Annotated in this window: 93 protein-coding genes and 3 tRNA genes (1 of these 96 running past the window's edge); 68 read left to right on the forward strand and 28 right to left on the reverse strand. The window is 70.8% G+C overall.

What is annotated here, in order from left to right:
• The coding region (locus ACFQS7_RS23475) for a transposase (protein ID WP_380069574.1) at positions 1-325 on the reverse strand (325 nt) is incomplete at its 3' end.
• A 185-nt stretch (positions 326-510) separates the two neighbouring features.
• Here ACFQS7_RS23475 and ACFQS7_RS23480 point away from each other — a divergent pair.
• Entirely contained in the window at positions 511-1104 is a 594-nt protein-coding gene (locus tag ACFQS7_RS23480; protein WP_380069575.1) for a phosphatase PAP2 family protein, read from the forward strand.
• Between the two features lie 72 nt (positions 1105-1176).
• Here ACFQS7_RS23480 and ACFQS7_RS23485 read toward each other — a convergent pair whose 3' ends face one another.
• Positions 1177-1932: an SDR family NAD(P)-dependent oxidoreductase gene (locus tag ACFQS7_RS23485; protein WP_380069576.1), complete on the reverse strand. Its 756-nt coding sequence runs from the start codon at positions 1930-1932 to the stop codon at positions 1177-1179.
• Positions 1933-2117: 185 nt separating this feature from the next.
• Here ACFQS7_RS23485 and ACFQS7_RS23490 point away from each other — a divergent pair, with 185 nt between their 5' ends.
• A complete protein-coding gene (locus tag ACFQS7_RS23490; RefSeq protein ID WP_380069577.1) occupies positions 2118-5408 on the forward strand; it encodes a hypothetical protein in 3291 nt (1096 codons plus the stop codon).
• A 6-nt stretch (positions 5409-5414) separates the two neighbouring features.
• On the opposite strand, the gene ACFQS7_RS23495 is transcribed toward ACFQS7_RS23490, so the two are convergent.
• Positions 5415-7079, reverse strand: coding sequence for an NAD(P)/FAD-dependent oxidoreductase (locus tag ACFQS7_RS23495; protein ID WP_380069578.1), 1665 nt, complete (start codon positions 7077-7079; stop codon positions 5415-5417).
• Between the two features lie 149 nt (positions 7080-7228).
• On the opposite strand from ACFQS7_RS23495, the gene ACFQS7_RS23500 reads away from it, so the two are divergent.
• The 5 genes from ACFQS7_RS23500 to ACFQS7_RS23520 all read left to right on the forward strand — a co-directional run bounded on the left by ACFQS7_RS23500 (position 7229) and on the right by ACFQS7_RS23520 (position 11554).
• Complete coding sequence (locus tag ACFQS7_RS23500; protein ID WP_380069579.1) at positions 7229-8194, forward strand: aldo/keto reductase; 966 nt, start codon at positions 7229-7231, stop codon at positions 8192-8194.
• On the forward strand, positions 8191-9087 hold the full coding sequence (locus ACFQS7_RS23505) for a DMT family transporter (RefSeq protein WP_380069580.1): 897 nt from the start codon (positions 8191-8193) through the stop codon (positions 9085-9087). The genes ACFQS7_RS23500 and ACFQS7_RS23505 overlap by 4 nt, the downstream gene beginning before the upstream one ends.
• A gap of 38 nt (positions 9088-9125) precedes the next feature.
• Positions 9126-9434 (forward strand): hypothetical protein, encoded by a 309-nt coding sequence (locus tag ACFQS7_RS23510; RefSeq protein ID WP_380069581.1) that lies wholly within the window; start codon positions 9126-9128, stop codon positions 9432-9434.
• Positions 9435-9863: 429 nt separating this feature from the next.
• Positions 9864-11048 carry an acyltransferase family protein gene (locus ACFQS7_RS23515; RefSeq protein WP_380069582.1) on the forward strand — a complete coding sequence of 395 codons (1185 nt, stop codon included), beginning with the start codon at positions 9864-9866 and terminating at the stop codon, positions 11046-11048.
• Positions 11049-11329: 281 nt separating this feature from the next.
• Positions 11330-11554, forward strand: a complete 225-nt coding sequence (locus ACFQS7_RS23520) for a hypothetical protein (protein ID WP_380069583.1) — start codon at positions 11330-11332, stop codon at positions 11552-11554.
• 70 nt (positions 11555-11624) lie between these two features.
• Here ACFQS7_RS23520 and ACFQS7_RS23525 read toward each other — a convergent pair whose 3' ends face one another.
• The 4 genes from ACFQS7_RS23525 to parA all read right to left on the reverse strand — a co-directional run bounded on the left by ACFQS7_RS23525 (position 11625) and on the right by parA (position 14524).
• On the reverse strand, positions 11625-12599 hold the full coding sequence (locus tag ACFQS7_RS23525; RefSeq protein WP_380069584.1) for a zinc-binding dehydrogenase: 975 nt from the start codon (positions 12597-12599) through the stop codon (positions 11625-11627).
• 115 nt (positions 12600-12714) lie between these two features.
• Positions 12715-13143 (reverse strand): GNAT family N-acetyltransferase, encoded by a 429-nt coding sequence (locus ACFQS7_RS23530; protein ID WP_380069585.1) that lies wholly within the window; start codon positions 13141-13143, stop codon positions 12715-12717.
• A gap of 88 nt (positions 13144-13231) precedes the next feature.
• Positions 13232-13693 carry a CopD family protein gene (locus ACFQS7_RS23535; protein ID WP_380069586.1) on the reverse strand — a complete coding sequence of 154 codons (462 nt, stop codon included), beginning with the start codon at positions 13691-13693 and terminating at the stop codon, positions 13232-13234.
• A gap of 189 nt (positions 13694-13882) precedes the next feature.
• Positions 13883-14524: a ParA family partition ATPase gene (gene parA / locus ACFQS7_RS23540; protein WP_380069587.1), complete on the reverse strand. Its 642-nt coding sequence runs from the start codon at positions 14522-14524 to the stop codon at positions 13883-13885.
• 249 nt (positions 14525-14773) lie between these two features.
• Here parA and ACFQS7_RS23545 point away from each other — a divergent pair, with 249 nt between their 5' ends.
• The 4 genes from ACFQS7_RS23545 to ACFQS7_RS23560 all read left to right on the forward strand — a co-directional run bounded on the left by ACFQS7_RS23545 (position 14774) and on the right by ACFQS7_RS23560 (position 23654).
• The gene (locus ACFQS7_RS23545) at positions 14774-17743 is read left to right on the forward strand and encodes an ATP-binding protein (RefSeq protein ID WP_380069588.1); all 2970 of its coding nucleotides are present in this window, start codon (positions 14774-14776) and stop codon (positions 17741-17743) included.
• 29 nt (positions 17744-17772) lie between these two features.
• A complete protein-coding gene (locus tag ACFQS7_RS23550) occupies positions 17773-19218 on the forward strand; it encodes an NAD(P)H-hydrate dehydratase (protein WP_380069589.1) in 1446 nt (481 codons plus the stop codon).
• A gap of 55 nt (positions 19219-19273) precedes the next feature.
• Entirely contained in the window at positions 19274-20722 is a 1449-nt protein-coding gene (locus ACFQS7_RS23555; protein WP_380069590.1) for a malonyl-CoA decarboxylase, read from the forward strand.
• Between the two features lie 547 nt (positions 20723-21269).
• Positions 21270-23654 carry a 1-deoxy-D-xylulose-5-phosphate synthase N-terminal domain-containing protein gene (locus ACFQS7_RS23560; protein ID WP_380069591.1) on the forward strand — a complete coding sequence of 795 codons (2385 nt, stop codon included), beginning with the start codon at positions 21270-21272 and terminating at the stop codon, positions 23652-23654.
• A 6-nt stretch (positions 23655-23660) separates the two neighbouring features.
• Here ACFQS7_RS23560 and ACFQS7_RS23565 read toward each other — a convergent pair whose 3' ends face one another.
• Both ACFQS7_RS23565 and ACFQS7_RS23570 read right to left on the reverse strand, forming a co-directional pair.
• Positions 23661-23876, reverse strand: a complete 216-nt coding sequence (locus ACFQS7_RS23565; protein WP_380069592.1) for a hypothetical protein — start codon at positions 23874-23876, stop codon at positions 23661-23663.
• Between the two features lie 194 nt (positions 23877-24070).
• Positions 24071-24322 (reverse strand): type II toxin-antitoxin system Phd/YefM family antitoxin, encoded by a 252-nt coding sequence (locus ACFQS7_RS23570; protein ID WP_380069593.1) that lies wholly within the window; start codon positions 24320-24322, stop codon positions 24071-24073.
• Between the two features lie 135 nt (positions 24323-24457).
• On the opposite strand from ACFQS7_RS23570, the gene ACFQS7_RS23575 reads away from it, so the two are divergent.
• From ACFQS7_RS23575 to ACFQS7_RS23720, 30 genes are all read left to right on the forward strand, one after another.
• A tRNA-Leu gene (locus tag ACFQS7_RS23575) sits at positions 24458-24542 on the forward strand.
• Between the two features lie 37 nt (positions 24543-24579).
• Entirely contained in the window at positions 24580-25929 is a 1350-nt protein-coding gene (tig, locus tag ACFQS7_RS23580; RefSeq protein WP_380069594.1) for a trigger factor, read from the forward strand.
• A gap of 196 nt (positions 25930-26125) precedes the next feature.
• Positions 26126-26773: an ATP-dependent Clp endopeptidase proteolytic subunit ClpP gene (gene clpP / locus ACFQS7_RS23585; protein WP_380069595.1), complete on the forward strand. Its 648-nt coding sequence runs from the start codon at positions 26126-26128 to the stop codon at positions 26771-26773.
• A 241-nt stretch (positions 26774-27014) separates the two neighbouring features.
• Positions 27015-28271 carry an ATP-dependent Clp protease ATP-binding subunit ClpX gene (gene clpX, locus ACFQS7_RS23590; RefSeq protein ID WP_380069596.1) on the forward strand — a complete coding sequence of 419 codons (1257 nt, stop codon included), beginning with the start codon at positions 27015-27017 and terminating at the stop codon, positions 28269-28271.
• Positions 28272-28423: 152 nt separating this feature from the next.
• Complete coding sequence (gene lon / locus ACFQS7_RS23595) at positions 28424-30838, forward strand: endopeptidase La (RefSeq protein WP_380069597.1); 2415 nt, start codon at positions 28424-28426, stop codon at positions 30836-30838.
• Positions 30839-31051: 213 nt separating this feature from the next.
• Positions 31052-31324, forward strand: coding sequence for an HU family DNA-binding protein (locus tag ACFQS7_RS23600; protein WP_380069598.1), 273 nt, complete (start codon positions 31052-31054; stop codon positions 31322-31324).
• Positions 31325-31417: 93 nt separating this feature from the next.
• Positions 31418-31489 (forward strand) — tRNA-Val (locus tag ACFQS7_RS23605).
• An 81-nt stretch (positions 31490-31570) separates the two neighbouring features.
• Positions 31571-31647, forward strand: a tRNA-Asp gene (locus ACFQS7_RS23610).
• 236 nt (positions 31648-31883) lie between these two features.
• The gene (locus ACFQS7_RS23615) at positions 31884-32252 is read left to right on the forward strand and encodes an NADH-quinone oxidoreductase subunit A (protein WP_380069599.1); all 369 of its coding nucleotides are present in this window, start codon (positions 31884-31886) and stop codon (positions 32250-32252) included.
• Between the two features lie 31 nt (positions 32253-32283).
• Positions 32284-32841, forward strand: coding sequence for a NuoB/complex I 20 kDa subunit family protein (locus ACFQS7_RS23620; protein ID WP_380069600.1), 558 nt, complete (start codon positions 32284-32286; stop codon positions 32839-32841).
• Positions 32834-33481: an NADH-quinone oxidoreductase subunit C gene (locus tag ACFQS7_RS23625; protein ID WP_380069601.1), complete on the forward strand. Its 648-nt coding sequence runs from the start codon at positions 32834-32836 to the stop codon at positions 33479-33481. Before ACFQS7_RS23620 ends, ACFQS7_RS23625 begins: the two co-directional genes overlap by 8 nt.
• Complete coding sequence (locus ACFQS7_RS23630) at positions 33478-34695, forward strand: NADH-quinone oxidoreductase subunit D (protein ID WP_380069602.1); 1218 nt, start codon at positions 33478-33480, stop codon at positions 34693-34695. The genes ACFQS7_RS23625 and ACFQS7_RS23630 overlap by 4 nt, the downstream gene beginning before the upstream one ends.
• Positions 34692-35324, forward strand: coding sequence for an NADH-quinone oxidoreductase subunit NuoE (gene nuoE / locus ACFQS7_RS23635; protein ID WP_380069603.1), 633 nt, complete (start codon positions 34692-34694; stop codon positions 35322-35324). The genes ACFQS7_RS23630 and nuoE overlap by 4 nt, the downstream gene beginning before the upstream one ends.
• Positions 35325-35328: 4 nt before the next feature.
• Positions 35329-36642, forward strand: coding sequence for an NADH-quinone oxidoreductase subunit NuoF (gene nuoF, locus ACFQS7_RS23640; protein ID WP_380069604.1), 1314 nt, complete (start codon positions 35329-35331; stop codon positions 36640-36642).
• A gap of 6 nt (positions 36643-36648) precedes the next feature.
• Positions 36649-38694: an NADH-quinone oxidoreductase subunit NuoG gene (gene nuoG, locus ACFQS7_RS23645; RefSeq protein WP_380069605.1), complete on the forward strand. Its 2046-nt coding sequence runs from the start codon at positions 36649-36651 to the stop codon at positions 38692-38694.
• A gap of 5 nt (positions 38695-38699) precedes the next feature.
• Positions 38700-39710: an NADH-quinone oxidoreductase subunit NuoH gene (nuoH, locus tag ACFQS7_RS23650; RefSeq protein ID WP_380069606.1), complete on the forward strand. Its 1011-nt coding sequence runs from the start codon at positions 38700-38702 to the stop codon at positions 39708-39710.
• 10 nt (positions 39711-39720) lie between these two features.
• Positions 39721-40209, forward strand: a complete 489-nt coding sequence (gene nuoI / locus ACFQS7_RS23655; RefSeq protein ID WP_380069607.1) for an NADH-quinone oxidoreductase subunit NuoI — start codon at positions 39721-39723, stop codon at positions 40207-40209.
• Between the two features lie 102 nt (positions 40210-40311).
• The gene (locus ACFQS7_RS23660) at positions 40312-41004 is read left to right on the forward strand and encodes an NADH-quinone oxidoreductase subunit J (RefSeq protein WP_380069608.1); all 693 of its coding nucleotides are present in this window, start codon (positions 40312-40314) and stop codon (positions 41002-41004) included.
• A complete protein-coding gene (gene nuoK / locus ACFQS7_RS23665; protein WP_380069609.1) occupies positions 41004-41315 on the forward strand; it encodes an NADH-quinone oxidoreductase subunit NuoK in 312 nt (103 codons plus the stop codon). The genes ACFQS7_RS23660 and nuoK overlap by 1 nt, the downstream gene beginning before the upstream one ends.
• A gap of 4 nt (positions 41316-41319) precedes the next feature.
• Positions 41320-43230: an NADH-quinone oxidoreductase subunit L gene (nuoL, locus tag ACFQS7_RS23670; protein WP_380069610.1), complete on the forward strand. Its 1911-nt coding sequence runs from the start codon at positions 41320-41322 to the stop codon at positions 43228-43230.
• Positions 43231-43232: 2 nt separating this feature from the next.
• Positions 43233-44744, forward strand: a complete 1512-nt coding sequence (locus ACFQS7_RS23675) for an NADH-quinone oxidoreductase subunit M (protein ID WP_380069611.1) — start codon at positions 43233-43235, stop codon at positions 44742-44744.
• Between the two features lie 4 nt (positions 44745-44748).
• The gene (gene nuoN, locus ACFQS7_RS23680; RefSeq protein ID WP_380069612.1) at positions 44749-46170 is read left to right on the forward strand and encodes an NADH-quinone oxidoreductase subunit NuoN; all 1422 of its coding nucleotides are present in this window, start codon (positions 44749-44751) and stop codon (positions 46168-46170) included.
• On the forward strand, positions 46167-46931 hold the full coding sequence (locus ACFQS7_RS23685) for a biotin--[acetyl-CoA-carboxylase] ligase (RefSeq protein WP_380069613.1): 765 nt from the start codon (positions 46167-46169) through the stop codon (positions 46929-46931). Before nuoN ends, ACFQS7_RS23685 begins: the two co-directional genes overlap by 4 nt.
• A gap of 5 nt (positions 46932-46936) precedes the next feature.
• Positions 46937-47740, forward strand: a complete 804-nt coding sequence (locus ACFQS7_RS23690; RefSeq protein WP_380069614.1) for a type III pantothenate kinase — start codon at positions 46937-46939, stop codon at positions 47738-47740.
• Between the two features lie 205 nt (positions 47741-47945).
• Complete coding sequence (locus ACFQS7_RS23695) at positions 47946-49532, forward strand: ribonuclease J (protein ID WP_380069615.1); 1587 nt, start codon at positions 47946-47948, stop codon at positions 49530-49532.
• A 72-nt stretch (positions 49533-49604) separates the two neighbouring features.
• Positions 49605-49865: a DUF1467 family protein gene (locus ACFQS7_RS23700; RefSeq protein ID WP_380069616.1), complete on the forward strand. Its 261-nt coding sequence runs from the start codon at positions 49605-49607 to the stop codon at positions 49863-49865.
• 400 nt (positions 49866-50265) lie between these two features.
• Positions 50266-51576: a proline--tRNA ligase gene (proS, locus tag ACFQS7_RS23705; RefSeq protein ID WP_380069617.1), complete on the forward strand. Its 1311-nt coding sequence runs from the start codon at positions 50266-50268 to the stop codon at positions 51574-51576.
• Between the two features lie 10 nt (positions 51577-51586).
• A complete protein-coding gene (locus ACFQS7_RS23710) occupies positions 51587-52840 on the forward strand; it encodes a lipoprotein-releasing ABC transporter permease subunit (RefSeq protein WP_380069618.1) in 1254 nt (417 codons plus the stop codon).
• 7 nt (positions 52841-52847) lie between these two features.
• Positions 52848-54098 (forward strand): lipoprotein-releasing ABC transporter permease subunit, encoded by a 1251-nt coding sequence (locus tag ACFQS7_RS23715; RefSeq protein WP_380069729.1) that lies wholly within the window; start codon positions 52848-52850, stop codon positions 54096-54098.
• Positions 54091-54777 (forward strand): ABC transporter ATP-binding protein, encoded by a 687-nt coding sequence (locus ACFQS7_RS23720; RefSeq protein ID WP_380069619.1) that lies wholly within the window; start codon positions 54091-54093, stop codon positions 54775-54777. Before ACFQS7_RS23715 ends, ACFQS7_RS23720 begins: the two co-directional genes overlap by 8 nt.
• On the opposite strand, the gene ACFQS7_RS23725 is transcribed toward ACFQS7_RS23720, so the two are convergent.
• Together ACFQS7_RS23725 and ACFQS7_RS23730 are read right to left on the reverse strand one after the other, a co-directional pair.
• Positions 54778-55197 (reverse strand): hypothetical protein, encoded by a 420-nt coding sequence (locus ACFQS7_RS23725; protein ID WP_380069620.1) that lies wholly within the window; start codon positions 55195-55197, stop codon positions 54778-54780.
• 33 nt (positions 55198-55230) lie between these two features.
• Entirely contained in the window at positions 55231-56151 is a 921-nt protein-coding gene (locus ACFQS7_RS23730; protein WP_380069621.1) for a DMT family transporter, read from the reverse strand.
• 46 nt (positions 56152-56197) lie between these two features.
• On the opposite strand from ACFQS7_RS23730, the gene dnaE reads away from it, so the two are divergent.
• From dnaE to ACFQS7_RS23745, 3 genes are all read left to right on the forward strand, one after another.
• Positions 56198-59650, forward strand: coding sequence for a DNA polymerase III subunit alpha (gene dnaE / locus ACFQS7_RS23735; protein WP_380069622.1), 3453 nt, complete (start codon positions 56198-56200; stop codon positions 59648-59650).
• 695 nt (positions 59651-60345) lie between these two features.
• The gene (locus ACFQS7_RS23740; protein WP_380069623.1) at positions 60346-62646 is read left to right on the forward strand and encodes an ATP-binding protein; all 2301 of its coding nucleotides are present in this window, start codon (positions 60346-60348) and stop codon (positions 62644-62646) included.
• On the forward strand, positions 62643-63122 hold the full coding sequence (locus ACFQS7_RS23745) for a response regulator (protein ID WP_380069624.1): 480 nt from the start codon (positions 62643-62645) through the stop codon (positions 63120-63122). The genes ACFQS7_RS23740 and ACFQS7_RS23745 overlap by 4 nt, the downstream gene beginning before the upstream one ends.
• Before the next feature lie 156 nt (positions 63123-63278).
• On the opposite strand, the gene ACFQS7_RS23750 is transcribed toward ACFQS7_RS23745, so the two are convergent.
• The 4 genes from ACFQS7_RS23750 to ACFQS7_RS23765 form a co-directional block, all read right to left on the reverse strand.
• Positions 63279-63668 carry a hypothetical protein gene (locus ACFQS7_RS23750; protein ID WP_380069625.1) on the reverse strand — a complete coding sequence of 130 codons (390 nt, stop codon included), beginning with the start codon at positions 63666-63668 and terminating at the stop codon, positions 63279-63281.
• A gap of 9 nt (positions 63669-63677) precedes the next feature.
• The gene (locus ACFQS7_RS23755) at positions 63678-69071 is read right to left on the reverse strand and encodes a PAS domain-containing protein (protein WP_380069626.1); all 5394 of its coding nucleotides are present in this window, start codon (positions 69069-69071) and stop codon (positions 63678-63680) included.
• Positions 69072-69776: 705 nt separating this feature from the next.
• Positions 69777-71126, reverse strand: coding sequence for a hypothetical protein (locus ACFQS7_RS23760; protein ID WP_380069627.1), 1350 nt, complete (start codon positions 71124-71126; stop codon positions 69777-69779).
• A gap of 209 nt (positions 71127-71335) precedes the next feature.
• A complete protein-coding gene (locus ACFQS7_RS23765) occupies positions 71336-73981 on the reverse strand; it encodes a M10 family metallopeptidase (protein ID WP_380069628.1) in 2646 nt (881 codons plus the stop codon).
• Positions 73982-74290: 309 nt separating this feature from the next.
• Here ACFQS7_RS23765 and rpsB point away from each other — a divergent pair, with 309 nt between their 5' ends.
• The 17 genes from rpsB (at position 74291) to ACFQS7_RS23850 (ending at position 91356) form a co-directional block, all read left to right on the forward strand.
• Positions 74291-75187 carry a 30S ribosomal protein S2 gene (gene rpsB, locus ACFQS7_RS23770; RefSeq protein ID WP_380069629.1) on the forward strand — a complete coding sequence of 299 codons (897 nt, stop codon included), beginning with the start codon at positions 74291-74293 and terminating at the stop codon, positions 75185-75187.
• A 36-nt stretch (positions 75188-75223) separates the two neighbouring features.
• The gene (tsf, locus tag ACFQS7_RS23775) at positions 75224-76144 is read left to right on the forward strand and encodes a translation elongation factor Ts (RefSeq protein WP_380069630.1); all 921 of its coding nucleotides are present in this window, start codon (positions 75224-75226) and stop codon (positions 76142-76144) included.
• A gap of 149 nt (positions 76145-76293) precedes the next feature.
• Entirely contained in the window at positions 76294-77016 is a 723-nt protein-coding gene (gene pyrH, locus ACFQS7_RS23780; protein WP_380069631.1) for a UMP kinase, read from the forward strand.
• A 181-nt stretch (positions 77017-77197) separates the two neighbouring features.
• A complete protein-coding gene (gene frr / locus ACFQS7_RS23785) occupies positions 77198-77770 on the forward strand; it encodes a ribosome recycling factor (RefSeq protein WP_380069632.1) in 573 nt (190 codons plus the stop codon).
• A 110-nt stretch (positions 77771-77880) separates the two neighbouring features.
• A complete protein-coding gene (gene uppS, locus ACFQS7_RS23790; protein ID WP_380069730.1) occupies positions 77881-78555 on the forward strand; it encodes a polyprenyl diphosphate synthase in 675 nt (224 codons plus the stop codon).
• Positions 78556-78565: 10 nt separating this feature from the next.
• Positions 78566-79396, forward strand: a complete 831-nt coding sequence (locus ACFQS7_RS23795) for a phosphatidate cytidylyltransferase (RefSeq protein WP_380069633.1) — start codon at positions 78566-78568, stop codon at positions 79394-79396.
• 180 nt (positions 79397-79576) lie between these two features.
• Entirely contained in the window at positions 79577-80740 is a 1164-nt protein-coding gene (gene dxr / locus ACFQS7_RS23800) for a 1-deoxy-D-xylulose-5-phosphate reductoisomerase (RefSeq protein WP_380069634.1), read from the forward strand.
• 88 nt (positions 80741-80828) lie between these two features.
• Positions 80829-81932, forward strand: coding sequence for an RIP metalloprotease RseP (gene rseP / locus ACFQS7_RS23805; RefSeq protein WP_380069635.1), 1104 nt, complete (start codon positions 80829-80831; stop codon positions 81930-81932).
• Positions 81933-82077: 145 nt separating this feature from the next.
• A complete protein-coding gene (bamA, locus tag ACFQS7_RS23810) occupies positions 82078-84429 on the forward strand; it encodes an outer membrane protein assembly factor BamA (RefSeq protein ID WP_380069636.1) in 2352 nt (783 codons plus the stop codon).
• 20 nt (positions 84430-84449) lie between these two features.
• Positions 84450-85262 carry an OmpH family outer membrane protein gene (locus tag ACFQS7_RS23815; protein ID WP_380069637.1) on the forward strand — a complete coding sequence of 271 codons (813 nt, stop codon included), beginning with the start codon at positions 84450-84452 and terminating at the stop codon, positions 85260-85262.
• 16 nt (positions 85263-85278) lie between these two features.
• Positions 85279-86298, forward strand: a complete 1020-nt coding sequence (gene lpxD / locus ACFQS7_RS23820) for a UDP-3-O-(3-hydroxymyristoyl)glucosamine N-acyltransferase (protein WP_380069638.1) — start codon at positions 85279-85281, stop codon at positions 86296-86298.
• 20 nt (positions 86299-86318) lie between these two features.
• Entirely contained in the window at positions 86319-86807 is a 489-nt protein-coding gene (fabZ, locus tag ACFQS7_RS23825) for a 3-hydroxyacyl-ACP dehydratase FabZ (protein WP_380069639.1), read from the forward strand.
• Complete coding sequence (lpxA, locus tag ACFQS7_RS23830) at positions 86804-87688, forward strand: acyl-ACP--UDP-N-acetylglucosamine O-acyltransferase (protein ID WP_380069640.1); 885 nt, start codon at positions 86804-86806, stop codon at positions 87686-87688. The genes fabZ and lpxA overlap by 4 nt, the downstream gene beginning before the upstream one ends.
• Complete coding sequence (locus tag ACFQS7_RS23835; RefSeq protein ID WP_380069641.1) at positions 87685-88539, forward strand: LpxI family protein; 855 nt, start codon at positions 87685-87687, stop codon at positions 88537-88539. Before lpxA ends, ACFQS7_RS23835 begins: the two co-directional genes overlap by 4 nt.
• On the forward strand, positions 88536-88925 hold the full coding sequence (gene gloA, locus ACFQS7_RS23840) for a lactoylglutathione lyase (RefSeq protein WP_380069642.1): 390 nt from the start codon (positions 88536-88538) through the stop codon (positions 88923-88925). The genes ACFQS7_RS23835 and gloA overlap by 4 nt, the downstream gene beginning before the upstream one ends.
• 17 nt (positions 88926-88942) lie before the next feature.
• Positions 88943-90346: a YcjX family protein gene (locus ACFQS7_RS23845; protein WP_380069643.1), complete on the forward strand. Its 1404-nt coding sequence runs from the start codon at positions 88943-88945 to the stop codon at positions 90344-90346.
• Positions 90343-91356, forward strand: a complete 1014-nt coding sequence (locus ACFQS7_RS23850) for a DUF697 domain-containing protein (protein WP_380069644.1) — start codon at positions 90343-90345, stop codon at positions 91354-91356. Before ACFQS7_RS23845 ends, ACFQS7_RS23850 begins: the two co-directional genes overlap by 4 nt.
• 101 nt (positions 91357-91457) lie before the next feature.
• Here the strand turns inward: ACFQS7_RS23850 and ACFQS7_RS23855 are convergent, their stop codons facing one another.
• Both ACFQS7_RS23855 and ACFQS7_RS23860 read right to left on the reverse strand, forming a co-directional pair.
• Positions 91458-92417, reverse strand: coding sequence for a Bug family tripartite tricarboxylate transporter substrate binding protein (locus ACFQS7_RS23855; protein ID WP_380069645.1), 960 nt, complete (start codon positions 92415-92417; stop codon positions 91458-91460).
• A gap of 4 nt (positions 92418-92421) precedes the next feature.
• Complete coding sequence (locus ACFQS7_RS23860; RefSeq protein WP_380069646.1) at positions 92422-93354, reverse strand: Bug family tripartite tricarboxylate transporter substrate binding protein; 933 nt, start codon at positions 93352-93354, stop codon at positions 92422-92424.
• A 106-nt stretch (positions 93355-93460) separates the two neighbouring features.
• Here ACFQS7_RS23860 and ACFQS7_RS23865 point away from each other — a divergent pair, with 106 nt between their 5' ends.
• From ACFQS7_RS23865 to ACFQS7_RS23875, 3 genes are all read left to right on the forward strand, one after another.
• Entirely contained in the window at positions 93461-94549 is a 1089-nt protein-coding gene (locus ACFQS7_RS23865) for an isocitrate/isopropylmalate dehydrogenase family protein (protein WP_380069647.1), read from the forward strand.
• A complete protein-coding gene (locus tag ACFQS7_RS23870) occupies positions 94546-96108 on the forward strand; it encodes a flavin monoamine oxidase family protein (RefSeq protein WP_380069648.1) in 1563 nt (520 codons plus the stop codon). Before ACFQS7_RS23865 ends, ACFQS7_RS23870 begins: the two co-directional genes overlap by 4 nt.
• 339 nt (positions 96109-96447) lie before the next feature.
• A complete protein-coding gene (locus ACFQS7_RS23875; RefSeq protein WP_380069649.1) occupies positions 96448-97332 on the forward strand; it encodes a TauD/TfdA dioxygenase family protein in 885 nt (294 codons plus the stop codon).
• Between the two features lie 19 nt (positions 97333-97351).
• On the opposite strand, the gene ACFQS7_RS23880 is transcribed toward ACFQS7_RS23875, so the two are convergent.
• Positions 97352-98311: a tripartite tricarboxylate transporter substrate binding protein gene (locus ACFQS7_RS23880; protein WP_380069650.1), complete on the reverse strand. Its 960-nt coding sequence runs from the start codon at positions 98309-98311 to the stop codon at positions 97352-97354.
• 115 nt (positions 98312-98426) lie between these two features.
• Between ACFQS7_RS23880 and ACFQS7_RS23885 the strand changes: the two genes are divergently transcribed.
• Both ACFQS7_RS23885 and ACFQS7_RS23890 read left to right on the forward strand, forming a co-directional pair.
• On the forward strand, positions 98427-99182 hold the full coding sequence (locus ACFQS7_RS23885) for an enoyl-CoA hydratase-related protein (RefSeq protein ID WP_380069651.1): 756 nt from the start codon (positions 98427-98429) through the stop codon (positions 99180-99182).
• Positions 99183-99196: 14 nt separating this feature from the next.
• On the forward strand, positions 99197-100207 hold the full coding sequence (locus tag ACFQS7_RS23890) for an NAD(P)H-dependent flavin oxidoreductase (RefSeq protein ID WP_380069652.1): 1011 nt from the start codon (positions 99197-99199) through the stop codon (positions 100205-100207).
• A 7-nt stretch (positions 100208-100214) separates the two neighbouring features.
• Here ACFQS7_RS23890 and ACFQS7_RS23895 read toward each other — a convergent pair whose 3' ends face one another.
• The 6 genes from ACFQS7_RS23895 to ACFQS7_RS23920 all read right to left on the reverse strand — a co-directional run bounded on the left by ACFQS7_RS23895 (position 100215) and on the right by ACFQS7_RS23920 (position 110747).
• Complete coding sequence (locus ACFQS7_RS23895; protein WP_380069653.1) at positions 100215-101564, reverse strand: cytochrome P450; 1350 nt, start codon at positions 101562-101564, stop codon at positions 100215-100217.
• A 75-nt stretch (positions 101565-101639) separates the two neighbouring features.
• A complete protein-coding gene (locus ACFQS7_RS23900) occupies positions 101640-103175 on the reverse strand; it encodes a DHA2 family efflux MFS transporter permease subunit (RefSeq protein ID WP_380069654.1) in 1536 nt (511 codons plus the stop codon).
• A gap of 1 nt (position 103176) precedes the next feature.
• Positions 103177-104277: an HlyD family secretion protein gene (locus tag ACFQS7_RS23905; RefSeq protein WP_380069655.1), complete on the reverse strand. Its 1101-nt coding sequence runs from the start codon at positions 104275-104277 to the stop codon at positions 103177-103179.
• Positions 104278-104294: 17 nt separating this feature from the next.
• The gene (locus ACFQS7_RS23910) at positions 104295-104750 is read right to left on the reverse strand and encodes a MarR family winged helix-turn-helix transcriptional regulator (protein ID WP_380069656.1); all 456 of its coding nucleotides are present in this window, start codon (positions 104748-104750) and stop codon (positions 104295-104297) included.
• A gap of 325 nt (positions 104751-105075) precedes the next feature.
• A complete protein-coding gene (locus ACFQS7_RS23915; RefSeq protein WP_380069657.1) occupies positions 105076-108876 on the reverse strand; it encodes a translocation/assembly module TamB domain-containing protein in 3801 nt (1266 codons plus the stop codon).
• Complete coding sequence (locus tag ACFQS7_RS23920; RefSeq protein ID WP_380069658.1) at positions 108876-110747, reverse strand: autotransporter assembly complex family protein; 1872 nt, start codon at positions 110745-110747, stop codon at positions 108876-108878. The genes ACFQS7_RS23915 and ACFQS7_RS23920 overlap by 1 nt, the downstream gene beginning before the upstream one ends.
• A 77-nt stretch (positions 110748-110824) precedes the next feature.
• Between ACFQS7_RS23920 and ACFQS7_RS23925 the strand changes: the two genes are divergently transcribed.
• Entirely contained in the window at positions 110825-111970 is a 1146-nt protein-coding gene (locus tag ACFQS7_RS23925; RefSeq protein WP_380069659.1) for an amidohydrolase, read from the forward strand.
• An 18-nt stretch (positions 111971-111988) separates the two neighbouring features.
• On the opposite strand, the gene ACFQS7_RS23930 is transcribed toward ACFQS7_RS23925, so the two are convergent.
• Both ACFQS7_RS23930 and ACFQS7_RS23935 read right to left on the reverse strand, forming a co-directional pair.
• Positions 111989-112780, reverse strand: coding sequence for a peptidoglycan-binding protein (locus ACFQS7_RS23930; RefSeq protein ID WP_380069660.1), 792 nt, complete (start codon positions 112778-112780; stop codon positions 111989-111991).
• Between the two features lie 99 nt (positions 112781-112879).
• Entirely contained in the window at positions 112880-113887 is a 1008-nt protein-coding gene (locus ACFQS7_RS23935; protein ID WP_380069661.1) for a P1 family peptidase, read from the reverse strand.
• Positions 113888-113950: 63 nt separating this feature from the next.
• Between ACFQS7_RS23935 and ACFQS7_RS23940 the strand changes: the two genes are divergently transcribed.
• The gene (locus ACFQS7_RS23940; protein ID WP_380069662.1) at positions 113951-114433 is read left to right on the forward strand and encodes a GNAT family N-acetyltransferase; all 483 of its coding nucleotides are present in this window, start codon (positions 113951-113953) and stop codon (positions 114431-114433) included.
• Positions 114434-114506: 73 nt separating this feature from the next.
• Here ACFQS7_RS23940 and ACFQS7_RS23945 read toward each other — a convergent pair whose 3' ends face one another.
• Positions 114507-115037, reverse strand: a complete 531-nt coding sequence (locus ACFQS7_RS23945) for a hypothetical protein (RefSeq protein ID WP_380069663.1) — start codon at positions 115035-115037, stop codon at positions 114507-114509.
• A 182-nt stretch (positions 115038-115219) separates the two neighbouring features.
• Positions 115220-115343, reverse strand: the 3' end of a protein-coding gene (locus ACFQS7_RS23950; protein WP_380069664.1) for an alpha/beta hydrolase. Its footprint extends 827 nt past the window's final position; the window shows 124 of its 951 coding nt (coding positions 828-951); its start codon lies off the right edge, out of view — the gene reads right to left on this strand; the stop codon is at positions 115220-115222.

Raw genomic sequence — 115343 nt, forward strand, 5'->3', positions numbered from 1 at the left:
AGCTGCCCCGCCCGCCGCCCTGCGGCCGCGGGCGCTTGAGGGTCACCGCGCGGAAGATCGCATCCAGCCGGGCGCGCGGGTCGGCCATCGGCCGGCCGGCGCGGGGGTGGTCCGACAGGCCGCAGCCGTGCTCCGCCAGGACCGGCCGGAGCGCGGCCCATTCGGCATCGGTCAGCGGCGCCCAGGGCTGCGGCGGGGTCAGGCCGAAGGTCGGCCGGAGGTACAGGTAGTTGTGCAGGTCGTGGCGGGCGACGAAGTCGGGCGGCAGGATCTCCGGCGGGATGCCGGGGTCGAAGGGGCGGGAACGGGGTCGGCGGCGGCGCATGGGCTGGGTCCCTGGCGGAAGGACCTGGAACAAAGCAGGAATATAGGAAAAAAAGCAAGGGAAAAGGGCAGGAAGGAGCGGGGGTGAAGCCCCCCGCGCTGTCCTTGCCATCCACGGCTTCGGGCGGGCGCCTGGATACGGTGATGTGAGCCGTCCGGTCGGACGACCCTTGCTATCCCCGAACCATGCTCTTCATCTCCGACTTCGCCGATCTCGGCCTGGTCCTGCCGGTGGCCGGCCTGGTCGGGCTGACCCTGGCGCTGCTCGGCAGGCGGCGCGAAGCGCTCGCCTGGTGCCTGGCGGTCGCCGGCACGCTCGGCACCATGGCGGCGCTGAAGCTGCTGGTCTTCGTCATGGCCGGCCCCCTGGGCGGGGATGGTCTCGGCAACCCGAGCGGCCATACCGCCTCCGGCGTCGTGCTCTATGCCGGCCTCCTGGTCCTGCTGGCGGACCGGGTCGCGCCGAGGGTGCCGGTCGCCCTGCTGGCCGGCGTCGCCCTCGCGCTGCTGTTCGGCCTGGCCCGGGTGGCACTGCGGGTGCACACGTTGGCGGACGTGCTAGTCGGCGGCGCGGTCGGCATCGCCGGCGCGCTGGCCCTCGCGCGGGCCCTGGCACGCCCGGCGCAGCCGCGCCGGGCGGCCGCGGCCGGCGCGCCGGTGCTCGCCGCGGTGGCCCTGGCGGCGGTGCTGACCTTCCACGGTAACCGGCTGATCGCCGAGGCGAAATTGCGGGCGATCGCCGCGCAGATCCAGTCCGCCGGCGACCGCGCCTTCGACTAGACCAGGCGGCGCGCGGGCCAGGACGCCCGGATGCGTGGACCCGCCCGGGCGACAGGGAACCGGCGCTTCGCCTCAGCAGGCCAGGTACCCGCCGTCCACGTGCAGCTCCGACCCGGTCATGTAGGAACTCTCGTCGGAGGCCAGGAAAAGGATCGCCTGCGCCACCTCGTCGACCTCGCCCGACCGCCCGAGGGGGACGTGTTCCAGCATCTTCGCCCGGAACACCGGGTCGGCGGTGGCGCCGCTGGTGCGCATCGGCGGCATCAGCCCGGGGTGGACGCTGTTGATGCGGATGCGGGCCTCGCCTTCCTGCACCGCGACCGATTTGGTCAGCAGCCGCACCGCGGCCTTCGAGGCATTGTAGGCGCTGTGGATGCGCGGCTGGCCGACCACGCCGGAGATGGACGACAGGTTGATGATCGACCCGCCGCCGCCGTGCCCGCGCATGGCGGCGACCGCGTATTTCACCCCGAGGAAGCAGCCGCGCGCGTTGACCGCCATGATGCGGTCCCACAGCGCGGTGTCGTAGAGGTCGTTGGTGGCGCTGCCGGAGATGCCGGCATTGTTCACCAGCACGTCGAGCCGCCCCCAGGCGCCGGTGACGGCGCCGACCGCGGCCTCCCACTGGCTTTCCTCGGTGACGTCGAGGCGGACGAAGATCGCGGTGCCGCCGGCGGCGGTGATCTGGGCGACGACGGCCTGGCCCTCCGCCTCCAGCATGTCGGCGACGGCGACCTTGGCACCCTCGCGGGCCAGCAGCCGGGCGGTGGCGGCGCCCATGCCGCTGGCGGCGCCGGTGACCAGGGCGCATTTGTTGGCGACGCGCATGGCGTTTCCTTCCCGTTTATGCGGCGCAGCGTCGCAAGGCCGGGACGCGCCGGCAAGGGCATGCCGCGCCTGACCGCACGGCTTCGTGCGTCGAGGCGGGTGGTCCCGGCCCGGATTCGTATACTATTCCCCATGGATGCGCCCGTCGCGGGACGGTGCCGCGACATCGAGGGGACCCGTCGTCCATGGTGCATATTCGGCCCGGCCGCCTGAACCTTCGCCTGCGGCTCGCCTCCCGGCGCGACGAGGCCTTCCTGGAGGAGGGCGAGCAGCCGCAGTGGCGGCCGCGTCCCGGCCCGCCCGCCCGCGTCATCACCAGGCGCGAGGAAGTGGCCAGCAACGTCGCCTGGGCGCGGGTCCGCATCCAGGAGCGCTTCCGCGGCGCGGTGAGCTGGACCGAGGCGACCGGGCTCGGGATCTACGGCGCGGTGCTGCTGCTGCTGCTCGGCCGGCATGCGCCTGACGGCGCCGCCGAGGGGCTGCCGCTGCGCGATGCCGCGGCACCGCTGCCGCAGGCCCAGGGGGGCAGCGACCATGCCGCGCAGGTGGCGGCGGGCGGCGGCGCGGTGGATGCGGGGGGCGAGGTGCCGGGCCAGGCCGCGCCGGGCACCATCGCGGCGGCGCAGGCGGGCTGGGGTGCGCATGGCACCGGGCTGCCGGCCTCGGCCGCGGCGGCGCCGGTGACGGCGGCGCAGTTCGCCGTCGACTGGGCGCTGCCGGCGGCGCTGCAGCCGGCGGCGGTGGTCGAGACCGGGGCGCGCATGCTGGCGGCGGTGCTGCAGGCGACGGTCGGCGAGGCGGCGGCCTCGACGGTGGTGGCGCGGCAGGCGGCCGAGGCCGCCGCGGTGCGGGCGGAGGCGGGCAAGGCGGCGGCGCTCGGCACCAAGGCGGTGGCACAGGCCGAGGCCGCGGCGCAGCCGGTGCGCCCGGCCGAGGCGGCGGCGGTGCCGGAGAAGGCGGATCAGGCGCCGGGCAGCGCACCGGTGAACGCGCCGGTGAAGCTGGCGGTGGCGACCGAGGCACAGGCGCCGACGCCGAACATGACCGCGCCGAAGCCGGCGATGGTCGCCGAGATCGCGCCGATGCCGCGGCCGGCCGCCATGATGGAGAGCCCGGTCGTCGAGCCGGGCCCGATCGGCGCGGCGGCGCTGCCGGAACCGGCCGGGTCGGGCCAGGCGATGCAGGCGCCCGGGCGCGGCTCCGCCTGGTCGATGCCGGAACTCGGCCGAGGGCGTGATCCGGTGGAGGCCGCCCCGGCCAAGGCCGCGGCGGTCTTGGCGGAGGTCGTCGCCGCGCCAGTCGTGGCACCGCAACCGGTGGCCGAGGTGAAGCCGCCGGTCGAGGTCGATGCCCGGCCGGCAGCGCCTGCCAGGTTGGCGGACACCGCCGCCGATCTCCAGGGTGCCGCGCCGGCCATTTCGCCGGTGGTGGCGGAGGCTGCCGCGAGCAAGGTCGCCGGGGCCGTCGTCGCCAGGCTCGCCGATGCGGGCCCGGTGGCCGGCGCCCTCGCGGCGGCGCCGATCGCCGCGAAGCCGGCCGACGCTGCCGCGACCCTGCCGGCGGCGGCTGAGGCGACCAAGGCTGCAGCGGGCCTGCTGGCCGCGAAGCCGGCCGATGCGGCGGCCGGGATCGATGCGGGCAAGGTGACGGTCGCCGGCGGCCAGGCGGCCGGCACGATCGTCGCCAAGCCTGGGGAGCCGACGGCGGCGGCGATCGCCGATCCGGCGGTCGCGGCACCGGCCGGCCTGACGGATGGCGCGAAGCCGCTGCCGGTCGCGGCCGGCGCGGCGGCGACGCCGACCGGCGTGACGGACACCGGCAAGGCGGCGGGCGGCACGATGGCGCCGGCAAGTCAGGCCGGGGTCCTGGCGGTTGTACCGGCGCCGGCCAGCGGCGCAGGCCTGGACACTCCCTCCGCCGGGGTTGCCCTGGCGGTGCCCGGGATGCCGGTCGGCAAGGCCTTGGCCGATGTCGCCACGCCGACGACGGCCACGCCCGGTGCGCCGACCTTGGCCGTGGTCGTGGCCGGTGCCCCGGCCGCGGACGCCGGCGCAGCGCCGGCGGTGCTGGCCGAGGCGGTGAAGGTGGCCGGCGCGGTCGCGGCACACGCCGCGGTGCCGGGCATGGCGGCGGCCGGCGGGCAGGACGCGGGCCCGATGTTCCCGGCCGGGGTTGCCGAGGTGGCGAGCCCGGTGCAGCCGGTCGCGGCGCCGGCGGCCGCGACGATCCAGGCGGGGCCTGCCGCCGTCGCGGTGCTGCCGGGGATGGCCGCCGAAGCGGCGAAGCCCGTGCCGGCGGTCGTGGCGAATGCGGCCCCGGTCGCCGAGGCCGCGCCTGCCGCGGGGCACGATGCCGGCCCCGTGCTGCCGGCGGTCGTCGCCGAGATGGCGAAGCCCCATGACGCGCCGCCGGCAATGCCGACCCCGGTCGCCGAGGCCGCGCCTGCCGTGTTGCAGGATGCCGCCCCCGTGCTGCCGGCGGTCGTCGCCGAGGTGGCGAAGCCCCAGGACGCGCCGCCGGCAATGCTGGCCCCGGTCGCCGAGGCCGTCCCTGCCATGGTGCAGGATGCCGTCCACGTGCTGCCGGCGGTCGTGGCCGAGGTGGCGAAGCCCCTGGACGCGCCGCCGGCAATGCTGACCCCGGTCGCCGAGGCCGCGCCTGCCGCGGTGCAGGATGCCGGCCCCGTGCTGCCGGCGGTCGTGGCCGAGGCGGCGAAGCCCCAGGACGCGCCGTCGGCAATGCTGACCCCGGTCGCCGAGGCCGCGCCTGCCGTGGTGCAGGATGCCGGCCCGATGCTACCGGCGGTCGTCGCCGAGGTGGCGAAGGCCCTGGACGTGCCGCCGGCAATGCTGGCCCCGGTTGCCGAGACCGTCCCTGCCATGGTGCAGGATGCCGGCCCCGTGCTGCCGGCGGTCCTCGCCGAGGTGGCGAAGCCCCAGGACGCGCCGCCGGCAATGCTGGCCCCGGTCGCCGAGGCCGCGCCTGCCGTGATGCAGGATGCCAGCCCGGTGCTGCCGGTGGTCGTGGCCGAGGCGACGATGCCGATCGAACCGCAGGCGGCACCTGCCGCCACCGGGATCGCCGTGGCCACGCCCGACGCCAGCTCGGTGCCGCATGCGGAAGCCTCGCCGGCAAAGGCACTCGGCCAGGGCCTGGACCAGCCGGCGTGGGGGGTGGCGCCAGGGGTGCCGTCCGGCACGGCTGCCGCAGGTGATCCGCCGGCGACGCTGACCATCATGCCGGCCGCGCTCGACGCCAGCCAGGCGGCGCTGCCGGTCGGCCTGCCGCCGGCCGAGGCGGCGATCCTCGTGCCGGTGGCCGCGCCGCTGCACGATCCCCTGGAGCACCTCAGCCCGGGCCTGGCCGCGGCGCATCCCTTGCTCACCGCTGATGCAATGCGGCCGGATGCGGCGCATGCCATCGACCTCACCGCCGGCCTGATGCAGCCGGCCCATGCCGACCTGGTCTTCGCCTGAGGCGGGTCAGCCGTAGGTGACGGGCGTCTCGGTGCCGCGGCTGAGTTCGCGCGGCACCGGCTGGCCGGTGGCGGCCAGGGCCAGGGCCTCGGCCACCCGGATGCCGTCGACGCCGGCGGAGAGAATGCCGCCGGCATAGCCCGCGCCCTCTCCGGCGGGGAAGAGGCCGGCGGTGTTCAGGCTCTGCAGGTCGAGCCCGCGCCGGATGCGGAGCGGGCTGCTGGTGCGGGTCTCGACCCCGGTCATCACCGCGTCCGCGCGGGCGAAGCCGGGAATCTGCCTGTCGAATTCCAAGAGGGCCTCCCGCATCGCCGCGACGGCGAAATCCGGCAGGCAGCGCGCCAGGTCGGTCGGGGTGACGCCTGGCTGGTAGCTGGGGACGACATCGCCGAGCGCGGTGCTCGGCCGCCCCGCCAGGAAGTCGCCGACCAGCTGGGCCGGGGCGCGGTAGTCGCCGCCGCCGGCCTGGAAGGCCATGCTTTCCCAGTGCCGCTGGTACTCGACCCCGGCAAGGACATCGCCCGGGTAGTCCGCGGGCCCGATGCCGACGACGATGCCGGCATTGGCGTTGAACTCGGCCCGGCTGTACTGGCTCATGCCGTTGGTGACCACGCGGCCCGGCTCCGACGTCGCAGCGACCACGCGGCCGCCGGGGCACATGCAGAAGCTGTAGACGCTGCGGCCGTTCGTCGCGTGGTGCACCAGCTTGTAGTCGGCCGCCCCCAGCAGCCGGTTGCCGGCATTCGGGCCGAAGCGCACCCGGTCGATCATCGACTGCGGATGCTCGATGCGGACGCCGATGCTGAAGGGCTTCTGTTCGAGATAGACGCCGCGGTCGCGCAGCATGGCGAAGGTATCGCGGGCGCTGTGGCCGACGGCGAGGACCACGTGCTCGGCGGCCAGCGTCTCGCCATCCTCCAGCACCACGCCGCGGATCCGGCGTCGGCCATCGGCATCGTCTTCGATCACCAGGTCGACGACCTTGGTGCCGAAGCGGTATTCGCCGCCCAGCGCCTCGATCTGCGCGCGGATGCTCTCTACCATCGTCACCAGGCGGAAGGTGCCGATATGCGGCTTGGAGACGGTGAGGATTTCTTCGGGCGCCCCGGCGGCGACAAACTCCGACAACACCTTGCGGCCGAGATGGCGCGGGTCCTTGATGCCGGAATAGAGCTTGCCGTCGGAGAAGGTGCCGGCGCCGCCCTCGCCGAATTGCACGTTGCTCTCGGCGCTGAGCACGCCGCGGCGCCAGAGCGCCCAGGTGTCCTTGGTGCGTTCGCGCACCACGGTGCCGCGTTCCAGGATGATCGGCCGGAAGCCCATCTGCGCCAGCACCAGCGCCGCCATCAGGCCGCAGGGGCCGGTGCCGATGACGATGGGCCGCGCCGCGCCCGATGGCGCGCGGGCGACGAATTGGTAGCCGGTATCGGGCGCCGGGCCGATCCGCAGCTCGCCGGCATGGCGGGCGAGCAGCGCGGCCTCGCCCCGCACCGCCACGTCCACGGTATAGACCAGCATGATGGCGCGCGGCTTGCGCGCGTCGTAGCCGCGGCGGAACACCTGCACCGCCTCCAGCGCGGCGTCCGCGATGCCGAGCCGCGCCAGGATGGCGGCGCGCAGCGCCGGCTCGGGGTGGTCCAGCGGCAGGCGGAGTTCGGTGAGGCGGATCATGCTCGATCAGGCGATGGGGTGGCGGATGGGAGGTGGACCGGCGGCGGCGGCCGGGCGATCCTGCGGCCAATAGCCCGCGAGGGCCCGGCGGGGAACCGCGCCGGGCGGCGATCGCCGGCGGCAAGGCAGCGGACCAGGAGGAAGGGCATATGGAACAGCGCGTGCTGGGGCGGACGGGGCTGCAGGTCTCGGTCCTGGGCTATGGCGCCGGGGCGGTCGGCGGGCTGCTGGTGCGCGGCACGCCGGCCGAGCAGGAGGCCTCGCTGGCGCGGGCCTTCGAGGCCGGCATCACTTATGTGGATACCGCCGCCTCCTACGGCATGGGGGAGTCGGAGAAGACCCTCGGCCGGGCGCTGAAGGCGCTCAAGGCCAACCCGGTCCTCGGCACCAAGGTGCGGCTGCTGCCGGGGAGCCGGGGCGACATCGCCGGCGGGATCGCGGCCTCGCTCGAAGCCAGCCTGGCGCGGCTGGGCCGCGACAGCGTCGACCTGTTCCAGCTGCATGACGAGATCGGCACGCCGGAGGGGCTGCCGGCCGCGCAGGTGCTGGGCGAGGTGGTGCCGGCCATGCAGCGGCTGCGCGACCAGGGGAAGTGCCGCTTCCTCGGCTTCACCGCGCTGGGGACGGTGCCGGCGCTGCGCCAGGTGCTGGAAAGCGGCGCCTTCGACACCGCGCAGACCCCGTTCAACGCGCTGAACCCGAGCTGGCTGGCGCCGGCGCACAAGGGCGTCGTCGCGCAGGATTTCGCCCGGCTGGGCCAGGTGGCGGCGGCGCACGGCGTCGGCCTCATCGGCATCCGCATCATCGCCGCAGGCGCCTTGTCGGGGGAGGAGGCGCGGCACCCGCTGGCGATGCCCGAGGTGGCGCCGATCGCCTCGGCCGGCAGCTATGCCGAGGACGTGGCGGCGGCCCGGCGGCTGCTGCCGCTGGTCGCGGAAGGCGTGGCCGGGTCGCTGGCCGCGCTCGCCATCCGCTATGCCACCTTCGCGCCGGGGATGGGCTGCGCGCTGATCGGCACCGCCTCGGTCGGGCAGCTGGAGGAGGCGATCGCCGCGGTGGGGCAGGGGCCGCTGCCGCCGGCCGCCATCGCCCGGATCGGCGCGCTGCTGTCTTGAGCCTTGCGGCGGGGCGGCCGGCGGCGCCGCCGCTGGCCGGGTTCGGCTACCTGACCATCACCGCCACGGCCTGGGGGCTGAACTGGCCGGTGATGAAGCTGCTGATGCGGGACTGGCCGCCCTTCGCCTTCCGCATCTTCGCCGCCCTCGGCGCGGTGTCGCTGCTGCTGGCGGTGGCGGCCTGGCAGCGCGACCGGCTCTGGCCGGGGCGGGGACAGTGGGGCCGGCTGGTCGTCTCGGCGGTGCTGAACGTGTCCGCCTGGTCGGTGGTGGCGCCGCTGTCGCTGTTCTGGCTGGACGCGGCGGAGGCGGCGATCATCGCCTACACGATGCCGGTCTGGGCGACCGTGCTGGCCTGGCCGGTGCTGGGGGAGCGGCCGGGCTGGCGGCGGGTGGCGGGGCTGGTGCTGGGGCTGGCCGGGGTGACGCTGCTGATGGCCGGCACGGTGGGGGCGGGCGGGTTGTGGGCCAAGCTGCCGGGGGTGGCGGCGATCATGACCACGGCGCTGATGTTCGCCGGCGGCGCGGTCTTCACCAAGCGCTGGCCGGTGGCGATGGCCCCCGTGCCGCTGGTGGCCTGGCAGATCGCCATCGGCACGCTGCCGGTCTGGGTCATCGCGCTGGGCTTCGAGACGCTGGACTTCTCCCGCGTCACCTGGATGGGCTGGGGGTGCCTCGCCTATGTGGCGGTGGTGGCGCAATGCGCGGCCTATCTCGCCTGGTTCCGGGCGCTGCGGCTGCTGCCGGCCGGCGTCGCGGCGACGGGGAGCCTGCTGGTGCCGGTGATCGGGGTGTTCTCCAGCGGGGCGTTGCTGGGGGAGCCGCTGGGAGTGCGGCACGTGGCGGCGCTGGTGCTGACCTTGGGCGGGGTGGTGCTGGCGGCGCGGGGGTAGCGCCAACCATCCCGTGGGCGGCGCGTTGGCCTGCCGCGATGCAGCGGGAGACCCATGGCGTGGAACCGATGAAGCCCATGGAGCCGATGGATTTCGGCCCGGCCTGGTGGCCGGAGGAGCTCGGCCAGCCATCCACCAGCGGCGGGCAGGATGAGGTGAAGTACGCCTTCTTCCCCGAGGCGCGGCGGCTGGCGATCCGCCAGGACGGGCGGGTGACGGTCTACGACAGCGGCGAGCACCGGATCAGCGGCGTGTCGCAGCAGCAGGGCGCCGGGCGGTCGCTGGCCTTCAGCAGCGACCGGGGCGAGGTCAAGGTCGGCGACCTGCGGGAGGTCGGGCCGGGCTGACAGGCCAACACCTCGGCGGGCCGCTCTTACGACCGTCGTATGAGCGGCTTGCGGGTGCTGAGGGCGGTGCCGCGTCGTCGGGCAACCCACGACGTTTACGAACCGACGTGGTCACCGCCAAGGCCACAACCGGCCGACGCTTGTTCCCGATCAGCGAGGGCTCTTGAGCAGGGCGATTTTGTATGCGCTGAAATATTACGGGTTCTTCACAGGATATTTCTGCGGCAACCCGATTGAAGACAGTGCGCCTTGGCCCTGTTGGCCAGATCTGCTGCACAGAAGTACTAATCCAAAGTGAGTACATTTCCCTATACCAAAAATCCAATCTGACCGGGTGGCAAGCACTTTCTAAGCCTACGTTCCGCACATAAGGTCGGAACGTAGCACCAGCTTGCGCCCAATGCCTCAGGTTGAATTGGAGGAAAAATTGTGAAGTTGGCAGATATAAGCTCGATATGCGCCGCGCATTTAGGCCGAATTGTCCCTCGGATACCAAAGAATACTTTAGAGGATCAACTCAAGCTAAGTGGAAATCGCCCATCAGGCTTTGATTATTTAAGAATCATCCTTGCTGTTTCCATTGTATTTTGGCATACCGTGATGGTTTGCTACGGGCTGGAAGCAGAGATCCCTTTTTGGACCGGGTGGACTCGACCGCTCATATTTTCTATTGTTCCGGCTTTTTTTGCTCTGAGCGGGTTCCTGGTTGCCGGAAGCCTTCTGCGCAACAGCTTGCCGGCCTTTTTGATGCTTCGTGCATTGCGTATCTATCCAGCGCTTGCCTGCGAAGTAATAATCTCCGCGTTAATCATCGGCCCGGCTCTAACTGTTTATACGTATTCCGAATATTTCTCAGACCCGCTTTTCTATCGTTACATGTTGAACGCAATCGGCTACATTCATTATGAGCTCCCCGGAGTTTTTCTGGATAATCCGGGTGGTCGAGCGGTAAACGTCCAGCTTTGGACCGTTCCCTATGAACTTGAATGCTATCTGGCCATCACCGGGTTGGCAATCCTGGGAATTACGCGCTGGCCAGTCCTGTTGGCCGCCGCCATCGCCGGCTTGACCGTCATGTCCATGGGGAAAGACCACACTGACCTGTTGGTCAATTCAGTTCCTCCCGGACGACTACTGGTGCTCGCTTTTCTGTCCGGTGTGTTGCTTTATTTGTGGCGGAAGCGAATCACAGGCCATGTAGCTTTCTTCGTGCTGGTGCTCATTGTGGCGTTGCAACTTCTTGGGACTCACCACACCGCCACGCTTTCTGCTTTGCCGCTTGCTTATGTTACGGTCTGGCTAGGCTTGAGGAACCCGCCGCGCAACATCTTGGTTGCGGGCGCCGACTATTCCTATGGCATTTATCTTTACGGTTTCGCTATACAGCAGGCAATCGCGTTTCTGCTGCCCGAGTATCGGATCTGGTACGTCAATGGAATCCTGACGATCCTATTCGCGAGTGCGTTCGCGTATCTGTCCTGGCATTTTATCGAATTGCCAGTGATGCAACGAAAGCATCATATACTGTCATTCTTCGCTGTCCGTACACGGAGAGCAAAAGAGATGCTGTTCCAAAAACAGAATATCAAGCCGCAGGTTGTTTCGCCGAAATAGCAAATGAAGAAGGGCAGTTGCGGCTCGTTCGGCCATCGCTTCACCAAACTCCTGGCCTAGCCAATTCGTTAACCGACCGGACGCATACGGAATTCCGATGCTTCCGGCTCCCGCGGCGGCTTCGCCCATGTGAGGCAGGTGAGCGCCGCCTGTCAGGACCGCATCCGACGATTGCCAGAGATGGTGCGTCGCCGGTTGCCGGCGCCACCCCGATCGACGCCTTCGGGCATACGCTGTACTGCATCGCCTCCGGGCCCGACCAGCTGCCGGGCTTCGGTGACATGGTCCACGTCCCGGCCCTGCAGGCGCGCCACCCGGACTGGGGCATCTCTTTCGACGTCGATCCGGCCGGCGCCGTGGCGACCCGCCGCCGGGTGCTGGACATGGCGGCCGCCGACCGGCTGCTGGTCGCCGGCATGCACATGGACTTCCCCGGCCTCGGCCGCGTGCGGAAGGAAGCGGAAGGCTACAGCCTGCTCCCCGCCCCCTGGCGCCCCCTCCTCTGACTCGAGGGTTCCAGGGGCCTTTCGGCCTTTGGCGGGGGCGTGCGGAGGGGGCAGCGCCCCCTTTGCGGCTTCAGCACTCCAGCACGATCTTCCCGAAATGCTGGTTCGCCTTCATGTGGGCGAGGGCCGCCGGCGCCTCGGCCAGCGGGAAGGTCCGGTCGATCGGCAGCCGCAGCGTGCCGGCCTCCACCGCGCCCCAGAGGTCGGCCCGGGTCCGGCGGACGATCTCCCGCACCTCATCGACCGACCGCGTCCGGAAGGTCACGCCAATATACTTGATGCGCCGCGCCGCATGCAGGTCGAAGTCGAATTCGCCGGTGAAGCCGCCCAGCCGCCCCACGTTCACGATCCGCCCGAGGATGGCGCAGCATTTCAGGTTGCCGTTGGCGACGCTGGCGGAAACCTGGTCGACGATCACCTCGACCCCCTTGCCCCCCGTGGCCGCCAGCACCTGGTCCGGCCAGGCGGCGTCGCCGGTGTCGATCGCCAGGTCGCAGCCGTACTCGGCCAGCCTCGCCCGCCAGTCCGGGTTGCGGGAGGAGCCGAGCACCTGCTTCGCGCCCATCAGCTTGGCGATCTGCATCCCCATCAGCCCGACGCCGGAGGAGGCGCCCTGGATCAGGATGCTCTCGCCCCGCTGCAGGCCGCCGTTGGTGATGACGGCGTCGTGCATGGTCTGCAGCGCGATCGGCAGGGTCGCCGCCTGCACCCAGCCCATGTTGGCGTCGGGCACCGGGAAGACCCGGCCCCAGTCGGCCAGGGCATATTCGGCATAGCCGGCGGCGCCGCTGGCCATCACCCGCATGCCCGGGGCGATCGAGCCCGGCACCTCGGCGCCGACCGCGGCGACCTCGCCGGCGAATTCCATGCCGACGATGGTCCCGGCGCCGCCGATGGCGCCATGCGCGTGGCCGGCGGCGACGGCCAGGTCGGCGCGGTTGAGCCCCGCGGCACGGACCCGGACCAGCACCTGCTGCGGCCCCGGCCTGGGTTCCGGCACGTCCTGGACTTGGACCCCGGATGCGGTGACGACGGCGGCCTTCATGGCGATCTCCCCGGATTCGTTCGGCGCGGAGTGGACCCCAGAACCGCGCCGCGGACCAGGGGCGGGCCGGGCCTGCCGGCCGCGGCGGTGCCGTGCCGCGGCCGGCAGTCCGGCGTCACAGCGTCTTGCGGAACCAGATGCGGGAATGGCCGCGCGGCATGTGGTCCAGCCGGCCGAATTCGGTATAGCCGTTGCGCTCCCAGAAGCCCGGGGCCTGGAAGCTGAAGGTGTCGGTATAGGCGTCGGTGCAGCCGCGCCGGCGGGCGACCTCCTCCGCCCGCTTGAGCAATTCGCTGCCCAGGCCCTGGCCGCGGGCATCGCGCGCCAGCCAGAGCCAGTCGATGAACAGCCAGTGCCAGTAGGTCAGGCCGAGCAAGCCGCCGCGCACCGTCTCCCCGGCGTCGCGGGCCAGGACGGTGACCGGTTCGCGGTCGTAGGGCCCGCCCATCTCCTGGTTGAAGGCATGCAGCCCGCGCTGGATGGCGGCGACCGCCTCCATCTCGGGGTAGTCGTCCTCGCTGATCTCGATACCGGCGACGCTCATGGGACTGGTGGATTCCTCGACCCGGTGGGATGGCGGCCTGGGCAGCCTGCGCTCCGGGTGTTGCTTTTAGGTGGATCGGGCAGGGAGGCTAGCCCGGGAAGCGGCCCCAGGCGGCGACGCCGGTGGTCAGCAGACCGAGAACCAGATTCACGCTGACCAGTTGCCGCACCCGGCCCAGCGCCGCGGCGGCCGCCGGCTGGTCGCCGCGCGCCAGGGCGGCGCGGAAATCCTTCCACGGCCCGGTGACGATGCCGACGAAGACGGCGGCCATGATGATCGCCGCCAGGTGCATGGCATGGATGTGCCAGCCGGCGCCGACGAAGCCGCCATACCAGCCGAGCAGCAGCGCATAGCCGGTCAGCAGCAGGATCGGCATCACGTGCCAGATGATCCGGAAGAAGCGGCCGAGCGCGCCGTCATGCACCGCCAGCCGCGGCCCTGGCTCGAGCGTGGCGAGGGCCGGCCGCAGCGCCAGCAGCGCGAAGGCCATGCCGCCGACCCAGATCACCGCGCCCAGCACGTGCAGTACGTAGAACAGCTTGCCCAGCATGGAGCGACGATCCCTTGATCAGATGGGGAAAAGATAAGGCCAGAGAGGAAGTGTCCGCCCTGGACCCACCCCTCTTTCCGTGGGTTGGCACCGGCCGCGCGGCAGGTGCCAAGCCCAGAAAAAGGAAGAGTGGGGTCTGGAGAGGGAATACTTTCCCCTCCCCAATCTTGCCGCCGTCGGAGGGGGCACCTACCCCTTCCGCCCGGCGATGGCCATGATCTCCGACGCCACCGCGCGCATCTCGGCCGCGGCCAGCCCCTTCGGCGCCGATTCCGTCACCGCCAGCCCATCCAGGAAGGCATTGGCGAATTGCACACGGTTGCCGATCGCCTGGTCGAGCACCGCCACGCCCTGCTTCGCCAGCGCCGCCAGGATGGTCGCCTTCAGCTTGCCCTGGGCCGGCGCCCGGTTCAGCACCGCGGCGACCCGGCGCTTCTCGTCCTTCGCCAGCTTCAGCGTCGCCTCGCAGGCCCAGAGATCGGCCGGCGAGGGCTGCAAGGGCATCAGCACCAGGTCGCAGCTGCGGATCGCCAGCTTGGCCTCGGTCTCGGCATGCGGCGGGGTGTCGAGGATGACGTAGTCGTGCCCCGGCCGCAGCCGGTCGAGCGTCGCCGGCACCCGCCAACCGGCCGCTGCATCGAAATCCAGCTTGCCGGCCTTGGCGCCGCGCTTGACCCGTTCCGTATGCCAACGGCCGAGCGAGGCCTGCGGGTCGATGTCGAGCAACGCGACCCGATGCCCCAGCGCGGCCAGCGCGGCGGCGAGGTTGGCGGCGACCGTCGATTTGCCGGCCCCGCCCTTCTGCTGCGCCACCGCCACCACGAAGGCCATTCCTGCAACTCCGATTCCGCACTGCACACGCTAGCCTGGATGCCCAGGGCGGGATACCGGCGGGAAGGGCCGGTGGGCCCTGGTGCGCTCCGGTCCGGGGCCGGACGAAATTCACCATGATATGATGCTGCGGTTGCGTTGCGGTCGGGAAACCCCGATGAAGGCCGCCATCGGCCGCCCTCCGGGCCGATGCTGGAACGGCGCCACGCCCTGCCGGCGCTTGGTCGCCTGAGGGACCCGACGGCCGACATGCTCCTGACCCTCGATCTGGGCGCGATGCTGGCGATCAGCGCCCTGCTTTCGGCCGTCGCCACGCTGCTGCTGCTCACCACCTGGCGCGCCGCCGGGCGGCCGGCCTATCTCGCCGCCTGGGCCGGATTCTGCGGCCTCGGCACGCTCGCCTTCACCTTGCATGCGCTGCGCGACGCGCTGCCCGGCGTCATCCTCGTGCTGCTCGCCACCCCGGCCTATGTCCTGGGCTGGACGCTGTTCTGGGTTGGCTGCCGCCGCCTGGCCGGCGCCGCCGTGCCGCGCTGGCTGCCCCCGCTGCCGGTCGCGCTGTGGTACCTCGCCTGCACCCTGCCGGCCTTCCGGGCGCAGCTCGAGGCGCGGGCCATCCTGGCCGCCGGGCTGGTCGGCCTGCTCAGCCTCGCCGGGGCGGTGGAGGCGCTGCGGCTGCGCGGCAGCGCCGGGCTGCGCCGCGCCGCCCTGCCGCTCGGCCTGCTCAACCTGGTGTTCGGCATCGTGCTGCTCGGCCGCATCCTGGCGCATCTGGATGGCCGGGCGATGTCCTTCGGCGGCCAGGTCTTCCTGTTCGGCGCGGTGCTCTCGGTCGCCATCGGCTTCGCCGGGCTGGCGCTGGCCAGCATCCGGACGGCGGAAGGCGACGCGGCGCGGATCGCCGGCGCGGCGCAGCGCGAGGCGGCGGCGCTGGCGGCCGGGCGGGCCGAGATCGCCGTCGTCCACGCCGCCCTGCCGGCGGTGCTGTTCCACCGCGACCTGGCGGCCGACGGGACCTCCCGGCTGATCTACTGCGGCGGCGACGTCGCGGCGGTGACCGGCTGGCCGGCGGCGCACCTGGCCGATCCCGCGGCCATGGAGCGCGTGACCGTGGGCGGCCTGGGGATCTTCGCCGAGTTCGAGCAGCGGGTGATGCGCGACGGCTTCGCCCGCACCGACTGGCAATTGCGCGACCCGGCCGGCCGGTTGCGCTGGATGCGCAGCACGGCGCGGCGGCTGACCCGGCGGGCGGATGGCGGTGGCGACCTGGTGGGCCATGTGCTCGACGTCTCGGCCGAATATGCCGCCGCCGCGGCGGCCGCGGCGGGGCGCGCCCGCGAGGCGGCGGCGCTGCAGGCCGGCCGGGCGGAGGTCGAGCGGCTGCTGGCCGGCCTGCCGGCGGTGCTCTTCCTGCGCGACGCGCAGCCGGACGGCGCGTCGCGCCTGGTATACCGCACCGGCGACATCGAGGGCGTGACCGGCTGGCCGGCCGAGGCGCTGGCGGCGCAGGCGGATTGGCGGCACCTGGCGGGGCCGGACGCGCCGGACTTCCCGGCGGCCTATCGCGCCGTGCTGGAGACCGGCGACGCGACGATCGAATGGCGGATGCGGCGGCCGGACGGCAGCCTGCAATGGATGCGCACCTACGTCTCGCGCCTGTCGCTGCGGCCGGACGGCAGCGGCGAGGTGGCGGGCTACATGCTCAACATCGACCGCGAGCGCAGCGCCGAGGCCGAGCTCGAGACCGTGCTGCGGGCCGCGCCGCTGGCGGTCTATCGCGGCCGGGTGACGGCCGCGGGCGGCTTCACCCGCACCTATGTGAGCCGCGGCATCGAGCGGGTGACCGGCTGGCCCTGGGAGGCCGTCAACCCGACCGGCGGCCTGCGCCGCATCGCCGAGCCGGCCGGCCTGGAGGTGGAGCCCGAGCAGGTCCGGGCGATGCTGGCGCAGGGCGTCCACATCCGCGACCTGCGCATGCGCCGCCCGGACGAGCGCTGGATCTGGACCCGCCACACGGTGGTGCCGCTGGCGCCCGATGGCGCCGGCGGCGCCGAGGTGGTCGGCTTCATCGTCGACGTGACCGCCGAGCACGAGGCGATGGCGCGCGAACTGGAGGCTCGGGCCGAGCTGGACCGCACCCTGGCGGCGGCGCCGGTCGCGGTGCTGCGCGGCCGGATCTCGCCCACCGGCCGGCTGAGCCGCACCTTCCTCAGCCGCGGCATCGAACAGGTGACCGGCTGGCCCTGGGAGACGGTGAACCCGCGCGGCGGCCTGTCCCGCATCATCGAGCCGGCCAGCCGGGCCGCCCTGCCGGACCGCCTGCGCCGGCTGCTGCGGGACGGCACGATCCGCTACGACCATCGCCTGCGCCGTGCCGACGGCAGCTGGGCCGATGTGCGGTCCACGCTGTCGGTGCTCGACCGGCTGGCCGACGGCAGCGTCGAGGTGGTCGGCTTCCTGGCCGACGTCACCGCCGAGCGCGCCGCCCAGGCCCAGGCCGCGGCGGCCAGCCGGCTGGCGGCGCTGGGCGAGATGGGCACCGGCCTGGCGCACGAGCTGAAGCAGCCGCTGGCGACGATCAGCCTGGCCGCCGAGAATGCGCTGCGCTCGGTCCGCCGGGGCCAGCCGGAGGCCGCGGTGCCGCGGCTGGAGCGCATCACCGCCCAGGCACGGCGCGCCGCCGGCATCATCGAGAATCTGCGCCGCTTCGCCCGCGGCAGCGACCCCGGCGCGCCGCCGGTCGCGGTGCCTCTGGGGCAGGCGGTGGAGAGTGCCCTGGCCCTGGTCGGCGGGCCGCTGCGCGAGGCCGGGATCGAGATCGCCCTGGCGCTCGGCGACCCGGGGCCGGTGGTGCTCGGCCAGCTCGTCTCGCTGGAGCAGGTGCTGGTGAACCTGCTGGTCAACGCGGCCGATGCGCTGCGCGGCCTGCCGCCCGGCGCGCCGCGGCGGATCCGGCTGGCGGCGGAGACGGTGGGGGCGATGGTACGGCTGACCATCGGCGACACCGGCGGCGGCATCCCGGCGGCGGTCCTGCCGCGGCTGTTCGAGCCCTTCGTCTCGACCAAGGACGCCGACCAGGGCACCGGGCTCGGCCTGTCGATCTGCCATGGGCTGGTCAAGGCGATGGGCGGCACGATCGAGGCGCGGAACGCGGCCGAGGGGGCGGTCTTCACCATCCTGCTGCCGCAGGCGGCCGAGGCGGCGAGCCCGGCGGCATGACGCGCTAGCCTGGCCGGGGAGGGCCTGCCATGCCGATGCCGCCACGCCTGGAATTGCTGACCCCGGAGGAGATGGGCCGGGCCGATGCGGCCGCGATCGGCGGCGGCATCCCAGGGGCCCGGCTGATGGAGGCCGCCGGCCGGGCGGTGGCGCGGGCGGCGCGGCGCTGCTTCCGGCCGCAGCGATGCGTGGTGCTGGCGGGCCCCGGCAACAACGGCGGCGACGGCTATGTCGCCGCCCGGCTGCTGGAACAGGCGGGCTGGCCGGTGGCGGTCGCGGCCCTGGCCCCGCCGCGGCCGGGCAGCGACGCGGCCGGCGCGGCGACGGCCTGGCGCGGGCCGATGGTGCCCTTCGCGCCGGCGGAGGCGGCACGGGCCGGGCTGGTGATCGACGCGGTCTTCGGCGCCGGGCTGGCGCGGGCGGTGGACGGGATCGCCGCGGCGACCCTGCGCGCGGCCGGCGGCCCGGTCCTGGCGGTGGACGTGCCCTCGGGGCTGGATGGCGCGACCGGGCAGCCGCGCGGCTTCGCCCGCCAGGCGGCGCTGACGGTCACCTTCTTCCGGCTGAAGCCCGGCCACCTGCTGCTGCCGGGGCGGGGGCTCTGCGGCGAACTGGTGCTGGCCGATATCGGCCTGCCGGACGGCGTGCTCGCCGCCGTCGCGCCGCGCGCCTGGCGCAACGCGCCCGGCCTGTGGCGGCCGCCGGAACTCGACGCCGCCTCGCACAAATACACCCGCGGCCACCTGACCATCGTCGCCGGCGGGGAGATGACCGGCGCGGCGCGGCTGGCCGCCGGGGCGGCGCACCGCGCCGGGGCCGGGCTGGTGACCCTACTGGCCCCCGATGCCGCGGCCGCGGCGCTGTACCGCGCCGGCGACCCGGGCAGCATCGTCAGCGAGGCTGGACTCGACGCGCTGCTGGCGGATGACCGCCGCCGCACCTGGCTGATCGGCCCGGGCCTGGCCGCCGATGCGGCGACCCGGGCCGCGCTGCGCCGGCTGGTCGAGGCCGGGCGGCAGGTGGTCGCCGATGCCGGGGCGCTGGGCGCCTGCGCCGGGGCGCCCGCGGCACTGGCCGGCTGCGCCGTACTGACGCCGCATGCCGGGGAGTTCGCCCGGGTCTTCGGCCCGGTCGGGCACGACAAGCTGGCCGCCGCCCGCGCCGCGGCGGCGGCGACCGGCGCGGTGGTGCTGCTGAAGGGCGCCGATACCGTCATCGCCGCCCCCGATGGCCGCGCCGCGATCAACGCCAATGCGCCGCCGACCCTGGCGACGGGCGGCAGCGGCGACGTGCTGGCGGGCACCATCGCCGCCCTGCTGGCGCAGGGAATGCCGCCCTTCGAGGCGGCCGGCTGCGGCGCCTGGATCCAGGGCGAGGCGGCCGCGATGCACGGCCCGGGCCTCGTCGCCGAGGATCTCATCACGCTCGTGCCAAGGGCGCTGGAAAAGGCTCGCCTCAACCTGGACGCGTGCTGATAATCGCGCCGGGTTTCACCATGTTTCTGGTGCCACCTGGAAGAGAGACCGAAGCATGTCCGACCTTGCAGTGGAAACCGGCCTGCTCGACCGCGCGCTGCGGCGCGTCACCACCTTGTGGCGCGACATGGCGGAGCGGGTGGCGGGGGGCGAGGCGGAGACCATCGCCGAGCAGATGCGCGCCTGCCTCGACGGCCGCGGCGGCGAGGTCTCGGCGCGCAACCGGGCGGCCAAGCTGGCCCAGGCCTACCTGGCGCTGGACGCGGCCGGGCGGGTCGAATTCCTCCGGGCCCTGGCCGGCTTCGACTGCGACGAGGCGGCGATGGACTTCGCCATCGAGCGGGTCGGCCGCGCCGCCGACCCGGCCGAGCGGGCGGCGGCCAAGACCCGGCTGCGGCGGGCGCTGGAGCCGCCGCGGCTGCGGCTGCTGACCCAGTTCACCGCCATCCCGGACGGCATGAAATTCCTGGTCGACCTGCGCGCCGAGCTGCTGCAGGTCATGGGCAACGACGCGCTGCTGCAGGCGCTGGAGACCGACCTGAAGGGCCTGCTGGCGAGCTGGTTCGATGTCGGCTTCCTGGAGCTCAGGCGGATCGACTGGAATTCGCCGGCGGCGCTGCTGGAGAAGCTGGTGCGCTACGAGGCGGTGCACCGCATCCGCACCTGGCGCGACCTGAAGAACCGGCTCGACAGCGACCGCCGCTGCTACGCCTTCTTCCACCCGCGCATGCCGGAGGAGCCGCTGATCTTCGTCGAGGTCGCGCTGACCAAGGGCATGGCGGACAGCGTGCAGCGGCTGCTGGACGAGAAGGCGCCGGTGCTCGACCCGGCGGCGGCGGATACCGCGATCTTCTATTCGATCAACAACTGCCAGCGCGGGCTGGACGGCATCTCCTTCGGCAATTTCCTGATCAAGCGGGTGGTGGCGCTGCTGCAGCAGGAGCTCAAGAACGTCCGCGCCTTCGCCACGCTGTCGCCGATCCCCGGCTTCGGCCGCTGGCTGACCGCGCAGCTGGCGGATGGCGACCCGACCCTGATCGAGGCGGAGGCGGCGGCGGCGCTGCGGCAGGTGGCGCCGGCGAACCTCGCGCTGCCGTCGCCGGCCACCGGGGCGGCCGCCGGGCTGATCCTGGTGGAGACGCCGGTGCAGACCCTGGCCCGCGTCCTGGCGCGGCGCGGCTGGCAGCGCGAGGAGGCGCTGGCCAAGGCGCTGGAACCCGTGCTGCTGCGGGCCTGCGCCCGCTACCTGCTGAACGAGGCCGCCCGCGGCAATGGCCGCCGCGCGCGCGACCCTGTGGCGCATTTCCACCTGTCGAACGGCGCCCGGGTGGAGCGGGTGAACTGGCGCGCCGATGTCAGCGAGAAGGGGCTGAAGGAGAGCCTCGGGCTGATGGTGAATTACCTTTATGACCCGGCGCGGATCGAGGAGCACCACGAGGAGTATGTCGGGGAGGGCAAGCGGCCGGCGGCCTCGGCGCTCAGGAAGCTGGCGCGGACGGGGTAGGGGAGGCCCGCCCTTCGGCAGCCGGCCGGCCCCGGTCTCGATCGGCCGCTCCGCCGGCGGCGGCACTTGGCCCATCCGTCCCAGGCTGGCCAGCGGGTGGCCCGGCGCCCGGATCCGGGGGCGCTCGCCTCCGCCGCCCGCGCGTCACCCAAGGGTGATGGCCCGGGCTCCGGCGGCAGGCCGCCGGGGCGACCGATGCAGCCCCGCCGCCTCCCGCGCGAAGGCGCGGTCGGCATGGCAGATTCGCAAGAAGGCCTCGCCTGGCCCAGGGCCTGCAGCAGCGCCGCCTTGTCGGGGGCGTCCGCGCCGGGCAGGGAGAACCGCTTCGGCCCGCGTTCCGCCGCCAGCCCCGCCGCCGCGTCCAGCAGCGCCCGATGCAGGGCGAGGTGGTGGCAGGCGCGGCGGCCATTCTCGGGTCGCGGCGCCCGCCCGGGATACCATGGCCGGGCGCGCCGTCCTATGTTGGCTGACGTCCCAGCAGCAGCAGAAGAACGGCCGGCAAGCCGCCCCGCAGGCAGGGGTGCCCCGGTCCGGGAGGAACACCGGAATGACCGTCCAGGGCCGCATCGCCCCCTTTGCCGAGACCCCGGCGCAACGCCTCGAATTGCTGCATGCCATGGAGCGCAAGCTGCTCTGGCTCTCGGCCTGGATGATCCACCACGCCAACCATGTCCGCCCCAACCGGGACGGGTTGAAGGTCGGCGGCCACCAGGCCTCCTGCGCCTCGGTCGTCTCGATCATGACGGCGCTGTACTTCGAGATCCTGCGGCCGCAGGACCGGCTGGCGGTGAAGCCGCATGCCGGGCCGGTCTTCCATGCGGTGAACTGGCTGTTCGGCCGGCAGAGCCGGGAGAAGCTGGAGACACTCAGGCAATTCGGCGGCATCCAGCCCTACCCGTCCCGGGTGAAGGACGGGGCGGAGGTGGATTTCTCCACCGGCTCGGTAGGCCTCGGCGTCGCCCTGACCAGCTTCGGCGCCCTGGTGCAGGACTATGTCCGGCTGCACGGGCTGGGCCGAGAGGAGATCCCGGCCGGCCGCCACATCGCCATCGTCGGCGATGCCGAGCTGGACGAGGGCAACATCTACGAGGCCCTGCTGGAGGGCTGGAAGCACGATGTCCGCAATGTCTGGTGGATCATCGACTACAACCGCCAGAGCCTGGACAGCGTGGTGCAGGACCGGCTGTTCGGCCGGATCGAGGGCCTGTTCCGCGACATGGGGTGGAACGTCGTCACCCTGAAATACGGCCGCAACCTGGAGGCGGCCTTCGCGCGGGAAGGCGGCGAATCGCTGCGCCGCTGGATCGACGACTGCCCGAACAGCCTCTACTCGGCGCTGACCTTCCAGGGCGGCGCCGCCTGGCGGGCCGCGCTGCTGGCCGAGCTGGGCCGGGAGGAGGGGGTCCGCGCCATCATCGACCCGCTGTCCGACGAAGAGCTCGGCGCGCTGATGACCAACCTCGGCGGCCACGACGTGGCGACGCTGCTGGAGGCCTTCCGCGCCCAGGACGCCGCCGGCGACCAGCCGACCTGCTTCATCGCCTATACGGTCAAGGGCATGGGCCTGCCCTTCGCCGGGCACAAGGACAACCATGCCGGGCTGATGACCAAGGAGCAGATGGCCGGCTTCAAGGCGGAGATGCGGATCCGCGACGGCCATGAATGGGACCGCTTCGAGGGGCTCGACCTGCCCGAGGCCGAGCTGCAGGCCTTCCTCGGCAGCGTGCCCTTCGCCACCCCGGTCGCGCCCGAGGGCCGCCGGCTGAAGGCCGAGCCGGTGCCGGTGCCGGATGCCGGCTTTCCGCGGCCGAAGGTGGCGGCGGGGCGGAAATTCTCCACCCAGCAGGCTTTCGGCGAGGTGCTGGCCGAACTCGGCCGCGGCACCGGGGAGGCGGCGGCGATCGCCAGGCGGATCGTCACCACCAGCCCCGACGTGACCGTGTCCACCAATCTCGGCCCCTGGGTGAACCGCCGCGGCGTCTTCGACCGGCACCTGAAGAACGACGTCTTCCGCGATGCCAAGCTGGCCAGCGCGCAGCGCTGGGGGATGAGCCCGGAAGGCCAGCACATCGAGCTGGGCATCGCCGAGCAGAACCTCTTCCTGCTGCTCTCGGCGCTCGGCCTGGCGCATGACCTCTACGGCGCGCGGCTGCTGCCGATCGGCACGGTCTACGACCCCTTCGTCAACCGCGGCCTCGATGCGCTGATCTATGCCTGCTACCAGGATGCGCGCTTCATGCTGGTCAGCACGCCGTCCGGCCTGACGCTGGCGCCCGAGGGCGGCCAGCACCAATCGATCAACACCCCGCTGCTGGGCATGGCGCAGGATCGCCTCGCCAGCTTCGAGCCGGCCTATGCCGACGAGCTGGCGATCCTGATGCGCTGGGGCTTCGAGCACATGCAGAAGCCGGATGGCAGCGCTGTCTGGCTGCGGCTGTCGACCCGCGGGCTGGAACAGCCGCAGCGGGTGCTGGACCCGGCGGCCGTGGTGGCCGGCGGGCACTGGATGGTGCCCCCCGCGCCGGGGGCGCGGATCGCCATCGCCTACCAGGGGCCGGTGGCGCCGGAGGCGGTCGCTGCCTTCGAGGAGCTGCGCACCGAGGAGCCGGGCGCCGGGCTGCTGGCGATCACCTCGCCCGACCGGCTGCATGCGGACTGGCTGGCGGCGCGGCGGAAGGCGCGGGCGGGCTTCGGCGCGCCGTCCTGGGTGGAGGAATTGCTGGCGCCGCTGGCGCCGGGTGCGGCGATCGTCTCGGTGATCGACGGCCACCCGGCGGCGCATGCCTGGCTGGGCGCGGTACGCGGCCAGCGGGTAGTGCCGCTCGGCGTCGACCATTTCGGCCAGGCCGGGGACATCCCGGACCTGTACCGGGAATACGGGCTCGACGTGGATGCGATCCTGGATGCCTGCGCCCAGGCGCTGCTGGGCTAGGCGGCGTCAGGCCGGCAGCAGGGCGATGCCCTCGGCCGCGGCGGCGCGGCGGAGTGCGCGATCCGTGCTCGGCAGGGTAGCGTCCAGCCGCCGCGCGCGATCCAGGTAGCCGGCGTCACAGAGCGTGAGGCCATGCAGGCGGGCGAGGTCCAGCGGCCGGGCCCAGCAGGCCTCCGGCGCCTGCGCGGCGGTTTCCGGCGCGAGGCCCTGGGCCGCGCGCATCACCTGCGCCCGCTGCGCCGGGCTCAGGCGTGGGCGGCGCGCGGCGGTCAGCAGCGTATTGCCGACCTCCGTCCACAGCGCGCCGGCACATTCAGCCCTTCGCCGGCCAGCCGGTCCTTCGGGATCGGCGACGCTTCGTCGGGCAGCAGGACGGCCCGCGCGAAGGATGCGTCGGCGACGTAGCCCGGCACCGCTCAGCGTCGCCCTTCGTCGATCCAGTCGCGGATCTCCTGCTGGGTGACCCGGACCCCTTCGGCCCGCAGCGCCTCCCGCAGGGCGACGATCCGCGCCACCGCTTCGGCCGGGCTCGGCTTGGCAGGCGCCGCCTCGGCCGGCACCAGCCGGGCGACCGGCTTGCCGTTCCGGGTGATGGTCAGGCTCTCGACCCGGTCGAGCAAGGCGGAGAGGTGGGTCTTCGCCTCATAGGCGCCGATGCTGCGGTCCATGGAGGCAGACTGGTCGGGCTCCAAACGTCCCGTCGCGCGGCAGGCTGCCGGTGCGGCCGCGGACCCGCCCCCCCACCTTTCAATACCCCCCCGCCTGCGCTACACGGCCGGTCTTCAATACCGCGGGGCGTCCACGCGGGCGTGGTGGAATTGGCAGACACGCTGGATTTAGGTTCCAGTGGCGCAAGCCGTGGGGGTTCAAATCCCTCCGCCCGCACCAGGCCGCCCCCCGCCAGGTCTGGATGGAAGTGACGACGATGCAGGTGACTGAGGTCGCGAACGACGGGCTGAAGCGGGCCTACACGGTGGTGGTGCCCGCCGGCGACATCGCCGCCGAGCGCGAGAAGCGCCTGGCCGAACTGGGCCGCGACCTGCGCCTCCCCGGCTTCCGCCCCGGCAAGGTGCCGGCGAAGGTGATCGCCCAGCGCTACGGCCAGGCGGTGATGAGCGAGGTGCTCGAGCAGTCGGTCAACAAGGCGACCGACCAGGTGGTCACCGACCGCGGCCTGCGCCCGGCGCTGCAGCCGAAGATCGAACTGGTGAATTTCGCCCCCGAGGCCGACCTGGAATTCAAGGTCGAGCTGGAGATCATGCCGGACATCGCCATGCCCGACTTCGGCGGCATCGCGGTCGAGCGGCTGAAGGCCGAGCCGTCCGACGAGCAGGTCGACAAGGCGCTGGAGACCATCGCGTCCCGCAACCGCAAGCTCGAGGACGTGGCCGAGCCCAAGGCGGCCGAGAAGGGCGACATCCTGGTCTGCGACTTCATCGGGCGGATCGACCCGGCCGAGGGCGAGGCCGGGGAGGGCGAGGCCTTCCCGGGCGGCGCCGCCACCGACATGCCGATCGAGGTCGACGGGCCGGGCTTCATCCCCGGCTTCACCGAGCAGCTGGTCGGCATGCTGCCGGGCGACGAGCGGCTGGTGAAGGTCACCTTCCCCGAAAATTACGGCTCCGCCGAGCTGGCCGGCAAGGCGGCGACCTTCACGGTCACCGCCAAGGGCATGAAGCGGTCGATCCTGCCGCCGGTCGACGAGGAGATGGCGAAGTCGATCGGCTTCGACACCCTTGATGCCCTGAAGGACGCCGTGCGCGGCAGCCTGCAGCAGGAATACGACAACCTGGCCCGGCTGAAGGTGAAGCGGTCGCTGCTGGACGCGCTGGCCGCCAAGGCCGAGTTCCCGGTGCCGGAAGGCATGATCGAGGCCGAATTCGCCCAGATCTGGCAGCGGGTCGAGCAGGACCTGAAGGCCGGCAACCTCGATGCCGACGACAAGGGCAAGGACGAGGACACGCTGAAGACCGAGTACCGGGGCATCTCCGAGCGCCGCATCCGGCTCGGCCTGCTGCTGTCCGAGATCGGCCGGACCAACAACATCAGCGTGACCAGTGACGAATTGGCAAGGGCGATGCGGCAGGAAGCTGGACGGTACCCGGGCCAGGAACAGCAGGTGATGGAATTCTTCCGCAAGAATCCGCAGGCGGCGGAGAACCTCCGCAGCCCGATCTTCGAGGAGAAGGTGGTCGATTTCATGCTGGAACTGGCCCAGGTGACCGACCGGCAGGTGTCGCCGGAGGAGCTGACCACCCCGGCCGAAGCGGCCTGATCAGGGCTCTCCGGAGCCCTTCCGGCGCCACCGGCAACCCCGCCATCTGGCGGGGACTTCCGGTGGCCCCGGGCTTGCCCCACATTGGTGGAGGCGAATCCGGCCTGGCGGGTGGCAAGGCCGCCCGGTATCCCCGGCCCGGCCGCACCACCCTACCGGACGGGTCCGCTGGGCCGAACGAGTGAAAGGTTGCATCATGCGGGATCGTGATCCGGTCGAGGTCTACAACAACACCCTCGTACCGATGGTCGTCGAGCAGACGGCGCGGGGCGAGCGGTCCTACGACATCTATTCACGCCTGCTGAAGGAGCGGATCATCTTCCTGACCGGGCCGGTCTTCGACCAGGTCTCCTCACTGATCTGCGCGCAGTTGCTGTTCCTGGAAAGCGAGAATCCGAACAAGGACATCGCCTTCTACATCAACAGCCCGGGCGGCGTGGTCTCGGCCGGCCTGGCGATGTACGACACCATGCAGTACATCCGCAGCCCGGTCTCCACCCTCTGCATCGGCCAGGCCGCCTCGATGGGTTCGCTGCTGCTGACCGCCGGCGCCAAGGGCAAGCGCTTCGCCCTGCCGAACAGCCGCATCATGGTCCACCAGCCCTCCGGCGGCGCCCAGGGCCAGGCGACCGACATCGAGATCCAGGCGCGCGAGATCCTCAAGCTGCGGCAGCGCCTGAACGAGATCTACGTCAAGCACACCGGCCAGCCGATCGCCGCGATCGAGGCGAAGCTGGAACGTGACAGCTACATGTCGGCCGAGGAAGCCCGCGACTTCGGCCTGGTCGACGAGGTGGTGCTGGAGCGTCCGGTCAATCCCGGCGCCGAGGTGCCGAAGTCCTGACGATCCTGGCGCCGGCTCCCGCCCGACCGCGCCACCCGGGACATCCTGACGGGATGTTGCCGCACCGGTTGGTGTGGGGGCGGCTTCGGGCCGTCCGTCGTGCTTCCCCCCTGGTGACAGGGGGGCTACAGTCCCACCCCAGGCCCCCCCTCGACCTCGGGGGGAGGGGCCCGGGCGGTCCGCGCCTTCCCATGGGAGAAGGTGCCGGCGGCCCTGGCCGGCCCATCTTGGCGGAGTGCCCATGAGCAAGTCCGGCGATTCGAAGAATACCCTCTACTGCTCGTTCTGCGGCAAGTCGCAGCACGAGGTCCGGAAGCTCATCGCCGGGCCCACCGTGTTCATCTGCGACGAATGCGTCGAACTGTGCATGGATATCATCCGCGAGGAACACAAGACGCACCTCGTGAAGTCGCGCGACGGGGTGCCGACGCCGAAGGAGATCTGCAAGGTCCTCGATGACTACGTCATCGGGCAGGACCATGCGAAGAAGGTCCTCTCGGTCGCGGTGCACAACCACTACAAGCGGTTGGCCCATGGCGCGAAGAACAACGACGTCGAGATCGCCAAGTCCAACATCCTGCTGCTGGGCCCCACGGGTTCGGGCAAGACGCTGCTTGCGCAGACGCTGGCCCGCATCCTCGACGTGCCCTTCACCATGGCGGACGCGACGACGCTGACCGAGGCCGGCTATGTCGGCGAGGATGTCGAGAACATCATCCTCAAGCTGCTGCAGTCGGCCGACTACAACGTCGAGCGCGCCCAGCGCGGCATCGTCTACATCGACGAGGTCGACAAGATCAGCCGCAAGTCCGACAACCCCAGCATCACCCGCGACGTGTCGGGCGAGGGCGTGCAGCAGGCGCTGCTGAAGATCATGGAAGGCACCGTCGCCTCCGTGCCGCCGCAGGGCGGGCGCAAGCACCCGCAGCAGGAATTCCTGCAGGTCGACACCTCGAACATCCTGTTCATCTGCGGCGGCGCCTTCGCCGGGCTGGAGCGGATCATCGGGGCGCGCGGCAAGGGCTCGGGCATCGGCTTCGGCGCCGAGGTGCGCAGCCCCGACGAGCGCCGCGCCGGCGCGGTGCTGCGCGAGGTCGAGCCGGAGGACCTGCTGAAGTTCGGGCTGATCCCGGAATTCATCGGCCGCTTGCCCGTCGTCGCCACGCTCGAAGACCTCGACGAGAAGGCGCTGATCGAGATCCTGACCAAGCCGAAGAACGCGCTGGTGAAGCAGTACCAGCGGTTGTTCGAGATGGAGGGGACCAAGCTCACCTTCACCGAGGATGCGCTGCGTTCGGTCGCCACCCGCGCCATCCAGCGCAAGACCGGCGCGCGCGGCCTGCGCTCGATCATGGAGCAGATCCTGCTGACCACCATGTTCGACCTGCCTGGCCTCGACGACGTGGACGAGGTGGTGGTGAACCGCGAGGTGGCCGAGAGCCGGGCCAGCCCGCTGTTCATCTACGGCGAGCGCGCGGCGGAGCAGAGCTCCGCCTGACCGCCGCGGCGCGGCCGTTCCGGGCCGCGCCATTTTCAAGGGGTTGCGAGGAAAAGTCCCGATCCCCAGTTAATATTGCAATCCCGTGACGCCACGGGTCATGCCGCTTCTCGGGTGCCCCAGGCGTCGACTGTCCTTCAGCGAGGTCCATCATGGCGGACAAGCCCGAAACCACCCGGGGCGAATTGCTCCCCGTTCTACCGCTCCGCGATATCGTCGTCTTCCCGCACATGATCGTGCCGTTGTTCGTGGGGCGGGAGAAATCCGTCCGCGCACTTGAAGCGGTGATGCGCGACGACAAGCAGATCCTCCTCGTTGCCCAGAAGAACGCCGCGCAGGACGATCCCGGCGCCGACGACCTGTACGAGGTCGGCACCGTCTCCACCGTGCTTCAGCTGCTGAAGCTGCCGGACGGCACCGTGAAAGTGCTGGTCGAGGGCGGCCGCCGTGCGAAGATCACCGGCTTCAAGGAAACGCAGTCGCATTTCGAGGCCTATGCCGCGGCGCTCGAGGAGCCCGCCGGCACCGCCCCTGAGTCGGAGGCGCTGGCCCGCACCGTGGTCGGCCAGTTCGAGCAGTACATCAAGCTCAACAAGAAGATCGCGCCGGAGGTGCTGGTCTCGATCAACCAGATCGACGACCCGAACAAGCTGGCCGATACCGTCGCCGCCCATCTCTCGCTCAAGATTCCCGAGAAGCAGGAGCTGCTGGAGACCGCCGGCACCGCCGCGCGGCTCGAACGCGTCTTCGCCCATATGGAAAGCGAGATCGGCGTCCTGCAGGTGGAGAAGCGCATCCGCAACCGCGTCAAGCGGCAGATGGAGAAGACGCAGCGCGAGTACTACCTGAACGAGCAGCTCAAGGCGATCCAGAAGGAGCTCGGCGAAGGCGAGGACGGCAAGGACGAGGCCGCCGAGCTGGAGGCCAAGATCAAGGCCACCAAGCTGTCGAAGGAGGCCCGCGAGAAGGCGATGGCCGAGCTGAAGAAGCTGCGGACCATGTCGCCGATGAGCGCCGAATCGACGGTGGTGCGCAACTATCTCGACTGGATGCTGAGCATCCCCTGGAAGAAGCGCAGCAAGGTCAAGAACGACATCGTCGAGGCCGAGAAGGTGCTCGATGCCGACCACTTCGGCCTGGAGAAGGTGAAGGAACGGATCATCGAGTACCTGGCGGTGCAGTCGCGCTCGCCGAAGATCCGCGGCCCGATCCTCTGCCTCGTCGGCCCGCCCGGCGTCGGCAAGACCTCGCTCGGCAAGTCGATCGCCAAGGCGACCGGGCGCAACTTCGTCCGCATGTCGCTCGGCGGCGTCAGGGACGAGGCCGAGGTGCGCGGCCACCGGCGGACCTATATCGGCTCGATGCCGGGCAAGGTCATCCAGGGCATGAAGAAGGCGAAGACCTCCAACCCGCTCTTCCTGCTCGACGAGATCGACAAGCTGGGCGCCGACTGGCGCGGCGACCCGTCCTCGGCGCTGCTCGAGGTGCTGGACCCCGAGCAGAACGGCACCTTCGCCGACCACTACCTGGAAGTGGACTACGACCTGTCGGACGTGATGTTCGTCACCACGGCGAACTCGCTCCGCATGCCGCAGCCGCTGCTGGACCGCATGGAGATCATCCGCATCCCCGGCTACACCGAGGATGAGAAGGTCGAGATCGCCAAGCGCCACCTGATGACCAAGCAGTCCGAGGCCAACGGGCTGAAGGACGGCGAGTGGACGGTCGCCGAGGAGGCGCTGCGCGACCTGGTCCGCTACTACACGCGCGAGGCCGGCGTGCGGAACCTCGAACGCGAGATCGGCGGCCTGGCGCGCAAGGCGGTGCGCGAGATCGTCGCCAAGAAGTCGAAGAAGGTGACGATCACTGCCAAGAACCTCGAGAAATTCGCCGGCGTGCGGAAGTTCCGCTACGGCGAGGCCGAGGCGGAGGACATGGTCGGCGTGGTCACCGGCCTGGCCTGGACCGAGGTGGGCGGCGAGATCCTGACCATCGAGTCGGTCACCGTGCCCGGCAAGGGCAAGGTGCAGACCACGGGCAAGCTTGGCGACGTCATGCAGGAGAGCGTCTCGGCGGCGATGTCCTATGTGCGCAGCCGGGCGACCAGCTTCGGCCTCAAGCCGACGCTGTTCGACAAGCGCGACATCCACGTGCACGTGCCGGAAGGCGCCACGCCGAAGGATGGGCCGAGCGCCGGCATCGCCATGGCGACGAGCATCGTCTCGGTCCTCACCGGCATCGCGGTGCGGCGCGACGTGGCGATGACCGGGGAGATCACGCTGCGCGGTCGCGTCCTGCCGATCGGCGGCCTGAAGGAGAAGCTGCTGGCGGCGCTGCGGAGCGGCACCACCACGGTCTTCATCCCCAAGGACAATGAGAAGGACCTGGCCGAGATCCCGGACAACGTGAAGAAGGGGCTGACCATCATCCCCGTCTCCCATGTCGACGAGGTCATCGGTGCCGCCCTGGTGCACAAGCCCGAGGCGATCTCCTGGGAGGAGCCGCCCGATTCGCCGACGCCGCGCGCTGCGGATGGCGATGCGTCAAAGCCGGCTTTGCCGCACTAACATCTAACGGTTGTAGAGCGGGCGGGCCGATCGGCCCGCCCGAATCGTCCGAACCGCGCCACAAGTCCGGCGAAAGGCGCGGCCTTCCGCCAGTTTCCGGTGCCGCGTGATTGACGCCCCGGAATCGCCCCTCCTACAGTCGGCACACGTTTCCGGCCCGGAATCCGCCGGGCATGGCCGCCGAATTCCCAAGGGAAAGGGGGGTTTTTACGCATGAACAAACAGGACCTCATCACCATCGTCGCGGAAGCAGGAGACCTGCCGAAGGCGAAAGCAGGCGACGTGCTGGACGCGGTGTTCGATGCCATCACCAGCTCGCTCAAGAAGAAGAACGATGTGCGTCTGGTCGGCTTCGGCACCTTCTCGACCTCGAAGCGCAAGGCCGGCAAGGGCCGCAACCCGCGCACCGGGGAAGAGATCGCCATCCCCGCGACCACCACCGTGCGCTTCAAGGCCGGCAAGACCCTGAAGGATGAGGTCAACTGATCCCGCCGTCCTGACGGGGAGGGGACCGCGAGGGCCGGCGGCAGCGCCGGCCCTTTCTTTTTGGCCGGGCTTGGGGGCATGCTGCGTGCCTGCGGGCGCTTAGCTCAGCGGTAGAGCGCTTCGTTTACACCGAAGATGCCGGGGGTTCGAATCCCTCAGCGCCCATTTCGAAAGACCATGGTGGTTCGTTCATGGCACCCCGTTGACACCCTCCGATCGGCGGCATAAACCCCCGCCACGTCGCAAGCGGGTGTAGCTCAGTTGGTTAGAGCGCCGGCCTGTCACGCCGGAGGTCGCGGGTTCGAGCCCCGTCACTCGCGCCACGCGACGCTGAACGCGACGGCGCCATCCCCTTGGGGATGGCGCCGTTGCCGTTTCTGACCCCGATTTCATTTCGGGAAAAATCGCCTCCCGGCGCTTGAGAAAGGCGGCCATCCCCCTATGCGAAAAGCGTCCGGCGTGGCTAATGTCCGCCCGCGCTGCGCTGCGGCATTGGCCGAGGCACGGCATGCCGTGGCCCGCCCAGACGGCTGCGGTGCCACCAAGGGGCGGAGCACAGATGACCCAACCGCTATTGGGCGAGTATTTCCCGATCCTGGTCTTCCTGGTGATCGCCGGGGGCATTGCCGCCGCGATGATCGGCGGCAGCCTGCTGGTCGCCCGGCAGAAGCCCAACCCGGAAAAGCTGTCGGCCTATGAATGCGGCTTCGAGCCCTTCGACGACACCCGCCGGCGTTTCGACGTGCGCTTCTACCTGGTCGCCATCCTGTTCATCATCTTCGACCTGGAAGTTGCTTTTCTGTTCCCCTGGGCCATATCCCTTGGTCAGATCGGCTGGTTCGGCTTCCTGTCGATGGTGGGCTTCCTGGGCGTGCTGACGGTCGGGTTCGTCTACGAATGGCGCAAGGGCGCCCTGGACTGGGAGTGACGGCGCAAGCCGCCCCCGACCGGAGAGCATCATGAGCGGAAATACGGACACAGTCGCCTGGAACCGCGAGCACCTGGCGCCTGGCGCGGCGCAGGATGCGGTGGTCAAGGGAATCACCGGCGAGATCGAGGAAAAGGGCTTCGTCGTCGCCAACCTCGACAAGGTGGTGAACTGGGCCCGCACCGGCAGCCTATGGCCGATGACCTTCGGCCTGGCCTGCTGCGCGGTGCCGATGATCCACGCCTACATGGCGCGCTACGACCTCGACCGCTTCGGCGTCATCCCGCGCGGGTCGCCGCGGCAGTCGGATGTGATGATCGTGGCCGGCACGCTGACCAACAAGATGGCCCCCGCCCTGCGCAAGGTCTACGACCAGATGTCGGAGCCGCGCTGGGTGATCAGCATGGGCAGCTGCGCCAATGGCGGCGGCTACTACCACTATTCCTACAGCGTGGTGCGCGGCTGCGACCGCATCGTGCCGGTGGATGTCTATGTCCCGGGCTGCCCGCCGACGGCGGAAGGCCTCGTCTACGGCATCCTGCAGCTGCAGAAGAAGATCCGGCGGACGGGGACCATCCTGCGTGGCTGATACGATCGACAAGGGCGCCAGCCTGCTGGCGCTGGGCGAGGCCGTGCGCGCGGCATTGCCGGACGGTGCGGTGCAGTCCATCGACGTCGAGCGCGGCGAGGAGCTGGTGCTGCGCATTGGCCGCGAGGCGCTGCTGCCTGCCATGACGCTGCTGCGCGACGGGCCTGGCTTCGCCTTCGAGCAGCTGATGGACCTCTGCGGCACCGACTGGCCTGAACGGCCGCTCCGCTTCGACGTGGTCTACAACCTGCTCAGCCTGTCGCTGAACCAGCGCATCCGGGTCGTCGTCGCCACCGATGCGGCGACGCCGGTGCCGAGCGTGGCCGGCCTCTGGCCGGTGGCAACCTGGTACGAGCGCGAGGCCTGGGACATGTACGGCATCGTCTTCGCCGGGCTGACCGACCTGCGCCGGCTGCTGACCGACTACGGCTTCGAGGGGCACCCGCTGCGCAAGGACTTCCCGCTGACCGGCTATGTCGAGGTCCGCTACGACGAGGAGCGCAAGGCGGTCGTCTACGAGCCCGTCAAGCTGACCCAGGATTTCCGCAACTTCGATTTCCTCAGCCCCTGGGAGGGCATGACGACGCTGCCCGGGGACGAGAAGGTCCACCTCAACCGCATCGAGGGGCCGAAGGCATGAGCCTCACCGAACCCGCGGCCGAGCCGGTCTCGCGCACCATCGAGGTCGACAGCCACACCATCAATTTCGGCCCGCAGCACCCCGCGGCGCACGGCGTGCTGCGCCTCATCCTCGAGATGAAGGGCGAGATGGTGGAGCGGGCCGATCCGCATATCGGCCTGCTGCACCGCGGCACCGAGAAGCTGATCGAGTACAAGACCTACATGCAGGCGATGCCGTACATGGATCGCCTGGATTACGTCTCGCCGATGTGCATGGAGCATTCCTTCGTGCTGGCGGTGGAGAAGCTGCTGCGGATCGAGGACCAGGTACCGGAACGCGCCCGCGTCATCCGCACCATGTTCGCCGAGCTCACGCGCATCCTGAACCACCTGCTGAACGTCACCACCTATGCGCTCGACTGCGGCGCCATCACCCCGGCGCTCTGGGGCTTCGAGCAGCGCGAGCACCTGCTCGAGTTCTACGAGGCGGCGGGCGGCAGCCATTACCACGTGAACTACTTCCGCGCCGGTGGCGTGGCGAAGGACATCCCGAAGTCGCTGGAAGACCGCATCGGCGTCTGGTGCAGGCAGTTCCCGCGCTTCCTGCAGGACCTCGAAGGCCTGTTGACCGACAACCGCATCTTCAAGCAGCGCACCGTCGATATCGGCGTGATGACTGCCGAGCAGGCGATGGAATGGGGCTTCTCCGGCCCCTGCATCCGCGCCTCCGGCGTGCCGTGGGACCTGCGCAAGTCGCAGCCCTACGAAATCTATGCCGACCTGGACTTCGACATCCCCGTCGGCCGGCATGGCGACTGCTACGACCGCTACCTGGTGCGCATCCAGGAGATGACCCAGTCGCTGCGGATGGTCGAGCAGTGCCTGGCGCGGTTGAAGCCGGGCCCGACCAAGATCCTCGACAACAAGATCACCCCGCCGAAGCGCGGCGAGATGAAGCGGTCGATGGAAGCGCTGATCCACCATTTCAAGCTCTACACCGAGGGCTACCACGTGCCGGAAGGCGCCACCTATACGGTGACCGAGGCGCCGAAGGGCGAGTTCGGCGTCTACATGGTGGCCGACGGCACCAACCGTCCCTACCGCTGCAAGATTCGCGCGCCGGGCTATGCGCATCTGCAGGCGATGGAAGTGCTGTCCAAGGGCCATATGCTGGCGGATGCCGTGGCGATCATCGGCTCGCTCGACATCGTCTTCGGGGAGATCGACCGGTGACCACGCCTGACACCACGATCGCCTTCACCCAGCCGGACAGCTTCGCCTTCGACGCCGAGAGCAACGCGGCGATCGAGACCATCGTCAAGCGCTACCCGGCCGGCAAGCAGGCCAGTGCCGTCATCCCGCTGCTGTACGTCGTGCAGCGGCAGATGAAGCGGCAGACCGGCAGCGCCTGGGTGCCGAACAAGGGCATGGACGCGGTGGCCGAACGGCTCGGCATGGCGCCGATCCGGGTCTACGAGGTCGCCACCTTCTACTTCATGTTCAACATGAAACCGATCGGCACCTACCACCTGCAGGTCTGCGGCACGACGCCCTGCTGGCTGCGCGGCTCGGACGAGGTGACGCGCGCCTGCAAGGATGCCGGCCATGTGGCGGGGTTCGGGCAGACCAGCGCGGACGGGATGTTCACCATGACCGAGGTCGAGTGCCTCGGCGGCTGCGTCAACGCACCCATCCTCTGCGTCGACGACGACTACTACGAGGACATGGACTACGGGAGCACGGTCAAGCTGATCGAGGCGCTGCGGCGTGGCGAGCGGCCGGCACCGGGTTCGGTCATCGGGCGCCAGACCAGCGCGCCGGAAGGCGGGCCGCTCACGCTCATCGACGTGCCGGGGGAATGACATCATGGCCCTGAGCGACAAGGACCGCATCTTCACCAACCTCTACGGGCTGCACGAGTGGCAACTGCCGGCGGCGCGCCGCCGCGGCCACTGGGACGGCACCAAGGGGATGATCGAGAAGGGCCGCGACTGGATCATCGAGGAGGTCAAGAATTCCGGCCTCCGCGGCCGCGGCGGGGCAGGGTTCCCGACCGGCCTCAAATGGTCCTTCATGCCGAAGCAGGCGAGCGACCGGCCGCACTACCTGGTGGTCAACTCGGACGAGTCCGAGCCGGGCACCTGCAAGGACCGCGACATCCTGCGGCACGACCCGCATACGCTGATCGAGGGCTGCCTGATCGCCGGCGTGGCGATGGGCGCGCATGCCGGCTACATCTACGTGCGCGGCGAATACTACAACGAGAGCCTGGTGCTGCAGGCGGCGATCGACGAGGCCTATGCCGCCGGGCTGCTCGGCGCGAATGCCTGCGGCGCCGGCTGGGACTTCGACCTATACGTCCATCGCGGCGCCGGCGCCTATATCTGCGGCGAGGAGACGGCGCTCATCGAAAGCCTCGAGGGCAAGAAGGGCATGCCGCGGCTGAAGCCGCCATTCCCGGCGGCCGTCGGCCTCTATGGCTGCCCCTCCACGGTCAACAACGTCGAGACCATCGCGGTGGTGCCGACCATCCTGCGGCGCGGCGCGTCCTGGTTCGCCGGCTTCGGCCGGCCGAAGAACAGCGGCACCAAGATCTTCTGCATCCAGGGCCATGTGAACAAGCCCTGCAATGTCGAGGAGGAGATGTCGATCCCGCTGCGCGAGCTGATCGAGAAACATGCCGGCGGCGTGCGCGGCGGCTGGGACAACCTGCTTGCCGTCATCCCCGGCGGGTCTTCCACGCCGATGATCCCGAAGCTGGTCTGCGACGACGTGCTGATGGATTTCGACGCGCTGCGCGAGCACAGGACCGGCCTCGGCACCGCGGGCGTGATCGTGATGGACAAGTCCACCGACCTGATCAAGGCGATCGCCCGGCTCTCCGCCTTCTACAAGCATGAGAGCTGCGGCCAGTGCACGCCCTGCCGCGAGGGCATGGGCTGGGTGAAGCGCATGATGGACCGCATGGTCGAGGGCCGCGCCGAGGTGGCCGAGATCGACGTGCTGGAACAGGTGACGCGGCAGATCGAGGGCCACACGATCTGCGCGCTCGCCGATGGCGGCGTCTGGCCGGTGCAGGGGCTGATCCGCCACTTCCGGCCGATGATGGAAGAACGCATTGCCGCCTACAAGGCCGCGAAGGGCTCGCCGCAGTCCACGCTGCCGATGGCGGCGGAGTAGCGCGCGATGGCGAAGGTCACGGTCGACGGGATTGAGGTCGAGGTCCCGAACGGCGTCTCCGTGCTGCAGGCCTGCGAGGCCGCCGGCAAGGAAATCCCGCGCTTCTGCTACCACGAACGCCTGAGCGTCGCCGGCAATTGCCGGATGTGCCTGGTCGAGGTCGAGAAGGCGCCGAAGCCCATCGCCTCCTGCGCCTATCCGGTGGCCGACGGCATGAAGGTCTTCACCGACAGCCCGATGGTCCGCAACGGCCGCCGCGGCGTCATGGAATTCCTGCTGATCAACCACCCGCTGGATTGCCCGATCTGCGACCAGGGCGGCGAGTGCGACCTGCAGGACCAGGCGATGGCCTACGGGATGGACCACAGCCGCTACAAGGAGGAGAAGCGGGCGGTCAAGGACAAGTACATGGGGCCGCTGGTCAAGACCATCATGACCCGCTGCATCCAGTGCACCCGCTGCGTGCGCTTCGCCACCGAGGTCGCCGGCGTGCCGGAACTGGGTGCGACCAACCGCGGCGAGAACATGGAGATCGGCACCTATGTCGAGAAGGCGCTGACCACCGAGCTGTCCGGCAACCTGATCGACATCTGCCCGGTCGGCGCGCTGACCTCGCGCCCCTATGCCTTCGTCTCCCGGCCGTGGGAGCTGCGGAAGACCGACAGCGTCGACGTGCTCGACGCGACGGGGACCAATATCCGCATCGATGCCCGCTCGGGCGAGGTGCTGCGCATCCTGCCGCGGACCAATGACGACGTGAACGAGGAGTGGATGGCCGATCGCGGCCGATTCTCCTTCGACGGCCTCAAGCGCCGCCGGCTCGACCGTCCCTGGATCCGCCAGGACGGCAAGCTGAAGCCGGCGACCTGGGCCGAGGCCTTCGGCGTGATCGCGGCCAAGCTCAAGGGCATGCCCGGCGAGCGCATCGGCGCCGTCGCCGGCGAGTTGGTGGATGCCGAGGCGCTGGTCGCGTTGAAGGACCTGCTGGCAGCGCTCGACAGCCACAACCTCGAATGCCGCACCGACGGCGCGGCGCTCGATGCCTCGCGGCGCGAGTTCTACACCTTCAACACCGGCATCGCCGGGATCGAGGAGGCGGATGCGCTGCTCATCATCGGCAGCAACCCGCGCATCGAATCCCCGGTGATCAACGCGCGCATCCGCAAGCGGGTGGTGGCGGGCGGCTTCCCGGTCGGCTTCGTCGGGCCGCGCGGGCTGGACCTGACCTACCGGCAGGACTGGCTGGGCGAGGGGGGCGTCACGCTGCGGGCGCTCGCCGCCGGCACGCACCGCTTCAACGAGGTGCTGCGCGCGGCCAAGCGGCCGATGCTGATCCTCGGCCGCGGCGCGCTGACCCGGGCCGATGGCGCCGCGGTGCTGGCGGCGGCCTGGCAGGTCGCGGCGCAGAACAACATGCTGCAGGCCGGGTGGAACGGCTTCAACCTGCTCCACCGGTTCGGCGGTCAGGTCGCGGCGCTCGACCTCGGCTTCGTGCCGCCTGCCGGGAGCGCGGCGATCGCGCCGCAGATGCAGGCAGTCTGGCTGCTCGGCGCCGAGGTCGACCCGGCGGCGATCCCGGACGGCGCCTTCGTCATCTACCAGGGCCATCACGGCGAGGCTGCGGCGGCGCGGGCCGACGTGATCCTCCCGGGCGCCGCCTACACCGAGAAGGACGCGACCTGGGTGAACACCGAGGGCCGCGTGCAGCGCGGGCGTCTCGCGGTCTACCCGCCGGGCGAGGCGCGCGAGGATTGGAAGATCATCCGCGCCGCCTCGGACGTGCTCGGCAAGCGGTTGCCCTACGACTCGCTGGATGCGGTGCGCGCGCGCCTTGCCGCGGTGAACCCGGCCTTCGCCGGCGAAGGGTTCGCGGCACATGGCTGCACCGACCTCGCCGGCCCGGCCGGCGACGCGGCGACGGTGACGGATGCGGCCTTCACCCCGGCGGCCGGCAACTACTGGCAGGCGGATGCCATCAGCCGCGCCTCCGCCACCATGGCGGAATGCGCCAGGGTCTATGCCACGCCCGCCGCGGCGCTGGCGGCGGAGTAGGATCGATGGACGACTTCCTCGCTTCCCCCATCGGCATCCTCGCCATCACGGTGGCGCAGACGCTGGCGCTGCTGGTGCCGGTGCTGCTGGGCGTCGCCTACCTGACGCTGGCCGAGCGCAAGGTGCTGGCGGCGATGCAGATGCGCCGCGGGCCGAACATCGTCGGCCCCTTCGGCCTGCTGCAGCCCTTCGCCGATGCCATCAAGATGCTGATGAAGGAGACGATCATCCCCTCGGGGGCGAGCCGCTTCCTCTTCATCCTGGCGCCGATGCTGCTGTTCATGCTGGCGATGCTGGCCTGGGCGGTGATCCCGGTGAACGACGGCTGGGCGATCGCCGACATCAATGTCGGCGTGCTGTACCTGTTCGCCATCTCCTCGCTCGGCGTCTACGGCGTGATCATCGCCGGCTGGGCGTCGAACTCGAAATACGCCTTCCTCGGCGCGCTGCGCTCGGCGGCGCAGATGGTCAGCTACGAGGTCTCGATGGGCTTCGTCATCGTGACCGTGCTGCTCTGCGTCGGCTCGCTGAACCTGTCGGAGGTGGTGCGGGCGCAGACGAAGGTCTGGTTCTTCATCCCGCTCTTCCCGATGTTCGTCATCTTCTTCATCAGCACCCTGGCGGAGACCAACCGGGCGCCCTTCGACCTGCCGGAGGGCGAGTCCGAGCTGGTGGCGGGCTTCTTCGTCGAATACAGCTCGATGGCCTTCGCCCTCTTCTTCCTCGGCGAATACGCCAACATGATCCTGATGTCGGCGCTGACGACGATCCTGTTCCTCGGTGGCTGGTTGCCGCCGATGGCGATCGAGCCGTTCACCTGGATCCCCGGGCCGATCTGGTTCATCCTGAAGATCTGCCTCTGCCTCTTCACCTTCATCTGGGTCCGCGCGACCTTCCCGCGCTACCGCTACGACCAGCTGATGCGGCTCGGCTGGAAGGTGTTCCTCCCCTTCAGCCTCGTCTGGCTGGTGCTGACCGCGGCCGTGCTCAAGCTGGCCGGCTGGCTGCCGGCGTAAGGATCGGACCATGGCAACCCTCGATCGCGTCGCGCGCAGCCTGCTGCTGTCGGAGATCGTCTCCGGCATGGCGCTGACGCTGAGCTATTTCTTCAAGCCCAAGGTCACCATCAACTACCCCTATGAGAAGGGCGCGATCTCGCCCCGCTTCAAGGGTGAGCACGCGCTGCGCCGCTACCCCAACGGGGAGGAACGCTGCATCGCCTGCAAGCTGTGCGAGGCGATCTGCCCCGCCCAGGCGATCACCATCGAGGCCGAGCCGCGCGAGGATGGCAGCCGCCGTACCACGCGCTACGACATCGACATGGTGAAGTGCATCTATTGCGGCCTGTGCGAGGAAGCCTGCCCGGTGGACGCCATCGTCGAGGGGCCGAATTTCGAGTTCACCACCGAGACGCGCGAGGAGCTGCTCTACGACAAGGCCAAGCTGCTCTCGAACGGCGACCGGTGGGAACCCGAGCTCGCCAAACGGCTCGAGCTGGATGCCCCCTACCGTTGACCTACTTCCGGGCCGCCGCAAGCGGCCCGGTCCCTGTCTACCGCGCCCGTACGGCGCCACACCGGACGATGCCATGATGCAGCAACGGCCTGGAGGCACGCGATGATCGCCGCGCTCGCCTTCTATCTCTTCGCAGCCATCCTGATCGCCTCGGCGGTCATGGTGGTCACGGCGCGCAATCCGGTCCACAGCGTGCTGTTCCTGATCCTCGCCTTCTTCAATGCCGCGGCGCTGTTCCTGATCGCCGGGGCCGAGTTCCTGGCGATGATCCTGGTCATCGTCTATGTCGGCGCCGTCGCCGTGCTGTTCCTGTTCGTCGTCATGATGCTGGACATCGACTTCGCCCGGCTGCGGGAGGGCTTCCAGCGCTATGCCCCGGTCGGCGCGGTGGTCGGCGGCATCCTGTTCCTCGAACTGGTGCTGGTGCTGGGGAGCTGGACCTTCGCCGACCAGGCGGACGACCTGCGGCTCTCGCCCAACCCGGGTGCGACGGTGACGAATGCCGAGGCGATCGGCCGCATCCTCTACACCGACTACGTCTACCTGTTTCAGGCCTCCGGCCTGATCCTGCTGGTCGCCATGATCGGCGCCATCGTGCTGACCCACCGCGAACGCCCGGGCACCCGCCGGCAGGACATCGGCGCACAGGTCTCCCGCACCGGCTCGATCAGCATGGAGAAGGTGTCGACCGGCGCCGGCATCAAGGCGCTCGGCATTCGCCGTCCGCCGGAGCCGGAAGCCGAGGCGCCGAAGGTCACGCATGACAGCGGCCACGGCCACGGGGGGCACCACTGATGCTGACCATCGGCCTCGCGCATTACCTGACCATCGGCGCCATCCTGTTGGTGCTTGGCGTCTTCGGCATCTTCCTCAACCGCAAGAACGTCATCGTCATCCTGATGAGCGTCGAGCTCATCCTGCTGGCGGTGAACCTCAATTTCGTCGCCTTCTCCGCCTGGCTGGACGACCTGACCGGTCAGGTCTTCGCCATGTTCGTCCTGACCGTGGCGGCCGCCGAGGCGGCGATCGGCCTGGCCATCGTCGTCATCTACTTCCGCAACCGCGGCAGCATCGAGGTCGAGGATATCTCGACCCTGAAGGGCTGAGGCCATGTTCGTCGGCGCCATCTTCTTCCCCCTGCTGGGGGCCACCGTCAGCGGCCTGTTCGGCCGCTGGCTCGGCGACAGGCTCGCCCAATGGGCGTCCGTGCTCTGCATGGTGCTGGCCGCCATCTGCGGCGTCCTGGCCTTCGGCCAGGTGGCACTGGGCGGCCATCCCGTGGTCCAGCCGATCTGGACCTGGATGGACGTGGGCGGGCTCGAGGTTTCCTGGGCGCTCCGCTACGACACGCTGAGCGTCGTCATGGTGGCCATGGTCACCTTCATCTCGACGCTCATCCACATCTACTCGGTCGGCTACATGTCGCACGACGCGACGCCGCCGCGGTTCTTCGCCTACCTGTCGCTCTTCACCTTCATGATGCTCATGCTGGTGACCGCCGACAACCTCGCCCAGCTGTTCTTCGGCTGGGAGGGCGTGGGCCTCGCGAGCTATCTGCTGATCGGCTACTGGTATGACCGCGAGAGCGCCAACCGCGCGGCGATGAAGGCCTTCATCGTCAACCGCGTCGGCGACGTGTTCTTCATGCTGGGCCTGGCGCTGACCTACCTGGTCTTCGGCAGCATCGAATTCGCCACCATCTTCCCGGCGGTCCCGGAGCACACCGACGACCTCTTCCTCGGCGTCAATGCCATCGAGCTGATCGCGGTGCTGCTCTTCCTCGGCGCCTGCGGCAAGTCGGCGCAGCTCGGCCTGCATACCTGGCTGCCGGATGCGATGGAGGGGCCGACGCCGGTCTCCGCGCTGATCCATGCCGCCACCATGGTGACGGCCGGCGTCTTCCTGGTCTGCCGGATGTCGCCGGTCTTCGAGTATGCGCCGACCGCGCTGTCCATCGTCACCATCGTCGGCGCCAGCACGGCCTTCTTCGCCGCGACCATCGGCTGCGTGCAGAACGACATCAAGCGGGTGATCGCCTACTCGACCTGCTCGCAACTCGGCTACATGTTCTTCGCCGCCGGCGTGGGCGCCTATCAGGTGGCGATGTTCCATCTGTTCACCCATGCCTTCTTCAAGGCGCTGCTGTTCCTCTCGGCCGGCAGCGTGATCCACGCCATGTCGGACGAACAGGACATGCGCCGGATGGGCGGCATCTGGACCAAGATCCCGGTGACCTACGCGGTCATGTGGATCGGCAGCCTGGCGCTGGCCGGCATCCCCTTCTTCGCCGGCTACTATTCCAAGGACGCGATCCTGGAAGCCGCCTTCGCCAGCCACAGCGCCGTCGGCTTCTACGCCTTCGTCATGGGCCTGGTCGCCGCCTTCCTGACCGCCTTCTACTCCTGGCGCCTGCTGATCATGACCTTCCACGGCGCGCCGCGGGCGGATCACCACACGATGGAGCATGTGCACGAGAGCCCGCTGGTCATGCTGGTGCCGCTGCTGCTGCTGGCGGCGGGCGCGGTGGTGACCGGCTATCTCTTCGCGCCGCTCTTCATCGGGGAGCACGCGCACGACTTCTGGCACGGCGCCATCTTCAACGGCGAGCACAACCACATCCTGCACGCGATGCACGAGGTGCCGGACTGGGTGCCGCTGGCGCCAACCGTCATGGGCGTGGCCGGCATCGCGCTCGCCTACCTGCTGTATATGGTGGCGCCCGGCATCCCGGCGCAGATCGCGGCACGCTTCCGCGGGGTCTACCTGTTCCTGCTGAACAAGTGGTACTTCGACGAGCTCTACGACGCGATCTTCGTCCGGCCGGCGCGCCGGCTCGCCGAGGTCTTCTGGAAGACCGGCGACGCCCGTATCATCGACGGCATGCCGAACGGTGCGGCCGACCTCGCGGTCCAGGTGTCGCGCGGCGCGGTGCGCATCCAGACCGGCCGCGTGGCGAACTATGCCTTCGCCATGATCATCGGCCTCGTCGTCTTCGTCTCCCTCTTCCTGATCGGGCGCTGATTATGAACGCCGCAGGCTTCCCGCTGCTCTCGCTCGTCACCTTCCTGCCGCTGGCAGGCGCGCTGATCATCATGTCGGTGCGCGGTGACGAGGAGGTCGTCGCCCGCAATGCCCGCTGGACCGCACTCTGGACCAGCCTGATCGTCTTCCTGCTCAGCCTCATCCTCTGGGCCAAGTTCGACCAGTCCTCGGCCGCCTTCCAGTTCGAGGAGAAGCTTTCCTGGCTGCCGGAATTCGGCGTCGGCTACCACATGGGCGTGGACGGCATCTCGGTGCTGTTCGTCCTGCTCTCGACCGCGCTGACGCCGCTCTGCATCCTGGCCTCCTGGGAGTCGATCGGCACCCGGGTGCGGGAATACATGATCGCCTTCCTCATCCTCGAGACGATGATGGTCGGCATGTTCGCCGCGCTCGACTTCATCGTCTTCTACGTCTTCTTCGAAGCCGTGCTGATCCCGATGTTCCTGATCATCGGCGTCTGGGGTGGGCCGCGGCGGGTCTATGCCGCCTTCAAGTTCTTCCTCTACACGCTGCTCGGCTCCGTGCTGATGCTGCTGGCGATCCTGTACCTCTGGTACAATGCCGGCACGACCGACATCCCGGATCTGTTCGACCAGGCGGTGCCGCGCGCGGCGCAGACCTGGATCTTCTTCGCCTTCCTCGCCTCCTTCGCGGTGAAGGTGCCGATGTGGCCGGTGCATACCTGGCTGCCGGACGCCCACGTCGAAGCCCCGACCGCGGGCTCGGTCATCCTGGCCGGCGTGCTGCTGAAGATGGGCGCCTACGGCTTCCTCCGCTTCACCCTGCCGCTGCTGCCCGAAGCGACCGCCACCTTCGCGCCGCTGATCTTCGTCCTCTCGGTCGTGGCCGTGGTCTACACCTCCCTCGTGGCGCTCGCGCAGGAGGACATGAAGAAGCTGATCGCCTATTCCTCGGTCGCCCATATGGGCATCGTGACGATCGGCATCTTCACGCTGAACCAGCAGGGGCTCTCCGGCGCGCTCTTCACCATGCTGGCGCATGGCGTCGTCTCCGGCGCGCTCTTCCTCTGCGTCGGCGTGCTGTACGACCGCGTCCACAGCCGCGACATCCTGCGCTACGGCGGCGTCGCCGGGATCATGCCGGCCTATGCCCTGGTCTTCATGCTCTTCACCATGGCCTCGATCGGCCTGCCCGGCCTCGCCAACTTCGTCGGCGAGTTCCTGGTCATCGTCGGCGCCTGGAAGGTGAACCCCTGGGTAGCCTTCGGCGCCGCGACCGGCATGGTGCTCGGCGCGGGCTACATGCTGTACCTCTATCGCCGGGTCAGCTTCGGCAAGGTCACCCGGGACGACCTGCGCGCGCTGCTCGACCTCAGCCCGCGGGAATACGTGGTCTTCGCGCCGCTGATCGTCCTGACCCTGTGGATGGGCATCTATCCGCAGTCCTTCCTCTCCTTCTTCGAAGCCACCGTCGCCAACCTGGTGGCGCGGCATGAGGCGGCGCTCGGCGCCGCGCGCCTGGCGGGGATGTAAGCCGATGACCTGGACCCTTGCCCTGCCGGAGCTGGTGCTCGCCGTCTCCGGCCTCGTCATCCTCCTCGCCGGCGTGATCCCCAGGAAGGATACCTTCTTCCCGGTCTCCATGGCCTGCGTGGGCGCCCTGCTGCTCGCCGCCATGCTGGTGCTCGGCCAGCCGGAGGGCACCGCGCTCGGCGGCCACTACGTCTCGGACGCCTTCAGCGGCTTCATGAAGTTCCTGGCGCTGGCGGCCGCCGCCGTCGGCATCCTGCTCTCGCTCGACTTCAACGAGCGTGAAGGCATGGCGCGCTTCGAGTTCCCCGTGCTCATGCTGTTCGCCACGCTCGGCGCCATGGTCATGATCTCGGCGAACGACCTGCTCTCGCTCTATATGGGGCTCGAGCTGCTGTCGCTGCCGCTCTATGTCCTCGCCGCCTTCAACCGCGACAACGGTCGCTCGGCCGAGGCCGGGCTGAAGTATTTCGTGCTCGGCGCGCTGGCCTCCGGCCTGCTGCTCTACGGCAGCTCGCTGGTCTACGGCTTCGCCGGCACCACGAATTTCGACCGCCTGGGCGAAGCCTTCTCCGAGCCGAACGGCGTCTCGGCCGGCGTCATCGTCGGCGTGGTCTTCGTCATCACCGGCCTGGCCTTCAAGGTCTCGGCGGTGCCCTTCCACATGTGGACGCCGGACGTCTACGAAGGCGCGCCGACCCCGGTGACCGCCTTCTTCGCCTCGGCCCCCAAGGTCGCGGCGATCGCCCTGCTGGCCCGAGTGCTGCTGGGCCCCTTCGGCGACCTGGTGGCGCAGTGGCAGCAGGTGATCCTGCTGGTCTCGCTCGGCTCGATGATCCTCGGCGCCTTCGCCGCGATCGGGCAGCGGAACCTGAAGCGGCTGATGGCCTATTCCTCGATCGGCCATGTCGGCTATGCGCTGATGGGCCTCGCGGTCGGCAGCGACATCGGGCTGCGCGGCCTGCTGGTCTACATGGCGATCTACGTCTTCATGAACCTCGGCACCTTCGCGGTGCTGGTCTCCATGCGGCGCGCGGGCAGGTCGGTGGAAGGCATCGACGACCTCGCCGGCCTCGGCCGCACCGATCCGGTGACGGCGATGTGGATGGCCATCTTCATGTTCTCGATGGCCGGCATCCCGCCGCTCGCCGGCTTCTTCGGCAAGCTCTACGTCTTCCTGGCTGCGGTGCAGGGCGGCTTCTGGACGCTCGCGGTGGTCGGCGTGCTGACCAGCGTGGTCTCGGCCTACTACTACCTGCGCATCGTCAAGGTGATGTATTTCGACGCGCCGGTCGGCAGCCTCGACCCTGCGTCCACCAGCCTCACCATGGTGATGGCCGGCACCGGCCTGTTCACCGCGTTGTTCGCGCTGTGGCCGGCGCCGATGCTGGCCGCGGCCGCGGCCGCCGCCGCGGCCCTGCTGGGGTGAGCGCCTCCGGCCAGGGTGGGGCCGCTGCCGCGGCCTTGCCGCCTGGCTGGCGTCTCGAGCTGCACGCGACGCTGCCGAGCACCGCCGACCTGCTGCTGCGCCGGGCCGAGGCGGGGGAGGCCGAGGGCCTCGCCATCCTGGCACGGGAGCAGACCGCGGGGCGTGGGCGGTCCGGCCGTGCCTGGGCTTCGCCGCCGGGCAACCTCTATCTCTCCGTGCTGCTGCGGCCGGCAGGCCCGGCGCGGGAGGCGCCGCAATGGAGCCTGCTGGCCGGCCTGGCCCTGGCCGAGGCCGCGGCCGCCGCCATCGGCGAACCCGCTGCCCTGCGGCTGAAATGGCCGAACGACCTGCTGCTTCGCGGCGCCAAATGCGCCGGCATCCTGGCCGAGACCGCGCTGACCCCGGCGGGCGGCATCGACTGGCTGACGCTTGGCATCGGCGTCAACCTGGCGCATGCGCCCAGCCTGGCGGACCGGCCGACCGCGACGCTCGATGGTGCCGGGCCACCGGAGGCGTTCGCCGCCCGGCTGCTCGCCCGGCTCGGCCATTGGCGGGCGGTGCAGGCGGCCGAGGGCTTCGCCCCGGTCCGCGCCGCCTGGCGCCGCTTCGGCCCGGGGGAGGGGGAGCGGATCACCCTCCGCGGCCTGCCCGGTGGCGGGCTCTTCGCAGGCCTCGCCGAGGATGGCAGCCTGCTGCTCGATATCGACGGGGTCCGCCGGGCCGTGCCTGCCGGCGAGATCCTGTCCCAGGGAGAGGCCTGAGCGCCATGCTGCTCGCGATCGATGCGGGAAACACCAACGTGGTCTTCGCCGTACACGACGGCACGGAATGGCGCGGCCGCTGGCGCATCGCCACCCGCCCCGACCGAACCTCGGACGAATATGCGGTGTGGCTGCTGGCGCTGTTCCAGCATGCCGGCCTGAAGGTCGCCGAGATCGACCGCTGCGCCATCGGCACCGTGGTGCCGGCCGCGCTCTACAACCTGCGCCGCCTGTCGCGGGAATGGTTCGGGGTCGAGCCGCTGATTGCCCGCGCAGCGGTGGATTGGGGGTTCCAGATCAAGGTGGACCGGCCGCAGGAGGTGGGCGCCGATCGGCTGCTGAACTCGCTGGCCTCGCACCACCACTACCAGGGCCCGCTGGTGGTCATCGATTTCGGCACCGCCACGACCTTCGACGTGGTGGACAAGGACGGCGCCTATCTGGGCGGCGTCATCGCCCCCGGGGTGAACCTGTCGCTCGAGGCCCTGCACCAGGCCGCCGCCCGGCTGCCGCGGATCGGCATTGGTCGGCCCCAGGCGGTCATCGGTCGTGATACGGTGGCCGCCATGCAGTCCGGCATCTATTGGGGCTATGTCGGGTTGATCGAGGGCATCGTCGGCCGCATCCAGGCGGAGTACGAGGCGCATCTGAAGGTGGTCGCCACCGGCGGACTCGCCCCGCTGTTTTCCGAAGGTACGACCATCATCGAAAAGATCGACCCTGACATCACGCTGGAAGGGCTTCGCCTGTTGGCGGAACGCAATCCGGTCCCCACCTTGCAAAGGACGGTGCTGCGCGACGCCCTTTGAGCGCGAGGCAGCTTCCGGCCCGCCCTGGACCAGGATGCGGCCGGAAACTGCATCGCGTTTGCAACGATAAGGCTAGGCCTGGTCGCCCTCTCCTGGGGCTGGCGCAGTCCTAGGGACAGGTATGGACGATTACATGACGACGGCCGGACCCGATCCGGCCGGTGACCTCGCATTCATTCCGCTTGGCGGTACCGGTGAGATCGGGATGAATCTCAACGTGTACCGCTGCGATGGCAAACTGCTCGCCATCGACTGCGGCATCGGCTTCGGTGGCCCGGAAAATCCCGAGATCGAGGTGATGGTGCCGGACCCGGTCTGGCTCGCCGAACGGCGGGACCGGCTGGTCGGTCTGGTCATCACCCATGCGCACGAGGACCATGTTGGTGCCGTGGCGCATCTGTGGCCGATGCTGCGCTGCCCGATCTATGCCGGGCCCTTCGTCTCCGCCGTGCTGCGGCGGAAGCTTGGCGAGGCCGGGCTGCTGGGCGAGGCGAAGATTACCACGGTGCCGTTGAGCGGCCGCATCAAGCTGCCCAATTTCGACCTGGAATTCCTCCGCGTCGCCCATTCGGTGCCGGAGGCCCAGGCGGTCGCCATCCGCACCCGGCACGGCATCGTCGTCCATACCGGCGACTGGAAGCTGGACCCCGACCCGCTGATCGGCGAGCCGACCGACGAGGCCGCCTTCGCCCGGCTGGGCGAGGAGGGCGTCCTTGCCATGGTCTGCGATTCGACCAATGCGCTGGTGGAGGGGCATTCGGGCTCCGAGGCCGAGGTGCGGCGGAACCTGACCGCCATCATCCGCAGCCTGAAGGGCCGGGTCGCTGTCAGCTGCTTCGCCACCAACGTGGCCCGGGTCGAGAGCATCACCCGGGCGGCCATGGCGGCCGGGCGCCAGGTGGCGCTGTTCGGGCGGTCCTTGCGCAATGCCGAGGCGGCGGCGCGGGAATGCGGCTACCTCACCGACATCCCGCCCTATGTGCCGGAGGACGAGGCGGGCTTCATCCCCGACGACAACCTCCTGCTGATCTGCACCGGCAGCCAGGGCGAGCCGCGTTCCGCGCTGGCCAAGATCGGTGCCGATACCCATCCGCAGATCGCGCTGGGGGAGGGCGACACGGTCATCTTCTCCTCTCGCATGATTCCGGGGAATGAGCGGGGCATCCTGCTGCTGCAAGACCAGCTGGCCCGGCGCGGCTGCAAGGTGATGACCGCCGACGACCACATGGTGCATGTCTCCGGCCATCCGGCGCGGGACGAACTGCGGCGGCTCTATCAGCTGGTGAAGCCGAAATACGCCGTGCCGGTGCATGGCGAATGGCGGCACCTGTCGGAGCATGCGGCCCTGGCCAAGGAGCTGCAGGCCATCCCGGTGCTGGTCGAGGATGGCGATGTCCTGCAGCTCGCTCCGGGCCGGCCCGACGTGGTCGAGGGCGTGCCGACGGGTCGGCTGGCGGTCGACAACGGCCGGTTGCTGCCGATCAACGGCGGCGTGCTCGCGGCGCGCAAGCGCATGCTGTTCAACGGCGTGGTCATGGCGTCCTTCGCCGTCGACGAGGCCGGGCGGGTGCGCGGCACGCCGGTGGTCTCGGCGCCCGGTCTGCTGGATGGCGACGAGCATATCGGTGCGCAGCTGGCGGCCGACCTGGCGCGCGCGGTGGGCGAGCTGCCCAACGGGCTGCGGCGGGAGGATGACGCGCTGCGCGAGGCGGCGCGGGCGGTGCTGCGCAAGGCGATCGGCAGGCGGCTGCGCAAGCGGCCGAATGTCGAGGTCCACCTGCTGCGGGTCTAGCGCCCCGCTGCGTCGCGGCCGGGCCGAGGGCCCGGCCGGCTTCTCCCCTGCCGCACCACCCCGGAGTGCCCCATGAGCTGGGTCAGCGGAATCGTCGTCTTTTTCCTGGTCTGGTGGCTCACGCTCTTTGCGGTGCTGCCGATCGGGACGCGGCCTAATCCGGACGGCGATTCGGCGACCGGCTGGCGCGGTGCGCCGGAGAATCCGCGGCTGCTGCGCAAGGTGGCGATCACCACCGCGGTGTCGGTGGTACTTTGGCTGGGAATCTATTTTTTGGCCGAGAGTGATTGGCTCAGTTTCCGGACGGGTTGGCTGGCATTGCCGGAAAAATGAGCGACTTTCCGGCCATTTAGCTGGTGTCGCCTTCGGTCTGAGCAGTTTGCGCCTGGGAGCCCTTTTTTTCCGCTTTTCCAGCAGCCTTAGCCGTTGTCCGGCGTTGGGTCTCCGCGTCACCATGCTTCCAGAGAGAGGTTGGTCCTCTCTCTGCCGTGTGACTGGCGTTTCCTCCCTAAACTCGGGCCGTACCCCATGGGTGCGGCCCTTTTTTTGTCTATAGCAGTCCGACCCCTGGGCCAAGCGGAAACGCAAGCGGGCTGGCGGAATTCTTTCGCCTTCGTTCGTGGTGCGCCGCAGCAAGGAAAGAAAATTGCGGGACGCAGGGCCGAGCCCCACCCCTCGTGCCGGGCCCCGGTTTCGCGCTAAAGGGATCGCAGATCGCTCCCAGGAGTCCGCCTTGCGCCTGTCCCGCGCCTTCCTGCCCACGCTGAAGGAAACCCCGGCCGAGGCGCAGATCGCCTCCCACCGGCTGATGCTGCGCGCCGGCATGGTCCGGCAGACCAGCGCCGGCATCTATGCCTGGCTGCCGCTGGGCTGGCGGGTGCTGCAGAAGGTCGAGCAGATCGTCCGCGAGGAGCAGGACGCCGCCGGTGCCCAGGAAATCCTTATGCCGACGATCCAGACCGCCGATCTCTGGAAGCAGTCCGGCCGCTACGACGCCTACGGGCCCGAGATGCTGCGGCTGCGCGACCGGCACGACCGCGAGATGCTGTTCGGCCCGACCAACGAGGAGATGGTCACCGAGATCTTCCGCACCTATGCGCGGAGCTACCGCGACCTGCCGCGCAACCTCTACCACATCCAGTGGAAGTTCCGGGACGAGGTACGCCCCCGCTTCGGCGTCATGCGCGGCCGCGAGTTCCTGATGAAGGACGCCTATTCCTTCGACCTGGACTATGCCGGGGCGCAGAAATCCTATCGTCAGATGTTCGTCGCCTATCTGCGCACCTTCGCGCGGATGGGGCTGAAGGCGATCCCGATGCAGGCCGATACCGGGCCGATCGGCGGCAACCTCAGCCACGAATTCCTCATCCTGGCGGAGACCGGCGAGAGCCAGGTCTTCCTGCACAAGGACCTGCTGGAATTCGACGTGCTGTCGAAGCCGGTGGACTACGATGGCGACCTCTCGCCCACCGTCGACTTCTGGACCAGCCGCTACGCCGCGACCGACGAGAAGCACGACGAGGCCGCCTGGGCGCAGGTGCCGGCGGAATCGCAGGTCTCGGCGCGCGGCATCGAGATCGGCCATATCTTCTATTTCGGCACCAAGTACAGCGCGGCGATGGGGCTTTCGGTGCAGGGGCCGGACGGCAAGCCGGTGGCGCCCGAGATGGGCAGCTACGGCATCGGCGTCTCCCGCCTGGTCGGCGCCATCATCGAGGCCAACCACGACGAGGCCGGAATCAGGTGGCCGGATGCCGTCGCGCCCTTCAAGGTCGCGGTGCTGAACCTGAAGGTCGGCGACGCGGGAACCGACGCGCTGTCCGAGCGGGTCTATGCCGCCTTCGACCCGGATGCGGTCTATGACGACCGCGCCGACCGGGCCGGGGCGAAATTCGCCGATGCCGACCTGCTCGGCTATCCCTGGCAGGCGATCATCGGCCCGCGCGGGGCGGCCAACGGCATGGTCGAGCTGAAGCGCCGCGCCACCGGCGAGCGGGTGGAGCTGTCCGTCGAGGACGCCATCGCCCGGATCAAGGGCGCCTGAGCGCCGCCCGATGTTCGGGCCGTTCGAGCGCATGGTGGCCTGGCGCTACCTGCGCGCCCGCAAGGGGGAGCGCTTCGTCTCCGTCACCGCCGCCTTCTCGCTGGCCGGCATCGCGCTCGGCGTTGCCGCGCTGATCATCGTCATGGCGGTGATGAACGGCTTCCGGCAGGATCTGGTCGGGCGGATCATCGGCCTGAACGGGCATCTCACGGTGCAGCCGGAGAAGGGCCGTGCCCTGCCGGGCTACGCGTCCCTGGCGGCGCGTCTGCGCGGCCTGCCGGGCATCGAGCAGGTCTCCCCCACCGTCGAGGGCCAGGTGCTGCTGACCGGTGAATCGGGCGGTGCCGGCGGCGGCGTGGTGCGCGGCATCGCGCCGGAGGAGCTGCGCGCCCGCCGCACCATCGCGCGGGGCATCCGCCGCGGCAGCCTGGCCGAATTCGGCGGCGAGGACACCGTGGTGGTCGGGCTGCGGCTCGCCAACCGGATGGGACTGCGGCTGGGGGACCGGCTGACCCTGGTCCTGCCGCAGGCGCGCGGCGCCGATTTCAGCGTGGCGCCGAAACAGCGCGGCTTCCGCGTGGTGGCGATGTTCGAGCTCGGCATGCCCGAATACGACGGCCGCCAGGTCTTCGTCCCGCTCGGCGCGGCGCAGGACTTCTTCGGCCTGCCGGAGGCCGTCAGCCAGCTCGAACTGCTGGTCGAAGACCCGACCCAGGTGGCGCCGGTCACCGCCGCGGTGCGCGCCGCGCTGGCCGGCCAGCCCTTCCGCATCGCCGACTGGCAGGGCGCCAACAGCAGCATCTACGCCGCCGTCGTGGTGGAGCGGAACGTGATGTTCCTGATCCTGACGCTGATCGTGGTGGTCGCCGCCTTCAACATCATCTCCTCCCTGACCATGCTGGTGAAGGACAAGGGGCGGGACATCGCCATCCTCCGCACCATGGGGGCGGGCAGCGGCGCCATCCTGCGGATCTTCCTGCTCTGCGGCGCGACGGTGGGCTGCGGCGGCACGCTGATCGGCTTCGGCCTGGGCCTCGGCATCGCCACCAATTTCGACACGCTGCGGGCCGGGCTGCTGGCCTTGCAGGGCACGCCCTTCTTCCGGCCGGAATTGCTGTTCCTCACGCAACTGCCGTCGGTCGTGGAACCGCGCGAGGTGATCACCGTGCTGGCGATGGGCCTCGGCCTCTCGCTGCTGGCGACGCTCTATCCCAGCTGGCGCGCGGCGCGGATCGACCCCGCCCAGGCGCTGCGGCATGGCTGAGGCAGGGATGTTCGGCGCCTTCGAACGCGCGGTCGCCGGCCGCTATCTCTGGGCGCGCAAGGGCGAGCGCTTCGTCTCCGTCATCGCCGGCTTCTCGCTGGTCGGCATCGCCCTCGGCGTCGCCACGCTGATCGTGGTGCTGAGCGTCATGGGCGGCTTCCGGCAGGAATTGCTCGGCCGCATCCTCGGGCTGAACGGCCATCTCGGCGTCTCGGCGATGCAGGGCCCGCTGACGGATTACGCCGCCGCCACCGCCCGCATCCGTACGCTGCCGCAGGTGGAGCGCGCGACGCCGGTGGTGGAAGGGCAGGTGCTGCTGACCACCGATGCGGGCGGGTCGGCCGGCGGCCTGGTGCGCGGCATCGCGCCGGAGGACCTCCGCGCCCGGCCGATCATCGCCGGCAACATCAAGGCCGGCGACCTGGCGGCCTTCCAGGGCGAGGACGCGATCGTCATCGGTGCCGGCCTGGCGCGGAAGCTGGAGGTCGGCATCGGCGACCGGGTCACCGTGGTCTCGCCGCAGGGGCGGGTGACGGTCTTCGGCACCGTGCCGCGGCTGCGCGCCTACAAGGTCGCCGCCATCTTCGAGGTCGGCATGCAGGAATACGACAGCGGCTTCGTCTTCCTGCCGCTTTCCGCCGCTCAATTGTTCTTCCAGCTGCCCCAGGCGGTCAGCCAGATCGAGGTCCACCTGCGCGATCCGGACGAGTCGGATGCCGCCGCCTACGCCATCCGCCAGGCGCTGGCCGACCGGCCGCTGCGGATCGCCGACTGGCAGGATGCCAACAGCGGCTTCTTCCAGCTGGTGCAGGTGCAGCGCAACGTCATGTTCCTGATCCTGACGCTGATCATCCTGGTGGCTGCCTTCAACATCGTCTCCTCGCTGACCATGCTGGTGAAGGACAAGGGGCGCGACATCGCCATCCTGCGCACCATGGGGGCGGGCAGGGGGGCGATCCTGCGCATCTTCCTGCTCTGCGGCGCGGCGGTGGGCGGCGTCGGCACGCTCGCCGGATTCGGCATCGGGCTCCTGTTCTGCGCCAACATCGAATCCATCCGGCAGGGGCTGATGGCGGTCACCGGCACCACGGTCTTCGACCCGGAGATCTATTTCCTCACCCGCATCCCCGCGGTGGTGGACCCGGCCGAGGTGGCGCAGGTGGTGGGCCTCGGCCTGCTGCTGTCGCTGCTGGCGACCCTGATCCCGAGCTGGCGGGCAGCGCGGCTCGACCCGGTGGAGGCGCTGCGGAATGAGTGACACGATCCCGGCGCTGCGTCTCGCTGCCGTCGAGCGGCGCTTCCGCACCGAAGCGGGCGAGCTGCCGGTGCTGCGCGGCGCCGAGCTGTCGCTGCGGGCCGGCGAGATCGTCGCCCTGGTCGCGCCGTCGGGCACCGGCAAGTCGACGCTGCTGCACCTCGCCGGCCTGCTGGAGAAGCCGGATGCCGGCGAGGTCCATGTCGGCGGCCGCGCCGCCGGCACGCTCTCGGACGCCGAGCGCACCGCGATCCGCCGCACCGCCATCGGCTTCGTCTACCAGTTTCACCATCTGCTGCCGGAGTTCACGGCGGAGGAGAATGTGGTGTTGCCGCAGCTCGCGGCCGGGACGGGCCGCGGCGCGGCGCGGGACCGGGCGCGGGCGCTGCTGGCAAGCTTCGGCCTGACCGGTCGGGAACACCACCGTCCCGGCCGGCTTTCGGGCGGTGAGCAGCAGCGGGTGGCGATCGCCCGGGCCCTGGCCAATGCGCCGCGCATCCTGCTGGCGGACGAGCCGACCGGGAACCTCGATGTCGGCACCGCGGGGCTGGTCTTCGAGGAATTGCTGCACGCCGTGCGTGGCCAGGGCCTGGCCGCGCTGATCGCCACCCACAACCCGGACCTCGCGGCGCGGATGGACCGGGTCGTGACCCTGCGGGAGGGGCGGGTGGTGGAGGCGTAGCTACTCCGCCGCGACGATCCCCATGCGCGACCGGGCCGGCGCCGGCGCGCCCTTCACCAGCAGCAGCACCAGCCGCGCCAGGAACAGCAGCGCCCCCGCCATCCAGACCAGTGCCGCGCCGATCGCCAGGCCCGGCTGCTGGTGCTCGATCGACAGCCAGATGCCGAGGGGGAAAGCCAGCGCGGCGACGGCCGAGAGCCCATATTGCGCGATCGCCGGCCCGGGCTGCGCCGCCAGTTCCGGGTATGCCCGGTAGGTCAGCCCCATCAGCGCCAGCGAGGTCCAGCCGAGCAGGTTGAGGTGCGCATGCACCGGCGCCAGGCGGAAGTCATGCGTCATCCCCATGGCGATCCCCATGCCGACCCCGCAGACTAGGCAGAGCGCGGCGGTGGCGAGGAAGAGCAGCGGCAGGCGTGGCATCGACGGCGTCCCCGTATGTTGCATACGGGCTGACTAGGCAGGCTCGCGCGCCGGGTCTGTGCGCCGGCGCATGGCGGTGCCGCGCCAGAGCGCGCCGCAGAGCATGCCGAGGATGACCAGCACCATGCCGGCCACCTGGGTCGGCGTCACCGCCTCGCCCAGCAGCAGCCAGGCCCAGAAGACGCCGAGCGCCGGGACCAGGGGCGGCAGCAGCGCGCCGCGCGCAGGGCCCAGCAGCGCCACCGCTCGGCTGTAGAGCAGCACCGCCACCCCGCCGGAGACGATGCCCTGGTAGATCGCCTGGATCACCGCCTCCCGCGGATGGTCCGGGATCCCGCCGAGGCCGAAGACGGCGAGATGCACCGGGACCCAGAGCAGCGAAACGGTCCCGATCACCGCCGCGGCGCGGGCGCCGGGGACCTGCCAATGCCGCATCAGCACGCCGTAGAGCGCCCAGATGAAGCCGCTGAAGAGCAGCATCAGGTCGCCGATCCAGGCGCGGCTGCCGCCCTCGGCCAGGCTGGCGCCGCCGATCAGCAGCAGGCCGGCGGTCAGGATGAAAAGGCCCACCTTGACCCCGATCTCCGGCGCCTGCCGCAGCACCCACCAGCCGAGCAGGGGGGCGAACAGCATCGTCCCGCCGGGGTTGAGGATGGAGGCATGCGTCGCCGGGGCGAACTGCACCGCGGCCGCGGTCAGCAGGAAATAGGGCGCGCCGGCCAGCAGCGTGAGGATGAGCGCCCGCCGCAGCGGCAGCCCGCCCAGCCCGATCTGCCACAGCACCCCGCCCAGCACCAGCCCGGCGAATCCGGTGCGCAGCAGCACCAGGTCGGCGACCGCAAGCCCATTGGCCAGGCCATGGCGCGAGGCGGCGAAATTGCCGCTCAGCAGGACCATGGCGAGCACGCCGGCGGCGATGGTGCGGCGGTCGGCGCCCTGGTGTCGGTCTGGCATCCCGCGCAGCATGCCGGGGCCGGGGGCATCGTGCTAGCCTCGGCGGATGAGCGACTCGTCCGGCAGCTTCGTCCACCTCCATACCCATTCCAGCTATTCGCTGAGCGAAGGCGCCATCAAGGCGGAGAAGCTGGCGACCCTGGCCAAGGATGCCGGGATGCCGGCGGTCGCGCTGACCGACAGCGCCAACCTGTTCGGCGGGCTGGAATTCGCCCAAGGCTGCACGGCCAAGGGCATCCAGCCGATCATGGGCTGCCAGTTGTTCCTTTCCCGCAGCGCCAGCGACGACCGGCCGGAGGCCGAGCGGCAGCCGCCGGACCCGATCGTCGCCCTGGCCATGGACGCGCGCGGCCTCGACAACCTGCAGCGATTGTCCTCGCTCGGCTTCCTCGCCAACGATGCATCCGGCCGGCCCTGCCTGACGCTCCCGACGCTCGAGGAGCACGCGGAGGGGCTGTTCCTGCTGACCGGTGGCACCTTCGGCCCGCTCGGCCGCCTGCTGGCCGAAGGCCGCCGCGCCCCGGCCGAGGCGCTGCTGCGCCGGCTGGCCGCCGCCTTCCACGGCCGGATCGCGGTCGAGTTGCACCGCCACGGCCTCGGCGTGGAGAAGGCGATCGAGCCGCCGCTGCTGGCGCTGGCCGACGAACTGGGCCTGCCGATCGTCGCCGCCAACGACGTCTATTTCGCCACCCCCGGGATGCACGAGGCGCATGACGCGCTGCTCTGCATCGCCGAGGGGCGGACGCTGGCCGAGGAGGACCGCCGCCGCGTCACCGCCGAGCATTGGTTCAAACCGGCAGAGGCCATGCGCAAGCTCTTCGCCGACTTGCCGGAGGCCTGCGACAACACCCTGGCCATCGCCCGCCGCTGCGCGGTGATGGCGGAAGGCCGCAAGCCCGAGCTGCCGGTCTGCCCCAAGGTCGGCGCCGGCATGACGGAACCCGAGACGGTGCGCGACATGGCGACGCGCGGCCTGGAGGTCCGGCTCGATACGCTGGGCCTCGACGAGGCGGCGCGCGCCCAGTACCGCACGCGGCTCGACTACGAGCTCGGCGTCATCGAGCAGATGGGCTTTTCCGGCTATTTCCTGATCGTCGCCGACTTCATCCAATGGGCCAAGGCGCAGACCATCCCGGTCGGCCCCGGCCGCGGCTCGGGCGCCGGCTCGGTCGCCGCCTGGGCGCTGGCGATCACCGACCTCGATCCCCTGCGCTTCGGCCTGCTGTTCGAGCGCTTCCTCAACCCGGAACGCGTGTCGATGCCCGACTTCGACATCGACTTCTGCCAGGACCGCCGCGACGAGGTGATCAACTACGTCCGCCGCGAATACGGCGCCGACCGGGTCGCGCAGATCATCACCTTCGGCAAGCTGCAGGCCAAGGCGGCGGTGCGCGACGTCGGCCGCGTGCTCGGCCTGCCCTATGGCCAGGTCGACCGCGTCGCCCAGCTGATCCCGTTCAACCCGGCCAAGCCGGTGACCCTGGCCCAGGCGATCGAGGGCGAGCCCAAGCTGCAGCAGCTACGCGACAACGACGAGCAGGTGCACCGGCTGCTGGAGATCGCGCTGCAGCTCGAGGGCCTGTACCGCAATGCATCGACCCACGCCGCCGGCGTGGTGATCGGCCGCAAGCCGCTGATCGAGATCGTGCCGCTCTACCGCGACCCGCGGGCCGACATGCTGATCACCCAGTACTCGATGAAGTATGTCGAGCAGGCCAGCCTGGTGAAGTTCGACTTCCTCGGCCTGAAGACGCTGACGGTGATCGAGAAGGCGCTGGAGATCCTGAAGAGTCAGGGGGTGGAGATCGACATCGCCACCCTGCCGCTGGACGACGCCAGGACCTACGAGATGCTGCGCCGCGGCGACGCCGCCGGGGTGTTCCAGTTCGAAGGCGCGGGAATGCGCGACTGCCTGCGGCAGATGCGCGTCGACCGCTTCGAGGACCTGATCGCCGCGGTGTCGCTCTACCGGCCCGGCCCGATGGCCAATATCCCCGCCTATTGCCAGCGCAAGCATGGCGAGCCCTGGGAGAGCCCGCACCCGAAGATCCACCACATCCTGGCCGAGACCTACGGGATCATGGTCTACCAGGAGCAGGTGATGCAGATCAGCCAGGAGCTCGCGGGCTATTCGCTCGGCGGCGCCGACCTGCTGCGCCGCGCCATGGGCAAGAAGATCGCCCGCGAGATGGAGCAGCAGCGCGCCATCTTCACCGAGGGCGCGGTGCGGAACGGCATCGAGCCGGCCAAGGCCACCGAGATCTTCGACATGATGGCGAAGTTCGCGGAATACGGCTTCAACAAGTCGCACGCCGCCGCCTATGCCCTGGTCAGCTACCAGACCGCCTGGCTGAAGGCCAACCACCCGGTGGCCTTCATCGCCGCCTCGATGACGCTCGACCTCGACAAGACCGACAAGCTGGCCGGCCACATGCAGGAGGCGAGCCGGCTCGGCATCCCCGTCCTGTCGCCCGACGTCAACAAGTCGGGCGCCGAATTCCTGGTGGAGCGGAATGCCGAGGACAAGCCCTCGATCCGCTTCGCGCTGGCCGCGGTGAAGCGCGTGGGCGCGGCCGCCATGCAGGACCTGGTGCGGGCGCGGGACGCCCGCGGGCCCTTCGCCTCGGTCGCCGAATTCGCCCACCGCGTCGACCCCAAGCTGCTCAACAAGATGCAGATCGAGAACCTCGCCAAGGCCGGCGCCTTCGACAGCCTGGAGAAGAACCGGGCGAAGCTGGTGGCCGGCGCCGAGGTCATCCTGCGCCGCGCCCAGGCCGCCGCCGAGGAGCGTGCCAGCACGCAGATCGCGCTGTTCGGCGGCGCGGATTCCCGGCCCGAGCCGCTGCGCCTGCCGGCCGACATGCCGGACTGGCCGCAGCTGGAAAAGCTGTCCTACGAGGCCGAGGCGGTCGGCTTCCACCTCTCGGCGCATCCGCTGGATACCTACAGGTCGGTCCTGCAGCGGCTCGGCGTCACGCCTTCGACCAGGATTGAGGAGCGTGCCAGGGCCGGCGCGGCGCGGCTGAAGCTGGCCGGCACCGTGGTCAACAGCAAGGAGCGGCCGACCCGGACCGGCAGCCGCATGGCCTGGATCACCCTGTCGGATGCCTCTGGCAGCTACGAGGTGACCTTGTTCTCCGAGGTGCTGGCCCGTGCCCGGGAACTGATGGTGGAAGGCACGGCCGTCCTGGTCACTGCCGAGGCGCGGCTGGATGGCGAGATGCTGCGGCTGACCGCGCAAGACATGGAAGGGCTGGAGAAAGCGGCGCAACAGGTCGGCCAGGGGATCCGGCTCTGGCTCGATGGTGACGCGGCCATCAACCCGGTCCGCGACCTGCTCAACCGCGAGGGCCGCGGCCGGGGCCGCGTGGTGGTGGTCGCGCGGACCGGTCAGGGGCAAGAGGTGGAGCTGGCATTGCCGGGCGGCTTCAACGTCTCGCCCCGCATGATGCAGGCCATGAAGGTGCTGCCCGGCGTGGCCGAGGTCGAGGCAGTCTAGCTTCCTTGGGCTCGTGGGATTCCGCTTTGGTCGGAGGCGTGGTCCAAGGCTGCCTTCTGGACGCGGCTGATGGGCGTGATGGACCGGGACAGCCGCATCGTCGTCGCGCGGGTGTCGTGGACCGCTCGCGCCGGTGTTCCGTGGCGCGGCCTGCCGAAGTTCTCAGGCCGGGAGCAGCGTCTGCCGGCGGTTCAGCGAAGAGGCGGCGACGGGCGTGGTGCCGCTGCCGGCGCCCGGCCGCGGCGGTGGACGCAGCGGCCGCGCACCCGGCCAGATCAAGGTTCGGTCAACGGGCGCGGCCGTGGCGATGCGGTATCCGGGCGACGGCCCCGGGTGGCACCGGGCCGTGCCGCGCCGGGTCTTCAACGGGACGGCGCCGCTGGACAGGGCGCCGGCCTGGCCGACCGGCTGGAGCGGCGGCCGCGACTCGGTCGGAGGGTCTTCGTGGACGGTGAACCCGTTTCGTCACCGTTGATGCGCAGCGCCGGCTGGTGACATTCGCCTGTCGTGCGCGCCATGGCCATGTTCCTTGCCTCCGGCGGCTTGTCATGGCGCCCACTGGCGAAGCGGAATGATACCGGGCATATTGTGCCGCGGTCTGAGCCTGCGGTGCCGAGCCGACATGGCGCAGCGATCTGCGCCGTGGCGATGGCGACCTTCGACGGATTCGAGGCCTGGCTGGAGAACTGGGCTGCATGAGCGACCGGCTGGACGGGACACCACAGGACGCGCCAGACCTCACGAGCTGTGAGCGGGAGCCGATTCGCATCCCCGGCGCCATACAGCCGCATGGGGTGCTGGTCGCGGCGCGCGAGACCGATCTGGCCATCATGGCGGTGAGCGCAAATCTTGGGACGATCGCGGCCGTTGACGCGGCGTCCGTCGTCGGTACGCCGCTTGCGACGCTGCTCGATGCCGCGTCGATCACGCAGGTCGCAGACGTCCTGACCCGGCTGGACCCGCCAGCCTCCGTGATGCTGCCGGTTCGCCTGGCCGATGGCACCGGTGGCCAGCACCACGTCGCTCTGCTGCACCGGCATGATGGGCTGGCGATCCTCGAGATCGAGGCCCCTGGCGCCGAGCCGATGCTGGCACCAAACGGATTGTTCCCTGCGCTCTCGGCCGCGATCGAGCGACTGCAGGCCGCCAATGACCCCAGTGCGCTCTGGGCCCAGGCGGTGCGGGAGGTGCGCGGCCTCACCGGTTTCGACCGCGTCAAGCTCTATCGCTTCCAGCCGGACTGGAGCGGTGAGGTGGTGGCGGAGGACCGGGCCGACTACATGCCCGGCTTCATGGGATTGAACTTCCCGGCCTCCGACATTCCGGCCCAGGCGCGCGACCTCTACCGCGCCAACCCGACCCGCATCGTCCCGGATGTCACCTATGCCCCGGTACCGCTGCTGGTCGCGCCCGAACGCGGCGACCAGCCCGTGGACCTGAGTTTCGCCCAGTTCCGCAGTGTCTCTCCGGTACATGTCGAATACCTGGGGAACATGGGTGTCGGCGCCTCGATGTCGGTTTCGGTGCTCCGCGGCGGGGAACTCTGGGGCCTGATCGCCTGCCACCACCGGGGTCCGCTGCGGGTCGGCCACGATCGCCGCCAAGCCTGCCGGCTGCTCGCCCAGGTGCTGGCGTGGCAGCTGGCCGTCGCCGAGGAAGCCTCGGTGGCCCGCCACAGCGCCGAGGTGCGTGCTCTGCAGGCAAGGGTGCTCGAGGAAACCGCGCGCGGCCGCGACCACCGCGACGCCATCCTGCGGCATGCCAACGACCTGCTTGGGCTTATGGATGCCAGCGGCTTCGCCCTGGTGACGCCCGAGGCGGTGACCCTGGTCGGCGCCACGCCGGATGAATCCACGATCCGCGACCTTGCCGGCTGGCTCGCTGGACGGGAAGACGTCGCGGCCAGCTTCGAGACCGATCGCCTGGCACGGTTCTACCCGCCGGCCCGGGATTTCACCAAGCTTGCCAGCGGCGTCCTCGCGGTGCCGCTGTCCCGGCCGCCACGGCAGATGATGCTCTGGTTCCGCCCGGAGGTGGCGCAGACCGTCATCTGGGGGGGCGATCCGCGCAAGCCGGTCGAGCTTGCCCCGGACGGGCCCGACCGGCTGACCCCACGGCGTTCCTTCGCCGCCTGGGAGGAGACGGTCCGCGGCCGGTCACGCCCTTGGCAGCCGCATCAGCTGGTGGCGGCCGGCGAGCTGCGCGACCTGGTGCTGGACGTGCTGGTGCGCCGCGCCGAGGAACTGGAACTCATCAACAGCCAACTGGCGCACAGCAACGCGGAGCTGGAGGCCTTCGCCTACGTCGCCTCGCACGACATTCGTGAGCCGCTGCGGCAGATCGAGACCTTCGCCGGCCTGCTCGAACGCGCGGTCGGCGACGTGGAGGCGCCGAAGGCCGCGCGCATCGGCCGCTGGGTAGAGGGCATCGAGGCCTCATCCCGGCGGCTGCGCACGCTGATCGACGATCTGACCGAATTCTCCCGCCTCGGCCGCAGTGCGCAGCCGATGACGCCGACCCCGCTGGGCGAGGTGCTTGTGGAGGCGGAAAGCGACCTGGACCAGGCGATCGCCGAGAGCGGTGCCGCCATCGCGGCGGAAGATCTGCCGGTGGCGCTCTGCGACCCTGGCCAGATGCGGCAGGTGCTGCAGAACCTGCTGTCCAATGCCGTCAAGTACCGCAGGCCGGATCGCCCGCTGCGAATCGTGGTGGCCGCCGCGCCGGAGCCACCGGCCGATGGGCCTCGGCGCCGGCCCATGCTGCGGGTGACGGTCACGGATAACGGCATCGGCTTCGACCCGCGCTACGCCGATCGCATCTTCGAGCCGTTCCAGCGACTGCACAGCGCCGATCGATTCCCAGGCAGCGGCATCGGCCTCGCCACCTGCCGCAAGATCATCGACCGGCATGGCGGCACGATCGGCGCCGAGGGACGACCCGGCGAAGGAGCGACGATCTGGTTCACCCTGCCGGCCGCGCCGGAGGCCAAGCCATGATGATGCTCGCGCCGCCGCCGAACGAGCCCTCGCTGCCCCTGGTGCTGGTGGCCGAGGACAGCGCGCACGACCGCATCATCATCGAGGAGGCGTTCCAGGAAGCCGGCGTCGCCGTCACGCTCCGTTTCGTCGAGGATGGCGAGGAACTGCTGGACTACCTCCAGCGCCGCGGCCGCTACGCCGACGGGGATGGCATGGCACCCTGGCCCGCGGTGGTGCTGCTCGACATCAACATGCCGAAGGTCAACGGACACGAGGCGATGCGGGCGATCCGCGCCGACCCGCTGCTGCGCGACCTGCCGGTGGTGGCGCTCTCGACCTCCGACAGCCCGAAGCAGATCGCCCAGGCCTATGCGGTGGGGGTGAACTCCTTCCTGACCAAGCCGGCGCGCTTCCCCGCCTTCGTCGAGCTCATCCGGCTGTTCGCCGGCTATTGGCTGCTCGGCGTGCGGCTGCCGCCACGTCGTAAGGCTTGAGTCCCGGGCAGGGCCGGAGCGGCCCGCGGGGCTGGCCTGATCCCGACGCCCCGGAACCTTGACACCTCCAGGGCCCCTCAGACGCCGGGCGCCAACCTCCGGTCTGCCTGGCTTCGCGCCGCTGGGCGCCGCGCCCATTCGAGCGCTCGGACCGGTTCAGCCATCCTCGCGGCGCATGAAGATCCAGTAGCCGCCACCCGTGGCGGACTGCACGCGCACGGTCACACTGCGCAACCGGTCGCTGAAATCGCCGGTCCAGGAAAATTCCAGGTCGAGCCGGCCCCGCGCCAGGGCGCGTTCGATCCGGCCGCGGAAGCCCGATTGATTCATGCAGGGGGCGACGCTGCTGAAGAATTCGAGTCCGATCCGCGGCAGGTCGCCCGACCCTGACAGCCGCCGTTCCGCGAGGTTGTAGATCTGCACGGCACCGCCGTCATCGAGCCGGATGGCGCCGAAATCCAGGGTATCGAGCGCGTCCGGCGGCAGCGCCTCGACAGCGCTGGCCAAATCGCGTTGTTCGAAGCGGGGGATCCGCGCGGCATTCATCCGGCATTCCTAAAGAGAACCAAAAAAGTAGGCAATACCAACAAGTTGGGTCGGCCGGTCGGTGCCCTCGGCCGCGAGCGGCAGCACGAGACGCTCAAACGTGACCGGTTCTGCGTCGTCGCCAAGGTCGTAGCGGGCGAAATCGTGACACGGCACCCCGAACCGGGCGCAGCGTTCGTAGACGCCGGCCAGCCCGCCCAGCACCTCGTCCGCCTCGGTGTCGCTGGCGGCGATCTCGCCTTCCATCGGCCGCCCGCTGCGTCCGGCCAGCGCCGCACCCAAGGCCAGGAAGCGGAAGGCCGGGCGGTCCGCAGTGCCCTCGACCGCCACCCGGAAGGCCTGTGCCGCACCGTCCAGCGCCGTCAGGTCGAAGGCCTCCGGCCGGGGCAGCACGCCGCCGCTGGCATCCACGAGCCGCCGCCACACCACATAGGCCTCGCGGAGTTCCGGCCGCCGCAGCCGGGCCAGCAGCCGGTCCTGCGGACGGACACGGCCGAGGGCGCGCAGCACCCGGATGCCAAGCTCAGCCGGGGTGAAAGGCTTGGACAGCACGGCTTTGGCCTCCAGCGGATAGCGGTCGGCATAGCCCGAGACATAGATCGCCGGCACGCCCGGACGCGCGGCGTGCAGCCGGGCCACCAGATCCGGCCCGTCGCCGCCCGGCATGGTGACGTCCGTGACGACGAGGTCCAGCCGCGCGGCGACCAGCGCCTGGACCATCGCCGCATCGGCGCCGCTTGCCTCCAGCACCTCATAACCCATGTCGCGCAGCAGGGTGGCGGTCACCAGCCGTACGCCCGGGTCATCATCCACCACCAGCACCGTCGCGTCGCCGTGCAGAGCCGGGTCCTCCTGGTCGTCGGGGTCGGCCGGCGCGCCCACCGCATCGAGGGCACGTGGCAGCCAGATCTCGACCAGCGTGCCCTCGCCCGGGGGGCTGGTGATCCGCATGCTGCCGGACGCGTCCTGCACGAAGCCGCGCACCATGGCGAGGCCAAGGCCGGTGCCATGCCCACGCGGCTTGGTGGTGAAGAAGGCTTCGGTGGCCCGCGCCAGGACCTCCGGCGGCATGCCGGGCCCGGTGTCGCGCAGGCGGAAGGCCACGTAGTCCTGGCCTGCGGCGGTGCCGGGGGGCAATGGGTCCGCATCCCCCGGCGTCAGGTTGCGAACCGCAAGGTGCAGGGTGCCGCTGCCGGCCATGGCGTCGCGCGCGTTGACGGCCAGGTTCAGCAGCGCGACCTCCAGCCGGTGCGGGTCCACCAGCACCGGCCAGATGCCGGGCGCCGCGTCCAGCTCCAGCCGCACCCCGGCACCGATCGCCTGCTGCAGCAGGTCACGCGCCTCGGCGAGCATCGCCGCCGGGGCCACGGGCACCGGCATCTGGTCTTCCCGCCGGGCGAAGGCCATCAGTTGGCGGATCAATCCCGCCGCGCGTTCCGCCGCGCTTATCCCCGCGCGGGCAAATTCGCCGATCTGCGCATGGCCCTCGGCCCGCCGTTGGATCAGCCGCAGGCTGCCTATCACGGCGGCCAGCACGTTGTTGAAGTCATGCGCGACGCCGCTGGTGAGCTGGCCCAGCGCCTCCAGCTTCTGCGCCTCGATCAGCGCCGCCTGCGCATCCTCGCGCCGGCGCATCTCGGCGGTCAGCTCGGCGGCAGCCAGGCTCAAGGTGCGGGTTCGCTCGGCCACCAACGCCTCGAGCCGCTCGTTGTCGAGCTGCAGGGAGGTCGCGGCCTGCTTCTCGGCATCGATATCCAGCACCACGCCGTGCAGCGCCAGCGCGGCGCCGTCCGGCCCGAACTCCGCCCGGCCATGTGCGCGGCGCCATCGCAGGCTGTCATCCGACGACCGGATCCGGAAGTCGGCGCGGAACTCGACCCGCTCCGTCAGGGCCCGCGACAGCGCGGCATCCAGCACCGGCCGATCCTCCGGATGGATCGCCGCCAGGAACACCTCGGCCTCGACCGCCGGCGCCTCCGGCAGGCCATGGAGCTCGCACATGCGGGGCGATGTACTGACCAGGTTGGTCCGCAGGTCCCAGGAGCAGCTGCCGATATTGGCGCCGTGGATGGCGAGGCCCAGCTGCTCCTCCGCACGATCCAGCGCGGCCTCGGCCCGCCGGAGCGAGTCGATGTCGGTGCAGGTGCCGACCCAGCGGAGAATTCGCCCGGCCCCGTCGTGCTTCGGCACGCCTCGGCAGAGGAACCAATGCGGCACGCCGTCATGCCGCAGGAAGCGGTATTCTGCCTCGAACGGCGTGCCCGTGGCGACGGCATGCTGCCAGGCGGCGACGACATGGACGCGGTCGTCCGGATGGAGCACCGCGGCCCAGCCGCCGCCCAGCAGGGAGTCAGCGGGCCGGCCGACGAACTCGCTCATGTAGGCGTTGACGTAGCTGGTCTGGCCATCCGGGTCGGTGACGAAGACGAAGGCCGGCATCGCTTCGGCCAGGCTGCGGAAGCGCGCTTCGCTGGCCGTCAGCTCGGCCGCGGCGCGGTCACGCTCGGTGACGTCCTGGACCACGACCCCGACGCCCCAGACCGCGCCCGCCGCATCCCGCACCGGCTGGTAGGAGGCCAGCCAGCGGCGTTCCTGCGGATCGGCGGCAGTGCGACCGGTGAACTCCTGGTCGTGCGTGGCTTCGCCACGCAGGGCGGCACGGTAGACCGGCTCGAGCGCCGGCCACAGATCGGGCAGGATCTCGGCCACCGTGCGTCCGACCAGCTCCCCGACCGGCTGGCCGTTGATCCTGGCCAGGGCATCGTTGACATGGCGGAAGCGGAAATCCCGGTCCACCACGGCAAGCCCGACCGGCACCGCGGCATAGACCGCGGCCAGCTCGTCCAGCGCCCGCTGCAGGCTCGCCCGGTTCGCGGCCAGCGCCTGTTCGGTCACGATGCGGGCGGTGACGTCCCGGGCGAGGCCGGAGACCCGGACCACCTGGCCCGCGGCATCGCGGATCGGCACCGCGGCATCGCGGATGTAGCGTACCTCGCCATCCGTGGCGCGGATGATGCGGTAGGTGGAATCAACCGCCTCGCCGCCATGCAGGCGCCGCATCGTGGCCTCGGCCGCAGCGCGGTCCTCGGGGTGGAGCAGCGCGGCCCAGCGGCCCAGGTCCCCGAGGATCGTGGCGCGCGGCTCGCCCCAGATGGTCTCGAAGGCCGGGCTGAGGAAATCGAGCCGGCCGGTCGTCAGGTCGAGGCTGTAGATGACGTCGCGGCTTGCCTCGGCGAAGCTGCGGAAGCGTTCCTCGCTGGCCTGCAGCGCCAGTTCGGCCTGCTTGCGGTCGGTGATGTCGATGTTGATGCCGAGGAAGCGGACCGGGCGCCCGGCGGCATCCCGCAGCGTGGTGGCCCGTGCGGCGAGCCAGCGGACCTCGCCGTCCGGGCGCAGGATGCGGAACTCGTCCTCGTAGCCGCCGGTGGCCAGGCCCGCCTCGGCGGTGGCGCCGGCGCGGTCGCGGTCCGCCGGATGCACCCGCGCGAGCCACTCCGCGAAGCTCGGCATCGGGGCGTCCGGCGGTAGCCCGTAGAGCCGGTAATAGGCAGCCGAACCGGTGGTGACCCCGGTGGCGAGGTCCCAGTCCCAGCGGCCGATGCCGGTGGCATCCTGCACCAGCTGGGCTTGCGTCGCTTCCAGCTGTCGCGCGGCCTCCGCCGCCTTGCGGTCGGTGATGTCGAAGTCGATCCCCACCATGCGCACCGGCCGGCCGGCGCCGTCGCGCTGCACCGTGCCGCGGGCCACCACCCAGCGGACGCCGCCATCCGCGCGAAGCATGCGGAACTCGGTGTCGTAGGGCGCCTCGCTGTCCAGGGCCCGGCCGAGCGCTGCCTCGACCCGCGGCTGGTCGTCCGGGTGGATCAGGGCGCGGAACGCATCCGCGGTGCCGCCGAAACTTCCCGGAGCCAGCCCGCAGGCTGCTTCCAGCCCCTCGGACCACTCGACCGCGCCGGTGACGATGTTCCAGTCCCAGAAGAACATGCGGGCAGCGCCGATCGCCAGCCGCATCTGCTCATGCGCCAAGGCGAGCGCCGCCTCGGTGCCCGTCCAGGCGGACAGGTCGACGACGAAGGCCGCCGCGGCGCCGGTCGCGGCATCGGTGAAGGCGAAGAAGGTCAGCACCGGCACGCGGCTGCCGTCCGGGCGGACGTATTCTTTCTGATAGGGTGCGCATCCGCCCAGGCGCATGGCCTCGGCGATCGCGTCCTCATCGCGGCCGATCCATTCCGGCGGGGTGAGATGGTCCCAGCGCACCCGGCCGGCGGTCAGGTCCGCCCGGGTCATCCCGACGATGCCCAGGAAGGCGTCGTTGGCGTCCAGCACCCGACCGCCGGCATCGGATCGCACCATGCCGACCGGGCTGCCGTCGAACAACGCGCGCAACTCCGCCGCCATCCGGTCGGAGCGGGCCATCCGCCGGTTCAGCGCGCTGGCCAGGTCGTTGAGCTCGGGGGGCGCGCCGACCAGCGGCGCACCGTCGGCATCGCCCAGCCGGCGGAGCGAGGCGGCGAGTTGGCGCGCCATCGCCAGGCCGATCAGCAGGCTGGCCGCCAGCAGCAGCCCGCCCAGGATCGCGGTTCGCCACAGGGCCATCCGCAAGGGCGCCTCGAAGCGTTCCGCCGGCACAATGAGCTTGGCCCAGTAGCCGGTCTCCGGGGCCTGGGCATAGGCGGAGACGACCGGAATCCCGTCGAGGGAGGTATAGGTGAAGGGGACCATGGCGGCGCCGTCCCGCATCGCGGCGACGACCTCCGCCGACGGCTTGGTGCCGACCGCCTCGGAGTCGCGGCGGGTGCGCGCGACGATGGTGTGCTCGCGGTCCAGGACGACGGCCACAGCCCCGAGCGGCAGACGCTGCTCGGTCAGGGTCGCCAGCAATCTTTGACGCTGCAACAGGAAGCCGAGGACGAAGGCTGGCGGCGTCCCGGCCTCGCTGCCGGGTACCAGGACCGGAACGGCGATGCCGACCGCGCCGGCATGGCCCAACGGCGCCACGAACAGGTTGCCGATGACGGTGCGGCCGGTGGCAAGAGCCTGCAGCGCCGGCCCGGTGGCGAAGACCGGCGCAGCATCCGGCCCGACCGGCAGCCTGGTGCTGCGGACCACCCGGCGGTCCGGCGCGATGAGGTTGATGGCCTGCGCCCCGGATGCCGCGGCGACCGTGCGCATCTCCGCCTCGAAGGCGGGGAGGTCGCGGCGGGCCAACGCACCGGAGGTAGCGAGGGTCGTCAGCACGCGTTCCGCGGCGGCGAACTCGCGGTCGACCAGCAGCGCCGTGCCGTGGGCCAGGGCCACCAGGGCGGCTTCCGCCCGCTCGCGCTCTGCCCGGTGCAAGCCCCAGGCCGTGAGGCCGGCAAGGATGAGCAACGGCCCTGCCACCGCGAGGATGAGCAGCATCATCCGTGCCCGGAGGGTCAGGCCCGGCAATGCAGGCGCCGCTCCGGCGCTGCGCCCGAGCGCCGCACCGCTTGCAGGTGCCTCTGGTCCCGGGCTGACAAGCATTGATCAGAGCGCCTTCGGCGAACCGCAATCGGACAATATGGGCATGAGAGTATCGCTTCGGCTTTCCTTGCAATACCCGAGCGATAGGATACTGCATTTCACCGCACCGTGAGAAGGCCGCGGCTGGTGGACGGCTGGAAAGGTCGCCCAGGCCAGTCTCTGCCAATGGAAAGAGATTGTATTTCCGATGCTTGCGCGCGCTCAAATGGAACCGTTTCGATTTGTTTTATTGCGCATCCGGTGTGGTCAAAAAGATCGGCGTTGCCTTCGATTGACTGATGCCGACCTCACCATTCGGGTCGGTGGCGAGGACGGCGGGAAGGTCCTTGGTCGTCTCGCCCCTGGAACTTCCGCACCGAGGTCCGGCGCGTCCAGAGGCCGGGGAAGCAGCAGGCGACCGGCTCTCGTCGGAGGCGAATCAGGCCGGCGGGCCCGTGCCGTCTTGTAGGACCTCGCGCGCCGAGACGCCGGCGACGGCCCGCCCATCCCCGCTGTGGCGTCGGGTCCCGCGCCACACGATGCATGCCCGCCTCCCCGAAACCCGACCCTTTCGGCGCAGCTCGGAAGCAACGGACACCCGCGCGGAAAATGCCCGGGCCGTTGCTAAGGACCCGCCGGCACCGGGCACTGATAGGGCGCCGCCGAGGTCTCCAGCAGGCTGGTGCGGAAGGAGATCGGTAGCCGGGGCGGCGCGCCGGTCGCGTCGCTGTGGCGCAGCTCCTCCCATTTGCAGGCGAACGACGTCGGGCGGTGACGAAACATCGCCCGCGCGCTGCCCATGGCCGCCATGTCGTCGAAATGCACCGGCACCGCCCAGGTGTCGTTGGGCAGGGTGAAGACCAGCAGATTCGCCGTGAGCGCCAAGCCGCCCAACGTCGCAAGCCCACGCAGGGCAAAGGGCGGCAGCGGCACGGCCAGCAGCAGGACCAGCAGGCCGGGCAGCATCAGCCGCTCGCCCGGGTTGATGACGTGCTGCCCCATCCGCGGCAGCAGCAGGAACCCGACGAACAGGGCAAGGCTCGCCACGATCAACGGAGCGGAGAGGGCGCGACTCCGCAGGCCGCGCCAAAGGCCGTATCCGAGCGCCGCACCCAGCCCCGCCACATAGAGCAGGTTCACCGCCGCGCCGGCCCAGTAGAGCGCCGGTCGCAGCACCTCGTCGCCACCCTGGGCAAAGACGAAGTTGTGGTAGGGACCGAGCTTGGCAAGCGTGTAGGCCTTGTAGGCCAGGAAGGCGCCGGCACTGTCATAGGCCGGCGGCGGATCGGCCGCCTCGCCGGACCTGCCCAGGACATACCAGGCGCCCAGCAGCAGCAAGGGCCCGAGGCCCAGCGTCGCCCCGCGCCACTGGCGGCGCAGCAGCGCGCGGAACCCCACCACCATGCAGAAGGCGGTGAAGACCGCGGCGTGCGAAAGGAAGATGGCAAGCCCGAAGCCGAGGATCGGCCCGGTCGCGGCCCGGCGGGCGGGCGGCAGCAGGAACCAGGCGGCGAAGATGACCAGCGCGAGCTGATAGTTGACGTAGCCGTTCCAGAAGGTCGCGTTGCAGAGGATGGAGACGAGCAGCACGCCGGCAAAGGCCCCGGCTGCCGCCGGCTGCCGCTGCCGGCCCAGCGCCAGGGCCACGGCCAGGCTCGCGCCGAGCAGCCCCAGCAGGAAGACCCGGGCCGCGAGCGTTGCCGGCAAGACCAGCGCGAGCAGGCCGAGCACCGCCTGGGCCAGGCTGTTCGGCACCGGGTGGGTGGCGAGTGAGACCGTCGCCCCCGGCAGGCCGACCGCCAGCTGGGCCAGCATCGCGCCGTGGTACACCCATTCGGCGAAATCCTGCAGCGGCGGGTAAGGGGCGAGCAGCAGGGCCGCGGCGATGGCCAGGGTGAGGATGCTCGGCGGCAGCCACCAGGGCGGCGCGGTCTCCGTCCTCAGGCTGGACCGAAATGCGGTGGAGACGCTCATCGGTACCGATCCCCCGAATGCCAGTGAAGATCAGGCGCGCACAGCGGCTCTGTGCGCCGGGCCAGGGAAGGCCCGTCGCGGCAGCGGTGCGGAACTGGCGATTCTTCTTCCGGGACTGTCAGTTCAGGCACGCGGCCATGGCCCCATCACGGATGGTGCCGCGGTGCGTGCCCGCAATGACGCCGCCTAACCGACCCCGTGCGGCCGCATCAGGCGATGACGATGAAATCGGCGGAGGTCACATTTGTTCCGTCGCGAAGCAGCGCGATCTGCGTCGTTCCGCCGGCAGCGGCCCCGTTGGCGTCCCAGGACAGGACATGGCTGACCGTGCCGTAGACGAACTGCGCCAGCGTGCCGACCGCCGTGCCGGCCTCGTTCAGCTGCAGCCGACCGCCGGCCAGCAGGTCCATCCCGGCCCGCAGCCCCGCACCGAAGCCTGCAGCGGAAAACTCCAGCCGGTCCGCCGCGCCGTCGAAATCGGCGATGATGTCGCTGCCCTCGTTCGGCCTGTGGAAGCGAAAGGCATCCGCCCCCGCCTCGCCGGCCAGCAGGTCGCTCCCGGTACCGCCGATCAGCGTGTCGGCGCCTGGTCCGCCGGCGATGCTGTCGGAGCCCGCGGCACCGGCCAGCAGGTTGGCCCCGGCATTGCCGGCGACCGAGTTGGCCAGGGCATTGCCGGTGCCGGTGAGCGCTGCGTCACCGGTCAGCACCAGGGCTTCGAAATGCACGCCGAGGGTCCAGGAAAGGCTGGCGACGACGGTGTCCCGGCCCTGGCCGGCGGATTCGACCAGCGTCCCGGTTGAGCCGTCGATCAGGAAAACATCGTCGCCGAGATTGCCCCACAGCGTGTCGCGCCCGGTGCCCCCCGCCAGCGTGTCGTCGCCCTCGCCGCCGGCCAGGCTGTCATTGCCCTCGCCGCCCGCAAGAAGGTTGGCGCCTGCATTGCCGAGGATGACGTTGTTCAGCGCATTGCCGGTGCCGGAGAGGTCGGCGACGCCGGTCAGGGTCAGGTTCTCCAGGTTGGCGCCGAGCGCCCAGTCCACCGCGGCACGCACCAAGTCGGTGCCGCCGTTCGCAGCCTCGATCAGCAGGTCACCGGCGGAGCCGGTGACGTAGGTGTCGTGGCCGGCGCCGCCCTCCAGGGTGTTGTCGCCGGCGCCGCCTTCCAGCGTGTCGTTGCCGGCCCCGGCTGCGATGCTGTCGTTGCCGGCGAGCCCGAGCAGGCGATTGGCCCCGGCATTGCCCAGCAGCAGGTTGTCGAGCGCATTGCCCGTGCCGGGGAGCGCCGCGGTGCCCGCCAGTTCAAGTTGTTCGACCTCGTCCGCCAGGGCGAGGCCAATGGCCGCGACCACCCGGTCCGTGCCGCCGCCCGCCGCCTCGCATACCAGGTCGCCGGCGCTGGACACGAGGTAGGTATCGTCGCCGGTGCCGCCGGCGAGGCTATTGCTGCCGGTGCCGCCGTCCAGCGTGTCACGGCCCTCGGCACCGCGCAGCGTGTCGTTGCCCGCCGCGCCGGTCAGGCGGTTGGCGCCGGCGTTGCCTTCGATGCGGTTGCCCAGCGCGTCGCCGGTGCCGCCGATGTCGGCGGTGCCGGTCAGCACCAGGTGTTCCAGGTTGGCGCCGAGTGTCCAGGCCAGGCCGGTGTGAATCGTGTCGTTGCCCTGATTGACCGCCTCGCCGAGCAGATCGGTGGCACTGGCGACGATGTAGGTGTCGTCGCCGCCGCCACCCGAGAGGCTGTTCGTCCCGGCGCCGCCGTCCAGCGTATCGGCGCCGTCGAGCCCGGCGAGGCTGTCATTGCCGGCGCCCCCGGACAGGTGGTTGCCCGCGGCATTGCCGCGCAGCGTGTCGTTGCCGGCGCCGCCGATCGCATCCTCGATCAGCGAGCGGGCGTCGCCTTGGTGCTGCAGGGCGTTGAAGACATTGCCGCGGGCCAGGGCCTTGGCACCGAGCCGCGCCAGTTGGCCGGCGGCCAGCACCGAGACGCCGCCCGGGACGAGGTCGAGGCTGACCCCGCCGGCATAGTTCGACAGGTCATAGGTATCACGCCCCCCGCCGTCCCAAAGCGTAATGAAGACCCGGTTGCCGCCGGGCTGGCCCTGGCCGGCACCATCCACCGACATCTCCCCGGTGGCGGGGTTCCAGCCATAGGTCGTATCGCCCGACCGCGTGCCGAAGTCGGCGCCGTACATCGCCTGCAAGGCGGCGATGTCGAGCATCATGTAGCCCTGGGGGGCGCCCCACGGTTCGAAGGTGTAGCCGGTGGTCGGGCCGCCGACATAGGAACGGTAGGTCATCACGGTGAATTCGAGGCTGTCCTGCGCCGCCGGCACCGTGGTGCCGGCCACACCGCCGACCTCCTGCGCATGCTTCAGGCCGAGCGCGTGACCAAGCTCGTGCAGCACCGTAAGATAGGCATAGTTACCCAGAATGGGGTCGCGGTAGTCGAAGGCCGTGCCTGCATAAGCAGTGCCGAACCAGACATCCCCGCCGATGCCGGTGCCGGGCCCATAGGCCCAGGCGGTCGGAGGCCGGCTGCTTTCGGCGAGGCGGAGATCGGCGCCGGCGGCAAGCTCGACGATGTCGAGACGCGTGAACTGCGCAACGCCCATGCCGGACAGCGCCGCCTTGCCGGTCCCGTCCGGCGTGCCAAGCAGCGCGGCGCGGACGGCGTCCCGGGCAGTGAGGGAGAGGGCGGCGAAGCCGGTGGTCGGCTCGCCACTGCCGTAGGAACCGCCATAGGTCCCGGCGCCGGTCGGGAAGCCGAAGCTGATGCCGTCGTCCCAGGCGAGGCCGGACAGCACCCCGTCGATCGCCTTGTTTCTGGTCGCGGTGACGGTGGTCCTGCCGGCCATGGTGGTGCTGTGTCCCGGATCGCCGCGGACGGCCCGGTCGCCGTGCGGAGGCGCTATCCAGGGCGCCTGTCGCAAAAATTGGACGATTTGGATGAAGGAAGTCCGAAGGCTGCGCCGCCGGCAGCCGGCGCTTCGCCTTGCCCCGCGCCGCGCCGCGTGCCATATCCCCGCCGCCGCCACCGGGGTCCGCCCTGGCGAGCGGCAAATTCGCACGTGGCGCGCCCTTCCTTTGCGGCAGGGTCCGGTCCGGGGAGATATCCCGGGATGCGCTGCGGAGGCTCAACCGGACTACCAGAAGGATCTCGCCCCATGGCGATGCCACAGGTTTCCTTGCGCGTCCTGCTCGAGGCCGGCGTGCATTTCGGCCACCACACGCGGCGCTGGAACCCGCGCATGGCGCCGTACATCTTCGGCGTCCGCAACCAGGTCCACATCCTCGACCTGCAGCAGACCGTGCCGATGATGGACCGCGCGCTGCGCGCCGTCCGTGACGTCGTCGCCGCCGGTGGCCGGGTGCTGTTCGTCGGCACCAAGAAGGCCGCTGCCGAATACGTCGCTGAGGCCGCGACCAAGTGCGGCCAGTACTACGTCAACCACCGCTGGCTCGGCGGCATGCTGACCAACTGGAAGACCATCACGGGCTCGATCAAGCGCCTGAAGCAGATGGAAGAGCAGCTCGGCGGCAACATCACCGGTCTCACCAAGAAGGAGATCCTGATGCTGACGCGGGAGAAGGAGAAGCTCGACCGCGCGCTCGGCGGCATCAAGGAGATGGGCGGCCTGCCCGACATCATCTTCGTGATCGACGTGGTCAAGGAGAAACTGGCGATCGAGGAGGCCAACAAGCTCGGCATCCCCGTCGTCGCCGTGGTCGACTCGAATGCCGATCCCCAGGGCGTCGCCTTCCCGATCCCGGGCAACGATGACGCCATCCGCGCGATCAACCTCTACTGCGACATGGTCGCCGGCGCGGTCTTCGACGGCATCTCGGCCGAGCTGCAGGCCAGCGGCGTCGACCTCGGCGCCACCGAGGAATTGCCGACCGAGGAAGAGCTGCTCGCCCCCGACCTGACCCCGGCCGAGCTGGCCGGCGAGCCGGTGCTTGAGGAGGTGCAGTCCAGCCCGACCTCCGGCATGGACGCCGGCAGCCTCGAGGCGCTGATCCAGGCCGGCCCCGAGGACGGCGAGCAGCCGGCCCAGGCCTGATTGCGTCGCCAAGCTTTTAGGACACGGGAGATACCCATGGCCGAGATTACCGCTTCGCTGGTCCGCGACATCCGCGAGAAGACCGGCGCCGGCATGATGGACTGCAAGAAGGCGTTGGTTGAATCCAACGGCGACATGGAAGCCGCGATCGACTGGCTGCGGAAGAAGGGCCTGTCGGCCGCCGCCAAGAAGTCCGGCCGAGTCGCCTCGGAAGGCTTGGTCGGCGTCGCCAGCGGGCCGAACTGCGCCGCGATGGTCGAGGTCAATGCCGAGACCGACTTCGTCGCGCGCAACGAGCAGTTCCAGAACTTCGTCGCCGAGGTCGCGGGCCTGATCCTCTCGGTCGGCGACGACATCGAGACGATCAAGGGCGCGACCTTCCCCGGTTCCCGCCATTCGGTGGCCGAGGAACTGACCCGCTTGATCGCCACGATCGGCGAGAACATGACCATCCGCCGCGCCAAGCGGCTGGAGGTCGGCGAAGGCGTGGTGGCGACCTACACCCACAACGCCATCAAGCCGGGCCTCGGCAAGATCGGTGTCCTGGCGGCCCTGGAAGGTGCCTCGGAGATCGAGGCGCTGGAGCAGCTCGGCCGGCAGATCGGCATGCACGTGGCCGCGACCCGGCCCGAGGCGCTCGACATCTCCTTCGTCGATCCCTCGGCGCTGGAGCGCGAGAAGGCCGTGCTGTCCGAGCAGGCGCGTGCCTCCGGCAAGCCCGAGGCGATCATCGAGAAGATGGTCGAGGGCCGCATCCGCAAGTACTACGAGGAAGTGGTGTTGCTGGAGCAGGTTTGGGTGCATGACGGCGAGAGCCGGGTGAAGGCGGTGGTCAAGAAGGCGGGCGGCAACCTGACCGGCTTCGCCCGCTTCCAGCTCGGCGAAGGCATCGACAAGCCGGTCGGCCCCGACTTTGCCGCCGAGGTTGCGGCCGCGGCCGGCACCGGGCCAGCCTGACCCGGAGGCCTTCCCGGGCAGTAAGCCCGGGGAGGCTCTGGTGCCTCTCCGCGATTCGCGGCGGCGCCTCTCGCGCCCTTGTTGATTCCTGTGCTTGCCCGAGCCCAGGGGGCTGCCTATCTTCACCCGCCTGCCGTGACGGTCCCCCAATGAGCCATCCGCCCAGTTACAAGCGTGTCATGCTCAAGGTGTCCGGCGAGGCACTGATGGGCGACGGGGAATATGGGCTCGATACCCAGACCTGCCGCCGCATCGCCGAGGATGTACGGGGCGTGGTCGCGCTCGGCGTCGAGGTCTGCATGGTCATCGGTGGCGGCAATATCTTCCGTGGCATCGCCGGCGCGGCGGCTGGCATGGATCGCGCCCAGGCGGACTACATGGGCATGCTGGCGACCATCATGAATGCGCTCGGCATGCAGTCGGCGCTGGAGAAATCCGGCATCGTCACCCGGGTGCAGAGCGCCATCGCCATGCAGTCGGTCTGCGAGCCCTATATCCGCCGTCGCGCCATGCGTCACATGGAGAAGGGGCGGGTGGTGATCTTCGCCGCCGGAACGGGAAACCCCTTCTTCACCACCGACACCGCCGCCGCGCTGCGCGCCGCCGAAATGGGATGCGACGCGTTGTTCAAGGGTACCCAGGTGGATGGCGTCTACGCCGCCGACCCGCGCAAGAACCCGCAGGCCGAGCGCTACGTGACGCTGACCTACCTCGACATGCTGGCGCGCGATCTCGCGGTGATGGATGCCGCGGCTATTTCCCTTTGCCGGGAGAACAAGTTGCCGATCATCGTCTTCAATATCCATGAACCTGGCGCCTTCACCGCCGTCATGGGCGGTGAAGGAAAATTCACCACGGTTGTGGAACACTGATACATTCCTTGGCGAGAGTGAGGTGCTTCGCTCGCCGGAATGCGACATGAACCAGGTGCCGGGACCGATTCGCGCCGCAATGGCGGTGTAGGAACGCCCCGGATGGTCCGGTTGCGGGTGGGGCTCGAGGGGCCCAGCCGCAACGGGACCGCGCCAATAACGGAGCGGGGGACCAGGGGCCATGCCGGCCGACCTCAAGACGTTGAAGCAGGATCTGACGCGCCGCATGGACGGCGCGATCGAACTCCTGAAGAAGGAATTCTCCGGCCTCCGCACCGGCCGCGCCAGCCCGGCGTTGCTCGAGCCGGTCCGCGTCGAGGCCTATGGCAACAACCAGCCATTGAACCAGATGGCCAATGTCCAGGTCTCCGGCCCCGGGTTGCTGTCGGTCCAGGTCTGGGACAAGTCGCTCGTGAAGGCGGTGGAAATCGCCATCCGCGACAGCGGACTCGGGTTGAACCCGCAGACCGAGGGACAAGTGATCCGCGTGCCGTTGCCGCCGCTGACCCAGGAACGCCGCAACGACCTGGTCAAGACCGCGCATAAATATGCCGAAGGCGCCAAGGTCGCCATCCGCAGCGTCCGCCGCGATGGCATGGAACAGGTCAAGGCCCAGGAAAAGGACAAGAAGACGCCGATCGGCCAGGACGAGGCCAAGGGCTGGTCCGCCGAGGTGGAGAAGCTCACCGTCCAGTACATCAAGTCCGTCGATCAGGTCTTGGCCGACAAGGAAAAGGACATCAGGCAGGTCTGAGCCAGGTGTCCGGTGCCCCCAAGCTGAGCCTTGCGCCGCTGGATGCGGCGTCGGCCGGCGCCACCAGCCGTCCCGGCCAGGCCGGGCTGCCGGCGCACGTCGCCATCATCATGGACGGCAACCGCCGTTGGGCGGAAGCGCGCGGACTGCCCGTGCCGCTCGGCCACAAGGCGGGCGCCGAGGCGGTACGGCGCACCATCGAAGCCTGCATCGAACAGGGCGTCGGCTGGCTGACCCTGTTCGCCTTCTCCTCCGAGAACTGGCTGCGGCCGGTCGATGAGGTGCGGGCGCTCACCGGGCTGCTGCGCCTCTATCTTCGGGCTGAGGTGGCGACCCTGGCCAAGGAAGGCATCCGGCTTCGCGTCATCGGCGATCGCCACCGCTTCGGCGCCGAGACGATGAAGGAGATCGAGCGGGCCGAGACGCAGACCGCGAAGGGCACCCGGCTCAACCTGACCGTCGCGCTGTCCTATGGTGGCCGCGCCGAAATCCTGAATGCGGCCCGCCTGGTGGCCGAAGCGGCGCGCGACGGCCGGATCGATCCGGCCGAGCTGGACGAGGCGAGCTTCGGTCGGCTGCTCTTCACCGCCGACATGCCGGACCCCGACCTGATCATCCGCACCTCCGGCGAGCAGCGCCTGTCCAATTTCCTGCTCTGGCAGGCGGCCTATGCCGAGTTCGTCTTCCAGGATGTGCTTTGGCCGGATTACGACGCCACAGCCCTCGGTGCGGCCATTCGCGAATTCGGCCGGCGGGAGCGGCGCTATGGTGCCCGCACAGGCTAAACCCGCTGCCGTGCCCTCCCGCTGGCCCGACCTGCGCAAGCGGGCGGTGTCGGCGGCGCTGCTGGTGCCGGCCGCCATCCTCTGCATCTGGCTCGGCGCCGAGGCCTGGGCGGCGCTGATGGCGGCGGCCGTCGCGCTGCTGGCCTGGGAATGGGTGCGGCTCTGCGGATTCTCCACCCGGCGCCCACCGGGCCTGGCCGTGCCGATCCTGGTGCTTGCCGCCGGAACCCTGGCGGTCGAGCATGCCTGGGCCTGGGCGATGGCTTTGTTGCTGGCAGGCTTTGCCGTGCTGTTCGCCTTCGGCCGCCCGCCGGATGAACCGCGCGCCCGGTCCGGTGCCTGGCTGGCCTTCGGCGTGCTCTATATCGGCCTGGCCGGGATCGCGCTGATCTATCTGCGCGGCGATACCGCGGCAGGGCGGGGCAACGTCCTGTTCCTGTTCCTGGTGGTCTGGGCCAGCGATATCGGCGCCTACCTTGCCGGGCGTCGCTTCGGCGGGCCCAAGCTCGCCCCTGCCGTCTCACCCAACAAGACCTGGTCCGGCGCCATCGGCGGGCTGGTCTCTGCCGTGGTGGTCGGCTTGCTGGCCGCGGCGGTCATGGCGCCTGAGGGGTTGGTTCTCGGGCGGGTCGTGTTGGTTGCCGCCATTCTCGCGGTACTGGCGCAGCTCGGCGACCTGTTCGAAAGCTGGCTTAAGAGGCGCTTCAACGTTAAGGACAGCTCCGCCTTGATACCCGGCCATGGTGGCCTGCTTGACCGGCTGGATGCCATATTGGCGGCGGCGCCGGCGGCGGCCCTGCTGGCTGCCCTGCTCGGGGCCGGCCGGTCTTTGTGGCACTGAAGACACGATGGCTCCGATGCACCGATGGAGGCCCTGCATGATGGCGGGCTTTCGCTCTAGGCTTGGCTGTCAGGCACGGCTGACACCTGGGTCCGCAGCGGCCCGGCAATATCATGCGGCAAAGGGGAGGCGGCCCGTCGGGCCGGCTGGTCCGGCGCCGGATCAACAGCGGACGCCCCCATGAAGCGCCTCACCATCCTCGGCAGCACCGGTTCGATCGGCCGCAGTACCCTTGCACTGGTCGAGGCCGCGGCACCCGGGGTTTTCGGGGTCGAGGTGCTGGTTGCCGGGCGGGACGTCAAGGCGCTTGCCGCCCAGGCCCGCAAGTTCCAGGCCCGCTTGGCCGTCGTGGCCGACCCCAGCGCCTATCCGGCGCTGCGCGAGGCGCTGGCCGGCTCCGGCATCGAGTCGGCCGCCGGGCCCAAGGCGGTCATCGAGGCCGCCGCCCGCCCGGCCGACTGGACCATGGCCGCGATCGTCGGCAGTGCCGGGCTGCATTCGGCGCTGGCGGTGCTGCAGCGTGGCGGCACCCTGGCCCTTGCCAACAAGGAGACGCTGGTCTGCGCCGGCGAGATCGTGCTGGACGCGGCGGCCCGCAGCGGCGCCACGCTGCTGCCGGTGGACAGCGAGCACAACGCCATCTTCCAGGCGCTCGACACCAAAGACCCGGCCTTGATCGAGAAGATCGTGCTGACCGCCTCGGGCGGGCCCTTCCGCACTGCGGATATGGCGGTGATGCGGGCGGCGACGCCGGAGATGGCGGTGAAGCACCCGATCTGGTCGATGGGCGCCAAGATTTCGGTCGACAGCGCCACCATGATGAACAAGGGGCTGGAACTGATCGAGGCGGCCCGGCTCTTCCCCGTGCCGGAGGCGCGGATCGAGGTGCTGGTGCATCCGCAATCCACCGTCCACGGAATGGTCCAGTACGCCGACGGCTCGGTCATCGCCCAGCTCGGCACGCCCGACATGCGGACACCGATCTCGCATTGCCTGGCCTGGCCGACCCGCATGCCGGTGACCCTGCCGCGTCTCGACCTGGCGAAGCTCGGGCGGCTCGAATTCTTCGCCCCGGACCCGGTCCGTTTCCCGGCACTGCGTCTGGCGCGGGCGGCGTTGCAGGCCGGCGGTGGCGCCCCCACTATCCTCAATGCCGCGAACGAGGTGGCGGTGGCGCTCTTCCTCGACCGGCGGCTCGGCTTTCTCGATATCGCCGTGGTGGTGGAGGAAACGCTGTCGCTGTTCGGCGCACCTGCCGCGGCGGGGCTGGACGCGGTGATCGCCCTCGACGATGCGGCCCGGGCCGCAGCCGGGCGGATCGCCGCCCTCCGCGCCGCTGCGTGATGGCGGGCGCATGATGCTATGCTGAACCCGTGTCGGCCCCGGCCGGTTGGAGGACAGGGTCTTGGAGTTGTTGGGTAACCTTTGGAACATGCTGCCGAGCCTGCCGCGCACCCTGATCGCCTTCGCGGTCGTGCTCGGCGTGCTCGTCTTCATTCATGAGCTTGGCCACTATCTCGCTGCCCGCTGGCGTGGGGTGCATGTCGAGGCCTTCTCGATCGGCTTCGGCAAACCCGTCCTGAAGGGCACCGATCGGCACGGCACGGAATGGCGGCTCGGCTGGATCCCGCTCGGCGGCTACGTGAAGATGCATGGGCAGGAGACTCCAGAGGACGCCCCGCCCGAGGTGCGTGCGGGCTGGCGGGAAGGGCAGACCTTCCACGGCAAGCCGGTCGGCAGCCGCGCCATCGTCGTCGCGGCCGGGCCGATCGCCAATTTCCTCCTGGCCATCCTGCTGTTTGCCGGGCTGTTCATGACCATCGGCCAGCCGGTCGGCGGCACGGGCGTCGGCGCTGTGGTGGAGGCTTCGGCCGCAGCCCAGGCCGGCATCCGCGCGGGTGACGAGATCACCGCGCTCGACGGCCAGAGGGTCAGCCGATTCGAGCAGGTGCAGCGCTACATCCAGCCGCGCGCCGGCCAGCCGGTGGTGGTCAGCGTGCGGCGCGACGACGCCGAACTGACGCTGACTGTCGTGCCGGACGTGCGGGAGAACGCCCAGGGCAAGGTCGGCGTGCTCGGCATCCAGGGCGGCGCGGCGCGGTTCGACAAGCTGAACCCCTTCTCCGCCGTGGTCGCCGGTGCGGTGCAGACCGCCGACATCACCTGGCAGACCCTGGCCGGCATCGGCGAGATGTTCACCGGCCAGCGCAGCGCCAAGGAATTGGGCGGGCCGATCCGCATCGCCGAGATCAGCGGCGAGGCCGCGTCGCTCGGCATCGGCGCGCTGGTCAACCTGATGGCGGTGCTGTCGGTCAGCCTCGGCTTGCTCAACCTGTTCCCGATCCCTGTGCTGGATGGCGGGCACCTGATGTTCTACGCCGCCGAGGCGATTCGCGGTCGGCCGCTGCCACCCAAGGTGCAGGAATACGGCTTCCGCGCCGGATTTGCCTTGTTGATCGCGCTGTTCCTCTTCGCCTCCGGGAATGACATCGTCGAAGGCGGCATCGGCAAATTCGTCGCGCGATTGATCGGCTAGCCGGTCCCTGGCGCCGGGTCTGGGCATGCCGCCGGGCCACGCCGGCGGCAAACCGGACCGGGGGCGCAGCGGGCGGGGTGGCGGTGCCGGGGTGCTGCGGCTATTCTCCGCCCCGCCTGCGATCCCCAGCTGCACGGGTCTCATCTTGTCCCTTTCCCTTCGCGTCCTCCTGCTCGCCACCGCCTGCCTGACGCCGCTGCTGTCCGCGGCGGCCGAGGCACAAACCCGGGCCCGCTCTCCGGCCAGGGCAGCCGCCCAGCGGTCGGGGCCGGAGGGCGTCGTCCAGTCCATCGAGGTCAACGGCAACCAGCGGATCGAGGCGGATACCGTCCGTTCCTACATGCTGTTGCAGCCGGGCGACCCCTTCGATGCCGACCGGCTGGACCGCAGCCTGAAATCGCTCTTCGCCACCGGCTTGTTCAAGGACGTCCAGGTCCGCCGCGACGGCAACCGCGTCGTCGTCGACGTGCAGGAGAACCCGATCGTCAATCGGGTGGCCTTCGAGGGCAACCGCAAGATCTCGGACGACGTGTTGCGCGGGGAGGTGCAGATGCGCGGTCGCGCGGTCTTCACGCCGCAGGCGGTGCAGGCCGATCGCCAGCGTATCCAGGAGCTCTATGCCCGCCGCGGCCGGTTCGCCGCGACGGTCGAGCCCAAGCTGATCCAGCAGGACCAGAACCGCGTCGACGTGGTCTATGAGATCCAGGAAGGCGAAGCGGCGCTGGTCGCCCGCATCAACTTCGTCGGCAACCAGGAATACAGCGACAGCAAGCTGCGCGAGATCGTGGCGACGAAGGAGCAGGCCTGGTACCGGCTGCTGTCCTCCTCCGACCAGTTCGACCCCGAGCGCCTTTCCTTCGACCGCGAGTTGCTGCGCCGCTTCTACCTGCGGAACGGCTATGCCGACGTGCAGATCAGCAACGCCACAGCCGAGCTGGCGCCTGACCGCAGCGGCTTCTTCATCACCTACACGCTCGACGAAGGTCCGCGCTATCGCGTCGGCAAGGTCGATGTCGTCTCGAACCTGCGCAACCTGGATGCCGCCAGCGTCCGCCGGCTGGTCGATATCGACAGCGGCGACTGGTACGACGGCGACAGCGTCGAGCGCATTGCGCAGTCGCTGCAGGATGCCGTCAACCTGCGCGGCTTCCCCTTCGTCGACGTGCAGCCGCGCATCCAGCGCAACAAGGATGAGCGCACCGTCGACCTGAGCTTCGAGATCAACGAGGCGCCGCGGGTCTATGTCGAGCGCATCGAGATCAACGGCAATACCCGCACCCAGGACCGCGTCATCCGCCGCGAATTCCGCCTAGCCGAGGGCGACGCCTTCAATGCCGCGCAGATCCGCCGCAGCCGGCAGCGCATCCGCGACCTCGGCTACTTCTCCGACGTGCAGGTCAGCTCGCAGCCCGGCTCGGCGCCTGACCGTGCCGTGCTGAATACCCAGGTGGTCGAGCGCGCGACCGGCGAGGTCTCGATCGGCGGCGGCTACTCGACCGATGCCGGCGCGCTCGCCGATGTGGGCCTGCGCGAACGCAACCTGCTCGGCACCGGCATCGACGCGCGCATCAACGGGACGCTGGCGCAGCGCCGCAGCCAGCTCGATTTCTCGGTCACCGATCCCTATTTCCTCGACCGCAACCTGGCCGCCGGCCTCGACATCTTCTTCGTGCAGCGCAACCTGCTCAGCATCTCCGCCTACCGCGAGCGGCGTCAGGGCTTCGCACTCCGCGTCGGCTATGCCTTCAACGACCGGCTGCGGCAGACCTGGGCCTATACCCTGACGGACCGCGAGGTCTACGACATCGCCACCAATGCCTCGCGCTACATCCAGGAGCAGAAGGGCGAGACGCTGCTGTCGCAGATCGGCCAGACGCTGACCTACGACTTCCGCGACTCCATCATCGACCCGCGGCGCGGCGGCGTGGTCCGGCTCGGTACCGACTTCGCCGGCATCGGCGGTGACGTGGCCTATATCCGCGCCCGGCTCGACGGCACCTACTACATCCCGTTCGAGCAGTATTTCGGCGATCCCGACTACGTTCTCTCGATCTCCGGCGGCATCGGCTACCTGGAATCGCTGTTCGACAAGCCCGAGCGCATCATCGACCGCTTCTTCCTCGGCGGCGAGAATCTGCGCGGCTTCCGCATCGCCGGCGCCGGTCCGCGCGATCTCGATACGCGGGACAGCCTGGGCGGCCGGTTCATCTGGACCCAGAGCACCGAGATGCGCTACCCGCTGCCGCTGCCGGCGGAACTCGGCCTGGTCGGCCGGGCCTTCGTCGACGTCGGCTCGCTGTCGCAGCTCGACAAGAGCTCACCGAATCTGGTTGGCGTCAGGGTCGGCGACGATGCGTCGCCGCGGGTCGGTGCCGGCGTCGGCGTGTCCTGGCGCAGCCCCTTCGGCCTCATCAACATCGACCTTGCCCAGGCCTTGGTGAAGAAGTCCTACGACGAGACGCAGGTCTTCCGCTTCGGCTTCGGCACCCGCTTCTGATCACGGGAATCCACCGCCCCATGCGCTTCACCCCCGCCTCGGCCCGCTTGGCCTCCGTTTTCCTGGCCGGCACCGCTTCGGCCGCCCTGCTGCTTGCCTCGCCTGCCGTTGCGCAGCAGCAGGAGTGGTTCGTGCCGGGTCAGGGGCAGCAGCGCCCGGGCGCCGCGCCGGCGCAGCGTCCCGCCGGCCAGCCGGCGCAGGCCCAGCAGCGCCCGCCCCAGCGGCCCGCCACCCAGGCGCCGGCTCCGCTGCCGCCGGGGCAGCAGCCGCCCACCGCGGTCATCGGCATCGTGGATGTGCCGGAGATCCAGCGCGTCTCGACCGCCTTCTCCCAGGTGCGCGACGAGATCGAGCGCCGCCGGCAGCGGCTGAACGACGACCTGCAGCGTGAGCAGAACAACTGGCGCGAGCAGCAGCAGCAACTGGCCAACCAGCGGGCCAGCCTGCCGGCCGACCAGCTGCGCGAGCGTGAGCGGACCCTGCAGGACCGCATCACCGACAGCCAGCGCATCTTCCGCGAGCGGAGCCGCACCATCGAGCAGGCGGCGCAGCAGGCGCTGGTCGAGATCGAGCAGACGCTGGGCGTCGTGATCCGCCAGGTGGCGGCGAGCCGCAAGGTGAACCTGGTGCTGCCGCGGCCGCTGGTCATCTTCAACGACCCGCCCTTCGACCTGACCGAGGAAGTGGCGACGCAGTTCAACACGGTGCTGAAGAGCGTCACCATGCCGCCCGAGGCGACCGGTACCGAGCCCGCCCCGGCGACGGCGAATGCCCCGGCCGCACCGCGCCCGCCCGCGCCGCCGGCGCAGGGCCAGCCGCAGCCGCGGCGCTGACCGGGCAGGCGCCGCCATGGCGGATCCGCGCTTCTTCGCCAGCAGCGGCCCGCAGCGGCTGGCGGATATCGCCGCCGCCGCCGGCGCCGCCTTCGAAGGCGACGGGGAGCGCCGTTTCTCCGGCGTCGCGCCGCTCCAGGCGGCGGGGCCGGACGATGTCAGCTTCCTCGACAACCGCCGCTACGCACCGTTGCTGGCGGAGACCAAGGCCGGTGCCGTCGTCCTGCTGAAGGCCTTCGCCGACCAGGTGCCGGCTGGTGCCGTCGCATTGGTGGCGACGCAGCCCTATCTCGGCTTCGCCCGGGTCGCGGCGCTGCTGCATCCGCCGGTCCGGCCAGTGCCGGGCATCCATCCCAGCGCGGTGGTGGCGCCGGATGCGGTGGTCGGGGCGGGGACCGAGATCGGCCCCGGCGTCGTGATCGGCGCGGGTGCCCGGATCGGTGCCGGCTGCATCCTGCAGCCGCAGGTGACGGTCGGACCCGGGGTCGAGATCGGCGACGGCTGCCGGCTGCTGGCCCATAGCAGCGTCAGCCACGCCGTCCTCGGCCGTGGCGTCGTGCTGCATCCGGGCGCGCGCATCGGCCAGGAGGGATTCGGCTTCGCGCCGACGCCGGACGGGCGGTTCGAGACGATGCCACAACTGGGCCGCGTGTTGCTTGGCGATTTCACCGAAGTGGGGGCGAATTCCTGCATCGACCGTGGCAGCCAGGGCGACACCGTTCTTGGACCGGGCTGCCGCCTCGACAATCTGGTGCAAATCGGGCACAATGTGCAGATGGGTCGGGGCTGCGTCATCGTCGGCCAGGCGGGGATCGCGGGCTCCACCACGCTTGGTGACTTCGTCACGATCGCGGCGCAGGCTGGGGTCGCAGGACATGTCACGCTTGGCTCGCAGGCGCGGGTCGGTGCCCAGGCCGGCGTGATGCACGACGTGCCAGCGAAGCAGGACGTGATCGGCAGTCCATCCATGCCCGTGCGGGAGTTCTGGCGTGCCATGTCGCGCTGGCGGAAGCTTGTCGGCGGCAACGATGGTTGAGAAGAAGGCAGGCGGGTACCATGGACGCGAGTGAGCCGCAGGCGGCGGAGACCGCCGCTGCGACGACGGTGGAATCCTACGATATCGCGCAGGTCATGCGCGCGATTCCGCATCGCTATCCCTTCCTGATGGTCGACCGTGTGGTGGAGGTGCACAAGAACGTCTCCGCCATCGGCATCAAGAACGTCACCATCAATGAGAATTTCTTCCAGGGGCATTTCCCTGAGCATCCGGTGATGCCCGGCGTCCTGATCATCGAATGCATGGCGCAGACAGCGGCCGTGCTGGTGGTGGAGACCTTGGGGCCGGAGGCGCGCGGCAAGCTGGTCTATTTCATGACCGTGGAGAACGCGAAATTCCGCAAGCCGGTGGTGCCCGGCGACCAGATGCGCGTCCATGTCGTCAAGGAAAAGCAGCGCGCCAATATCTGGAAATTCCATGCCGAGGCCAAGGTTGATGGGAAGGTGGTTGCGGAAGCCACCTATGCCGCGATGATCCTGGACCGTTGAACGCCTTGTCCCCCCTGGGCCTGACCGGCGTCGACCCGACGGCGTCCATCGCGCCGAACGCATCCGTCGCAGCCGGTGCCGTCATCGGCGCCGGCTGCCGCATCGGCCCATTCTGCACCGTCGGGCCGGAGGCCGTACTCGAGGCAGGTGTCGAGCTCGTCTCGCATGTCGTGGTGGACGGCGCGACGCGGATCGGCGCCGGCACCAGAGTGCTGCCCTTCGCCTCGATCGGCACGCCGCCGCAGGACCTGAAATACAAGAATGAGCCGACCCGCTGCGAGGTCGGGCCGAAGGGCCTGATCCGCGAGGGTGTCACCATCCACCGCGCCAGCGTCGGCGGCGGTGGCGTGACCAGGGTCGGCGCCGGCTGCATGCTGATGGCGCAGGCGCATGTGGCGCATGACTGCATCCTCGGCGACGGCGTCATCCTGGCCAACAACGTCATGCTCGGCGGCCATGTGCTGGTCGGCGACGGCGCCTTCATCGGCGGCGGTGCGGCGGTCCACCAGACGGTGCGGATCGGCCGGTTGGCGATGGTCTCGGGCCTCGCCGGCGTCACCAACGACATTCCGCCCTTCGGCTATGTCTTCGGCCTGCCCGCGCGGCTGGTCGGCTTCAACAAGATCGGCCTGCTGCGCCGCGGCGCCTCGCGCGACCAGCTCCGTACGCTGCGGCTGGCCAACAACCTGCTGTTCAAGGATGCGGGCGAGTTTTCCGCCAAGGTCGAGCAGGCGGCGACCCGCTGGCCGGACGAGGCGCTGGTGCAGGAGGTCATCGCCTTCGTGCGCGACATGACGCGGCGCCGCCAGCTGGTGCGACCGGGCCGCATGACGGCGCCGGAACTCGGCGGCACCGACGAGGAGAACGGGGAGGGCGCGTGAGCCTCCCCCCCGGCAGCAAGATCGGCCTCGTCGCCGGCGGTGGCCAGATGCCGTTGCGCGTGGTCACCGCCGCCCGCGCCGCGGGGCATGACGTCTTCGCCCTGCTGATCGAGGGCTGGGCCGATCCGGCGGAGTTCGGCCATGTGCCGCATGCCATGGTCAAGGTCGGCGCGGTCGATGATGCCTATGCCAAGTTCCGTGCCCAGGGCGTACGGCACCTGGTCATGTGTGGCCGGGCGCATCGCCCGTCGCTGACCTCCCTGGCGCCGGGCGGTGGCATGATCAAGCTGCTGGCGCGCATCGGCTCGGCCGCCTTCCAGGGCGACGACGGGCTGCTGAAGGCCATGGTGCGGGTGGTGGAGGAGGATGGCTTCACCGTCCTGCCGGCCCAGGCCATCGTCCAGGATGCGCTGCCGCCGGCCGGCCTGCTGACCGCAGCCGCCCCCGATGCCCGGGCCCGTGCCGACATCGCGCGCGGCATCGCCGTGGTCCGCGCCCTCGGTGCCGTCGATGTCGGCCAGGGCGCCGTGGTGCAGCAGGGCCTTGTCCTCGGCGTCGAGGCCATCGAGGGCACCGATGCCTTGCTCGACCGTTGTGGTGGCTTGCGACGGGACGGTGCGGGCGGCGTGCTGGTGAAGCTGGTCAAGCCCGGGCAGGATCGCCGCATCGACCTGCCGACCATCGGGCCGGTGACCATCGCGCACGCGGCGGCGGCCGGGCTCGCCGGCATCGCCATCGAGGCGGGCGGGACGATCGTCGTCGATCGGGCGACGACCGTCGCGGCTGCCGACCAGGCGGGGCTCTTCATCCTCGCCTTGGACCCGAACACTTTCGAGGAGACCCCGCCATGAGCAAATTCCTGCACACCATGATCCGCGTCGGCAATCTCGACCGCAGCGTGAAGTTCTACACCGACCTGCTGGACATGAAGGAACTGCGCCGCCGCGACGTGCCGGATGGCAAGTACACGCTGGCTTTCCTCGGCTATGGCGAGGGCAATGCCGAGGGCCAGGGCGAGATCGAGCTGACCTACAACTATGGCGTCGACAAGTACGAGCAGGGCAATGCCTTCGGCCACCTCGCGGTCGGCCTGCCGGACGTCGCCGCGGCCTGCGAGAAGGTCCGCGCCGGGGGGGGCAAGGTGACGCGCGAGGCGGGCCCGGTGAAATTCGGCACCACCATCATCGCCTTCGTCGAGGACCCGGACGGCTACAAGATCGAGCTGATTCAGCGCTGAGGCCAAGGTTCGCCCGCGTGTCGGGCCTTGCCGACCCTTTCGGCCTGCTGCGCGACGCGGCCTATGGCGCCGAACGCCTCGGCCGGTCGCTGATCGGCCAGGATCGTATCCGGCTTGCCGTCACCGGCCTGACGCGGGCGGGGAAGACCGTCTTCCTCACCTCGCTGCTGGCCAACCTGCTGGCGGCGGGGCGCGGGCAGCGGACCCTGCCGGCCTTGGAACAGGCCGCCGGCGGCCGGCTGCGCGCGGTACGCCCGGTGCCGCCGGGCATCGAGGGCCTGCCGCGCTTCGACGTGGCGGCGCATCTCGCGGCCCTTGCTGCCGACCCGCCATCCTGGCCGGCGCGGACCGAGGACCTCTCGACCCTGGAACTGACCCTCGAGCTCGACCGGCAATCCATGCTGGCCGGGCTGTTGGGAACGCGGAGCGTGACGCTCGAGCTGCTCGACTATCCCGGCGAATGGCTGCTCGACCTGCCGATGCTCAACCAGGATTTCGCCAAGTGGTCGGCGGCGACCCTGGCGCGGTTGCGGCGGCCGGGCCATGCCGGGGCGATGGGCGAGTTCCTTGGCTTCGTCGACAGCCTGCCACCGGGTGTCACGGCCGAGGACAGCCTGGTGCGGCGCGGCTTCGCGCTCTACCGCGACGCGCTGCGGGCCTGCCGCGACCAACTCGGCTTCCGCTTCCTGCAGCCGGGCCGGGTGTTGAACCCCGGGCCGCGCGGGGAGACGCCGCTGCTGTGGTTCTTCCCGCTGCCGGTCGCGGCGCGCGGCGGCCTCGCCGCGCTCATGGCCGAGCGCCACCGCGCCTATGTCGAGGCGCAGCGGCGCGAGTTCTTCGAGCCCTATTTCCGCCGCTTCGAACGCCAGGCGGTGCTGGTCGACGTGCTCGGCGCGCTGCATGCCGGCCAGGCCGCCTTCGACGACACCGCCGAGGCACTGGCCGCCATCGCCGAGGCGCTGCGCTATGGCGGCGGCTGGCTGGACTGGCTGACCGGCGCCGGCGTGGATCGCGTCGCCTTCGTCGCCACCAAGGCGGACCATGTCCCGGCGCGGCAGCGGGACGCGCTTTCAGCGCTACTCGGGCACTTGGTCACCGCGCCGCAGGGTCGGGCGACCAGCGCGGGCGTCACCACCAGCGTGCACGCGCTGGCCTCGGTCCGCTGCACCGAGGACGACGTGGCGACGCTGGACGGCCGCCCGGTCGCCGCGGTGCGCGGCCTGCTGCTGTCCAGCGGCCGCAGCGCCAAGGTCTATCCCGGGGAGATTCCGCTGCGCCCGCCGGAGGCCGGCTTCTGGGACCACGGCTTCTTCGAGATGCCGGAGTTCCAGCCGCCGCGCCTGGATGCGGCGGGCGGCGCGGGCGTGCCGCATCTCGGCCTCGATGCGCTGCTGGCGGCGCTGATCGGAGACGTGCTGTGACAGCGTCGGATGACCGTGGCGGCGACGGCCGCGGAGGGCCGACCCGGCCGCGCGGGACCCAGCCGCCGCGCGGTCCGCGGGTGATTCCGGAGGACGGGCCGATCCCCGTCTCGCCGCGCGACTTGCCGCGGGCCGAGCCGCCGCCCTTGCCGGGCGGCCCGCGGGTGATCCTCGACGAGCAGGACGGGCCGGCGGCGCGGCTCGACTTCCAGTGGGAACAGGCGGTGGTGCCGGTCGCGACGCCGCGGCCTTCGGTGCGCTGGTCCGGCATCGGCCGCGCCATCGGCGGGCTGGCCCTGCTGGGCGGCGGGCTGGCGGCGCTGGATGCCGCCAATTTCGTCATGGACCAGTTCGGCCGCGGCGCGGTGCAGGGCTGGGCGACGCTCGGTGTCGTCGCCGGCGGCGTGGCGCTGCTGGGCTCCGGCCTGTGGCGGGAGATCCGCGGCCTGGCGTCGATCCGGGCGGTCGACCGCGCCCGCGCCGCCTTCGCCCGCGGCGACCTGCCGGCAGCCAAGGCCGAGACGCTGCGCTGGGCCGCTTCCGTGCAGGATCTCGCGCCGTTGCAGCCGGCGATCCGTGGTGCTGCGAGCATCGCGGAGCTGGGCGCGCTGCTGCAGCCGGCGCTGGCGCAGCTGGAAGCCCGCGCCGGGGCGCTCGGCCGCAACGCCGCGGTGCAGAGCTTCGCGGTGACGGCGATCAGCCCCTCGCCGGGGCTGGATGCGCTGGTCTTCGCCTGGCGCGGCGTGCGGCTGGTGCGTCAGGTGGCGGCGCTGCACGGACTGCGGCCCGGCCTGGCCGGTACGCTGGCGCTGCTGCGGCGGACCCTGCAGGACGCGGCCATGGTGGCGGCGACCGACGTGGCGGTGGATGCCGCGGCGCGGGCGCTGCTGTCGAACCGGCTGCTGGAGCAATTCGCCGGCGAGGCCGCCGCCGGCGCGGTCGCGGCGCGGCGGATGCTGCGCCTTGCCCGCGTCGCGGCGGAGGCCTGCCGCGTGCTGCCGCCGGGCTAGGCGCGAAGGCTTGAGGCGGAATTGCCGAAAAGCTTTCGTCGCGCGACCCAACGGACGCCAGAGCATGAGGCGTGAGCGAAGCCGAACGCATCATGCTCTGGCTATTCCGGCACGATCCCCGCCTTGGCGACGATCGCGCGCCACTGCGTGGTGTCTCGCCGCAGCTGCGCCATGTAGTCGGCCGGGCTGCTGGCGACCACCGTGTAGCCCTGCGCCACCAGCTTCGCCTGCAGCGGCGCCTCCCGCGCCGGGGCGATCAGCAGGGCATGCAGCCGCGCCGTGATCTCGGGCGGCAGGCCGGCCGGGGCGATGAAGCCCCAGAGGCCGAGCACGTCGATGGCGGGGAAGCCGGCCTCCGCCATGCTCGGCACCTCTGGCAGCAGCGGCGTGCGCGCCGCGCCGGTGACCGCGATCGCGCGCAGCCGGCCGGACTGCACATGGCTCAGCGAGGAGGACAGGGCAGCGATGCCATAGGGCACGTCGCCGGCGACCAGCCCGGTCAGCTGCGGCCCGCCGCCGCGATAGCCCACCGGGGTAAAGTCCCGCCCCGTCGCCAGCCGCATCTGCACCACAGCAAGGTGGGATGGCGTGCCGATGCCGCCATGCGAGACGGCCAGCCCCGGCCGTGTCGCCGCCTGCGCGACCAGGTCCGCCATGTCCCGCGCCGTGCCGCTCGGATGCGCCAGCAGCAGGCCGGGGGAGGTGACCGCGAGGCCGATCGCCGTGACGTCGCGCTCGACGTCGTAGGGCGGCTTCTCCTTCAGCAGGGACGGGTTGACCACCAGGGCATTGTCGTTGGTGCCGACCGTGTGGCCGTCCGGCGCGGCGCCCAGCACCGCCTGCGTGCCCGGCACGCTGGCGCCGCCGCCGCGGTTCTCCACCAGGAAACCCTGGCCGGACAATTCGGAAGCATGCTGCGCCAGCATGCGGGCGACGATGTCGCTCGACCCGCCCGGGCCATAGGGGACGACGATACGGACCGGGCGGGTCGGGAAGGCACCGGTCTGGGCCCGCGCCACCCAGGGCAGGGCGAGGCCGGCGAGCAGGCCGCGGCGATGCATTCCCTCAGCCTTCCAGCCGGACATTGGCGATGCGGGCAACCTCGCGCCACTGGGCGATCTCGCGCCGCACGAAAGCGCCGAATTCGTCGGGCGTGCCGGGCGCCGCGGTGCCGCCCAACTCGATGAAGCGGGCCTGCACAGCAGATTCCCGCAGGATGGCGTTGAGGTCGGCATTCACCTTGCGGGTGATGGCATCGGGCAGGCCGGCGGGGCCGCAGAGGCCGGTCCAGCCATAGGCGCCGTAGCCCGGCGCGACCGTCTCGGCGATGGTCGGCACGTTGGGCAGTTGCGGCGCGCGCTCGGGCGTGGTGACCGCGATGGGGATCACCTTGCCGGCCTGGATGTTGCCTAGCGCGGAGGCGATGCTGTCGAACATCAGCGGCACGTTGCCGGCCAGCAGGTCGGCCAGGGCCGGAGCGCTGCCGCGGTAGTGCACCATGTTGAATTTCGTCCCGGTGCGATGGGCGAACAGCTCGGCCGACATGTGCTGGCTGGTCGCCGGGCCGGCGGTGGCGAGGTCGATGCCGCCGGGCTTCGCCTTGGCCGCGGCGACGATCTCCGCCGCCGTGCGGTGGGGGAAGCTTGGGTGCGCCACGATCAGCAGCGGCAGCACGACGACATTGCCGATGAAGGCGAAGTCCTTCTCGGCGTCGTAGGGCAGCCGCGGCAGTACCGAAGGGTTCACCCCCAGCGTGCCTGACGTGCCGGCGGTCAGGGTATAGCCGTCCGGGGCGGCACGGGCGCCGGCTTCCAGCGCCGGGGCACCGGCACCGCCGCCGCGGTTCTCCACCACCACGCGCTGCGGCCAACGGCGTGACAGCTCATCGGCATAGAGCCGTGTGAAGATGTCGGCCGCCTGGCCGGGCGGGAAGGGGACGATGATGCGGACCGGCTTCTCCGGCCACATGCCCTGGGCCTTCGCGCCGATCGTGGCCATGCCTGCCGCTGCTGCCAGCGCCCCGCGCCTGGTCCATGCCATGCCTGTTGCTTCCCCCGTGTTTGCCGCAGGATAGGGTCGGGCAAGGGACCAGGGGAAGCGGATCATGTCGCAGTCGAATTCCGTCCGGATCGCGGTATTGCCAGGCGACGGCATCGGGACGGAGGTCACCGAGGCGACGCTGGCGGTGCTGGAGCCGCTGGGCAGGCGCCATGGCATCGGTATCAAGACCGAAATGCTGCCGGCCGGTGCCTTCCACTATCAGGCGACCGGCGACGGCTTCCCCGAGAGCAGCTTCAAGGCGGCGGAGGCGGCGGATGCCATCCTGCTCGGCGCCATGGGCTGGCCCGGCATCCGCCAGGCGGACGGGACGGAGATCGCGCCGCAGCTCGACCTGCGATTCCGGCTGAATCTCTATGCCGGGGTGCGGCCTGTCAGGGCCATTCCCGGCGTGCCGGTGGCCCTCGCCCATCCCCGGGCGCGGGAGATCGACCTGGTGCTGATCCGCGAGAGCACGGAAGGGCTGTTCCATTCCCGTGGCAAGGGGCTGGTGACGGCAGAGTATGCCGAGGAGACGCTGCGGATCACCCGCAACACGACCGAGAGGCTGTCCCGCTTCGCCTTCCTGCTGGCGCAGCGGCGCGCGCAGACGCGCGGCCGCAGGGGCCGGGTGACGCTGGTGGACAAGGCCAACGTGTTCCGCGCCTTCGCCTTCATGCGCGGCGTTTTTGACGAGGTGGCGAAGGACTTCCCCGAGGTCGAGAGCGCGCACCACTATGTCGATGCCATGGCGCTCGACCTGGTCCGCAAGCCCTGGGAATTCGACGTGTTGCCGACGGAGAACATGTTCGGCGATATCCTGTCGGATCTCGGCGCCGGCCTGGTGGGCGGAATGGGCTTCTCGCCGAGCGCCGATATCGGCGACGACCATGCAGTCTTCCAGCCGGCGCATGGCACGGCGCCGGACATCGCCGGGCAGGGCATCGCCAATCCGACGGCGACGCTGCTCTCGGCGGCGATGATGCTGGACTGGCTGGCGGCGCGGGGCGCGGGCCAGGGCTTCGCCGATGCCGCGGCCGAGCTGGAGGCCGCGGTGGACGCAGCCTTCGGCGCCGGGCTGCGGACCGCCGATATCGGCGGCCGGGACGGCACCGCCGAGGTGGCGAAGGCGGTCGTGGCACGCATCGGCGGGTGATCACCCGCGCCGACAGGCGCGTTCTCACGCGACGCGCCCTGCTGGACGGCGTCGCCGCCGCCGGCGGGGCGCGGGCGGTGATCGCCACCCTGGCGGCGCTGGGCGGGCTGGAGGCGACGCCGGCACGTGCCGCGGCGCCCGCCCTGCCACGCGACGGACGCCGCGTTCTGGTGGTGGGGGGCGGCATCGCCGGGCTGGTCGCGGCGCTGGAGATGCAGCGGGCCGGCTGGTCCGTGCGGCTGCTGGAGGCGGCACCGCGGGTCGGCGGCCGCTGCATGACGCTGCGCGGCGGCGACACGGTGGAGGAGATCGGCGGGCCGGTCCAGCGCGTCGGCTGGGATGCCGCGCCGCATCTCTATTTCAATCCCGGCCCGGCGCGCATCCCGCACCATCATCGCGGCATCCTCGGCTACTGCAAGGCGCTCGGCGTGCCGCTGGAGGTGCTGGTCAACGAGAACCGCGCGGCGCTGGTCGATGCGCCGGGCGGGCCGGTGCCGCTGCGGCGGGTGCAGGCCGATCTGCGCGGCATGGTCGCGGAACTGGCGGTGAAGGGGCTGGGCGCCGGCGGGCTCGGCCTGCCGGTGGGCGAAGCCGACCTGGCGCGGCTGCGGCAGGCGCTGCGGTTCTGGGGTGGGCTCGATGCGGAATCGCGCTATCGTGGCAACGCGCGCGCCGGGTGGGCGGCGGGGCCAGGCGCGGGGCCGGTGCCGCCGACGCCAAACGCGCCGCTCGATCCCCGCGTGCTGATGAGCCCCGAGATCTGGCTCGCGGCGAGCTTCGCCGAGGGCATCGACTACCAGGCGACGATGCTGCAGCCGGCCGGCGGGATGGACCGTATTGCCGGAGGCCTGGCGCGGGCCTTGGGCGACGCGGTGGTGACCGGGGCGGAGGTGCTGTCGCTGCGGCGCGTCGAGGGCGGCGTCCGGGTCACCTGGCGCGGCGTGGACAGCGCGGTGCGGGAGGAGGCGGCGCCGCTGGTGCTGCTGGCGCTGCCGGCGCCGGTGCTGGCGGCGCTGGACACGGATTTCTCCACCGGACGGCGCGCGGCACTGGCGGGGCTGCACCAGTCGGCGGCGGCGAAGCTCGCCTTCCTGGCCGAGCGGCGGTTCTGGGAGGAGGACGCGGCGATCTATGGCGGCATCTCCTGGACCGGGCGGGATGCGACGCAGGTCTGGTATCCGAGCCACGGCTTCCATGGCGACAAGGGCGTGCTGGTCGGCGCCTATATCTGGGACGACGCCGTCGCGGCACGCTTCGCGTCGATGAGACTTGAGGCCCGCGCCGCGGCGATGGCGGCGGATGGCGAGGTCCTGCATCCCGGCTATGCGCGGCAGGTTTCATCGCCGGTCTCGGTCGCCTGGGCACGCATGCCGCGGGCGCAGGGGGCCTGGGCGGAATGGACGGCGGCGCAGCGGACACGCGATTACCCGCTGCTGCGCACCTCCGAGGGCCCCTACCACTTCGCCGGCGACCACCTCTCCTGGCTGCCCGGCTGGCAGGAAGGCGCGGTGCTTTCAGCCTGGGACGCGCTGGAAGGACTCGCGGGCACACGGAAATAGTCGATGGGGATCACGGAGAATGCCGTTTCCCCGAAGGCATTGCGCCCGTGATGCTGAGCAACGCAAGAGCGAACGCCAAGGGCCGGCCAGGTCGGCGGCGCAGGCAGCCGTGCCAACCGGTCCGTGCCGGCGCCTGGGGCATTGGGCACCGGCGGTACAACAGCCTGTCTGCGCCGCTCCCCCGCCACTGCTGCGACGCCCAGCGGCACCTTCCCTGGCGTGCCGGCATGCCTGGCGTCCCCTTGGCGGAAGGGCGCAATCGCGATTCGAACCCGCGCTTTCCGCACCCGCTGCCGCGGTGGTAGGATTGCATTCCACGGCCAAGAAAGGGACAATCCCATGTCGAGCGCAGAGACCTTCGCGCAAGCGGGGCTGGAGGTGGTGCCGACCGGTGCCGCGCTCGGCGCCGAGGTCAGGGGCGTCGACCTCCGCCGGCTGGCCGAGGTGGAATTTGCCGCGGTCCTCGACGCCTGGCACACCCATGCGGTGCTGCTGTTCCGCGGCCAGAGCCTCACGCCGGACAATCTCATCGGCTTCAGCCGGCGCTTCGGCGGGCTCGACCACGCGCCGGTGCAGGAGCATGGCCAGAGCATCGTCGCTGGGCGGCCGGAGCTCTACATCGTCTCCAACGTGCTCGACGACGCCGGCAAGCCGATCGGCAGCCTCGGCAACGGCGAGGCGGTGTGGCACACCGACATGTCCTACCTGCCGCGGCCGCCCAAGGCCTCGATGCTCTATGCGCTGGAAATCCCGCCCGTCGGCGGCGACACGCATTTCGCCAGCATGTATGCGGCCTATGACAGCCTGCCGCCGGCGCTGCGGGCGCGAGCGCAGGGGCTGATGGTGAAGCATGACGGCACCTACAACAGCGGCGGCTTCGTCCGCGCCGGCGTGACGCCGACAGACGACCCGCGCACGGCGCCGGGGCACCTGCATCCGCTGGTCTGCCGGCACCCGGAGACGGGCCGGTCCATGCTGTATCTTGGGCGGCGGCGGATGGCCTATATCGACGGACTGTCACTGCCCGAGAGCGAGGCGCTGCTCGACGAGTTGTGGTCCTACGCGACCCAGCCGGCGCTCTGTTGGAAGAATGCCTGGCGGGTCGGCGACCTGGTGCTGTGGGACAACCGCTGCACCATGCACCGGCGCGACCCGTTCGATGCGGCGGCACGGCGGGTCATGCACCGCACGCAGGTGAAGGGCGAGGCGCCGCCGATGGCGTGAGCCGGGGCGCGCCGGCCGCTCAGTCGATCTGCAGGTTCATCTTCTTCAGCACCGGCGCCCAGCGTGCCGCCTCGGCCTTGAGGAAGGCGTCGTACTCCTCCGGACCGGTGCCGAGGGCGAATTGCCCCTCGGCCAGCAGCCGGTCCCGGAAGCCGGGATCCTGCAGCGCGGTCGCCGCTGCCTGGGACAGCCGGTCGATCGCCGTGCGGGGCGTCCTGGCCGGCACCGCCAGGCCGAAATAGGTCTGTGCCACCGTATCCGAAGCGAATTCCAGGAAGGTCGGGATGTCCGGCGTGACCGGCATGCGCCGCTCCCCGGTCCAGCCGAGGATGCGGCCCTGGCCGTTGCGATGCGGCTGGATGGCGCTCGCCCCGCCGACCACCAGCAGGTCCAGCGTGCCGGCGAGGAAGTCGTTCAGCTGCTGCGCATCGCCCCGGTAGGTGACGTCCTGCATCCGGATGCCGAGCCGGTCGGCAACCAGGACGGCGGCGATGTTGTTGAAGCTCGATGGCCCGTTGGTGCCGTAGTTCAGCTGCCCCGGTCTCGCCTTCGCCAGCGCGACGAATTCGGGGATGGTGGCCGGCAGCGTGTTCTGCACCAGGAAGGCGAAGGGCAGGGTGGAGAGCAGGGAGACCGGCGCGAAGTCGGACAGCTTGTAGGACAGGTTCCGCATCAGCAGCGGGTTCAGCGTCAGCGTCGTGCCTGAATTGACGATGGCAGTGAAACCGTCGGGCGCGGCCCTCGCCACCGCCTCGGCGCCCACGACCGTCGCCCCGCCGGGGCGGTTCTCCACCAGCACCGGCTGGCCCAGCGACGCCTGCATGCGTTCCGCCAGCAGCCGGCCCATGAAGTCCGTCGAACCCCCGGGCGGGAAGGGGACCACCAGGGTGATCGGCCGCGCCTGGGCCAGCGCCGGTGCCGCCAGCCCGGCCGCACCCAGGGCCAGAAGGGGCCGCCGCCCGAGCATGGTCCGCCGCATGTTTGCCTCCCCATCCCTTGCCGGCAGGCTGCCACGCCCGGGCCTTGGCGGGAATGCCCCGCGCTTGACGCCGGCCCCGCCGCCCCCCGCTAATGGGGTCCTGAGGAGGATTACCATGTCCGAGCATATCCGCGTCTCGGTGGCCGACGGCGTCTGCACCGTGGCCATGCACCGGCCCGAGAAGAAGAATGCGCTGACCCGCGAGATGTATCTCGGCCTGGCCGAGGCGATCGAGCGCAGCGCCGCCGATCCCGCGGTCCGCTGCCTGCTGCTGACCGGGACGGCCGAGGTCTTCTGTGCCGGCAACGACATCGGCGACTTCCAGAAGCCGCGCCCGGCCGAGGACCCGGACGCGCCCGGGCCCAGCCACCGCTTCTATTTCGGCCTGGCGAATTTCGAGAAGCCGGTGGTCGCCGCGGTGCACGGCCTCGCCATCGGCATCGGCTGCACCATGCTGCTGCATGCCGACATCGTCTATGCCGCGCCCGAGGCGCGATTCCGGCTGCACTTCGTCGATCTCGGCCTGGTGCCGGAGCTCGGCGCCTCCCGCCTCGTCCCCTGGCTGGTCGGCAAGCACAAGGCGGCGGAACTCATGCTGCTCGGCGAGTTCTTCGATGCCGCCGCGGCCGAACGCATGGGCTTCGTCAACCGCATCCTAGACCGCGCCGAGCTGCTGCCGAATGCCACCGCGACGGCGCAGGCGCTAGCCGCCAAGCCGCAGGAAGCGATGCGGCTGACCAAGCGGCTGCTGCGCCCCGACATGCCGCCGCTGATCGCGCGCATGGAGGAGGAGCGCGAGATCCTCGCCGAGCGCCTGCGCGCGCCGGAAACCCAGGCCATCATGGCCAATGTCTTGAAGCCCAAGCGTTAGAAGGACGCCGCCGCATGTCGCTGCTGGATATGGTGAAGGGCCGGCTCTCGCTGCCCGTCATCGGCTCGCCGCTGTTCATCATCTCGGTGCCCGACCTGGTGGTGGCGCAATGCACCGCGGGCATCATCGGCGCGATGCCCTCGCTGAATGCCCGGCCCGCCGAGCTCTTCGAGGAATGGGTGATCGAGATCAAAGAACGCCTCGCCGCGCACGACGCGCGGCATCCGGACCGGCCGGCGGCGCCCTTCGCCATCAACCTCATCGTGCACAAGTCGAACGACCGGCTGGAGCACGACCTGGCCATCTGCGTGAAGCAGAAGGTGCCGCTGATCATCAGCAGCCTCGGCGCCCGGCCGGAGGTGAACCAGGCGATCCATTCCTACGGCGGCTACATCCTGCACGACGTGATCAACCAGCGCTTCGCGCACAGTGCCATCGACAAGGGTGCCGACGGGCTGGTGCTGGTCTCGGCCGGCGCCGGCGGGCATGCCGGGGCGTTGTCGCCCTTCGGCTTCCTGCAGGAGACGCGGGAATGGTTCGACGGCCCGATCGCGCTCTCGGGCGCCATCGCGCATGGCCGCTCGATCCTGGCGGCCGAGGCGCTGGGCGCCGACTTCGCCTATATCGGCAGCGCCTTCATCGCCACGCAGGAAGCCCGGGCGCAGCCCGACCAGCAGCAGATGATCGTCGAGAGCGGCGCCGAGGACATCGTCTACACCAACCTCATCACCGGCGTGCACGGCAACTACCTGAAGCCGTCGCTGAAGAAGGCCGGGCTGGACCCGGACAACCTGCCGGTCTCCGACCCGAGTGCGATGGATTTCAGCTCCGACCGCAAGAAGCGCTGGAAGGATATCTGGGGCTCCGGCCAGGGGATCGGCTCGGTCAAGGCGGTACAGCCGGCCGGCGCACTGGTGGAGCGGTTCCGACGCGAATATGCCGCGGCGCGGGCGCGGCTCGGCGTGCGCAGCCCGCTGGTGAACCCGGCCTGGGAGAAGGTGCTGGACGCGGCGGCGGCGGAATAGCCGCGCGTCAGCCGGCGTTCCAGGCCACCGGGTAGCCGATGGGGAAGGGCGTGCCGCCCTTCTCGATCGGCGCCACCTGGCGCAGCCCGGGCCTGGCCAGCAGCGGCTTCAGGATCTGCGGGATGACGGCGCGGTTGATGTGCTCGCCGAAGCAGGTGTGCATGCCCCAGCCCCAAAGGATGTATTGCGCCCAGGGGCGGTCGGTGCGGAATTCCTCCGGCGCCGCCCAGGCCAGCGGATCGAACATCGCCGACAGGTTGGCCGCCAGCACCATGGTGCCTTCGGGGATGTGCAGGGCGCGCAGCGTCCCGCGCGCGACCGTGGTGTCGCGTACCGCGCGGCGATAGATCATCGGGTTGCCGGGGTCGAAGCGCATCGCCTCGAAGACGCAGGCCGCCAGCAGCGCGTCGTCGCCGGCCCGCACGGCGGCTTGCGCGGTCGCCAGCGCGGCGGGACGCTGCAGCAATTGCGCCAGGGCCTGGGTCGTCGCCTTGGCGATGGTCGGCACGAAGCCGATCACCAGCCCGATCAGGTTGTTGCGGATGCCGAGGTCGTCCATGCCGGGCTGTCCCGCGGCTTGCAGGGCGAGGCAGCGGCCGAGGATGTCGTCGCCCCCGCTGCCCGCCGCCTTCCGCGCGGCGATGGCGCCGTCCATCCAGGCGCGGAGCCCCGCCGCCGCCGTCATCGCCTGCGCCTCAATCTTCGGGTCACCGTCGAGATCGGCGAAGAGGTACCAGAACAGGACCGTGGTCCATTCGGCCATGACCGCCTCGGACGGCCCGGGCGTGCCGAAATAGCGGTCCAGCAGATGCAGCGGGATGCGGCGCGCGAGCTCCAGCGGCACGTCCAGCCGGCCGGGCGCCGCGGCGACGATCTCCGCCGCGCGCCGGGCTGCCAGCGGCACGACCATGCCGGCCAGGTCGCCGCGGCGGACCGCGGCGCGCATGTTGGTCACGTCCCGCGTATAGGCCGCGCCGTCCTGCATCCCGAGGAAGAAGTTCTCGCCATCCGTCAGGCGCCGCATCCGTGGTTCGTAGACCACGGCGAAATCCGCCTCGTTCTCCAGCACCTCGATGACGTCGGCGTGCCGGGTGACGATGGCGGTGCCGGTATTGGCATAGGCGGCGATGTCCTGGCCGGGTTTCAGCGCGGTGGGCAGGAGGGCGCGTTGCAGGGCGAAGGCCTGCCGCTGGCCTTCGGGCGTGGCGAGCGCCGCGGCCAGGCGCGCCTTGCCTGCCGCGCCGCCGGTCAGCCCGCCGAGGAAGGGGCCGGCCAGGGCGGTCCCGGCGCTCAGCGCCGCGCCGTAATGCGCGAGGCGGATGCGGCCTGCCGCCGCGATATTGCCCAGCCAGCCCATGCTGCCCCCCGGGACCCGTGCCGAGGCATGCTAGCAGGCTTGTAACGAACCGGGTGTGCGAAAGCGCACCTGGTCTCAATCCAGTGCTGCGTGTGCGGCGTCCGCCGCCGCAGCCCGGGGCGGCCGCCGCATGAGCGGCAGCAGGAACAGCATCGCCAGGGCCAGCAGCATCAGCAGGTAGAAGTCGTTGCCATAGGCGATGATGCTGGACTGCCGGGTCACCTCGGCATTCAGCGCCGCGACGCCGGCGGGGGTGGCGGGGTCCCAGAAGCGCTGCACCCCGGGCAGCTCGAACAGCCGGTTCAGCGGCGTCACGTGCTCGGCCAGCGAGGCATGCATGATCTGGGTGTTGCGCGTCAGCAGCGCCGCCATGACCGAGATGCCGATCGCCGAGCCGAGATTGCGCAGCAGGCTGATCAGCGCGGTGCCGTCGGTCCGCAGCACGGGGTCCAGCGTGGCGAAGGCGACGAGGTTCAGCGGGATGAAGACGAAGCCGAGCCCCGCGCCCTGGATGACGGTGACCAGCATCAGCCAGTGCATCGGGATGTCGGGGGTCCAGTGCACCATGTCCCAGAGCGTCCAGGACAGCACCAGGATGCCGAAGGCCATGACCTTGCGCGGATCGAACCGGCTGGCCAGCCGCCCGGCCAGGAACATCGCCGCCATGGTGCCGAGGCCGCGTGGCGCCATCGCCAGGCCCGCGGTGAAGACCGGGTAGTCCGCCAGCGTCTGCAGATAGGGCGCCAGCAGCGCCGAGGTGGCGAAGAGGATGGCGCCGACCGCGAACATGATGCCGAGGCCCGCGCTGAAATTCCGGTCTCGGAAGATGCGCGGCGGGATGAAGGGCTTCTCGGCCAGCGCCATGTGGACCAGGAAGAGATAGAGGCCGAGCGCGGCCAGGGTCGCCTCGACCAGGATCTCGGTCGAGCCGAACCAGTTCTTGAGCTCGCCGCGGTCGAGCATGACCTGCAGCGCGCCGATGCCGAGCGCCAGCACGCCGAAGCCGAGCCAGTCGAACCGTCGTTCCGCCGCTGCGCCACCCTTCGGCAGGAAGACCATCAGGCCGAGGAAGGCCAGCACGCCGAAGGGCAGGTTGACGTAGAAGACCCAGCGCCAATTCCAGCTTTCGGTCAGGTAGCCGCCGAGGGTCGGCCCGAGGATCGGCCCGACCATGACTCCCATGCCCCAGATCGCCATGGCCTGGCCGCGCTGCTCGGGCGGGTAGATGTCGAGCATGGTGGACTGGCTGAGCGGCACCAGTGCCGCGCCGAAGGCACCCTGCAGCAGCCGGAACACCACCATCTGCTCCAGCGACTGCGCCGCGCCGCACAGCACGGAGGCCAGGGTGAAGCCGCCGACCGAACCGAGGAAGACCGCCCGTCGGCCGAACCGGGCGACGAGGAAGCCCACCGGCGCGGTCAGGATGGCGGCGGCGGTGATGTAGCTGGTCAGCACCCAGGTGATCTGGTCGGCCGAGGCCGCCAGCCCGCCCTGCATGTAGGGCAGCGCGACATTGGCGATGGTGCCGTCCAGCGCCTGCATCAGCGTCGCCACCATGGCGCAGACGGTGATCAGGCCGCGATGCGGCACCACCGGCTCGGGGGACGTCATCTCAGCCGCCGATCAGGTCGCTCAGGTGGCGTTCATGACCGGTGTCGATCGAGACCACGGCGCTCATCCCCGCGCGCAGCTTCGGCCCCTCGGCCGGCTGCTCGACGCGGATGCGGACCGGGATGCGCTGCACCACCTTCACCCAGTTGCCGGAGGAATTCTGCGCCGGCAGCACGCTGAAGGTGGAGCCCGAGGCCGGGCTGATGCTCTCCACCGCGCCGGTCCAGGTCACGCCCGGATAGGTGTCGACCGTGATGGTCGCCGCGTCGCCCGGCTTCACATGCGTCAGGTCGGTCTCCTTCGGCAGCGCGTCCACCCAGATGTTCCGATCGGAGACCAGCGCGAAGGCCGGCGTCGCCGCGCCGAGATACTGGCCCGGCTGCAGGGAGGAAACCTGCGTCACCGTGCCGGCGAAGGGCGCCCGCAGCGTGGTGTGGTCGAGCTGCCGCTTCGCCTCCGCCAGATGCGCCTGGGCGGCACGCCAGTCGGGATGCTGCTCGACCGGCGCATCCGCCTCGCCGCCCAGCTTCGCCAGCTGCACCTGGGCCTGGACGCGCAGCGATTCGAGTTGCTGCTGCGCCTGCTGCAGGCCGAAGCGGTTCTGGTCGAAGCTGGCGCGCGTCACCGCGCCGCTGTTGACGATCTGCGCCGTGCGATCGTAGCTCGCCTGGGCCAGCTGCACCGCGGCCTCCTGTGCCGCGATGTCGTGCTGGATGCGGCGATAGTCGGCCTGCATGGCGTGCAGGTTGAGCGCGGTCTGCGACACCTGCGCCGCGGCCTGCTGCACGGCGAATTCGAAAGGCGCGGCGTCCAGCTTCACGAGCACCTGGCCGGGCGTCACCACCTCGCCCTCCCGCACTGCGATCGCCCGGACGATGCCGGCGACGTCGGTGGAGACCAGCAACTTGTCGGCCTGCACATAGGCGTCGTCGGTGCCCGCATAGCGCCCGCCATGCAGCCAGACGGCACCGGCGCCGGCCACCACCGCCAGCACGCCGCCCAGCATCAGGACGGGGCGCAGCCAGCGGCGGCGCTTCGGCGGGACGGCAGCCGCCGTGCCGTCATCGGCGCTGCGCTCGGTGCGGATCGAACCCTCGGGCATCGTGGTCAGTCGCTTTCTCAGGCGGCCTCACCGGCTTCGCCGGCGGCCTGGCTCAGGTTGGACTTCATCAGCAGCAGCGCCTCGACCACCGCCTGGCGGCGCTCGGGCGACAGGCCGGCGGTGGCCTCGGCGTCGAAGGCGATCCGCACCTGGTCGATCTCGGCCAGCACCGGGTCGGCGGCAGGCGTCAGGTGCAGCCGCCAGACCCGGCGATCGGCCGGGTCGGCGCGGCGCTCGACCAGGGCGCGGGCTGCCAGCCGATCCACCAGGCGGCCGACGGTGATCGGTTCCACCTCGAGGATCTCGGCCAGCTCGCGCTGGGTCATGCCGCCGCAGCGGCGCAGCCGGACCAGGATCATCCACTGCGCCCGGGTCATCCCATGCGCCCGGGCGCGGCGGTCCGCCTGGGTTCGGATCAGCCGGGCGACGTCGTTCAGCAGGATCAGCAGGTTGGGTTCGTGCAGGTCGGGCAAGGTCTGATCCTCACGCGAGGGAATATAAGCCGCGTTATCATCAGCCCAACAGCAAACATACTTCCTACCCCCGCGGCACTCGTCACCATCCCTTGCGCATTACCTTGACCAGGGCGGCCTGATCGGCCCGCACCGGTCGGGCCATCGCGCTTGCCGCGTCGTGCGGCCAAGCCGCCGGCATCGCCGTCCGGCGCCTCCGGCTCGCGGCTGCCGGGGTCGAGGTCATCCGGGATCACCGCGCAAGACCGGCCGAGCCAGGCGTCATGCGCATCGAGCTGGGCGACACGCCGGGATGCCGGAAACGATGGCCCGAGGCCGTCTCCGCTCAGTATTCGAATTCGTAGGACAGGCCGAGCCGGTCGCCCGCCGGGCCGGTGGCGGTCTGGCCATCCAGCTTCAGCCGCGGGGTGATCTCGACCTGCACGCCGACCCCGGTCTGGCCACCCTGCGTGCCCTGCCGCACGCCGAGGAAGACGCCGGGCGCGACATAGCGCCCCGCCTCGATGGTGGGTCCCGTCTGGCCGTCCCGCTGCGTGCCGCCGGTGCCCGATTGCTGGCTGCCGGCCCCCACCCCCAACCGGTCCAGCCCCAGCAGCCCCCGCACCTTGTCCAGCGGATTGGCCGCACCGCCGCCGATGCCGGTCATCTGCGCCACGGCGCCGGCGATCTGGGCGATCTCGAAGGGCGAGAGATTGCTGGTCGCCCGGTCGAAGAGCAGCCGCGCCAGCACCTCGTCCTGCGGCAATTCGGGGGAGGAGCTGAAGCTCACCTTGGGCGCCGCCGGCGAGCCCTGGACCGCCACCGTGATGGTGGTGCTGCCGGAGGTTGCCTGCGCGCTGAGGTCGAGCGTCGGCAGCAGCGAGCCGGGCTGGAAGCCGATGCTGCCCCGCTGGAAGGTGAGTTGCCGGCCGATCAGGTTCAGCGTGCCGCGGCGCAGGGTAAGGCTGCCGCTGGGCACCGGCGCCGCGGCGGTGCCGCCGACCCTGATCTCGCCGCCCAGCTCCACGTCGACGCCGCGGCCGCGCACATAGATGCTCTGCGGCGCGCTGATGGTGACCGCGAGGTTCAACGGCGGGGCGGGCGGCGCCGGCGGGCGCGGCGGCGCCGGGGGGATGACGCCGGGCGGCAGCCGGCCGGTCTGGCGGACATTCGCCAGGGTCGGGACGCTGGCCGGCAGGGTGGTCGGGATGCGGATCTCCGCCTGCAGGATGCGGACGGTGCCGGAGACGGTGCCGCCGCCGGTGACCGGCCCCAGCACACGGATATCGGTGTTGAGCGTGGCGGTGACCAGGTCGGAGACCACGGGCCGTGCATTGCGGGCGGTCAGCGTCAGGTCGGCGGGGAAGCCCGGCGCGCCGGCATCGAGGCTGCCCTGCAGGACGATGGTGCCGTTGCCTGCGGTGCGGCCGGCGATGCGGTCGATCACCAGCCGCGTCCCATCGCCGGAGATCGTGCCGTTCAGGTCGAAGACCCGGACCCCGTAGACGGCGTTGCGGTACTCGGCGCCCGAGAGCGTCGCGCGGCCGCCGAGCCGCGGCGTCCCCAGCGTGCCATCCGCCCGCAGCGCCAAGGCGAGCCGCCCGGCCACCCTGTCGGCGCCGGCGGCGAGGAAGGGGCTTGCCAGCGGCGCCAGGTTCAGCCCGCCATCGACCGTGGCGGTCAGCGGCCCCTGCGGCCCGAAGCCCTTGGGTAGTCGCGCGGTCAGGTCGATCCGCCCGGCCGGGCCCGCATCGAGCTCGGCGCGGAGTTGCGCCGCCTCGCCGGCCAGGCTGCCCTCGGCGCGCAGCGTCAGGGCCGGCAGGCCATTCGCCCAATCGGCGCCGGCGCCGAGCCCGGTGCCGTTCAATGTCGCCTTTATCTCGGGCCGGGCCACTGGGCCGGTCGCACGGATTTCGGCAGAGAGCGTGCCCTGCGGCTTGACGTCTGGCGCGAAGCGCTCAGCCAGCGCCAAGGGCAGGGCGGCAATGGTCGCGGTGACGTCGGCGCGTTCCGGACCCCATGTGCCGCGCGTCTCGATCCGGCCACCGCGGGCGATGGCCAATGCGGTTGGCGCCAGGTCGATCCCGCCATTGCCGCCGAGCTTGACCCGGGTGGGTGCGGCCAGGCGGATGGCCTCGCCCATCGCCTGCGCCTCCAGCGCCGCCAGGTCGAGCCGCCAGCCGCCGTTGTCCTGCGCCAGCCTGCCGCGGCCGTTGACGCTACCTTCGGTGGCGCGGCCCTGGATGGTCCAATCGATGGCGGCGGGGGTGCCGGCGGCGGTCGCCTGCAGGCTGCCCTCGGTGCCGTCGAAGCCGAGCTTCGGGGCGTCGAGCCTGGCCTCGAAGCCCTGTACGCCGTCCTTCGGGGTCAGCTTTGCCTCCAGCCCCAGCCGGCCTGACAGTCCGGCAACGCCCCCCAGCTTGCCGAGCGGGGCGAGGTCGGTGGCCTCCAGCTTCGCGGTGCCGTCGAACAGCGGGCCGGCGGGTTCGAGCCGGCCGGTGACGGCGAAGCGGGCGGGACCGAGCCGCGCCTCGCCTTGTTCGATCTGCACGGCGCTGCCGTCCGGCTGGCCGCGGAAGGCGAGGGCCAGAGGCATGCCGTCCAGTTTGCCATCCAGCGTCGCGATGCCGCGTGGAGCGGATGCCGGGGTGGCGATGCGGGCATCCAAAGCGAGCGATTCCAGCACGTGCCCGGCCGCTTCGATGCGACCGGATGAAGCGCTCACGACCAGGTCCGGGTCGGTCAGCTTGCCGGTCGCCTGGACGCGGGCCGCCAGCGCGCCCTCAGACCCGGCGCCCAGCACGGCGAGGCGCGGCAGGGACAGCCGGACATCGAGCGCGATCGGTTCGGCCAGGCTTCCCACCGCCGTCAGCCGCCCCTCGGCGCCCTCCAGCACGGCGTCGAGGCTAGGCCCCGGCAGCGCGGCCTTGAGGGCAAGGCGCGGTGCCGGGCCGAGCACCGCATCGGCCTGCGCCACGCCGGTGCGCAGCGCCGCCGGCCGCAGGGTCAGGTCGAGCGCCGGCTTGGCCAGGGTGCCGCCGATCGCCGCCTGCGCATCCACCGCCTGCCAGCCGAGGCCCGGCGGCAGCAGCGCGCCGAACCGGCCGGACTCGACCAGGGCGAGCGTCGCCTTGAGGTCCAGCGCCTCGGTCGTCAGGTCGGCGGTGCCGGTGGCGGCCAGACTCCCCGCCGGCACCGTCACCGTCAGGTCCCGCAGCGCCAGCCGCTGGTCGGCGCCAAGGTCGGCATCGAGGGCAAAGGCTGCCGGAACCGCCAGCGGCGCCGCCTCGGGCGGCAGGAAGGGGGAGGCCCGTGCCTCGCCCTTGAGCGTGGCACCGAATGCGCCGTCGGGTGTCGCACGGACAACGCCTTGCGCGGTGACCTTGAAGTCAGGGCCGAGCCCGGCATCGAGGGCCAGCGCCGCGCCGCTGGCCGGACCATCCAAGGTCAGGGCGAGCGCCAGGGGCTGGTCCGGCAGGCCGGCCAGGGTCGGCCCGATGCCGCCCGGCGACTCGCGCAGCGCCAGCCTGGCCGCGAGCCGGTCCTCCGTCGGGGCGAGGGCAAGCGTCAGGCTCGCACCGCCATCCGCATCCACCCGCTTGAGGTCGAGCGCCGCCCGCAATGCGCCGACGGCCAGCGCCGCATGCCCCTCGACCGAGAAGACGGCGTCCTGCTGCAGGATCGGCGCGCCGAGCTCCAGTCGGCCGATGCCGAGATGGTCGAGCGCGACCGCGACCGGCAGGGATGGCAGTTGCGGCAGCACGGTTTCCGACGGCGGCTCGGGCGGGGCCGGCGCGTCGCTTGCGGCCGGCAGCCGGGGCAGGGCGATGCGCGCCGCCTCCAGCCGCTCGATGCGGAAGGTCCCGGTGGTCAGCGCCATCAGGTCGAGGACGATCCGTGCCTCCTCCACCGTCAGCCAGATGCCGTCCTGGTCTGCCAGGGTGATCCGCGCCGCGCCGATCCGGCCGGGGATGGGGCCGCTCAGCCCCTCGATGGCCAGGCCCGGCACCTGCGCGGCGGCCAAGCGCGCCACCGTCGCCCGGCCGCCCTCGGTATTGATCCAGGCCAGGGCGGCGCCGAGCACCAGCAGCGGCAGCCCGACCAAGGCGAGAAGGATGCCCAGCACCCACTTGAAGACGGGCCGCATCAGAAGGCCTGGCCGATGCCGACATAGAGCCCGAAGGCCGAGTTGTCCCGCTGCTTGACCAGCGGCAGCGCCACGTCCGCCCGGACCGGCCCGATCGGCGTGTAATAGCGCAACCCGGCGCCGGCCCCGACCCGCAGGTTGGTGGTGTCCGGCGCTGAACCGGTACCCACCGAGCCGGCATCGACGAAGGCCACCGCGCCGATGTCGCCCCAGACCCGCTGCCGCCATTCCAGGCTGGCTTCGATCAGGCTCGCACCCCCGTTGGGGCGATTGAATTCGTCGCGCGGACCGATCGACTGGTAGTCGTAGCCACGCACCGAGCCGCCGCCGCCGGCATAGAAGCGCTGGTGCCGCGGCACATTGGCTTGGTCGCCGCCCATCAAAGACCCGACGGTGCCGCGCACCGCGAGGATGCTTCGGCGGTCGCCCAGCACGTCCCAATAGGTGCTGCCGGTCACCCGCAACGGTGCGAAGGGCGCCGAATCGCGGAACGACCAGGACGGCGTGAGGGTGCCGCTGACCCGGTAGCCGCGCGCCGGGTCGAGCAGGCTATCGGTGCCGTCATACCGCCCGCCGAACTGGACGCCGAGGATCTGGTAGGGCGTCAGCGTCCCGCCCGGCGGCCCGATGCTGCCGAAATCCAGCACCGGCCCAAGATTGGCGCTGATCCGTTCGGAAAAGCGCCGCTCCATCAATGCCGAGAAGGTGATGGCGTCGCGGTCATAGGCCTCCAGCCGCTCCCGCAGGCCGAACAGGCTGCCGATGAAGCTCCAGTCCGGGCCGATGCTCAGGCCGAAGACGGAGGGGTCGCGATAGGTGCCGCCGATCCGGTAGGTCGACTGCCCCAGCCCGCCATTGGTGCCGAGCCGGGCAACCTCGGCTTCCAGCCGCAGCCGTTCGGCCCGGCCGAACAGGTTCCGGTGTTCCCAATAGACCCGGATGGTGGGGCCGTAATTGGTCTCGTAGGCGAGGTTCACGCCCAGGGCACGGCGGGCCCGCTCGGCCACGGTGAAGGTGACCGGCAGCCGGCCGGCCTCGTCGAGCCGCTCCGCCGCCCGGGCGCGGACCGAGCCGAAGGCGCCGAGCCCCATCAGCGACTGGCGTTCCGTCTCCAGGGCCGCCGGGCTGTAGCGCTGGCCTTCGAGCCGCGAGGCCTGGGCGCGCAGAAAGGTGGGGTCCACCTGCACCATGCCGGCGACCTCCGGTGCGGCGAAGCGGGCAACCGGGCCGGGGGCGAAGGTCCAGGCGACATTCATGGTCTTGCGGTCATGGTCGACCGTGGTTTCCCGCCGCACCATGCTGGCCAGCGGGTGGCCGGCATTCAGCAGCCGATCCAGCAGGGTTCGCTCGGCCGCCAGCACCGGCTCCGCCCGGGCCGGATCGCCTACCGCCAGGCCGAAGGGCGTCGCGGCGGCCTGGTCCACCGCGGGCTGCTCGGCCGATGCTTCGGCCCGCAGGCCGATGCGGGTGATCTGGTAGGGTTTGCCTTGATCGACCACGATCCTGATCGGCAGCGGCCGTGCCTCCGCCGCGTCCAGCCGATCCAGCATTCCCGGGTCGCCCACCGTGCCGCCGGCGAGTTCGATCCGCGTGGTGCCGGCCCAGTAGCCTTCCGACTGCAGGGCGCGCTGTAGCCTTTCGCGGTCGCCATCGGCGCGGCCGAGCACGCCGCCGGCGCTGGTCGGCGCGGAGTCCTGCAGGGCGACAAGCTGCGACACCGCCGCCAACGCCGCGTCCAGCCTTCCGTCACCGGTTGGCGCGATCTCCACCTTGTAGGGGAGCGTGTCGGGATCCGGCGGCGGTTCCTGGGCCAAAGCGAGGCCGGCGAGCAACAGGAAAGGCAGCAGGAGGCGGCGGAAGCGGGCTGGCACGGGTGCGGAAGTGTTTTCCTGGAGGGTGGTTCCCCGCGGGGATGGCACTGCAGATGGGCGCAGGCTAGGACTCTGCCATGGATGAAGCCCTCGCCCAAAACCTGACCGCCTGGCGCCGCCACCTGCACGCCCATCCGGGCCTGACCCTGCATGAGGGGGAGACCGCCGCCTTCGTCGCCGCCCGGCTGCGCGAGATGGGGGTGGAGGTCACCGAGGGGGTCGGCGGGCATGGGCTGGTCGGCACCATTCGCCGTGGCGGCAACCGCTCGGTCGGGCTGCGCGGCGACATGGATGCGCTGCCGATCCAGGAGGTCAACCCGGACCTGCCGCACCGCTCCACCATCCCCGGGGTGATGCATGCCTGCGGCCATGACGGGCACACCACCGCGCTGCTCGGCGCGGCCGCGCTGCTGACCGCCGACAAGGGCTGGGCCGGCACGGTGCAACTGGTCTTCCAGCCGGCGGAGGAAGGCGGCGGCGGCGCCCGGGCGATGATCGCCGACGGGCTGTTCTCCCGCTTCCCGATGGAGCGGATCTTCGGCTGGCACAACTGGCCGGGGCTCGAGGCCGGGACCGTCGCGGTGCACGAGCGCGCGGTGATGGCCGCCGGCGCCCGCTTCGAGATCGCCTTCGAGGGGCATGCCGGCCATGCCGCGCTGCCGCACCTGACGCGCGACCCGATGCTCGGCGCCGGGCACTGCATCGTCGCGCTGCAGTCGATCGTCGCCCGCAACGTGGACCCGATGCAGGCCGGCGTGGTCAGCGTGACGGTGGCCGAGGCCGGGTCGGCGCAGAACCAGATCGCCAACCGCGCGGTGCTGAAGGGCACGGCGCGCTGGCTCTCGGACGAGACCGGCGCGGCGATCGAGGCCGGCATGCGCCGCGTCGCCGACGGCATCGCTGCGGCCTTCGGGTTGCGGGCGGAAGTCGAGTTCAAGGTCGGCGTGCCGGTCACCGCCAATCATCCGGCCGAGCGCGACCTGGCCGCGGTGGCGGCCGGCGCCGTCACCACGGTGCGGCGCGACCTGGCGGCGGCGATGACCGGGGAGGATTTCTCCTGGTTCCTGGCCGAGGTGCCGGGCGCCTTCGTCTGGATCGGCAACGGGCCAGGCGAGGGCGGCTGCGAGTTGCACAACCCCAATTACGACTTCAACGACGCCATCCTGCCGGCGGCCAGCGGCTTCCTGGCCGAGGTCGCCAAGCGGTCGCTGGCGGGGGGCTGACCCCCGCCCGGCCGCCTGTCAGGGCAGCCCGATGAAGCCGGTATTGACCGAGCCGAGGGTGCGGCGGGTGAGGGCGAAGACGCCAACGCCGTCGCGTGAGCCGTCGTCGTTGGAATTGCCCTCGATGGTCGCAAGCCGGCCGCCGGCCAGATCCTTGACGAAGCCTGTGTGGCCCTTGCCCTCGCCGAAATCCATGATGAAGATCATGCCGCTGGAGACCAGGCCGGGGGCGGCGACGGCCTGCGCGGTGGTCAGGCAGGGCAGGCCGGCCTTCAGCGCCTTCCGCCACATGTCGAGCACGCCGCCTGTCCTTGGCAGCGGATTGGCCAGGCTGGCTTTCCGCGCCGCCTCGGTGGCGCAGAAATAGACGAAGGCGGCGCACCAGGCATTGCCCGGCGGAACGCCGACCGAAGCGAGGTAGGCCTCGACCTCCTCGCCACGGTTCGACAGGGGCGGCTTCTCCCGTACCCCTATCTGCGTCATGGCGACGGCCAGCGCCGCTTTGGCGAGCGCGCCGCCCGACGTCATCGGCGGCAGCGCCGTGGCACCGAACAGCGCCACCCAGGTCACCGGGCCGACCATGCCGTCGACCGTCAGCGGGTGTTGCTGCGCGTCGAAAGCGCGGGCCTGGAACAGCCGGACGGCGGCCTCGGTCTGCGGGCCATAGGCGCCGTCCTCGTCGACCGGGCCGCAGCCGCGGGCATTCAATGCCTGCTGCACGGCCAGCACGGCCGCCGTTTCCGTGCTGTTGCGGCGGAGCGTGGTGCCGGGGAAAATCGGGGCAGTACGCGGGGCGAGTGAATCGGGCATGGCGCGTATCCTCCGCGGCATGGACCGTCCAGGCCGCGGCGGCAGGCTGCGTCGGCCCGATGCCCGCCGTCCGTATGCCGGCGCACGTGGCAGCGGCGGTCAGTGCCCGAAGCGCGCCCGCCAGCCCGGCCGGTCGCCGAGGCTCTCGGCATGGTAGACGCCGCGTGCCACAGCACGCGCCAGCGTGTCGGCGGCCAGGTGGCCGAGCCGCGCCAGCATCGCCGGATTGGTCAGCGGCACCGCCCCCGTTGCCATGGCGAACACCGTATCCCCGTCGAAGGGCGTGTGGATCGGCCGGATCGCCCGTGCCAGCCCGTCCTGCGCCATCATCGCCAGGCGCTGCAACTCTCCCTTCGAAAGCACCACGTTGCAGGCCACCACGGCGATCGTGGTGTTGGCCAAGGGGTTCACCGCGAAGCCCGGCGGCAGCGGCATCTCCCGCTCGCCCTGCCAGTCCGCCGGCGGTGGGCCGAGCCCGCCGAACTCGTCGCCCATCTCGTACGGCCAAGCCCAGAACCGGTCGGTCCCGGGCATCACCGCACTGCCAAAGCTGTTGACCGCAACCAGGGCGCCGAGCTGCAACCCGTCTGCCGTCACCGTGCTGGCGCTGCCCAGGCCCCCTCTCAGCGCGCCCGACCGCGCGCCGAGCCCGGCGCCGGCATTGCCCAGCGCGAAATCCGTCCCGACCGCATCGAGCGCGGCGCGGCCCAGCGCGGCATAGGGCGGCGCCTCGCCCCAGGCCTTGTCGCCGCCATTGGCCAGGTCGAACAGGATGGCGCCCGGCACCACCGGGATGACCGCGCCGCCGAAGCCGATCCCCCGCCCGCGCGCACCGAGCGCCGCGACCACGCCGCCGCCGGCATCCAGCCCGTACATCGACCCGCCCGAGAGGACGATGGCATCCACCTCGTTGCGCAGGCTGGTGGCGTCCAGCGCCTGGATGTTCCAGGTGCCCGGCGCGCCGCCGCGCACATCGGCCGCGGCGGGGCAGCGTTCCGCCGGGTAAACCACAGTGACTCCGGTGCGGACCCGGTGGTCTCCGGCATTGCCGACGAGGATGCCCGCGACATCGGTGATCAGGTTGCGCGGGCCCGGTCGGATGCTCATGCCCGACAGGCTCGCATGCGCCGCGCGGCCGCGCTATCCGGCGGAGCGACAGGAGTGTGCGACATGATCCCGGCCTGGCGCCCGATGACCGAGGCCGACCTGCCCGCGGTGCAGGCGCTGGCCGACCGGCTGCACCCGCACCACCCCGAATCGCCCGTGGTCCTCGCCGAGCGGCTGGCCCTCGCCCCGGCGGGGTGCCGGGTGCTGGCGGCGGGCAGGCCGCTGCTGGGCTATGCCGTCAGCCATCCCTGGAGCGGGACGTCGCCGCCGCCGCTCGATGCGTTGCTCGGCGCGCTGCCGGCGCGGCCGCGGGCCTGGCATGTCCACGACATTGCGCTCGACCCTGCGGCGCGCGGCGCCGGGCATGCCGGGGCGGTGCTGCGGGCGCTGCTGGCGGCCTCGCCACTGGCCGCGGCGACGCTGGTGGCCATCCCCGGCACCGGCCCGTACTGGGCACGGCTTGGCTTCCAGGACGTGCCGGTCGCGGATCCTGCCGCGCTTGCCAGCTACGGCGAGGGTGCCCGCTTCATGGCGCGCCCCCGCTGAGGCGTGCCGAGGACCGCAGCGCCTTCGGGCGCGAAGGTCTGCAGCAGCGCCCCGCCCGGCCGCCGGCAAGGGCTCAATGCGCCGGCGTGCCCGGCCGTTGTGCCGCCGCCTCGGCCCATGTTGCCACCTGCTCGGCCGGCGGCTGCACCATGCGGGCCATCGACGCCTGGCTTTGCAGCGCGGCGTCGGACCAGTGCCGCATGATACGCTGCATCAGGACGAGGTTGTCCTGCAGGCTGTAGATGCGCAGCATTTCCTGGGCGAGGCGGATGTTGTTGCGCATCATGCTGGCGACCATCGCGGCGAAGGCCTCCTGCATCTCGCCGAAGCCGGTGCCCGGGCTGGCCGGCAGCAGCATGGCGGCGCGCAGGCCGCGGCTCGTCTCCTGCACCAGCCGGGTCACGCTGGCGCCGATCTCCTCGGCCGCGGCATTTGTGGCGGCCTGCGTGGCCGCCTCGGCGGATCGGTGTGCTTCCGCCGCCATGTGGTCGTAACCGCCGGTCCGGCTGGGCAATTCACCGTTGCGGTCCGCCTCGGGCCTCGCCATCAGGCGCTCGGGCGATGTGCGTTCCGCCGTCCGTTCCGATGCCCTTTGTTCGGCCATGTCCCGTATCCTCTCGCCTGCCGGGGCGGCCCGCGGCAAGCGGGCCAACGGTTGGGGAATGCCGGAGTGATGGCTTTGCTGCCGGTAATTCAGATATATCTAAAATAAAGAGGAATCCGCATTTGGCGATTGGGCCCGTGTTCCATTCGCATCACCGCGGCGCACGAAAACGACAGCCGGCCTCAGTCGAGCCGGGTGCGCAGCCAAGTGCCGGCCGCCGCCACCGCCGCACGCGCCTGGCCGACATGGCCGACCGCGCGCAGGAAGCCATGCACCGTGCCGGGAAAGACCTTCGTGTCGACCGCC

The organism is Dankookia sp. GCM10030260 (genome assembly GCF_042666655.1).
Taxonomy (GTDB): domain Bacteria; phylum Pseudomonadota; class Alphaproteobacteria; order Acetobacterales; family Acetobacteraceae; genus Paracraurococcus.

Coding starts and splice junctions, on each gene's coding strand:
- ACFQS7_RS23480 (WP_380069575.1), top strand. CDS start 511: ATGCTCTTCATCTCCGACTTCGCCGATCTCGGCCTGGTCCTGCCGGTG.
- ACFQS7_RS23485 (WP_380069576.1), bottom strand. CDS start 1,932: ATGCGCGTCGCCAACAAATGCGCCCTGGTCACCGGCGCCGCCAGCGGC.
- ACFQS7_RS23490 (WP_380069577.1), top strand. CDS start 2,118: ATGGTGCATATTCGGCCCGGCCGCCTGAACCTTCGCCTGCGGCTCGCC.
- ACFQS7_RS23495 (WP_380069578.1), bottom strand. CDS start 7,079: ATGATCCGCCTCACCGAACTCCGCCTGCCGCTGGACCACCCCGAGCCG.
- ACFQS7_RS23500 (WP_380069579.1), top strand. CDS start 7,229: ATGGAACAGCGCGTGCTGGGGCGGACGGGGCTGCAGGTCTCGGTCCTG.
- ACFQS7_RS23510 (WP_380069581.1), top strand. CDS start 9,126: ATGCAGCGGGAGACCCATGGCGTGGAACCGATGAAGCCCATGGAGCCG.
- ACFQS7_RS23520 (WP_380069583.1), top strand. CDS start 11,330: ATGGTCCACGTCCCGGCCCTGCAGGCGCGCCACCCGGACTGGGGCATC.
- ACFQS7_RS23525 (WP_380069584.1), bottom strand. CDS start 12,599: ATGAAGGCCGCCGTCGTCACCGCATCCGGGGTCCAAGTCCAGGACGTG.
- ACFQS7_RS23530 (WP_380069585.1), bottom strand. CDS start 13,143: ATGAGCGTCGCCGGTATCGAGATCAGCGAGGACGACTACCCCGAGATG.
- ACFQS7_RS23535 (WP_380069586.1), bottom strand. CDS start 13,693: ATGCTGGGCAAGCTGTTCTACGTACTGCACGTGCTGGGCGCGGTGATC.
- parA (WP_380069587.1), bottom strand. CDS start 14,524: ATGGCCTTCGTGGTGGCGGTGGCGCAGCAGAAGGGCGGGGCCGGCAAA.
- ACFQS7_RS23545 (WP_380069588.1), top strand. CDS start 14,774: ATGCTCCTGACCCTCGATCTGGGCGCGATGCTGGCGATCAGCGCCCTG.
- ACFQS7_RS23550 (WP_380069589.1), top strand. CDS start 17,773: ATGCCGATGCCGCCACGCCTGGAATTGCTGACCCCGGAGGAGATGGGC.
- ACFQS7_RS23555 (WP_380069590.1), top strand. CDS start 19,274: ATGTCCGACCTTGCAGTGGAAACCGGCCTGCTCGACCGCGCGCTGCGG.
- ACFQS7_RS23560 (WP_380069591.1), top strand. CDS start 21,270: ATGACCGTCCAGGGCCGCATCGCCCCCTTTGCCGAGACCCCGGCGCAA.
- ACFQS7_RS23565 (WP_380069592.1), bottom strand. CDS start 23,876: ATGCGCGCGGCCCAGGGCCTCGCGCCGGAAACCGCCGCGCAGGCGCCG.
- ACFQS7_RS23570 (WP_380069593.1), bottom strand. CDS start 24,322: ATGGACCGCAGCATCGGCGCCTATGAGGCGAAGACCCACCTCTCCGCC.
- tig (WP_380069594.1), top strand. CDS start 24,580: ATGCAGGTGACTGAGGTCGCGAACGACGGGCTGAAGCGGGCCTACACG.
- clpP (WP_380069595.1), top strand. CDS start 26,126: ATGCGGGATCGTGATCCGGTCGAGGTCTACAACAACACCCTCGTACCG.
- clpX (WP_380069596.1), top strand. CDS start 27,015: ATGAGCAAGTCCGGCGATTCGAAGAATACCCTCTACTGCTCGTTCTGC.
- lon (WP_380069597.1), top strand. CDS start 28,424: ATGGCGGACAAGCCCGAAACCACCCGGGGCGAATTGCTCCCCGTTCTA.
- ACFQS7_RS23600 (WP_380069598.1), top strand. CDS start 31,052: ATGAACAAACAGGACCTCATCACCATCGTCGCGGAAGCAGGAGACCTG.
- ACFQS7_RS23615 (WP_380069599.1), top strand. CDS start 31,884: ATGACCCAACCGCTATTGGGCGAGTATTTCCCGATCCTGGTCTTCCTG.
- ACFQS7_RS23620 (WP_380069600.1), top strand. CDS start 32,284: ATGAGCGGAAATACGGACACAGTCGCCTGGAACCGCGAGCACCTGGCG.
- ACFQS7_RS23630 (WP_380069602.1), top strand. CDS start 33,478: ATGAGCCTCACCGAACCCGCGGCCGAGCCGGTCTCGCGCACCATCGAG.
- nuoF (WP_380069604.1), top strand. CDS start 35,329: ATGGCCCTGAGCGACAAGGACCGCATCTTCACCAACCTCTACGGGCTG.
- nuoG (WP_380069605.1), top strand. CDS start 36,649: ATGGCGAAGGTCACGGTCGACGGGATTGAGGTCGAGGTCCCGAACGGC.
- nuoH (WP_380069606.1), top strand. CDS start 38,700: ATGGACGACTTCCTCGCTTCCCCCATCGGCATCCTCGCCATCACGGTG.
- nuoI (WP_380069607.1), top strand. CDS start 39,721: ATGGCAACCCTCGATCGCGTCGCGCGCAGCCTGCTGCTGTCGGAGATC.
- ACFQS7_RS23660 (WP_380069608.1), top strand. CDS start 40,312: ATGATCGCCGCGCTCGCCTTCTATCTCTTCGCAGCCATCCTGATCGCC.
- nuoK (WP_380069609.1), top strand. CDS start 41,004: ATGCTGACCATCGGCCTCGCGCATTACCTGACCATCGGCGCCATCCTG.
- nuoL (WP_380069610.1), top strand. CDS start 41,320: ATGTTCGTCGGCGCCATCTTCTTCCCCCTGCTGGGGGCCACCGTCAGC.
- ACFQS7_RS23675 (WP_380069611.1), top strand. CDS start 43,233: ATGAACGCCGCAGGCTTCCCGCTGCTCTCGCTCGTCACCTTCCTGCCG.
- nuoN (WP_380069612.1), top strand. CDS start 44,749: ATGACCTGGACCCTTGCCCTGCCGGAGCTGGTGCTCGCCGTCTCCGGC.
- ACFQS7_RS23690 (WP_380069614.1), top strand. CDS start 46,937: ATGCTGCTCGCGATCGATGCGGGAAACACCAACGTGGTCTTCGCCGTA.
- ACFQS7_RS23695 (WP_380069615.1), top strand. CDS start 47,946: ATGAATCTCAACGTGTACCGCTGCGATGGCAAACTGCTCGCCATCGAC.
- ACFQS7_RS23700 (WP_380069616.1), top strand. CDS start 49,605: ATGAGCTGGGTCAGCGGAATCGTCGTCTTTTTCCTGGTCTGGTGGCTC.
- ACFQS7_RS23710 (WP_380069618.1), top strand. CDS start 51,587: ATGTTCGGGCCGTTCGAGCGCATGGTGGCCTGGCGCTACCTGCGCGCC.
- ACFQS7_RS23715 (WP_380069729.1), top strand. CDS start 52,848: ATGTTCGGCGCCTTCGAACGCGCGGTCGCCGGCCGCTATCTCTGGGCG.
- ACFQS7_RS23720 (WP_380069619.1), top strand. CDS start 54,091: ATGAGTGACACGATCCCGGCGCTGCGTCTCGCTGCCGTCGAGCGGCGC.
- ACFQS7_RS23725 (WP_380069620.1), bottom strand. CDS start 55,197: ATGCCACGCCTGCCGCTGCTCTTCCTCGCCACCGCCGCGCTCTGCCTA.
- ACFQS7_RS23730 (WP_380069621.1), bottom strand. CDS start 56,151: ATGCCAGACCGACACCAGGGCGCCGACCGCCGCACCATCGCCGCCGGC.
- dnaE (WP_380069622.1), top strand. CDS start 56,198: ATGAGCGACTCGTCCGGCAGCTTCGTCCACCTCCATACCCATTCCAGC.
- ACFQS7_RS23740 (WP_380069623.1), top strand. CDS start 60,346: ATGAGCGACCGGCTGGACGGGACACCACAGGACGCGCCAGACCTCACG.
- ACFQS7_RS23745 (WP_380069624.1), top strand. CDS start 62,643: ATGATGATGCTCGCGCCGCCGCCGAACGAGCCCTCGCTGCCCCTGGTG.
- ACFQS7_RS23750 (WP_380069625.1), bottom strand. CDS start 63,668: ATGAATGCCGCGCGGATCCCCCGCTTCGAACAACGCGATTTGGCCAGC.
- ACFQS7_RS23755 (WP_380069626.1), bottom strand. CDS start 69,071: ATGATGCTGCTCATCCTCGCGGTGGCAGGGCCGTTGCTCATCCTTGCC.
- ACFQS7_RS23760 (WP_380069627.1), bottom strand. CDS start 71,126: ATGAGCGTCTCCACCGCATTTCGGTCCAGCCTGAGGACGGAGACCGCG.
- ACFQS7_RS23765 (WP_380069628.1), bottom strand. CDS start 73,981: ATGGCCGGCAGGACCACCGTCACCGCGACCAGAAACAAGGCGATCGAC.
- rpsB (WP_380069629.1), top strand. CDS start 74,291: ATGGCGATGCCACAGGTTTCCTTGCGCGTCCTGCTCGAGGCCGGCGTG.
- tsf (WP_380069630.1), top strand. CDS start 75,224: ATGGCCGAGATTACCGCTTCGCTGGTCCGCGACATCCGCGAGAAGACC.
- pyrH (WP_380069631.1), top strand. CDS start 76,294: ATGAGCCATCCGCCCAGTTACAAGCGTGTCATGCTCAAGGTGTCCGGC.
- frr (WP_380069632.1), top strand. CDS start 77,198: ATGCCGGCCGACCTCAAGACGTTGAAGCAGGATCTGACGCGCCGCATG.
- uppS (WP_380069730.1), top strand. CDS start 77,881: ATGGACGGCAACCGCCGTTGGGCGGAAGCGCGCGGACTGCCCGTGCCG.
- dxr (WP_380069634.1), top strand. CDS start 79,577: ATGAAGCGCCTCACCATCCTCGGCAGCACCGGTTCGATCGGCCGCAGT.
- rseP (WP_380069635.1), top strand. CDS start 80,829: ATGCTGCCGAGCCTGCCGCGCACCCTGATCGCCTTCGCGGTCGTGCTC.
- ACFQS7_RS23815 (WP_380069637.1), top strand. CDS start 84,450: ATGCGCTTCACCCCCGCCTCGGCCCGCTTGGCCTCCGTTTTCCTGGCC.
- lpxD (WP_380069638.1), top strand. CDS start 85,279: ATGGCGGATCCGCGCTTCTTCGCCAGCAGCGGCCCGCAGCGGCTGGCG.
- fabZ (WP_380069639.1), top strand. CDS start 86,319: ATGGACGCGAGTGAGCCGCAGGCGGCGGAGACCGCCGCTGCGACGACG.
- gloA (WP_380069642.1), top strand. CDS start 88,536: ATGAGCAAATTCCTGCACACCATGATCCGCGTCGGCAATCTCGACCGC.
- ACFQS7_RS23855 (WP_380069645.1), bottom strand. CDS start 92,417: ATGCATCGCCGCGGCCTGCTCGCCGGCCTCGCCCTGCCCTGGGTGGCG.
- ACFQS7_RS23860 (WP_380069646.1), bottom strand. CDS start 93,354: ATGGCCACGATCGGCGCGAAGGCCCAGGGCATGTGGCCGGAGAAGCCG.
- ACFQS7_RS23865 (WP_380069647.1), top strand. CDS start 93,461: ATGTCGCAGTCGAATTCCGTCCGGATCGCGGTATTGCCAGGCGACGGC.
- ACFQS7_RS23875 (WP_380069649.1), top strand. CDS start 96,448: ATGTCGAGCGCAGAGACCTTCGCGCAAGCGGGGCTGGAGGTGGTGCCG.
- ACFQS7_RS23880 (WP_380069650.1), bottom strand. CDS start 98,311: ATGCGGCGGACCATGCTCGGGCGGCGGCCCCTTCTGGCCCTGGGTGCG.
- ACFQS7_RS23885 (WP_380069651.1), top strand. CDS start 98,427: ATGTCCGAGCATATCCGCGTCTCGGTGGCCGACGGCGTCTGCACCGTG.
- ACFQS7_RS23890 (WP_380069652.1), top strand. CDS start 99,197: ATGTCGCTGCTGGATATGGTGAAGGGCCGGCTCTCGCTGCCCGTCATC.
- ACFQS7_RS23895 (WP_380069653.1), bottom strand. CDS start 101,564: ATGGGCTGGCTGGGCAATATCGCGGCGGCAGGCCGCATCCGCCTCGCG.
- ACFQS7_RS23900 (WP_380069654.1), bottom strand. CDS start 103,175: ATGACGTCCCCCGAGCCGGTGGTGCCGCATCGCGGCCTGATCACCGTC.
- ACFQS7_RS23905 (WP_380069655.1), bottom strand. CDS start 104,277: ATGCCCGAGGGTTCGATCCGCACCGAGCGCAGCGCCGATGACGGCACG.
- ACFQS7_RS23915 (WP_380069657.1), bottom strand. CDS start 108,876: ATGCGGCCCGTCTTCAAGTGGGTGCTGGGCATCCTTCTCGCCTTGGTC.
- ACFQS7_RS23925 (WP_380069659.1), top strand. CDS start 110,825: ATGGATGAAGCCCTCGCCCAAAACCTGACCGCCTGGCGCCGCCACCTG.
- ACFQS7_RS23930 (WP_380069660.1), bottom strand. CDS start 112,780: ATGCCCGATTCACTCGCCCCGCGTACTGCCCCGATTTTCCCCGGCACC.
- ACFQS7_RS23935 (WP_380069661.1), bottom strand. CDS start 113,887: ATGAGCATCCGACCGGGCCCGCGCAACCTGATCACCGATGTCGCGGGC.
- ACFQS7_RS23940 (WP_380069662.1), top strand. CDS start 113,951: ATGATCCCGGCCTGGCGCCCGATGACCGAGGCCGACCTGCCCGCGGTG.
- ACFQS7_RS23945 (WP_380069663.1), bottom strand. CDS start 115,037: ATGGCCGAACAAAGGGCATCGGAACGGACGGCGGAACGCACATCGCCC.